The 89,001-nt window shown below is 70.7% G+C and carries 96 protein-coding genes, 1 tRNA gene and 11 pseudogenes; 52 read left to right on the top strand and 56 right to left on the bottom strand.

Annotated features, from left to right (window positions below; translation table 11 throughout):
- From DIZ27_RS32165 to DIZ27_RS32150, 4 genes and pseudogenes are all read left to right on the top strand, one after another.
- Window positions 1-376 (top strand): transposase (locus DIZ27_RS32165; RefSeq protein WP_181383779.1); only part of this gene is annotated, 376 nt, incomplete at its 5' end.
- A gap of 666 nt (window positions 377-1,042) precedes the next feature.
- Entirely contained in the window at window positions 1,043-1,261 is a 219-nt protein-coding gene (locus tag DIZ27_RS32155) for a hypothetical protein (protein WP_109381938.1), read from the top strand.
- Window positions 1,262-1,360: 99 nt separating this feature from the next.
- A pseudogene (locus DIZ27_RS46040) lies at window positions 1,361-1,465 on the top strand (sporulation protein); the annotation flags it as partial.
- A 139-nt stretch (window positions 1,466-1,604) separates the two neighbouring features.
- The gene (locus DIZ27_RS32150) at window positions 1,605-2,048 is read left to right on the top strand and encodes a DNA-binding protein (protein WP_109381937.1); all 444 of its coding nucleotides are present in this window, start codon (window positions 1,605-1,607) and stop codon (window positions 2,046-2,048) included.
- A gap of 896 nt (window positions 2,049-2,944) precedes the next feature.
- Here the strand turns inward: DIZ27_RS32150 and DIZ27_RS32140 are convergent.
- The 3 genes from DIZ27_RS32140 to DIZ27_RS32130 all read right to left on the bottom strand — a co-directional run bounded on the left by DIZ27_RS32140 (window position 2,945) and on the right by DIZ27_RS32130 (window position 5,023).
- On the bottom strand, window positions 2,945-3,862 hold the full coding sequence (locus DIZ27_RS32140; RefSeq protein ID WP_109381936.1) for an aminoglycoside phosphotransferase family protein: 918 nt from the start codon (window positions 3,860-3,862) through the stop codon (window positions 2,945-2,947).
- Between the two features lie 88 nt (window positions 3,863-3,950).
- Entirely contained in the window at window positions 3,951-4,154 is a 204-nt protein-coding gene (locus tag DIZ27_RS32135) for a DUF397 domain-containing protein (protein WP_109381935.1), read from the bottom strand.
- On the bottom strand, window positions 4,151-5,023 hold the full coding sequence (locus DIZ27_RS32130) for a helix-turn-helix transcriptional regulator (RefSeq protein WP_109381934.1): 873 nt from the start codon (window positions 5,021-5,023) through the stop codon (window positions 4,151-4,153). Before DIZ27_RS32130 ends, DIZ27_RS32135 begins: the two co-directional genes overlap by 4 nt.
- Before the next feature lie 184 nt (window positions 5,024-5,207).
- On the opposite strand from DIZ27_RS32130, the gene DIZ27_RS32125 reads away from it, so the two are divergent.
- Window positions 5,208-5,834: an ATP-binding protein gene (locus tag DIZ27_RS32125; protein WP_109381933.1), complete on the top strand. Its 627-nt coding sequence runs from the start codon at window positions 5,208-5,210 to the stop codon at window positions 5,832-5,834.
- Between the two features lie 161 nt (window positions 5,835-5,995).
- On the opposite strand, the pseudogene DIZ27_RS32120 reads toward DIZ27_RS32125, so the two are convergent.
- Window positions 5,996-6,654: pseudogene (locus DIZ27_RS32120) on the bottom strand (heme oxygenase (biliverdin-producing)).
- A gap of 153 nt (window positions 6,655-6,807) precedes the next feature.
- The gene (gene map, locus DIZ27_RS32115) at window positions 6,808-7,665 is read right to left on the bottom strand and encodes a type I methionyl aminopeptidase (RefSeq protein WP_109381932.1); all 858 of its coding nucleotides are present in this window, start codon (window positions 7,663-7,665) and stop codon (window positions 6,808-6,810) included.
- A gap of 60 nt (window positions 7,666-7,725) precedes the next feature.
- On the opposite strand from map, the gene DIZ27_RS32110 reads away from it, so the two are divergent.
- Window positions 7,726-7,989, top strand: coding sequence for a hypothetical protein (locus DIZ27_RS32110; RefSeq protein WP_109381931.1), 264 nt, complete (start codon window positions 7,726-7,728; stop codon window positions 7,987-7,989).
- 26 nt (window positions 7,990-8,015) lie between these two features.
- On the opposite strand, the gene DIZ27_RS32105 is transcribed toward DIZ27_RS32110, so the two are convergent.
- The gene (locus tag DIZ27_RS32105; protein WP_109381930.1) at window positions 8,016-8,615 is read right to left on the bottom strand and encodes a hypothetical protein; all 600 of its coding nucleotides are present in this window, start codon (window positions 8,613-8,615) and stop codon (window positions 8,016-8,018) included.
- Window positions 8,616-8,755: 140 nt separating this feature from the next.
- On the opposite strand from DIZ27_RS32105, the gene npdG reads away from it, so the two are divergent.
- Window positions 8,756-9,490 carry an NADPH-dependent F420 reductase gene (npdG, locus tag DIZ27_RS32100; protein WP_109381929.1) on the top strand — a complete coding sequence of 245 codons (735 nt, stop codon included), beginning with the start codon at window positions 8,756-8,758 and terminating at the stop codon, window positions 9,488-9,490.
- Between the two features lie 452 nt (window positions 9,491-9,942).
- Here the strand turns inward: npdG and DIZ27_RS32095 are convergent, their stop codons facing one another.
- Window positions 9,943-10,476 carry a hypothetical protein gene (locus DIZ27_RS32095; RefSeq protein WP_258308636.1) on the bottom strand — a complete coding sequence of 178 codons (534 nt, stop codon included), beginning with the start codon at window positions 10,474-10,476 and terminating at the stop codon, window positions 9,943-9,945.
- A 93-nt stretch (window positions 10,477-10,569) separates the two neighbouring features.
- Between DIZ27_RS32095 and DIZ27_RS32090 the strand changes: the two are divergent.
- Window positions 10,570-10,734: pseudogene (locus tag DIZ27_RS32090) on the top strand (pirin family protein); the annotation flags it as partial.
- A gap of 365 nt (window positions 10,735-11,099) precedes the next feature.
- On the opposite strand, the gene DIZ27_RS46035 reads toward DIZ27_RS32090, so the two are convergent.
- Window positions 11,100-12,197, bottom strand: a complete 1,098-nt coding sequence (locus DIZ27_RS46035; protein WP_181383777.1) for an integrase — start codon at window positions 12,195-12,197, stop codon at window positions 11,100-11,102.
- A gap of 167 nt (window positions 12,198-12,364) precedes the next feature.
- Between DIZ27_RS46035 and DIZ27_RS48880 the strand changes: the two are divergent.
- Window positions 12,365-12,502: pseudogene (locus DIZ27_RS48880) on the top strand (transposase); the annotation flags it as partial.
- A 19-nt stretch (window positions 12,503-12,521) separates the two neighbouring features.
- Window positions 12,522-12,797 (top strand): hypothetical protein, encoded by a 276-nt coding sequence (locus DIZ27_RS45285; protein ID WP_146229032.1) that lies wholly within the window; start codon window positions 12,522-12,524, stop codon window positions 12,795-12,797.
- A 95-nt stretch (window positions 12,798-12,892) separates the two neighbouring features.
- On the opposite strand, the gene paaE is transcribed toward DIZ27_RS45285, so the two are convergent.
- The 10 genes from paaE to paaN all read right to left on the bottom strand — a co-directional run bounded on the left by paaE (window position 12,893) and on the right by paaN (window position 22,066).
- Complete coding sequence (gene paaE / locus DIZ27_RS32065; protein WP_109381925.1) at window positions 12,893-14,011, bottom strand: 1,2-phenylacetyl-CoA epoxidase subunit PaaE; 1,119 nt, start codon at window positions 14,009-14,011, stop codon at window positions 12,893-12,895.
- Complete coding sequence (gene paaD / locus DIZ27_RS32060) at window positions 14,011-14,526, bottom strand: 1,2-phenylacetyl-CoA epoxidase subunit PaaD (RefSeq protein WP_109381924.1); 516 nt, start codon at window positions 14,524-14,526, stop codon at window positions 14,011-14,013. Before paaD ends, paaE begins: the two co-directional genes overlap by 1 nt.
- Window positions 14,520-15,347 carry a 1,2-phenylacetyl-CoA epoxidase subunit PaaC gene (gene paaC / locus DIZ27_RS32055; protein WP_109381923.1) on the bottom strand — a complete coding sequence of 276 codons (828 nt, stop codon included), beginning with the start codon at window positions 15,345-15,347 and terminating at the stop codon, window positions 14,520-14,522. The genes paaD and paaC overlap by 7 nt, the downstream gene beginning before the upstream one ends.
- 9 nt (window positions 15,348-15,356) lie before the next feature.
- The gene (gene paaB, locus DIZ27_RS32050) at window positions 15,357-15,653 is read right to left on the bottom strand and encodes a 1,2-phenylacetyl-CoA epoxidase subunit PaaB (RefSeq protein WP_109381922.1); all 297 of its coding nucleotides are present in this window, start codon (window positions 15,651-15,653) and stop codon (window positions 15,357-15,359) included.
- Window positions 15,650-16,636: a 1,2-phenylacetyl-CoA epoxidase subunit PaaA gene (gene paaA, locus DIZ27_RS32045; protein ID WP_109381947.1), complete on the bottom strand. Its 987-nt coding sequence runs from the start codon at window positions 16,634-16,636 to the stop codon at window positions 15,650-15,652. The genes paaB and paaA overlap by 4 nt, the downstream gene beginning before the upstream one ends.
- An 81-nt stretch (window positions 16,637-16,717) precedes the next feature.
- Window positions 16,718-17,365: an enoyl-CoA hydratase/isomerase family protein gene (locus tag DIZ27_RS32040; RefSeq protein WP_258308635.1), complete on the bottom strand. Its 648-nt coding sequence runs from the start codon at window positions 17,363-17,365 to the stop codon at window positions 16,718-16,720.
- Window positions 17,366-17,527: 162 nt separating this feature from the next.
- Window positions 17,528-18,391, bottom strand: a complete 864-nt coding sequence (locus DIZ27_RS32035; protein ID WP_109381921.1) for a 3-hydroxyacyl-CoA dehydrogenase family protein — start codon at window positions 18,389-18,391, stop codon at window positions 17,528-17,530.
- Window positions 18,388-19,128 carry an enoyl-CoA hydratase/isomerase family protein gene (locus DIZ27_RS32030; protein WP_109381946.1) on the bottom strand — a complete coding sequence of 247 codons (741 nt, stop codon included), beginning with the start codon at window positions 19,126-19,128 and terminating at the stop codon, window positions 18,388-18,390. The genes DIZ27_RS32035 and DIZ27_RS32030 overlap by 4 nt, the downstream gene beginning before the upstream one ends.
- 5 nt (window positions 19,129-19,133) lie before the next feature.
- Entirely contained in the window at window positions 19,134-20,357 is a 1,224-nt protein-coding gene (locus DIZ27_RS32025) for a thiolase family protein (protein ID WP_109381920.1), read from the bottom strand.
- Window positions 20,357-22,066, bottom strand: a complete 1,710-nt coding sequence (paaN, locus tag DIZ27_RS32020; protein WP_109381919.1) for a phenylacetic acid degradation protein PaaN — start codon at window positions 22,064-22,066, stop codon at window positions 20,357-20,359. Before paaN ends, DIZ27_RS32025 begins: the two co-directional genes overlap by 1 nt.
- A 139-nt stretch (window positions 22,067-22,205) precedes the next feature.
- Between paaN and paaI the strand changes: the two genes are divergently transcribed.
- From paaI to DIZ27_RS31995, 5 genes are all read left to right on the top strand, one after another.
- Window positions 22,206-22,595, top strand: coding sequence for a hydroxyphenylacetyl-CoA thioesterase PaaI (gene paaI, locus DIZ27_RS32015; protein ID WP_109381918.1), 390 nt, complete (start codon window positions 22,206-22,208; stop codon window positions 22,593-22,595).
- Window positions 22,592-23,938, top strand: coding sequence for a phenylacetate--CoA ligase PaaK (gene paaK, locus DIZ27_RS32010; protein WP_109381917.1), 1,347 nt, complete (start codon window positions 22,592-22,594; stop codon window positions 23,936-23,938). Before paaI ends, paaK begins: the two co-directional genes overlap by 4 nt.
- 25 nt (window positions 23,939-23,963) lie before the next feature.
- Window positions 23,964-24,599: a TetR/AcrR family transcriptional regulator gene (locus DIZ27_RS32005; protein WP_109381916.1), complete on the top strand. Its 636-nt coding sequence runs from the start codon at window positions 23,964-23,966 to the stop codon at window positions 24,597-24,599.
- Between the two features lie 102 nt (window positions 24,600-24,701).
- Window positions 24,702-26,111 (top strand): hypothetical protein, encoded by a 1,410-nt coding sequence (locus DIZ27_RS32000; RefSeq protein WP_258308634.1) that lies wholly within the window; start codon window positions 24,702-24,704, stop codon window positions 26,109-26,111.
- Window positions 26,029-26,685, top strand: a complete 657-nt coding sequence (locus DIZ27_RS31995) for an IS6 family transposase (protein ID WP_375232025.1) — start codon at window positions 26,029-26,031, stop codon at window positions 26,683-26,685. The genes DIZ27_RS32000 and DIZ27_RS31995 overlap by 83 nt, the downstream gene beginning before the upstream one ends.
- Window positions 26,686-27,000: 315 nt before the next feature.
- Here the strand turns inward: DIZ27_RS31995 and DIZ27_RS31990 are convergent, their stop codons facing one another.
- Complete coding sequence (locus DIZ27_RS31990) at window positions 27,001-29,547, bottom strand: FtsX-like permease family protein (RefSeq protein WP_109381914.1); 2,547 nt, start codon at window positions 29,545-29,547, stop codon at window positions 27,001-27,003.
- Window positions 29,544-30,335, bottom strand: coding sequence for an ABC transporter ATP-binding protein (locus DIZ27_RS31985; RefSeq protein WP_109381913.1), 792 nt, complete (start codon window positions 30,333-30,335; stop codon window positions 29,544-29,546). Before DIZ27_RS31985 ends, DIZ27_RS31990 begins: the two co-directional genes overlap by 4 nt.
- A 602-nt stretch (window positions 30,336-30,937) precedes the next feature.
- On the opposite strand from DIZ27_RS31985, the pseudogene DIZ27_RS31980 reads away from it, so the two are divergent.
- The 4 genes and pseudogenes from DIZ27_RS31980 to DIZ27_RS31965 form a co-directional block, all read left to right on the top strand.
- Window positions 30,938-31,183, top strand: a pseudogene (locus DIZ27_RS31980) (XRE family transcriptional regulator); the annotation flags it as partial.
- A 166-nt stretch (window positions 31,184-31,349) separates the two neighbouring features.
- Entirely contained in the window at window positions 31,350-31,655 is a 306-nt protein-coding gene (locus DIZ27_RS31975; protein ID WP_109381912.1) for a DUF6247 family protein, read from the top strand.
- Complete coding sequence (locus DIZ27_RS31970; protein WP_109381911.1) at window positions 31,652-31,915, top strand: hypothetical protein; 264 nt, start codon at window positions 31,652-31,654, stop codon at window positions 31,913-31,915. Before DIZ27_RS31975 ends, DIZ27_RS31970 begins: the two co-directional genes overlap by 4 nt.
- A 115-nt stretch (window positions 31,916-32,030) precedes the next feature.
- Window positions 32,031-32,246, top strand: coding sequence for a hypothetical protein (locus tag DIZ27_RS31965; RefSeq protein ID WP_146229031.1), 216 nt, complete (start codon window positions 32,031-32,033; stop codon window positions 32,244-32,246).
- Between the two features lie 82 nt (window positions 32,247-32,328).
- Here the strand turns inward: DIZ27_RS31965 and DIZ27_RS31960 are convergent, their stop codons facing one another.
- From DIZ27_RS31960 to DIZ27_RS46030, 6 genes and pseudogenes are all read right to left on the bottom strand, one after another.
- Window positions 32,329-32,616: a GNAT family N-acetyltransferase gene (locus DIZ27_RS31960; RefSeq protein WP_109381909.1), complete on the bottom strand. Its 288-nt coding sequence runs from the start codon at window positions 32,614-32,616 to the stop codon at window positions 32,329-32,331.
- A 40-nt stretch (window positions 32,617-32,656) separates the two neighbouring features.
- Window positions 32,657-33,556: pseudogene (locus DIZ27_RS31955) on the bottom strand (IS3 family transposase); the annotation flags it as partial.
- Between the two features lie 14 nt (window positions 33,557-33,570).
- The gene (locus tag DIZ27_RS31950; protein ID WP_109377500.1) at window positions 33,571-33,876 is read right to left on the bottom strand and encodes a transposase; all 306 of its coding nucleotides are present in this window, start codon (window positions 33,874-33,876) and stop codon (window positions 33,571-33,573) included.
- 67 nt (window positions 33,877-33,943) lie between these two features.
- Complete coding sequence (locus DIZ27_RS31945) at window positions 33,944-34,234, bottom strand: hypothetical protein (protein ID WP_146229030.1); 291 nt, start codon at window positions 34,232-34,234, stop codon at window positions 33,944-33,946.
- A 485-nt stretch (window positions 34,235-34,719) separates the two neighbouring features.
- Window positions 34,720-36,270 carry a S8 family serine peptidase gene (locus tag DIZ27_RS31940; RefSeq protein ID WP_258308632.1) on the bottom strand — a complete coding sequence of 517 codons (1,551 nt, stop codon included), beginning with the start codon at window positions 36,268-36,270 and terminating at the stop codon, window positions 34,720-34,722.
- A gap of 315 nt (window positions 36,271-36,585) precedes the next feature.
- Window positions 36,586-37,074, bottom strand: coding sequence for a hypothetical protein (locus DIZ27_RS46030; RefSeq protein WP_181383776.1), 489 nt, complete (start codon window positions 37,072-37,074; stop codon window positions 36,586-36,588).
- A gap of 486 nt (window positions 37,075-37,560) precedes the next feature.
- On the opposite strand from DIZ27_RS46030, the gene DIZ27_RS31930 reads away from it, so the two are divergent.
- The 4 genes from DIZ27_RS31930 to DIZ27_RS31915 all read left to right on the top strand — a co-directional run bounded on the left by DIZ27_RS31930 (window position 37,561) and on the right by DIZ27_RS31915 (window position 39,859).
- Window positions 37,561-37,635, top strand: a tRNA-Gln gene (locus tag DIZ27_RS31930).
- A 218-nt stretch (window positions 37,636-37,853) separates the two neighbouring features.
- Entirely contained in the window at window positions 37,854-38,435 is a 582-nt protein-coding gene (locus DIZ27_RS31925) for a DUF6245 family protein (protein ID WP_109381906.1), read from the top strand.
- A 125-nt stretch (window positions 38,436-38,560) separates the two neighbouring features.
- Window positions 38,561-39,310, top strand: a complete 750-nt coding sequence (locus tag DIZ27_RS31920) for a transposase family protein (RefSeq protein WP_109381905.1) — start codon at window positions 38,561-38,563, stop codon at window positions 39,308-39,310.
- Between the two features lie 12 nt (window positions 39,311-39,322).
- Window positions 39,323-39,859 carry a hypothetical protein gene (locus DIZ27_RS31915; RefSeq protein WP_109381904.1) on the top strand — a complete coding sequence of 179 codons (537 nt, stop codon included), beginning with the start codon at window positions 39,323-39,325 and terminating at the stop codon, window positions 39,857-39,859.
- Window positions 39,860-39,933: 74 nt separating this feature from the next.
- Here the strand turns inward: DIZ27_RS31915 and DIZ27_RS48875 are convergent, their stop codons facing one another.
- Both DIZ27_RS48875 and DIZ27_RS31905 read right to left on the bottom strand, forming a co-directional pair.
- Entirely contained in the window at window positions 39,934-40,053 is a 120-nt protein-coding gene (locus DIZ27_RS48875; RefSeq protein ID WP_375232024.1) for a hypothetical protein, read from the bottom strand.
- Window positions 40,054-40,607: 554 nt separating this feature from the next.
- Complete coding sequence (locus DIZ27_RS31905; protein ID WP_109381902.1) at window positions 40,608-40,916, bottom strand: hypothetical protein; 309 nt, start codon at window positions 40,914-40,916, stop codon at window positions 40,608-40,610.
- A gap of 379 nt (window positions 40,917-41,295) precedes the next feature.
- Between DIZ27_RS31905 and DIZ27_RS31900 the strand changes: the two genes are divergently transcribed.
- Together DIZ27_RS31900 and DIZ27_RS31890 are read left to right on the top strand one after the other, a co-directional pair.
- Window positions 41,296-41,499, top strand: coding sequence for a cold-shock protein (locus DIZ27_RS31900; protein WP_109381901.1), 204 nt, complete (start codon window positions 41,296-41,298; stop codon window positions 41,497-41,499).
- A gap of 685 nt (window positions 41,500-42,184) precedes the next feature.
- Complete coding sequence (locus DIZ27_RS31890) at window positions 42,185-43,531, top strand: NADH-quinone oxidoreductase subunit D (protein WP_109381899.1); 1,347 nt, start codon at window positions 42,185-42,187, stop codon at window positions 43,529-43,531.
- A 193-nt stretch (window positions 43,532-43,724) separates the two neighbouring features.
- Here the strand turns inward: DIZ27_RS31890 and DIZ27_RS31885 are convergent, their stop codons facing one another.
- The 4 genes from DIZ27_RS31885 to DIZ27_RS46025 form a co-directional block, all read right to left on the bottom strand.
- Complete coding sequence (locus DIZ27_RS31885) at window positions 43,725-44,444, bottom strand: IS6 family transposase (RefSeq protein WP_109381898.1); 720 nt, start codon at window positions 44,442-44,444, stop codon at window positions 43,725-43,727.
- An 80-nt stretch (window positions 44,445-44,524) separates the two neighbouring features.
- Window positions 44,525-45,121, bottom strand: a complete 597-nt coding sequence (locus DIZ27_RS31880; protein WP_109381897.1) for an isochorismatase family protein — start codon at window positions 45,119-45,121, stop codon at window positions 44,525-44,527.
- Window positions 45,122-45,459: 338 nt separating this feature from the next.
- On the bottom strand, window positions 45,460-46,146 hold the full coding sequence (locus DIZ27_RS31875; RefSeq protein ID WP_109381896.1) for an HNH endonuclease family protein: 687 nt from the start codon (window positions 46,144-46,146) through the stop codon (window positions 45,460-45,462).
- 321 nt (window positions 46,147-46,467) lie between these two features.
- Window positions 46,468-46,641 (bottom strand): hypothetical protein, encoded by a 174-nt coding sequence (locus tag DIZ27_RS46025; RefSeq protein ID WP_181383775.1) that lies wholly within the window; start codon window positions 46,639-46,641, stop codon window positions 46,468-46,470.
- A 152-nt stretch (window positions 46,642-46,793) separates the two neighbouring features.
- Between DIZ27_RS46025 and DIZ27_RS31865 the strand changes: the two genes are divergently transcribed.
- The gene (locus tag DIZ27_RS31865) at window positions 46,794-47,027 is read left to right on the top strand and encodes a hypothetical protein (protein WP_109381894.1); all 234 of its coding nucleotides are present in this window, start codon (window positions 46,794-46,796) and stop codon (window positions 47,025-47,027) included.
- A gap of 102 nt (window positions 47,028-47,129) precedes the next feature.
- Here the strand turns inward: DIZ27_RS31865 and DIZ27_RS31860 are convergent, their stop codons facing one another.
- Together DIZ27_RS31860 and DIZ27_RS31855 are read right to left on the bottom strand one after the other, a co-directional pair.
- Window positions 47,130-47,687, bottom strand: coding sequence for a DNA-binding protein (locus tag DIZ27_RS31860; protein WP_109381893.1), 558 nt, complete (start codon window positions 47,685-47,687; stop codon window positions 47,130-47,132).
- 9 nt (window positions 47,688-47,696) lie between these two features.
- A complete protein-coding gene (locus DIZ27_RS31855; RefSeq protein WP_109381892.1) occupies window positions 47,697-49,919 on the bottom strand; it encodes a helix-turn-helix transcriptional regulator in 2,223 nt (740 codons plus the stop codon).
- A 298-nt stretch (window positions 49,920-50,217) separates the two neighbouring features.
- On the opposite strand from DIZ27_RS31855, the gene DIZ27_RS31850 reads away from it, so the two are divergent.
- The 4 genes from DIZ27_RS31850 to DIZ27_RS31835 all read left to right on the top strand — a co-directional run bounded on the left by DIZ27_RS31850 (window position 50,218) and on the right by DIZ27_RS31835 (window position 54,233).
- On the top strand, window positions 50,218-50,619 hold the full coding sequence (locus DIZ27_RS31850; protein ID WP_109381891.1) for a DUF4357 domain-containing protein: 402 nt from the start codon (window positions 50,218-50,220) through the stop codon (window positions 50,617-50,619).
- A 95-nt stretch (window positions 50,620-50,714) separates the two neighbouring features.
- On the top strand, window positions 50,715-50,930 hold the full coding sequence (locus DIZ27_RS31845; protein WP_109381890.1) for a hypothetical protein: 216 nt from the start codon (window positions 50,715-50,717) through the stop codon (window positions 50,928-50,930).
- Between the two features lie 217 nt (window positions 50,931-51,147).
- Complete coding sequence (locus tag DIZ27_RS46020; RefSeq protein WP_181383774.1) at window positions 51,148-52,770, top strand: integrase; 1,623 nt, start codon at window positions 51,148-51,150, stop codon at window positions 52,768-52,770.
- A 272-nt stretch (window positions 52,771-53,042) separates the two neighbouring features.
- Window positions 53,043-54,233: an IS110 family transposase gene (locus DIZ27_RS31835; protein WP_109381889.1), complete on the top strand. Its 1,191-nt coding sequence runs from the start codon at window positions 53,043-53,045 to the stop codon at window positions 54,231-54,233.
- 3 nt (window positions 54,234-54,236) lie between these two features.
- Here DIZ27_RS31835 and DIZ27_RS47620 read toward each other — a convergent pair.
- Window positions 54,237-54,609 (bottom strand): annotated as a pseudogene (locus tag DIZ27_RS47620) (transposase); the annotation flags it as partial.
- Between the two features lie 411 nt (window positions 54,610-55,020).
- Here DIZ27_RS47620 and DIZ27_RS31825 point away from each other — a divergent pair.
- A complete protein-coding gene (locus DIZ27_RS31825) occupies window positions 55,021-55,377 on the top strand; it encodes a hypothetical protein (protein WP_146229029.1) in 357 nt (118 codons plus the stop codon).
- Window positions 55,378-55,401: 24 nt separating this feature from the next.
- Window positions 55,402-55,659, top strand: a complete 258-nt coding sequence (locus DIZ27_RS45280) for a hypothetical protein (protein WP_146229028.1) — start codon at window positions 55,402-55,404, stop codon at window positions 55,657-55,659.
- 12 nt (window positions 55,660-55,671) lie between these two features.
- On the opposite strand, the gene DIZ27_RS31820 is transcribed toward DIZ27_RS45280, so the two are convergent.
- Complete coding sequence (locus DIZ27_RS31820; RefSeq protein ID WP_258308631.1) at window positions 55,672-55,884, bottom strand: hypothetical protein; 213 nt, start codon at window positions 55,882-55,884, stop codon at window positions 55,672-55,674.
- 358 nt (window positions 55,885-56,242) lie between these two features.
- A complete protein-coding gene (locus tag DIZ27_RS31815; RefSeq protein ID WP_109381886.1) occupies window positions 56,243-56,836 on the bottom strand; it encodes a hypothetical protein in 594 nt (197 codons plus the stop codon).
- Between the two features lie 780 nt (window positions 56,837-57,616).
- On the opposite strand from DIZ27_RS31815, the gene DIZ27_RS31810 reads away from it, so the two are divergent.
- Window positions 57,617-58,375 carry a hypothetical protein gene (locus DIZ27_RS31810; RefSeq protein ID WP_109381885.1) on the top strand — a complete coding sequence of 253 codons (759 nt, stop codon included), beginning with the start codon at window positions 57,617-57,619 and terminating at the stop codon, window positions 58,373-58,375.
- 260 nt (window positions 58,376-58,635) lie between these two features.
- On the opposite strand, the gene DIZ27_RS47615 is transcribed toward DIZ27_RS31810, so the two are convergent.
- Both DIZ27_RS47615 and DIZ27_RS31800 read right to left on the bottom strand, forming a co-directional pair.
- Window positions 58,636-59,010, bottom strand: coding sequence for a transposase (locus DIZ27_RS47615; protein ID WP_258308630.1), 375 nt, complete (start codon window positions 59,008-59,010; stop codon window positions 58,636-58,638).
- Between the two features lie 952 nt (window positions 59,011-59,962).
- Window positions 59,963-60,979, bottom strand: coding sequence for a DNA-directed RNA polymerase subunit alpha (locus tag DIZ27_RS31800; protein ID WP_109381884.1), 1,017 nt, complete (start codon window positions 60,977-60,979; stop codon window positions 59,963-59,965).
- Window positions 60,980-61,325: 346 nt separating this feature from the next.
- Between DIZ27_RS31800 and DIZ27_RS31795 the strand changes: the two genes are divergently transcribed.
- The 4 genes and pseudogenes from DIZ27_RS31795 (at window position 61,326) to DIZ27_RS31780 (ending at window position 64,229) form a co-directional block, all read left to right on the top strand.
- On the top strand, window positions 61,326-62,132 hold the full coding sequence (locus tag DIZ27_RS31795) for a BlaI/MecI/CopY family transcriptional regulator (RefSeq protein WP_109381883.1): 807 nt from the start codon (window positions 61,326-61,328) through the stop codon (window positions 62,130-62,132).
- A 190-nt stretch (window positions 62,133-62,322) separates the two neighbouring features.
- On the top strand, window positions 62,323-62,529 hold the full coding sequence (locus DIZ27_RS31790; RefSeq protein ID WP_109381882.1) for a cold-shock protein: 207 nt from the start codon (window positions 62,323-62,325) through the stop codon (window positions 62,527-62,529).
- 534 nt (window positions 62,530-63,063) lie between these two features.
- Window positions 63,064-63,201: pseudogene (locus tag DIZ27_RS31785) on the top strand (XRE family transcriptional regulator); the annotation flags it as partial.
- 686 nt (window positions 63,202-63,887) lie between these two features.
- The gene (locus DIZ27_RS31780) at window positions 63,888-64,229 is read left to right on the top strand and encodes an ANTAR domain-containing protein (protein WP_109381881.1); all 342 of its coding nucleotides are present in this window, start codon (window positions 63,888-63,890) and stop codon (window positions 64,227-64,229) included.
- 544 nt (window positions 64,230-64,773) lie between these two features.
- Here DIZ27_RS31780 and DIZ27_RS31775 read toward each other — a convergent pair.
- From DIZ27_RS31775 to DIZ27_RS31760, 4 genes are all read right to left on the bottom strand, one after another.
- Window positions 64,774-65,415 (bottom strand): YceI family protein, encoded by a 642-nt coding sequence (locus DIZ27_RS31775; RefSeq protein WP_258308629.1) that lies wholly within the window; start codon window positions 65,413-65,415, stop codon window positions 64,774-64,776.
- A 459-nt stretch (window positions 65,416-65,874) separates the two neighbouring features.
- Window positions 65,875-65,967 (bottom strand): hypothetical protein, encoded by a 93-nt coding sequence (locus tag DIZ27_RS48870; protein ID WP_375232023.1) that lies wholly within the window; start codon window positions 65,965-65,967, stop codon window positions 65,875-65,877.
- Between the two features lie 199 nt (window positions 65,968-66,166).
- Window positions 66,167-66,367: a hypothetical protein gene (locus tag DIZ27_RS31765; protein WP_109381878.1), complete on the bottom strand. Its 201-nt coding sequence runs from the start codon at window positions 66,365-66,367 to the stop codon at window positions 66,167-66,169.
- Window positions 66,364-66,690, bottom strand: coding sequence for a hypothetical protein (locus DIZ27_RS31760; RefSeq protein ID WP_109381877.1), 327 nt, complete (start codon window positions 66,688-66,690; stop codon window positions 66,364-66,366). The genes DIZ27_RS31765 and DIZ27_RS31760 overlap by 4 nt, the downstream gene beginning before the upstream one ends.
- Before the next feature lie 427 nt (window positions 66,691-67,117).
- Here DIZ27_RS31760 and DIZ27_RS31755 point away from each other — a divergent pair, with 427 nt between their 5' ends.
- Window positions 67,118-67,342, top strand: a complete 225-nt coding sequence (locus DIZ27_RS31755; RefSeq protein WP_109381876.1) for a hypothetical protein — start codon at window positions 67,118-67,120, stop codon at window positions 67,340-67,342.
- Window positions 67,343-67,874: 532 nt separating this feature from the next.
- On the opposite strand, the gene DIZ27_RS31750 is transcribed toward DIZ27_RS31755, so the two are convergent.
- The gene (locus DIZ27_RS31750; RefSeq protein WP_109381945.1) at window positions 67,875-68,321 is read right to left on the bottom strand and encodes a VOC family protein; all 447 of its coding nucleotides are present in this window, start codon (window positions 68,319-68,321) and stop codon (window positions 67,875-67,877) included.
- A 58-nt stretch (window positions 68,322-68,379) separates the two neighbouring features.
- Window positions 68,380-68,817 carry a helix-turn-helix transcriptional regulator gene (locus tag DIZ27_RS31745; protein WP_258308637.1) on the bottom strand — a complete coding sequence of 146 codons (438 nt, stop codon included), beginning with the start codon at window positions 68,815-68,817 and terminating at the stop codon, window positions 68,380-68,382.
- 315 nt (window positions 68,818-69,132) lie between these two features.
- On the opposite strand from DIZ27_RS31745, the gene DIZ27_RS31740 reads away from it, so the two are divergent.
- Entirely contained in the window at window positions 69,133-70,005 is an 873-nt protein-coding gene (locus DIZ27_RS31740) for a replication-relaxation family protein (protein WP_258308628.1), read from the top strand.
- A gap of 16 nt (window positions 70,006-70,021) precedes the next feature.
- Here the strand turns inward: DIZ27_RS31740 and DIZ27_RS31735 are convergent, their stop codons facing one another.
- The 9 genes and pseudogenes from DIZ27_RS31735 to DIZ27_RS47610 all read right to left on the bottom strand — a co-directional run.
- A complete protein-coding gene (locus DIZ27_RS31735; protein WP_109381874.1) occupies window positions 70,022-70,246 on the bottom strand; it encodes a hypothetical protein in 225 nt (74 codons plus the stop codon).
- Window positions 70,247-70,862: 616 nt separating this feature from the next.
- On the bottom strand, window positions 70,863-71,018 hold the full coding sequence (locus DIZ27_RS46010; RefSeq protein ID WP_181383773.1) for a hypothetical protein: 156 nt from the start codon (window positions 71,016-71,018) through the stop codon (window positions 70,863-70,865).
- A 239-nt stretch (window positions 71,019-71,257) separates the two neighbouring features.
- Window positions 71,258-71,530, bottom strand: a complete 273-nt coding sequence (locus tag DIZ27_RS31730) for a hypothetical protein (protein WP_109381873.1) — start codon at window positions 71,528-71,530, stop codon at window positions 71,258-71,260.
- A 445-nt stretch (window positions 71,531-71,975) separates the two neighbouring features.
- Window positions 71,976-72,884 (bottom strand): urease accessory protein UreD, encoded by a 909-nt coding sequence (locus DIZ27_RS31725; RefSeq protein WP_181383772.1) that lies wholly within the window; start codon window positions 72,882-72,884, stop codon window positions 71,976-71,978.
- Window positions 72,881-73,576: an urease accessory protein UreG gene (ureG, locus tag DIZ27_RS31720; RefSeq protein WP_181383771.1), complete on the bottom strand. Its 696-nt coding sequence runs from the start codon at window positions 73,574-73,576 to the stop codon at window positions 72,881-72,883. Before ureG ends, DIZ27_RS31725 begins: the two co-directional genes overlap by 4 nt.
- A 29-nt stretch (window positions 73,577-73,605) precedes the next feature.
- Window positions 73,606-74,280, bottom strand: coding sequence for an urease accessory protein UreF (locus tag DIZ27_RS31715; RefSeq protein WP_109381872.1), 675 nt, complete (start codon window positions 74,278-74,280; stop codon window positions 73,606-73,608).
- Between the two features lie 79 nt (window positions 74,281-74,359).
- Window positions 74,360-76,201: an urease subunit alpha gene (locus tag DIZ27_RS31710; RefSeq protein ID WP_109381871.1), complete on the bottom strand. Its 1,842-nt coding sequence runs from the start codon at window positions 76,199-76,201 to the stop codon at window positions 74,360-74,362.
- The gene (locus tag DIZ27_RS31705) at window positions 76,185-76,847 is read right to left on the bottom strand and encodes an urease subunit gamma (protein WP_109381870.1); all 663 of its coding nucleotides are present in this window, start codon (window positions 76,845-76,847) and stop codon (window positions 76,185-76,187) included. Before DIZ27_RS31705 ends, DIZ27_RS31710 begins: the two co-directional genes overlap by 17 nt.
- 435 nt (window positions 76,848-77,282) lie before the next feature.
- Window positions 77,283-77,489 (bottom strand): annotated as a pseudogene (locus DIZ27_RS47610) (hypothetical protein); the annotation flags it as partial.
- 697 nt (window positions 77,490-78,186) lie between these two features.
- Here DIZ27_RS47610 and DIZ27_RS31695 point away from each other — a divergent pair.
- The 3 genes and pseudogenes from DIZ27_RS31695 (at window position 78,187) to DIZ27_RS45275 (ending at window position 80,013) form a co-directional block, all read left to right on the top strand.
- The gene (locus DIZ27_RS31695; RefSeq protein WP_109381869.1) at window positions 78,187-78,585 is read left to right on the top strand and encodes a peptidase inhibitor family I36 protein; all 399 of its coding nucleotides are present in this window, start codon (window positions 78,187-78,189) and stop codon (window positions 78,583-78,585) included.
- A 373-nt stretch (window positions 78,586-78,958) separates the two neighbouring features.
- Window positions 78,959-79,653: pseudogene (locus DIZ27_RS31690) on the top strand (HNH endonuclease family protein).
- Window positions 79,654-79,788: 135 nt separating this feature from the next.
- Entirely contained in the window at window positions 79,789-80,013 is a 225-nt protein-coding gene (locus DIZ27_RS45275) for a hypothetical protein (RefSeq protein ID WP_146229027.1), read from the top strand.
- 139 nt (window positions 80,014-80,152) lie between these two features.
- On the opposite strand, the gene DIZ27_RS31685 is transcribed toward DIZ27_RS45275, so the two are convergent.
- Window positions 80,153-80,380 (bottom strand): hypothetical protein, encoded by a 228-nt coding sequence (locus DIZ27_RS31685; RefSeq protein ID WP_109381868.1) that lies wholly within the window; start codon window positions 80,378-80,380, stop codon window positions 80,153-80,155.
- A 157-nt stretch (window positions 80,381-80,537) separates the two neighbouring features.
- Between DIZ27_RS31685 and DIZ27_RS31680 the strand changes: the two genes are divergently transcribed.
- The 9 genes from DIZ27_RS31680 to DIZ27_RS31645 all read left to right on the top strand — a co-directional run bounded on the left by DIZ27_RS31680 (window position 80,538) and on the right by DIZ27_RS31645 (window position 87,904).
- A complete protein-coding gene (locus DIZ27_RS31680) occupies window positions 80,538-81,158 on the top strand; it encodes a hypothetical protein (RefSeq protein WP_109381867.1) in 621 nt (206 codons plus the stop codon).
- 107 nt (window positions 81,159-81,265) lie between these two features.
- The gene (locus tag DIZ27_RS31675; protein WP_109381866.1) at window positions 81,266-81,817 is read left to right on the top strand and encodes a SigE family RNA polymerase sigma factor; all 552 of its coding nucleotides are present in this window, start codon (window positions 81,266-81,268) and stop codon (window positions 81,815-81,817) included.
- Window positions 81,814-82,521, top strand: a complete 708-nt coding sequence (locus tag DIZ27_RS31670) for a hypothetical protein (RefSeq protein ID WP_109381865.1) — start codon at window positions 81,814-81,816, stop codon at window positions 82,519-82,521. The genes DIZ27_RS31675 and DIZ27_RS31670 overlap by 4 nt, the downstream gene beginning before the upstream one ends.
- A 232-nt stretch (window positions 82,522-82,753) precedes the next feature.
- Window positions 82,754-82,909 carry a rhodanese-like domain-containing protein gene (locus DIZ27_RS45270; RefSeq protein WP_219933670.1) on the top strand — a complete coding sequence of 52 codons (156 nt, stop codon included), beginning with the start codon at window positions 82,754-82,756 and terminating at the stop codon, window positions 82,907-82,909.
- Between the two features lie 81 nt (window positions 82,910-82,990).
- On the top strand, window positions 82,991-83,170 hold the full coding sequence (locus DIZ27_RS31665; protein ID WP_109381942.1) for a hypothetical protein: 180 nt from the start codon (window positions 82,991-82,993) through the stop codon (window positions 83,168-83,170).
- Between the two features lie 851 nt (window positions 83,171-84,021).
- On the top strand, window positions 84,022-84,537 hold the full coding sequence (locus DIZ27_RS47605) for a hypothetical protein (RefSeq protein ID WP_258308627.1): 516 nt from the start codon (window positions 84,022-84,024) through the stop codon (window positions 84,535-84,537).
- Between the two features lie 440 nt (window positions 84,538-84,977).
- A complete protein-coding gene (locus DIZ27_RS31655; RefSeq protein ID WP_109381864.1) occupies window positions 84,978-86,096 on the top strand; it encodes a site-specific integrase in 1,119 nt (372 codons plus the stop codon).
- Window positions 86,096-86,422, top strand: coding sequence for a helix-turn-helix transcriptional regulator (locus tag DIZ27_RS31650; protein ID WP_059212088.1), 327 nt, complete (start codon window positions 86,096-86,098; stop codon window positions 86,420-86,422). Before DIZ27_RS31655 ends, DIZ27_RS31650 begins: the two co-directional genes overlap by 1 nt.
- Before the next feature lie 3 nt (window positions 86,423-86,425).
- Entirely contained in the window at window positions 86,426-87,904 is a 1,479-nt protein-coding gene (locus DIZ27_RS31645; RefSeq protein WP_258308626.1) for a hypothetical protein, read from the top strand.
- Window positions 87,905-87,913: 9 nt separating this feature from the next.
- On the opposite strand, the gene DIZ27_RS31640 is transcribed toward DIZ27_RS31645, so the two are convergent.
- Window positions 87,914-88,237 (bottom strand): PTS sugar transporter subunit IIB, encoded by a 324-nt coding sequence (locus DIZ27_RS31640; protein ID WP_109381863.1) that lies wholly within the window; start codon window positions 88,235-88,237, stop codon window positions 87,914-87,916.
- Between the two features lie 208 nt (window positions 88,238-88,445).
- Between DIZ27_RS31640 and DIZ27_RS31635 the strand changes: the two are divergent.
- Window positions 88,446-89,001 (top strand): annotated as a pseudogene (locus DIZ27_RS31635) (IS1380 family transposase); the annotation flags it as partial.

The following is an 89,001-nucleotide window of genomic DNA, read 5'->3' as shown; positions in this document are numbered from 1 at the left end:
CTTCTTCACCGACCAGCCCGCCGCAACCCTGCAGGCCGAGCGGGAACACCGACATCACGCCGTGGTCGAGCAGGTCATCGCGGACAGCAAGGCCGGGGCCCTGGCCCATCTGCCGTCCGGGYACTTCCACGCCAACGCGGCCTGGCTGACCCTGTGGGCGATGGCCTACRACCTGCTGCGGGCCGCAGGTTCCCTGGCCTCCGCGTTCCACGCCAAGGCCACCACGGCCACCCTCCGGGCCCACCTGGTCCAGGTCCCGGCCCGGATCGCGCGATCCGCACGACGCATCACCCTGCACCTGCCCTGCAACTGGCCCTGGGAGCAAGCCTGGACACACCTCTTCGACACCGTCCACGACCCACCCGCACTGGCCTGATCCCCCTGCCCACCCCGCCCGCCAGGGCTCGACCGGAACCGCACCGTGGAAAAGCTGGGCAGACCAGCAGAAACAACCTGCCCATCCACGATCACCGACCGAAACCAGCTCACAAAACGATCAAGAGATCACCTTCAGAGCACGTCGGTGGATCGAGGCTAAGGGACGGCACGGAGGGAAGCGGCACACTCCTCAGGGAGTCCGTGCCTTCAGCACCACTGCGACTGCGCGTGGTCCGCGACGATCTCCGCATGGAGAACGCCCTTGGCTGTGCTCTCCACATCGAGGGCTGCGGTCGTTCCGTCCACCGACTCAGGGGATCCAGTTGGTGGGAGATCGCGGGCTTGGACACCGAACTGAGGCTTGGTGTGCACACGGTGATGCCGAGCTGGGCACCCGGGAGCGTGAACGGCAACCGCTCCGGCACCACCCCGCCGCGTGCTGTGCTCAGGAAGTGCTGGACGGGGCGGTCGGGGACTGTGTCCCGAAGGGCCCGTCGGTCTGGCGGGCAGTGGCCTTTGGCCAGCTCAGGAGCGTATTTCGGCCTTTCCCGGCGAGGCTGCCCGGAGCGCGCTCCCTGCCTGCCGGGACGACCCTATGCTTCTACGCGTTTGTAGAAACAGGCCCGGGCGAGGTCCGGGCCGTGCACCCCTGGAGGCGACACCCATGGCTTCGATCGATCTGGACAAGGTGCTGGACAAGGCGTGGGCGGACAAGAGCCTGCCGGAGATACTCGCCGCCCCGGTGGCAGCGCTGAAGGGAGTCTCCGATCGCGACGGCGAGCTGCTCCAGGAGGCGTTCGGAGTCAAGACCGTCGCGGACCTGGCCGAACTGAAGTATGTCCGTTGGGCGCAGGCACTCGCCGCTCTCGAGGCGGCCGAGTAGCCGGTCGGCGGACAACCGTGTTGCCATTCGCCCGCTCGCCGGCCGGATGGCACCACCCTCACGGAACGCACGCACGTTCAAGGAGCGGACGCCACGACGGTGTTCAAGCGACTCCTCGGCTCACGTGGCGTGGACGCCCCCACAGTCGACACGGTGCTCGACCCGGTGGGCCCGTCCACCGGTGGCGGTCCAGTTCGGGGCAAGACGCCTTGGCGGCTGCTCGAGGCCACCGCCGGGTGACCCTGTGTGGTCACAGCAGCAAGGGGCATCCAAGTCAGCGGTTGAACGAATTGTTCAAAACGAAGCGTTGACAACAGTTCATGAACTTCCTCATGCTCCTCTTATGCCGTCGAATCCTGAACAGCACGCCGACCCGTTCACGCCCCCACAGCCGGAGCAGGCGCGAGCGCACCGCGTCTACGCGTCCCTGTTGCGCATCGCCGAGCGACACGCGACCACCGACGAGCAACGCCACCGACAGGTTCATCCCTCGGTCATCGGACCGCACGAGGCCGTCAGACTCGTGTCGTTCCTGCTCAGTGGGGCCGCACAGCTCGACGACGGTGAGCCGGAGGTGGACCATGCCGACATCACCGCTGCATTGAGCCTCGTCCCGCTGGTTCGCGGGGACATGGACGAACTGGAAACCGGACTTCTCCAGATGGCACGAGGCCGCGGCATGACGTGGCAAGAGATCGCCTTTGGCCTCGGGCTCGGCACTCCTCAAGCAGCCAGACAGCGCTACGAACGCCTGGCCGGCCGCGTCACGGCTGCTGAGGAAGGCTAGTGCCTCGGGGGGCGTCGGCGTTCGAAGAGCAAGGCCGCCCCGGTCTGCTGTCGGCGGTCCCCATCGCGGCGGTCACGCAGCACGGACGCGCATCGCGTCTGCCATGGCCCGGCCAACTCCTCAATCAGACCGCCGAGATGCGCGCTCATGGTTGGCGAGCAGGACGAACGGTCTCCTCCGCCGGCAGGAACGCCGCAATCACCTCTGTGAACGCCTCCGGCGCCGCGTGGTGGATCAGGTGTCCGACCGGGATGGTGACCATGTGCCCGCCGGGGATGCGGCGGGCCAACTCGGCTACGCCGTCCTGAGGCACATGGCTGCTTGGGCCGCCGGCCAGCACGAGGGTCTCGGCGGTGATCTGGCTGAGCCGCTCCAGCCACCCGGGATCGGGCTGGTCGAGCTGCGGGTGTCAGATCCGCGTCGGCGGTAACCGGCCCGTCCTCGTCGATCCGGAGACCGGCGCCTGTCGACTGGTGAAAGGGGCGAACGGGTTCGCGGCGCTCAAGAGGCACATCGCCGGTTCGCAACCCCCGCCGGGCCGCCGACTGTAGGCGGTACCTCCCTGGAAGACGATGGTCGCTGCGGCGCGCCGTGGTCGCGTCCCGCCGGGTGGGGTGAGGGATCTCCGTGCTCCCGACGCTGCGGGGCCGGGGACGGATGCCTTGCTGAAAACCGTGAGCAGTCGGCGGGCAAGTGTCACCAGAGCGCTCAAACGAGCGGCGTCAGGACAGTGGCGGCCAAAGTGTTCACGGTTTTGGGACGGTGTGTCACGCCCGGGGCGCGGGCGCCTGCCCCGGCATCGCGCACGGACGAGGCCGCATCCGGCCGAGCCACTCCGTACTCCCCGGATCCTCGATCCCCGAGCTTGCCTTTTGCCCTCCTGCCGGAGTGCTTGGTCACTGGTGGGCCGTTGCGGTGAGGCGTTGCAGTGCGGCGCGGGCGGGTGGGCCCCAGGCGGGCTTGCCTCCGGGACGGCCGTGGACGCCGGCGTCCCCGATGTGGATGCCGGCGAGGGCGCGCAGCACCGCCCAGCCGCGGGCGCGGCGCAGGGTCGCGGCGTCCGGGCTTGGCCGGTAGGCCTGGTGGAAGAGGTCGGCTGCGCCGTCCGGCAGCAGGATCCAGGCGGCGGCCAGATCGCAGGCCGGATCGCCGGCGCAGAGGTCGCCGAAGTCGATCACGCCGCAGAAAGTGCCGTGCACGGTCAGGATGTTGGCCGGGTGCAGGTCGCCGTGGAGCCAGAGACGTGGGCCCGCCCAGTCGGGCGCGGCGGCGGCGTCTTCCCAGACGGCGCGGGCGGCGTCCGGGTCGCGCACCAGCCCCAGCGCGGCGGCCGAGGCGAGCGATTGCGTGAAGTGTTCGGCGGTGTCGGCCAGCGGGCCACCGCGGTTCCGGCCTGCGGGTGCCCCGTCGGGGGCGGGACGGTGGAGGGCGGTCAGGAAGCCGGCCAGGGCCACGGCCGCCTCCGCGGGGCGCGTGACGGGGGCGCGGTCGGCGGGCTCGCCCGGCACCCAGGTGGTGACGAGCCAGGGCCGCGGGAACCGCGCGGAGGGCTCACCGAGGCGCTGCGGGACGGGGATCTGCAGCGGAAGGTGCGGGGCGAGGAGGGGCAGCCAGGCGTGTTCCTTGCGCAGCAGCGCGTCCGCGGACTGCGTCGCCCAGGGCAACCGGACGGCGAGGTCGTCGCCGAGCCGCCACACCTGATTGTCCCAACCGAGCGCGCCGAGCTTCAGGGGGTGATCCGCCAGGTCGGGGTGTTGCTCGCGCAGCAGATCCCGGATCAGGTCCTCGGTGATGTCCGTCTCGGTGGCCGTCATGCGGAGCCACGGTAGTCGGGGAGCGGTCTGCCTGGGTTCCGGTGTGCAGGCGGCTCGTCCTGATCCTGCACTCCTTGTCCGGTCGGCGTCAGCCCAGGTGTGCGACGAAAGCGCCCCAGGCGGCACGGCCGAAGAGAATGACTGGCCCGCTGGGGTCCTTGCTGTCGCGTACGGGGGCCAGGGCGGGGATGTTGTGGGCGAGTTCGAGGCAGTCGCCCTGTCCGCCGCTATGGCTGCTCCTGCGCCATATTGCCGCGTCGATGGTGAGTGTGGCGAGAATCGTGTGGCTCATGGCCTGTACTCCTTGGCGATGCGTTGGATCAGGGCGAGTGATTCCGTCGGCGGCAATGCTGCCATCCTGGCGTCGTCGAACATCGCTCGGTAACTGGCCACTGTCGCCTCCTGCTCCATCCAGATGTTTCCCGCCGGTGTCTCGGTGAGTACCAGATCGAGCGCGGCCATCTGAGGGAAGCTCAGCAGTACATACGGGCCGAACATGCCTGCATGGGCGCCACGCGAGTACGGGAGCACCTGGATGGTGACGTTGGGCTCCTGCGTCATGGTCACCAGGTGTTCCAACTGCGTCCGCATCACCTCGGTGCCGCCGACCTCTTGGCGGAGTACGCCTTCTGCCAGCACCGCCCAGAAGCTGATGCGGTTCTCACCGGTGAGCCGTGCTTGGCGGGCGAGGCGTACCCGTACGAACTGGTCGATGTCCTCGGGCGTTTGCCAGGCGCGCGAAGCGACGGTCACCGCCCGCCCGTAGGCCTCGGTCTGCAGTAGTCCGGGAATTAGCTGCGCTTGGTACGTACGGACGCTTTCGCAGATGGCCTCCATCTCGATCTGATCGATGTAGGTGTCGCTCAGTACGGATGTGTACGGGTGCCACCAGCCTTCCCTGCGCCGCCGATTGGCCCTGCGCGCGAGGGCCGCGAGACGCTCCCGCGACTCGGGCTCGTCCACACGGTATGCCTGCATGAGAGCGAGCAAGTCGGGTGCGCGAACAGGGACGTGACCGTTCTCGATACGGCTGATCTTTCCTTTGGTGCAGTCGAGGACCTCCGCAGCATGCGCCATGGTGACGCCTGCGGCCTCGCGGAACTTCTTCAGTTCGTCGCCGAGTTGACGGCCCAACACAGTGGACGGTTTGACAGTAGGCATGGGCAACTCCCTATCAGAAGCGCACTCGGGAGGAAGGAAGCGCAACTCGAAGGAGTGAAGCAGTCGACTTTGCGGCATGCAATATTGCATCAATTCATAGGCTGCGATTTGCTGCACGTCGACAGCACTCAGTGGTGGTTCTGGCGTGCTTCTGATCTCCTGCAACCGGCCCCGTGGGGGCGCCATGGCACACAGCTTCGGTACAGACGACATCACCTTCCGCCTCTCCCGCAGCCGTGGCAGCGTGCCCCGGGCACGGGCGATGCTGCATGCGGTGCTCGGAGGCTGGGGCGTCGCCCAAGAGGTCTTGGAGGATGCCGAGTTGGTGCTCTCCGAGCTGGTCACCAACGCACTGCGCGTGCCAGTGCCGAGTGATCGGCAAGTGGGGGTGCGGATCATCCGCTCCGTCGCGGACGGGCTGTTGCGGCTGGAGGTGAGTGACGCCGGGGGTGGCCGGCCCGAGGTCCGAGAGCCCGGCGAGGACGAGACCGGCGGGCGGGGGCTGCTGCTCGTGGCGGCGCTCACCCATCGCTGGGGTTACGAGGAGCGCGCGGCCGGGATCGGGAAGACGGTGTTCGCGGAGTTGAAGGCCCCGGACATCGTGGCCGAGCCCGCGACGCGCGAGATGGCGGCGGTCATGGTCCGGACCGGACAGGTGGTGCGGGTCCGGGGCGAGTGGCGGACCGTCCTCGGTGTGCGGGGCGATCAGTACGCGACGGGTGGACCCGCTGTGATCCTGGAGTTCGCCGCAGGCCCACCCTTGCGGATCCATGCCGCCGAGCCGCTGGCCGTACGGACGGGCGATCGCTGACACGGTGACCGGTTCGGCGACGGACTCCCACCGCGTCGGCTGGCCCGGGCGTGGAAGGTGGCCGACAGCGGCGAGCGCGGGACGTTCGTCACCCCGGTCGAGGTCGGGAAGTGCCTTGACCCCACGGGCCGGTACGCGCGTGGGGTGTAGACACCTCCCTGTCACGCCGACAGGGGGAACTCCTCGCCCAGGGCGTGGAAGACAGCCGTGTTCAGGGCGAAGGCGCGCTTGCACTCGGTGATGACGCGCTGCTTCTCCAGGTCGTCGGCGCGGACTCCGTCCAGCAGTTCGCGGTACTCGCGCTTGAAGGCGGCCGGGTTCGAGATGCCCTCGAAGACGTAGAAGCGGACCCCCTCGCCCTTCTTCGGGAAGCCCCAGGCGCGCTCCGCCTTGTCGCGGATGATCTGGCCGCCGGAGAGGTCGCCGAGGTAGCGGGTGTAGTGGTGGGCGATGTAGCCGGCCAGTCCCGGGCGCACTCGGCGACCCGGTCGGCGTAGGCCCGGGTGGCGGGCAGGGCGGTCAGGGTCGAGCGCCAGTCCGGGCCGCGCAGGTGGGCCAGGTCCTGCTCCAGGGAGGGCAGGCGCAGCAGTTCCGGGCGGATGAAGGGGCCGGCCACCGGGTCCGACGCCAGCTGCCGCGCGCCCGACTCCAGCGCCTCGTACACGAACCACAGCTGTTCGGTGTAGCGGGCGTACGCGTCCACGCCCAGTCGACCGCCGAGCAGGTCACTCATGAAGGTCGAGGTCTCCGCCTCCATGTGCTGTTCGTGGGAGGCGGTGCGGATGAGGGTCGAGAAGGCCGAGGAGGAGGAGGAGTCCATGAGTCCAGATCTTCTATGGTTAGGCTTACCTAAGTCAATAGCTTGCCGACGGATTGTCGGTAACTTCCTCCTCTCTATCCCCTCGCGTCACGAAGAAAGCCCGCCCTCCGAGGAGAGCGGGCCAAAGGGGGTGACCGGGTGACCTGGTCCGGGCTAGGGCAGGGTCAGGATGTCCGCGCCCGTGTCCGTGACCACCAGGGTGTGCTCGAACTGGGCCGTTCGCTTGCGGTCCTTCGTCACGACCGTCCAGCCGTCGTCCCACATGTCGTACTCGTGGGTCCCCAGGGTCAGCATCGGCTCGATCGTGAACGTCATGCCGGGCTGGATGACCGTCGTCGCGTGCGGGCTGTCATAGTGCGGGACGATCAGGCCGGAGTGGAACGAGGTGTTGATGCCGTGGCCGGTGAAGTCCCGCACCACGCCGTAGCCGAAACGCTTGGCGTACGACTCGATGACCCGGCCGATGATGTTGATCTGCCGGCCCGGCTTGACCGCCTTGATCGCCCGGTTCAGCGCCTCACGGGTGCGCTCCACCAGCAGTCGGCTCTCCTCGTCCACGTCGCCGACCAGGTACGTCGCGTTGTTGTCGCCGTGCACCCCGCCGATGTACGCCGTCACGTCCAGGTTGACGATGTCGCCGTCGCGCAGCACCGTCGAGTCCGGGATGCCGTGGCAGATCACCTCGTTGACCGAGGAGCACAGCGACTTGGGGAAACCCCGGTAACCGAGCGTCGACGGGTACGCGCCGTGGTCGCACATGTACTCGTGCGCCACCCGGTCCAGCTCGTCGGTGGTCACACCGGGCGCGATGTGCTTGGCGGCCTCCGCCATCGCCCGCGCCGCGATCCGCCCGGCGGTCCGCATCGCCTCGACGGTCTCGGGGGTCTGCACCTCCGGGCCGGTGTACGGCGTGGGAGCGGGCTTTCCGACGTACTCGGGGCGACGGATGTTTCCGGGTACGGAACGGGTGGGAGACAGCTCCCCTGGGATGAGCAGCGACTGGCCAGACATGGCGGCGAGTCTAATTGAGCGGCCGCGGGGGACCATCTTCCGTGACGAAAGGAGCCGGTCATGCCCCTGTTCAAGAAGCGGACGGTCGGGAAGCCGGGCGAGTGGTTCTACTGCCTGGAGCACCAGAAGGTCGAGGAGGGCCCGGAGTGTCCCGCCAAGGACCGCTTCGGTCCCTACACGAGCCGAGCCGAGGCCGAGCACGCCATGGCGACGGCGCGTGAGCGCAACCTCCAGTGGGAGAACGACCCCAAGTGGCACGACGCCCCCGAGGGCGGCCCCGAGGGCGGCCCCGAGGGCGGCCCCGGGGGCGGTCGCGGGGACTGAGCACGGGCGGGGCGGGAGCGCTCCTGCTACCAGCGGGCCGGGGGCGGGGCCGTCAGGAGGTCCGCCAGCCGGGACAGCCGGTCCCGGAAGCCGCGGCGGCCCCGCGGCGGCAGCGCGTTCTCCCCGGCCGCCGCGCTGACCAGGTGCTGCACGGTGTCCAGGTCCAGCTCGGCGCCCTCGGGGACGGCCAGCGTCTCGTGGGCCAGCGCCGGAAGCTCACCGTCGCCGACGCCGAGGGACAGCAGCGTCGCACCGGCCCGGCGGGCGTCGGACACCCGCTCCAGCAGCAGGGCCGTGGGCTCCCCGGGCGCCACCACCAGCAGCGTCTCGCCCCGCCGCGCCGCCTCCAGCCGCCCCAGGCCCACCGCGAGATGCGCGGGATCCGAGGGGCGCGCGCCGTGCCGTACGAGCGTCGGGGCCAGCTCCGGCGTGCCCGACCAGGCTGCCTCGTCCACCAGATGCGCCGCCAGGTGCCACGGCTCGTACTCCGGGGTGCCCACGATCAGCAGCCCGCCCCCGTGCGACACCACCGAGGCCCGCAGCGTCCCCGCGAACCGCCGGGTGGCCCCCAGCCACTCGGTCCCGGCGAGCACTTCGCGCAGCAGCGCGACCCGTACGGCGTCCATGGCGCCGCATCCTGCCCCCGGCCGGGTTGCCGCGTCCCGGGGTTCGCCGCGGATTCACCGGCCCGGGGGACACGGCGGACGGCGGAGTGACGGGGCTCACTCGGCCGGAAACGGCGCCGCCGCACACATAGAGTCAGGCCATGACTTCCAGTATCCCCAGCGACAGCGCTCAGCAGCCCGGGAACGCCCCCGGGAAGGCCCCCGCCAAGAACCCCTGGGACCTGCCCGACGTCTCCGGGCTCGTCGTCGGCGTGCTCGGCGGCACCGGACCGCAGGGCAAGGGCCTCGCCCACCGGCTCGCCMRGGCCGGCCAGAAAGTGATCATCGGCTCGCGTGCCGCCGAACGCGCCCGGGCCGCCGCCGAGGAACTCGGGTACGGCGTCGAGGGCGCCGACAACGCCGAGACCGCCCGCCGCAGCGACATCGTGATCGTCGCCGTGCCCTGGGACGGCCACGGCAAGACCCTGGAGTCCCTGCGCGGGGAACTGGCCGGCAAGCTCGTCGTCGACTGCGTCAACCCGCTCGGCTTCGACAAGCAGGGCGCCTACGCGCTGAAGCCCGAGGAGGGCAGCGCCGCCGAGCAGGCCGCGGCCCTGCTGCCGGACTCCCGGGTCACCGCGGCCTTCCACCACCTGTCCGCGGTGCTGCTCCAGGACCCGGAGATCGACCGGATCGACACCGATGTGATGGTGCTCGGCGAGGTCCGCGCCGACGTGGAGATCGTGCAGGCGCTGGCCGGGCGCATTCCGGGCATGCGGGGCGTCTATGCCGGGCGGCTGCGCAACGCCCACCAGGTGGAGGCGCTGGTCGCCAACCTGATCTCCGTCAACCGCCGCTACAAGGCACACGCCGGGCTCCGCGTCACGGACGTATGACATCCCGGGCGGCCCCGTACCGGGCCGCCCGGAAGACGCGCCCAGGCCTCTGCGATCCGGCTGTCCAGGCTGCGGGAGCGCCCAGGCCACCGGGCGGTGGCGGACCCCGGCCACTGCATCGCTGCCGTGATGCTGCCCGGTTCCGTACCGCGCCGACCCGGGACGGGCTGAGGCCGTCCGGCACGCGCACCGCCGGCCGCCACCGCGGCCTTCGCGGTGACTTCGCATTGGGTCTCTGCTCTGCGGAGTGTGCGGCCGCCGCGACGACGTCACTGCGTTCGGCGGCCTTCCCCGTGAAGGGGGACACGCGTTCGTGTGTCATGCGGCCGACGTGAGCTTGACCGCGTGGTGCTGGTGTTCGTAACCGTTGGGGCAGAGGTGCCCGTGGCGGAGTGCCTACGGCGGCTGTTGTAGCGGGTCAGCCAACCGAAGACGGCCGTACTGCGGCGACTTCACACCGGAGGCGGGATTGTCGTCGAACAGCCCAGCCGGTGCGCGTCCAGCGGGATCGCCTTCAGCTTGTCGAACGCGTTCGCCTGCGCGGCCAGGCCGACGCCGTTGCGCTCCGTGCTCAGGATGAAGGCTTCGACGACCTTGTGGTCGAAGGTGCTCATCCGCCGGCTGCCCAGCAGTGGCAGCAGGTGGATGCTCAGCAGCGAGTCCAGGTGCACCACCGACGCCGGCCCCAGATCCCGCTGCCCGGCCTTCCACCGGGCGGCGTACTCCTCGAACCGCATCGCCCCGTACTTCGCGATGTGCTCCGACTTCGCCTGGCCCCGTGGCGCAGCCTTCTTCGCTTTGTTGACCTCCGTCAAACGCGCAATCGCCTTGCCCCGGGTCGCGAACCCGGCCTCCTTCACCTGCTTCCCGGCCGCCGACCGATACCAGATCTTGTACGGGTGAGGGTACTTCGAGCACCGCGACCGCGGGTGCTCACACTCCTTGAAGAACGAGCCCATCCCACAAACCAGGACTGCGGCACTCACGGTGCTGACTCCTCCGGAACCGATGCTGACAGTTTGCTGACCGCTGGCGGTCCGGAACGCCACTGACCTGCACGGATGCGCGCAGGGTTCGCTATGTTCTGGAACTGGATCGGCCGGACCCAGGAGGAGATCGAACAGGCCCCCCGGGACTGGATGGAGGGCACCCGCTTCGGCGAGGTGAAGGGCTACGACGGCGCCCCGCTGCCCGCTCCCGAGCTGCCGCCGGTGCCGCTGAAGCCGCGCGGAAGGGTGCGCTGACCTGCGGTAATGCCTGATCCCTGGTGGCTGGTGAGCGGGCGGCGGTCGGGCGCTGCCTCCCGCTGTCCGCCCGCTCGCGGGAGGACGGCTGAGCGGGGTGCGGACCGGAGCCGGGATGGCGGGCGATTCCACGGTGTGGCCGTCTGTGAGCAGCTGTGGCAGGACTCTTGCTGACCTGATGCTGACTTCGCTGACGCCTCGTCAGCTGCGATTGAGGCACTCTTTTCGCAGCTCCCTCGCGCGCGGTGGCCTTTGCGGACCCGAGGGCGGCCGGACGAATGCCGGCCCGGCGGACGGCTGGGCCGGTGCCGGTGCGTGAACTCGGCACTTGGCCTTGCCCTTGCCGAAATCCTCGTCCGGGCAGGTCAGGCGGCATGCCCGTACTCGTGGAGAAGGCCGCCGAGGCGATCGCATCGTCGTACCCCGAGGCAGGCGATCTGGTCCGGATCGACGATCGACGCGGACAACGGGTTCAACGGGCGGGCGTTCGCGATGCCCCGATGGGGCCGGTGCACATGGTGGAAACGCTCGAATTCCCGCAGGGCGTGGAGCAGATGCCGCTGATCCCAGATCAAGGTCCGGTCCAGCAGCTCGCGCCGGCAGGTCTGCACCCAGCGTTCCATGACCGCATTCATCCGCGGCATCCGGACTCCGCCGGGCACGACCTCGAGCCCCGCATCGGCGAGGACCGCGCCGGACAGGGCGGGGAACTTCCCGTCCCGGTCCCGGATCAGGAACCGCGCCCGGCAGCCGGCATCCTCCAGTTCCATGACGAGATTCCTCGTGGCCGGCGCCACCCACGAGGCCGTCGGGTGCGCGGTCGCGCCCAGGATCCGGATCCGCCGGCCGGCCTGCTCGAGCACGGCGAACACGTACCGGCGCACCCCGGTCAGGGTGACCGTCTCGAAGAAGTCGCAGGCCGGCAGCGCGTCGGCCGGGGGGCGCAGGAAGCCGGCCCACGTGCCGGAGGTCCGCTCGGGCGCCGGGCCGCTCCCGGCCYCCCGCGGGATCTCCCAGACCGKGGAGGCGGCGACCKTCACGCCCGGCACCGGCAGCTCGCCGTGCAGGCGCCGGCAGCCCCACGCGGGATTCTCCCGTGCCGGGCGCAGTACCACGGCGCGGAGGGAGCGCACGGTGCGGGGCCGGCCCGGGCGCTTCGGCCTGGACTGGGCGGCGTGGCGGCGGGCGACCGGGTCGCGGCGCCCACGGAGCACCGGGTCCGGCCGCACCGGCAGCCGCAGCCTGCGCGGCACGTCCCGCGGCAGCCGGTACGGCAGCGCCGCCGGCAAAGCCCGGTCACTCGGGCTGAAGCGCACCTTCTCCTTGCCGAGTGGGCGCTCCGGCACCGACAGTTGGTGGCGCAGGGCGAGGATCTGCACGTCCTTGTCCCGMTCGCTCATCGACAGCAGGCGCRGCAGGGCGAAYGCGTTCGCCCTGCCCAGGTAGGCCGGTCGCAGCAGCACGGTTGGTCATCATGCCGCGGTGATCGACAGCCGCGCGACGGCACGGACTCGACCGGCCGCACTCGACCTCCCGTACACCCCGCACGCCGGCTCCGACCAGGGCGGATGAGGTTATCGGCAAGCGCGCCGCCACCGCGCAGATCATCCTCGCCGAGATCGGCGCGGACATGAGCCGCTTCCCCACCCCTGAACACCTGGTGTCCCGGGCCAAGTTGTGCCCCCGCACGATCCAGTCCGGAGCGAAGAACACCTCGGGGCCGACCGGGCAGGGAAACCCTCCCCCAGCCTTCGGCCGGGGGACCCCCAGGCTCAAGGGCGCTCTCGGTGAGGCCGCCAACGCCGCCGCCCGCACCGACACCTTCCTCGGCGCCCGCTACCGGCGCCTCGTCAAACGCCGCCCATGCCAAAGCTCTGGTCGCCGTCGCCCGCTCGATACTCGTCATCGCCCGGCACCTGATCAACGACCCGGACGCCCCCTACCAGGAGCTCGGCGCCCACTGGCACCGCCGCCACCTCGACCCCGCCCGCAAAACCCGCGACCTCGTCCGCCAACTCCAGGCCCTCGGCCACCAAGTCGCGCTCAGCCCGGCATCAGCCTGACCGTCCCGTCTCACCGTCATCCGGTCCGCAAGCGGCCCGGATGCTGCCGCCCGCCCTCCCGCACATCGATTTTCCGATCAGCTTCAGAGTCAAGCTCAGCTGTCGAAGTCGACGGTCAGAGCGTCGGAGACGGGGAACGTCTGGCAGGTCAGCACGTAGCCCGCCTCCACCTCCGCCGGTTCGAGGGCGTAGTTGCGGCGCATGTCCGCCTCACCACCGGTGAGCAGGGCCCGGCAGGTACCGCAGACGCCGCCCTTGCAGGCGAAGGGCAGGTCGGGCCGGATCCGCGACGCCGAGTCGAGCAGGGTCTCGTCCCGGGAGAGGGGAGAGGTGGTGGTACGGCCGTCCAGGACGACCGTGACCTCGCTGACGGGTCCGTCGGGCCGCCGGTCCTCCCGGCGTGCCGGTGCGACCGGTTCCTCGCCGGCGAAGAACAGCTCCTGATGAATGCGTTCGTCGGATACGCCGAGTCCGGCCAGCACCTTCTGGGCGTCGCGGACCATGCCGTGCGGGCCGCACAGCCACCAGTGGTCGGCCTCGTCCACGTCGACCAGTCCGTCGACGAGCGCGGCCAGCCGCTCCGCGTCCAGCCGCCCGGACAGCAGTTCCGCCTCCCGGGGCTCGCGGGACAGCACATGCGCGAGCTGGAAGCGGCCAGGATAGAGGTCCTTCAGGTCGGCAAGATCGTCGGCGAACATCACGGAGTCGGTGCGGCGGTTGCCGTAGAAGAGGGTGACGCGGGAGCGGTCGTCGGCAGCGAGCACGGACTCGGCGATGGACAGCATCGGGGTGATCCCCGAGCCGGCCGATACGAGAACGTGGTGACCGGGCGCGGACAGGTCCGGGGTGAAGGCGCCGGTCGGGGCCATGACCTCGACGGTGTCGCCGGGCCGGACCTCGTGCACCAGCCAGGAGGAGAACAGCCCGCCGGGCACCTCGCGGACCCCGATGCGGGGAGGTGAACCGGCTGGCGAGCAGATCGAGTACGAGCGCCGCTCGTCCCGTCCGTCGACCTCGCGGCGCAGTGTGAGCGACTGCCCGGGGCTGAAGGTGAACTCCTCCGCCAGTTCCTCAGGGATGTCGAAACCGACCGCGACCGCGTCCTCGCACAGCCGCTGTACCGCCGCCACCCGCAGGGTGTGGAAGGACGGGCGGCGACGCGGACGGCGTCCGGGGACAGGGGCCGCGTCGGTAAGGGCCAACAGGTCTGCCATCAGATCTCCTTGATGTACTCGAAAGGCTCGCGGCAGGCGCGACAGCGCCACAGTGCCTTGCACGAGGTGGCGCCGAAGCGGGAGGTTTCCTCGGTGTCCGCCGCGCCGCAGCGTGGGCACCTCACCTGGTGGCGGGTCGGCGACAGCGTGAGCGGCACGGGGCCGGACGCGTGGCGGGGCGCGGGGCCGGGCGGGGCGATGCCGTGCTCGGCGAGCTTGCGCCGCCCCTCGGGGGTGATCCAGTCGGTGGTCCACGGCGGATCGAGGACGGTGGAAACCTCGACCCTGGCGAAGCCGGCCTCCGCCAATCTGGCCGCGACCCCGGCCCGCATCTCGGCCATGGCCGGGCAGCCCGAGTACGTCGGTGTGAGGCTCGCGATGACCGTGCCGTCCTCGGTGACCTCCACGTCGCGCAGGACTCCGAGGTCGGCGAGGGTGAGCATGGGCAGTTCCGGGTCCGGCACCTGCTCGGCTACGTGCCGCGCACGCCGGATGTCGGTCAAAGCGGTCACCATGTCGCCTCCGGGTGGGCGCGGGCGACGGACTGGAGCTCGGCAAGCAGCGGGACGAGGTGCTCGGTGTGCTCACCGGTCCGGCCGGAACCCGGCCGGGGCTGCCAGGCAGGAAGGGGCAGACCGGCCGCGTCGGTGACCTGCCGCAGGACTGCGGCCACCTCTTCCCGCACGTCACAGGCGGAAAACAGCTCACCGAGATACGGGTTCACCTGCTGGAGCCCGGCCCGCATCCGCCGGTGCGACTCGGCGGTGCCGTCACCGAGCCGGACGGCCCACTCGGCCGCATACTGCCGGTGGTACGTCAGCTCCTTGACGCCCTTGGCAGCGACAGCGGCGAGCACCGGGTCGGGCGAGGCGCTGAGCCGCTCGAAGTGGGCCAGCCGCCAGCTGGAGAGCACCAGCAGCCGGGCCATGCTGAACGCGAAGTCGCGGTTGGGGAGTTCGGCCAGGGTGACGTTGCGGAAGTCGCCGGGGTCGCGGAAGTAGGCGTAGGCGTCCTCGCCACGGCCGGTGCCGTCCACCTGTCCGCAGCGGGCGTAGAGCAGGCGGGCCTGGCCGAGCAGGTCGAGGCCGATGTTGGCGAGGGCGACCTCCTCCTCCAGTTCGGGGGCGCGGGTGGTCCACTCCGCCAGCCGCTGGGCCGCCACCAGGGCGTCGTCTCCGAGCGCTAGGCACAGTGCGGCCAGTTCGGCGCGGTCGACCCCGTCGGGGACGGTCGTGTCCACGCCGTGCAGGGGGTCCTCGAAGCCGGTGCCGTAGGCCCAGCGGGTGTCGTCCTCGTGTCCCTCGGCCAGGGTCAGGTAGACGTGGTCGTCACTCATTCCCTGCTCCTAGATGTGGGGGACGTCGTCGGGGATGTCGTAGAAGGTCGGGTGGCGGTAGACCTTGTCCGCGCTGGGCTCGAAGAAGGGGTCCTTTTCGTCCCGGGTGGAGGCCGCGATGTGCTCGCTGCGCACCACCCAGATGCTGACGCCCTCGTTGCGCCGGGTGTACAGGTCGCGGGCGTGGGTGAGGGCCATCCGGTCGTCGGCGGCGTGCAGCGAGCCGACATGGACGTGGTTCAGGCCGCGCTTGCCGCGTACCAACACCTCGTACAGCGGCCAGCCCTTCTGCTTGTCGGCGCTCATGCCGCCGCTCCCTTCTCCTCGCGGGCCGCCTGCTTCGCCGCGTGCGCGACAGCCGCCTCCCGTACCCAGGCACCTTCCTCGTGGGCGGCGCCCCGGCGCTCGATTCGGTCGGCGTTGCAGGGCCCGTCGCCCTTGATCACGCGCATCAGCTCGTCCCAGTCGGGGGTGCCGAAGTCGTGGTGGCCCCGTTCCTCGTTCCAGCGCAGTTCGGGGTCGGGCAGGGTGACGTCGAGCTTCTTCGCCTGCGGGACGGTCATGTCGACGAAGCGCTGCCGCAGTTCGTCGTTGCTGTGCCGCTTGATCTTCCAGGCCATCGACTGCGCGGAGTTGGGCGAGTTGTCGTCGGGCGGGCCGAACATCATCAGGGACGGCCACCACCAGCGGTTCACCGCGTCCTGAACCATCTCGCGCTGGGCTTCGGTGCCGCGCATCATCGTCATCAGCAGCTCGTAGCCCTGCCGCTGGTGGAAGGACTCCTCCTTGCAGATGCGCACCATGGCCCGGGCGTAGGGGCCGTAGGAGGAGCGGCACAGCGGGACTTGGTTGCAGATCGCGGCGCCGTCCACGAACCAGCCGATGACGCCGACGTCGGCGAAGGTGGGCGTGGGGTAGTTGAAGATCGAGGAGTACTTCTGGCGGCCCTCGATCAGCCGCTCGGTGAGGTCCGCGCGGTCGGCGCCGAGCGTCTCGGCCGCCGAGTACAGGTACAGGCCGTGGCCGGCCTCGTCCTGGACCTTGGCGAACAGAATCGCCTTGCGGCGCAGCGAGGGCGCCCGGGTGATCCACTCACCCTCAGGCTGCATACCGATGATCTCCGAGTGGGCGTGCTGCGCCACCTGCCGGATCAGTGTCTTGCGGTAGCCGTCCGGCATCCAGTCACGCGGCTCGACCCTCTGGTCCCGCGCGATCGTCGCGTCGAAGTGCTCTTGGAGCGCGGGGGGAGCGTCGAGAGTGGCCGAGGAGCCGGCCTGTTGTGCAGTCATCCGTATCACCATTCCCAACCGACCGTTCGTTCGGTCGATGATATGACGAGGTACCTGGGTTTCGGCAAGTGCCGAGGGAAGTCAGTTCCCGCTGTAGGTGGGCGTCCGGCCGTCAAGGAAGGCGCGCATGGCGGCGCGGTGGTCCTCCGTCCGGCCGAGCTGTTCCTGGGCCACGGCCTCCGCCTCCAACAATGCGGTCAGGTCACCGCCCTTCGCAGCGCGCAGCAACGCCTTTACCTCGGCATACGCGGCGGTGGGACCGGCAGCCAGGCGCCGGGCGAGGTCGAGGCCCTGCTCGGTCGCGGTGCCGTCCGGCACGACCCGGTGTACCAGCCCCCACCGCTCGGCCGCCTCGGCACCGAAGCGGTCGCCGAGGAGCATGAGCGCCGCGGCCCGGGAGGGGCTGACCGTCCGTAACAGCGTGCCGCTCAGCCCGCTGTCGGCGGCCAGGCCGATCCCGGTGGAGGCGGTGGCGAAGCAGGCGCCCTCAGCGGCCACCCGGAGGTCTGCGCACAGGGCCAGGCCGAGTCCGGCGCCGACGCAGGCGCCCTCGATGGCCGCGAGCACCGGCTGCCGCAACGCGTGGAGCTGCGCCACCAGGGGGTTGTACTGGTCGCGGACGATGGCGAACGCCGACTCCGGATGCGTCTCCAGAGCCTGGGCGTGTTCCTTGAGGTCCTGTCCGATGCAGAAGTGCTCGCCCTGCGCGGCCAACAGGACCGCGCGCACGCTGTTCCCTTCGGCGCGTACCCTGCCGCAGGGCGTCGAGCAGTCCATGGCGCAGGGGCGCGTCGAGGGCGTTGCCCGCCGACGGCCGACGCAGTTCGATGACGGCGACCCCGTCCCGCAGGGCGTAGTCGACGGTGCGTTCGCCGGTCTGTGCCGTACCGGTCACTGCCATGCGTAGAACCCCTGTCCGGTCTTGCGGCCGAGTTCGCCCCGGGCGACCATCTCGCGCATCAGGCGCGGCGGGGCGAACCGCTCACCCAGCGTGGCGTGCAGGTGCTCCGCGATGGCCAGGCGTACGTCCAGGCCGACCAGGTCGGTCAGGCGCAACGGCCCCATGGGGTGCTTGTAGCCGAGTCGCATGGCGTCGTCGATGGCCTCGGGTTCCGCCACGCCTTCCTCGACCATGCGGATGGCCTCCAGGCCGAGTGTCACGCCGAGCCGACTGCTGGCGAAGCCGGGCGAGTCCTTGACGACGACGTCCTTCTTGCCGAGGCAGCGCGTCCACCGCAGGGCGGCGTCGACCGTGTCGGCGTCCGTGCCGGGCGCCACGACGATCTCGACCAGGTCCGACGCGGGCACCGGGTTGAAGAAGTGCATGCCCAGGAAGCGGCCAGGCCGGGTGAGGACGGCCGCCAGCTCGGTCACCGACAGCGAGCTGGTGTTGCTGGTCAGCACCGTGGTGGCGCTCACCGTCTGTTCGGCGGCGGCCAGGACCCGGGCCTTGAGCGCGGGGTCCTCGGGGACGGCCTCCACGACCAGGTCGGCTGCGGTGGGCAGCTCCTCCACCGACTCGACGGTGGAGACCCGGGCGAGGATGTCGTCCGGGGACTCGCTGAGCAGGTCGCGCTCGGCGGCTCGCTTCAGTCCGGTGGCCACGCGGTCCAGGGCGGCGGCCGCGGCCTCGGCGCCGCTCTCGACGACGGTGACGGTCGATCCGGCGGTCGCGTAGGACTGGACGATGCCAGCGCCCATCCGGCCGCCGCCGATCACCCCGACCACGGCCGGTGCGTGCGTGCTGGTGGTCATGCTCGGCTCCTCTTCTCCAGGAAGCGGGTCATGCGGTCCTTCTTGTCCTGGCCCTCGAACAGCACGGCCTGCGCGAGGTCGTCGGCGACCGGATGAGCGCCGGGCGAGTCCACGACGAGCTTGGTCAGGCGCAGGGCCATGGCGGAGGAGCGGGCCATGCGGTCGAGCAGGGCGTGCGCCTCGTCGAGCAGCTTCTCGGCCGGTACGACGTCCATGACGAGCCCGGCCGCCAGGGCCGCGCGCGCGTCGAGGTTCCGCCCGGCGAGCAGCACCTGCTTGGCGATCGACTCGCCGACCAGCTCGGGCAGCCGCCAGCAGGCGCCGGCGGCGGCGAGGATGCCGAGGCCCGGCTCGGGGTTGCCGAACACGGCGTCCGGTCCGGCGATGCGCAGGTCGCAGGCGTAAGACAGCTCCGCGCCGCCGCCCAGGGCCCAGCCGTCCACTGCTGCGACGGTCGGCATGGGCAGGCGCCGCACCCGCTCGAACAGACGGCTGTTGATGCCTTGGAGGGCTTGGTCCCGCCCGCGTTCCAGCAGCTCGGCGATGTCGGCGCCGCCCGCGAAGACCCGGCCGTGGCCGGTGAGCAACAGCAGCTTCGGCCGGCGCTCCAGTTCGTCGCAGACGTCGTGCAGCTCGGCGATCATCCCGCCGCTGATGGCGTTGCGGGCGTCGGGCCGGTGCAGCGTGACGACCAGCCGGTCCTCACGCTCCTCGACCAGGAGGGTGTCGTAGGTCATGGCGCTCACACCCGCTCCACTAGCATCGCCACGCCCTGGCCGACACCGACGCACAGGGTGGCGAGGCCCCGGCGGGCATCCTCGCGTTCCAGGCGACCCAGCAGAGTGAGCAGGATGCGGGCGCCCGAGCAGCCCAGGGGGTGGCCGAGCGCGATGGCGCCGCCGTCGGCGTTGACCTTGTCCTCGTCCAGCTTGAGGCGGCGTATGACGGCCAGGGCCTGGGCGGCGAACGCCTCGTTCAGCTCGACGGCGTCCAGGTCTCCGGTCTGCCATCCGGCGCGGGCGATGGCCTTCTCGGAGGCGGGGACCGGGCCAAGGCCCATGATGTTGGGCTGGACGCCGGCCGCGGCGGAGGTGACGATCCGCGCCCGGGGGGTGAGTCCGTACCGGTCCACGGCCGCCGCGCTCGCCACCACGAGGGCGGCAGCGCCGTCCGACAGCGGCGAGGACGAGCCCGCGGTGACAATGCCGTCCTTACGGAAGATGGTACGGAGCGTGCCGAGCTTCTCCAGGGTGGTGGCGGGGCGGGGGCCCTCGTCCTGGGTGACCTCGCCGTCCTTGACCGGGACCGGCACGACCTCGCGGTCGAAGCGGCCCGCTTCCTGGGCGGCGACAGCCCGCTGGTGGCTGCGCAGGGCGAAGGCGTCGGACTCGGCGCGGGTGATGCCGTCGAGGGCGGCGACCTCCTCGGCGGTCTCCCCCATCGACAGCGTGAGCTTGCCCGTCTCCGGTCCGGCGCCGGCGGGGACGGCCCGGTCGGCGGCCGTGAAGCGGGGGTTGGTGAAGCGCCAGCCCAGCGACGTGTCCTGTACCTCGCCCGGCTTGGCCCAGGGAGTTCCGGGCTTGGCCATCACCCAGGGGGCGCGGGTCATGGACTCCGCGCCGCCGGCCACGACCAGGTCGGCCTCGCCGGAGCGGATCGCCTGGGCGGCGGAGGCGACGGCGGTCAGGCCCGAAGCACACAGCCGGTTGACGGCGTAGCCGGGGACAGTGTGCGGCAGTCCGGCCAGCAGCACGGCCATGCGGGCCACGTCCCGGTTATCCTCACCGGCCTGGTTGGCCGCGCCGAGGATCACCTCGTCCACGGCCTCGGAAGGGATACCGGAGCGGCGCACGGCCTCACCAACCACGAGGGCGGCCAGGTCGTCTGGGCGCACAGAGGCCAGGGCGCCGCCGTAGCGGCCCTGCGGGGTGCGCGCTCCGTCGATCAGGTAGACGTCTTCGGACATCAGGCGGATTCCTCGGCGGCGACGACGGGACGACGGGACTGAAGGACGGCGAAGCGGCCGGTGACGAAGGCCGCGTCGGAGAGGGTGGCGCTGGCCGCGGGGTTCGCGGCGCTGCCGTGGAAGTCGCTGAAGGCAGAGGACTGGTTGACGAAGATCTGGCCGGTGAGGTTCTCGGACAGGTGGACGCCCGCGTCCAGGGCGGCCTCCTCGGCGGCGGCCAGCACGTCCTCGTCGGTGGAGTGGACGGCGGCGGTCAGCGCACCGTGCGCGCGCACCGTCTCGCGGAACAGTTCGAGACTGTGCCGGGTGGAGTCGGTGCCGATCACGAAGGACACCGGCCCGAACCACTCCCGGGTGTACACCTCGCGGTCCGTCTCGGCGTCCAGCCGGGCCACCAGCGGTGTGCGCACGTCGGCGTCGGCGTACTCGGGGTGGGCGGCGGGCGTCGAGGGACGTACCGTGCGGCCGACTCCGGCGGCCTGGGCGAGCCGCTCGCGTACGCCGTCATTGACGATCGCGCCGAGCGTGCCGGCCGCTCGTGCGGGGTCGCCGAGCAGCTTGTCGAGCGCGGCAGCGAGGTCGGCGGCGAACTCGTCGGCGGTACGCGGTCCCTGGTCGGTGACGAATCCCTCACGCGGGATCAGCAGGTTCTGCGGGGTGGTGCACATCTGCCCGCTGTACAGCGACAGCGAGAAGGCGAGGTTGCCGAGCAGACCTCTGTAGTCGTCGGTGGAGTCCAGGACGACCGTGTTGAGGCCGGCCTTCTCGGTGTAGACCACCGCCTGGCGAGCGTTGGCCTCCAGCCAGTCGCCGAACTCCGTGGAACCGGTGAAGTCGATGATGCGCACGTCCGGGTCGAGGGCCAGCGTGGCGGCGTCCCGGCCGCCGGGCTCCTCGGCGACCAGGAGGACCAGGTCGGGGCTGAAACCGGCCTCGGCCAGCACCTCCCGGGCGATGCGGACGGTGATCGCCAGCGGCAGCACGGCCCCGGGGTGCGGCTTGACCACGACCGGGTTGCCGGTGACGAGCGAGGCGAACAGGCCCGGGTAGCTGTTCCAGGTGGGGAAGGTGTTGCAGGCTACGAGCAGGGAGACACCGCGGCCGACGGGGCTGAACTTCTTGTCCAGCACCAGGTCACCGCCCTTGCGCTGCGGCTTGCTCCAACGGGCGGCCTCCGGGTGCTTCTTCTGCGCCGCCCACGCGTAGGCGACGGCCTCCAGGCCGCGGTCCTGGGCGTGCGGACCGCCCGCCTGGAACGCCATGACGAACGCCTGGCCGCTGGTGTGCTGCACAGCATGGGCGATCTCGAAGCTGGCCGCGTTCAGCCGGGCGAGGATCTCCGCGGCGACCCCGGCACGCGCGTCCGGGCCGGCCGCGCGCCACGCCGCGGTGGCGTCCTTGGCGGCGGCCACGGCCGCGACCGTCGAGAGCCGGGGGTAGCTGATACCCAGCGGAAAGCCGTACGGGGAGTGCTCCTCCGGGGCCACACGCCCCTCGCCCGGATGCCCGGGCAGGCCGAACGGCCTGCCGATCTGCTCCCGGAAGGTTGCCTCACCCAGCTTGGCGGCGTCCTCCCCGTACACCGACTTGCTCGGTGACTCAGGGTAGGGCGTCCAGTGCTCGCGACTCTCCGTCGCCGCGACCGCCCGCTCCAGCAGGGTGCGGTGCTGCGCGAAGAGTTCGGATGCTCGAGTGGCTGCGTTCTGCATGTGACTCACCTCTTGACAGGCCCTGGTACGGCTTGATTACTTGACCGTGGCCGCACGCTAACCGAATGTTCGGTCGGTCCACAAGGTGGTGTAAACCGTGACGGAAACGAAGTCCCCGCTCTCCGGGCCGGCAGCGCGCATGTTCGCCGCCGACCGGGCCTCCCGGTCGCTGGGGATAGAACTCCTGGAGCAGGGTCACGGGACCGCCGTGCTCCGTATGACCGTGACCGAGTCGATGGTCAACGGTCACGGGATGGCCCACGGCGGGTACCTGTTCCTTTTCGCCGACACCGCCTTCGCCTGTGCTTGCAACAGCCGTGGGCCGGTCACCGTCGCCTCCGGGGCGGACGTCACCTTCGTGGCGCCCGCCCGAGAGGGCGACGTTCTGACCGCCACCGCCCGGGAGGTCACCCGGTTCGGCCGCAGTGGCATCTATGACGTGAGCGTCGTACGCGGTGAGACGGTGATCGCGGAGTTCCGCGGCCGCAGCCGCAGTGTCCGGAGCACCAGCAACCAGGAGCCGCAATGATCAGCGAACCGACCGCACCGGTGGACGTCCGGGCCCGCCGTGGTGAGCCCCTTCCGGCACAGCTGCTGGACGACGCCGAGCGGATGCCGCGTGAGGAACTGGAGACCCTGCAGCTGCGCCGCCTCCGCCAGACTCTGCGGCACGCCTACGACAACGTCGGGCTGTACCGCAAGAAGTTCGACGAAGCCGGTGTGACACCCGACGACTGCCGGACACTGGCGGATCTGGCCCGGTTCCCCTTCACGACCAAGGCCGACCTGCGGGACACCTACCCCTTCGGCATGTTCGCCGTGCCGATGGAGGAGGTGCGGCGCGTTCACGCCTCCAGCGGCACCACCGGGCGACCCACCGTCGTCGGCTACACCGAGAACGACCTCTCCGCCTGGGCGGACGTCGTCGCCCGCTCGATCCGCGCCGCTGGCGGCCGCCCCGGACACAAGGTGCACATCTCCTACGGCTACGGCCTGTTCACCGGCGGCCTCGGCGCCCACTACGGCGCCGAACGCGCCGGCTGCACGGTGATCCCCGCCTCAGGTGGCATGACTGCCCGGCAGGTCCAGATCATCCAGGACTTCCGGCCCGAGATCATCATGGTCACCCCGTCCTACATGCTCACCCTGCTCGACGAGTTCGAGCGCCAGGGCGTGGACCCACGCGCCACCTCGTTGCAAGTCGGCATCTTCGGCGCCGAGCCCTGGACGGAGGAGATGCGCCGCGAGATCGAAGAGCGCATGAACATCCACGCCGTGGACATCTACGGGCTTTCCGAGGTCATGGGCCCCGGGGTCGCCCAGGAGTGTGTGGACACCAAGGACGGCCTGCACGTGTGGGAGGACCACTTCCTCCCCGAGATCGTCGACCCCCTCACTGACGACGTCCTGTCCGACGGTGAGAGCGGCGAGCTGGTCTTCACCTCCCTTTCCAAGGAGGCCCTGCCGGTCATCCGCTACCGCACCCGGGACCTGACCCGGCTGCTGCCCGGCACCGCCCGGCCCGCCCTCCGCCGCATCGAGAAGATCACCGGCCGCTGCGACGACATGATCATCCTGCGTGGGGTGAACGTCTTCCCCACCCAGATCGAGGAGGTCGTCCTGCGCACCCCCGGCGTCGCACCACACTTCCAGATCCAGCTCAGCACCCACGGGCGGATGGATCACATGACCGTCCGCGTGGAGGCCGAACCCGGTGCAGGCCCGGAGCGGCGCGAGGCGGCGTCCCGCGCGATCGCCAAGGGCGTCAAGGACGGGGTCGGCGTGAGCGTGGAGGTGGCGATCGTGGAGCCCGAGAGCCTGGAGCGTTCCCTCGGCAAGCTCCGCCGGGTCAAGGACCAGCGCGGTAAGTGATCCGTTTCCTTGCCACAATGACCGGATGAGCAACACGCCCACCGGACGCCCCGAACGGCGCCGCGATCGCCCCGCCTACGACCGCGACTCCCTCCTGGACGTCGCGGTCGCGGTGTTCAACGAGCGCGGTTACGACGGCACCGGCATGGAGGAGCTGGCCCGGCGGCTCGGTCTGAGCAAGTCGAGCATCTACCACCACGTGTCCGGCAAGGAGGAACTGCTGTCCCTCGCCGTCACCCGTGCCCTGGACGCACTCTTCGCCGTGCTGGACGAGGAGCCGGCCCCGGACACGTCGGCGACGGCCCGGCTACGGCACGTGGTACGGCGGAGCATCGAGGTACTGGCCGCCGAGCTGCCGTACGTCACCGCGCTGCTGCGGCTGCACGGCAACAGCGAGACGGAGCTGCGGGCCCTCGAGCGGCGGCGCGAATTCGACCACCGGGTCGCCGACCTGGTCCTACGCGCCGCCGCCGAGGGAGGCGTACGCGACGACATCGACCCCCACCTGGCCAGCCGTCTACTGTTCGGTACCGTCAACTCGCTCATCGAGTGGTACGAGCCCGACGGGGACTTCCCTGTTACGGCCCTTGCCGATGCCCTGACCGCCGTACTGTTCGAAGGGCTGAGCCGCCAGGGAGCCGATGACCCCGAACACCGATGAGGGCAATAGGGTCATATCGCTATGGTTCGGCCAATTGCACGCCATAGGCGAAAGGGAAAGGCGCTGGCACGTTGTGGAGCGTATGAGTGCCTGCAGGACATCGTGGACCACTACCTGGCCGGCGCCTACCGCAACGGCCTCAAGGCCCAGGTCGTCGCCTGCAACCGTGACCTGGCCGTGGCGTACACGGACAAGCTCAACGAGCTGCTGGCCGGCTTCGAAGCCTCCCAGGTGCTCGCCGAGGTCGAAAAGCATGACCGGATCACCGCCGAGGTGAACATCTCCGTCTCGGACTCCAAGGACGAGGACCCCGCCATGCGGCCGTTTGGGCTCTCGGAAGCGCAGGAGGAGGAGCAGAAGCGGCGGTTCCTCACCCCGGACGACCCGCTGTGCTTCCTGGTGGTGACCGCGAAGCTGATGACCGGGTTCGACGCCCCCAACGAGGGCGTCCTGTACCTGGACAAGCCGCGGAAGGCCCACACCCTGTTCCAGACGATCACCCGCCCGAACCGCACCTGGATCTCCCCGACCGGGTTCGTGAAGACCTCCGGCGTGGTCGTGGACTACATCGGCCTGGCCGAAGAGGTCCAGCGGGCCGTCGCCGACCCCACCGCGGCGGGGGCCGGCAAGAGCGGCGGGTTCGTCACCGACCTGTCCGAGCTGGTCGCCGAGTTCCGCACCACCTTCGCCCGCATCGAAGACCTCCTCGCGGACGTGGACGGCCTGGACCTCACACTCCACGGCTACGAGTCCGTGCGCGTCATCAACGTCTTCCTGGACGCCCACCCCGACGCCGCCGCAGTGTTCGCCCAGGACTACCGGCTGCTGGCCCGCCTGTACCCGCTCATCACCACCGACAAGCGGATCGCCAAGTACCGGGACGGCTTCGCTCTGTTCGGGTCCGTGTACACGACCCTGTTCAAGAAGTCCTCCGACGAGGAGCGCAAGGAACGGCTGGCCGAGCTGGGGCCGATGGTCCTGGAGATCATCAACGCCTACGTCCACTCCTTCTCCGTGGTCGCCTCCCAGGAGGAACCCCTCGTCCTGGACGCCCAGGGCATCGCCATCCTCAAGGAGCTGCTGGCCCTCGTCCGCCCCAGGCCCGGCACGGACGACGGCCAGGACAAGACACCGCCGTCCGCGGCACAGATCCTGGACCACATCAAGGCCGCCCTCGACAACGGCGTCGATGCGGGGTCCGCGAAGTACACCGCCCTCGCCGAGCGGATCAAACAACTGCGGGACCGGATCATCCAGAACGCCCAGAGCGCCCTGGAATTCCTGTCCAAAGCACTCCGGGTGGCGCTGTCACGTTGGCTGAGCGGGTGGGATGATCTTCTGGTTGATCATGCGGGAGGGGTTGTCCGTGGACAGCGCGTCGCCGTCGTACAAGGGGCACCGGTACCCGGTGGAGATCATCTCGCCTTGCGTGTGGCTGTACTTCCGCTTCCCGCTCAGCTTCCGTCAGGTCGAGGAGCTGATGCTCGCCCGTGGCGTGATCGTCTCGCATGAGACGGTGCGGCGCTGGTGTGTGAAGTTCGGGCAGCAGTACGCCGGTGCGTTGCGCCGCCGTCGGCCCCGGCCCGGTGATACATGGCATCTGGACGAGGTGTTCGTCAGGATCAACGGAGAGCAGAAGTATCTGTGGCGGGCCGTGGACCAGGACGGCACCGTCCTGGACATCCTCGTGCAGAACCGGCGGGACAAGGGCGCCGCCAGGCGTTTCTTCCGCCGCCTGCTGCAGACGACCCGCACGGTGCCCCGGGTGATCGTCACCGACAGGCTCCGCTCCTACGGCGCGGCCCATCGCGAGGTCATGCCCTCCGTCGAGCACCGGCAGTCGAAGTACCTCAACAACCGGGCCGAGAACAGCCACCAGCCCACCCGGCAGCGCGAACGCGCGATGAAAGGCTTCCGCTCCGTCGGCGGAGCCCAGCGGTTCCTGTCCGCGTTCAGCGGCATCTCACCCCACTTCCGACCACGCCGCCACCTGCTCACCGCCGCCCACTACCGCACTGAGATGACCGTCCGCTTCGCGATCTGGGATCAGGTCACCGGCGTCGCCGGCCTGTCTGCCGCGGCCTGAGCACGAAATCCGGAACCCGGCTCCACCACACCCGACACGCCGTCAGGCACTCGCACACTCAACAACGTGACAGCGCCAGACGAACAGCTTGCGATCTCTTGGTTTGGTGTCAGGGGAGGGCGTGTCGGTGGCGGGTTTTCGTGGTGGTGTCCGGACGGGCTGGGCAGCGAACCGGGGATCGGCCTTGCCGCGGGTGTGGCCGCTGTCCTGGGATGAGAGGTCAGGGGTGTCGGTACGGTCACCGGGCGGTCTACGCGCAGGTGGCGTACTGACACGAAGGTGAGAGATCGCACTCAAGATCTACTTTCGATACACCTAGGCCCGCGATGTGCCGGCGTCCAGTGGGCGGCCGCGGAGCAGGGCGAAGGTCGGCAGACCCGTCGCAGCCACGGCGAGGAGCACCGCCCCCGCAGCCAGCGGCAGTGCCGTCCCCGTCGGGACGTAGGGAGTGGAGCCGGTGACGCCGCGGGTGATCGGAACGAGGGTGACGTAGGCGATCATCGTGCCGAGCAGCAGACCGGTCGCGGCCACCAGCAGGGCCTCCCAGCGCATCATGCCCCTCACCTGGCCGCGCGTGGTGCCGGCCAGACGCAGCAGTCCGACCTCCCGCCTGCGGGCCAGGACGGTCATGACCAGGGTGTTGGCGACGGCGATGGCGGTGAACCCTCCCAGCACCGCGGCCATGACCCGGTTGGCCCATGCGTTGATCTCCAGGTCCTGGCCGACCTGTGCGGTGTGGTCGGCGGCGTCCTGGACCGTCAGCCCCGGGCCGAGGTCCGCCAGCCTCGCAGCGACCGCGGCCGGGTGGGCGTCCGGTTCGTCGCGGATCAGTACCTGGGTGTCGTAGGCCGCGCTCACGTGCGGTGCGACCGCGGCCCGCGGCAGGAGCACCTGCCCCAAGCCCAGGCCGCGTTCGTATGTGGCGACCACGGTCGGGCGCACCAGGGTGCCGTCCCCCAGCCACAACTCGAAGCGGTCGCCCACGTTCACTCCGGCCTCCTCGGCCAGGATCTCGTCGACCGCGACAGTCGGCGCCGATGCGCGCAGGCCGCTGAGTGAGCCCGTGCGGACCCCGAGGTCGAGCACCTTCGGCAACTGCACCGCATCGCCGGAGACCCCCAGCGCGGTGGCGGAGTTCAGCAGGTCGTCGGCCCGGTAGACGACACCGGTGCGCAGCACCCCCACGCTTGCCTCGACGTCCGCATCCCGTGCGGCCCGCTCGGCGGTGGTGGCGGGAAGTCCCGGCCCGGTCGATCCGATCACGTGGTCGGCGACGATGCCGGTGCGGACCTGGTGGGTGGACACGTGCGCAATGGTGGTCTGGAGGAACAGCAGCGTCCCGCAGAACGCGACGACCATCGCGATCGGGACGGTGGCCGAGGCCATGCGGCGGGCGTTGGCCCGGGCGTTGTCGGCTGCGAGCGACGCGGAGGCACCGCCACGGGCCCGCAGCGGCAGGCCGAGCACGGTGACGAAGAACCGGGTGAGCGGTGGGCCGAGCAGCGCGACCGCCACCAGCAGGCACAGCACCACGCCGAGCGCGGTGTCGGCGGCCTGAGCGCCGTCCAGGCCGGACGCGGCCAGAGCCAGCGCCGTCCCGCCGGCCAGCAGGGCCAGGCCCGAGACGACCCGGAGGCGCCCTGTGCGGCGCGGTTCCAGCACTGCCTCTCCGAAGGCCTCGCACGGGCGCAGCCGCGCGGGCCGGCGTGCGGCCAGGTACCCGGCGATCAGAGCCGCAAGGACGGTGACGGCCACGGCGACGACCATCGGGAGCACACCGGTGTTCAGCCGGACCGCCTCGGGAACCGCGCCACGGCTGACCAACTCGTCGAACCACCAGCGGGCCAGCACCAGACCCGCCGGCACGCCGAGCAACCCGGCGACCGGGGCGACCACGGCGGCCTCGGTGGCCACCGTGCGCCGGATCTGTGACGGGGTCGCGCCGACCGCGCGCAGCAGTGCGAACTCGCGGGCGCGCTGGCCGACGGCCAGGCCGACGGTGCTCACCACCACGAAGACGGCGGTCATCGCGGCGACTCCGCCGAAGGACGCGCCGAGCGCGGTCAGCGCCTCTTTGCCCCCCGCCAGCCCCGGCTGCTCCGCCAGGCCCCTGGCGTCGCCGGTGAGGACCTTCGCCTCGTCTCCGACCGCCGCGCGCACCTGCCGGGCCAGTTCCTCGCCGGTGACGCCCGCCCGGGCGTGGACGGCGATCGCGTCGGCCCTGCCCGGGTGGCCGGACAGCCGGTCGGCGTCCCGGTCGGCGAACCATACGGTCGCGGCTCCGGCCCGGGCCGGAGCCACTCCGGCGATTCGGTAGGTTCCGCTCCCGCCCGGCGCCGTGAGGACGATGCGGTCACCGACCGCGAGTCGCGCGGCGTGGACGGTTGCCTCGTCCAGGACGACCTGCCCTGCCTCCGGAGGGCGGCCGGTGGCGAGGGCGTGGGCGCCGGGGGCGGGGATGGTTGCGGAGGCGTAGCCGCGGCCGGTGAGCGGCGGCAGCGAGGAAACGGCGCTCCCGGCGGGCTGCACCGGGAAGCCGATGTCGGCCACCGCTGCGGCGACACCGGGCCGGGCGGCGATACGGGCCGCCAACCGGGAGTCGACCCGGGCCCGCTCCGGCAGCGGTGCCTGTACGGTCACCTGCTCCTCGCCGACCGTGTGTGTCATCCGGACGTACGGGTCGGCGGCCACCACTACGGGAGTTCCGGCGTACCGGGCGGGCGCACTGGCCGCCGTGACACCGGTCTGCAGCAGCACACCGCACGCAGTGATGATCGCCGAGGCGAACAGCAGCGCGACGGCGGAGCCGACGAACGACGCCGGCCGGAAGCGCACGGCCGCGCGGGCCAGCCCGTTCGTCATGCCGCAGCCCTCGTGAACGGGCCGGTCAGCGTTGCCATCCGGTCGGTGACGCTCCGCGCGTCCGGCCGGCTCAGCTCGTCCACGAGCATGCCGTCGGCAAGGAACAGCACCCGGTCCGCACAGGAGGCCGCCGCCGGGTCGTGGGTCACCATGACGACGGTTGCGCCCATCGCGTCCACCGCCTGCCGCAACAGGCCGAGAACCTCCTGGGCCGTGCGGGTGTCCAGCGCGCCGGTCGGCTCGTCGGCGAAGACGACCTCGGGGCGGGTGATCAGGGCGCGGGCGACGGCCACCCGCTGCTGCTGCCCGCCCGACAGCTGTCCGGGACGATGGTCGGCATGGTCGGGCAGGCCCACCTGCGCGAGCAACTCCCGGGCCCGTGACCGGTCCTGGCGCTCACCGCTCAGCCTTTGGGGAAGCAGCACGTTCTGCAACACCGTCAGCGAGGGCAGCAGGTTGAAGGACTGGAAGACGAAACCGACGCGACGGCGCCGCAGCCGGGTCAGCCGGTTCTCGCTGAGTGCGGTGATGTCCTGCCCACCGAGCAGCACCGTGCCGGACTGAGGCCGGTCCAGCCCCGCCGCACACTGCAACAGGCTGCTCTTGCCGGACCCCGAGGGACCCATCACCGCGCTGAAGGTGCCTTTCCCCAGCACGAGATCGACGCCCCGCAATGCCTCCACGGTCCCCTGCCGCCCCTTGTACGCACGCCGTACCGCTCGCAGCTCCACTGCCGGTGCGGCGGTGTGCCGGCGCTCGGCCGGGGGACGCTCGTGCTCTTCCGTCATGCTGATTGTGTCCTTTTCCGCAGGTCAAGCAGGGTCTGAACCACGGTAGGAACAGCACGGGCACCCGGGCCATGGTGAACACCGGTGTCCCTGGGTGGGGTTAACCCCCTCCCGGCCGGGCCCGTGAGCCGCAGCCGGAAACAGCGGTGATCCGGCCGGCACCGTCTCGAACGCGTTGGTGGATGCAGAACGTTTCGCTTTGTGTGGCTGATGTTGGGCATGCCGGGGGCCCGAGCGTCGCGCTCCGCAGGACGCCTTGTCCGGCGCTCTGCGGGACGCCTTGTCCGGCGCCTTGGAGAGCACCCTGCCGACTGCCGGCCGCTGTCGCCGCGTCACCGAAGCTGCCCGAGCCCGCCCTGCCCGGCCGCCGGCAGGCGCCGGCCAAAGCAGCCGCCCCCCGCCGGCGGCCGAAGACGCGCTGGCCCCTGCCGCGCCACCGTCGAGACCCGGCGGGTGCCGTGCCGGTCTTCCTGACCGCCACCAGCGCCGCCCGGGGCCGGGTTGCTCACCGACCACTCGCTTTCCCAGGCGATCACCCCTTGACCACCGCCGCTTTCCCGGGCCCGGACCCCGTGACCGCCCGTATGAACGCAGGCCGCCCCGCCCGCTTCGGCTTCACTGCCGGGCCCGGCACCACCGACGACGCCCGCCTCCGCCACCTCACCCTCGCCCTGCCCCCGCAGCACGCGGCCCGCCTCTTCGACGCCCAGGATCGCGGTACCGGCGAACAGCAACTGCGCGACCTGGCGGCCGAAGCGCTCGGCGAGGTCTACTTCCGCGACGGGGGCCGCCGCGCGACCGGCCTGGAGGTGCAGTTCACGGACGTCGAGCACGTGGAGTTCGACCTGTGGCCACATCGGATCGCACGAGCGGGCCTGTACGACAGCCACGCCGTCACTGGCGATGCAAGAAGCGACACCCGCACCGCCTTTTGACGGAAGGAATCAACCCATGTCTGCATCTGCCCGCCCATGGCGCGCGTACCGTGGCGGTACGACCCGCCAGGAGGTGCCGATGAGCGCGCAGCCCGACCACGCACCCGTCACCCCGTACGCCCCCGCACCCGGGGCTCCGGCCGAACTGCTCGCGCAGCTGCGCGCCAGCGATCGCGCGGACCGGTGGGTGCCGGCCTTCGTGCAGGAGTGGGCGGCGGCGCTGGAGGAGTCCCGCCGGACGTTCTCCCTCGCCGGGCTGTACGAGGTCGTCCAGGTCTGGCAGGCCCGCGTCGCCTCCGCCCCGGCAGTCGACGCGTTCCTCGCCTCCGGCCGTGACGAGACCGGCTTCGTGGACCTGGAGGAGATCCGGAGCAGGCGCCGGTGAGCGGACAGCAGCCCTACGCGGTGCGGCTCTCCCCGCCGGCCACGAAGGTGCTCGCCGCCCTGCCCGAGCCCGCGGAGCAGATGGTCTGGGACGTCCTGGACGCCGCGGCCGCGAACCCCTGGGGCTTCCCGCAGTGGGACGCCGGCGACCCGGAGGGCGAGGACGTGCGCATCGCCTCCGTCGGCCGGCTCTCCGTCGTCTACTTCGCCAACCGCGCCCTGCGCCACCTGTCCGTGCTGGATATTGTCTGGTTCGGATAGCCACCCGTGACAACGCCTGTCTGGCAACTACGTCGAGGGTCTGCGCGGCGAACGGACCAACGACGAACTCAGTGTTTCGGACTACGCCCGGGTGCCCCGCCTTCAACTCGGCAGTATGTCGGCTGGCGCAGACGCCCAGATCCACGTCGAGCTTGAGCACCAGTACGTCACGCCGATACGCATTGACCTTGAGCTGGAGTGCGTCGCGCGCGAGGGCGGCTACACATGGACCGAACACCTCGTCACGCGGCTCGATGATCGCCCCGACCCGACGCCGCCGCTTGGCCCCCACGACCGTCGTCGGTTCGGTGGCAGTGGCTGGGGCTGGTAACCGTCCGTCGGCGGGCCCCCGCCGTTCCTGAGATGGCACAGCACAGTTGGGCTCCTGACTGTCACAGTTATGCCGGTAACAGTCACCCAGTCAATGCCGCCGCGCCTGCTCCCCCACCGTCGATCCCGAAGAGCTCCTCGCAGCCCGTGAGCCCGCTCACCGTCACAGGTGGACGCTCCTGCAGGTCCCAGTTCTCACGGGAGAGACGGAACCGCTGGGACTCGACGACCTTGCCATGCAGGACGTCACGCGTGATGCCGTCGGGGCGGTAGCCGAGCTTCCGTGAGACGGACACCGAGGAGAGGTTGTCAGTGAAGGACATGGACGTCGCCGAGACCGCGCCCAGTTCCGCGAAGGCGAGGTGCAGCATGGCGATGTGAAGTTCCCCCTTGATCGTGGACAGCGGGTGTTTACGCTGCGGGGGCGAGGTCTTGGGTCACCAGAGCTCTGGTTTCGAGCGGGGTGACGTAGCCGTACTCGGGGTGCTTGCGCAGGCGGGTGCGGTTGTACTCGACCTCGATGAAGCAGAAGATGTCGGCGCGGGCGGCCTCGTGGGACTCCCAGACGGTGGTCCCGATCTCCGCTTTCAGCAGGCCGAAAAAGCTTTCGGCCGCGGCGTTATCGTAACAGGAGCCCGTTCTTCCCATGCTCTGTCTCAGCTTCAACTCCCTTATGAGCTTGCGGTATTCACCGGACGTATATTCACTGCCGCGATCGGAGTGCGCGATGCAGCCCTCTTTCAGCGCGCCGCGGCCGGCAGCCATCTTCAGCGCGTCGACCACGAGCTCGGCCCGGTGGTGGGCGGCCATCGCGTACCCGACCACCTCGCGCGTGGCCAGGTCGATGACCGTGGCCAGGTACCACCAGCCGGCGAGCGTGGGCAGGTAGGTGATGTCGGAGACCAGCTTCGTGCCGGTCTCGGCGGCGGTGAAGTCCCGCCCGACGAGGTCCGGTGACGGTGCGGCCTTGGTGTCCGCTTTCGTCAGGCTGCGACGCTTGCGGCGGGTAATCCCGCGGATGTCGCGCTCCCGCATGATCCGCTCGACCTTCTTTCGGTTGATCCGTCGCCCCTTGCGCCGCAGTGTGGCCGTCACACGCGGGGCGCCGTAGGCACCCCGGGAACACGTGTGGATCTTCCGGATCTCGTCGGCCAGCTCGTCCTCCTCCGCCTGCCTCGCCTCGGCCGCAGGCTTCGCCGCGAGATAGGCGTAGTACGCCGAGCGCGTGACCTTCAGCACCCGGCACAAGAACGCGACCGGCCAGCCGCCGGGGTTGGCCTCGGACGCCTTCTCCGCATCGATGAACGCGYAGCGCGCGGCTACGTCTACTTCGTCTTGTGGTTCGCGAAGAAGGCGGTCGCTTTTCCCAGCACCTCGATCGTCTGCTCCTGCTCGCGCACCTTTCGGCGCAGCCGGACCAGCTCCTCGCGCTCGGCCGTGGTCAGCGCGCCGGCCGGGCCCTCACCCCGGTCGATCGCGGCCTGCTTCACCCAGCCCCGCAGGCCCTCGGCGCTGACCCCGAGCTCCCGGGCCACCTCCGTCACCGTCCGCCCGGAGGAACGGACCAACTCGACGGCATCCTTCTTGAACTCGGCCGTGTACCGCTTGCGCGTGTTGCTCTTCTTACTCACTACCTGGACTGCTTCCTCCGGGACCCATACGTCCCAGTATCAAGCTGTCCCGACCGCGGGGGGAACTTCAAAAGGCGGCTCCCCCTTCACCCCTGGCAGCGCGAGCGGTCAGCTCACGATGGACCGCCGCGACGTTGCCCCTCCACAGCCCGAGCAGGGCCCGGATCTCGTCGTTGACCGTGAACCGGCCATAGTACGAAGCCCGCTCCCCCGGCGCCGCGGCCGCGGCCTCGTCCCGCTCGGCAACGGCCAGCCATCGCCACACCGCACGCTCCCGCACCCCCAACACGTCCGCCGCCGACCGCACCTGCCCAGTGGTGAGCTTCCCCTCCCGCCGCAGGACCAGCAGACGGCGCACCGCCGGCCCCCGCAACGCCCGAACCGACACAGCCGGCAAAACCCCACCCGACCCCTCCGAGGCCGGGTCCTGCTCTCCCTCATCCACACCCCCGAGCAGACCAACCACTCGCCGGCCAGTGGATCAGAACTCACAAAACTGAGACAGCGTCACCCCACACGCGATAACACCCCCACGACAGCGATACCCCCCGGAAATATCACCCTCATGACAGTGAACCCACACCCCGAAACCGCCACCCACCAGCAACAACACACCCAGACCCCACTGTCCCTCACCCCACTGTCCCAAAACCGAGAGATCGCAGCGGCGGCGGTCCAGCTCAGAACGGGTGTGATTCCCCGGATGCCGCAGCCAGAGGCTGAGGCGGACGCGCATCCGTTCCGGGGCGGCCAAGCGCCGATGGCTTCTCGGGTCGGTCTGCAGGCCGAACGGCACGCGCCCGGGGGCGGGTGCCGTTCCGTGTGGTTGCCGCGGGTAGGGACCTATCCGGTCATGGAGGGGGCGAAGGGTGACAGGGCCGGAGCGAGCTGCATGCCGGGTGCCAGGCCGAGGGCGACGAGGGCGTCGGGCAGGCCGCGTCCGGTGCGGGCCGCCTCCGCTGTGCCCGGGGCGGCCAGTTGGCGGCAGCTGGCGGCGATGATCTCGAACAGGTGCTGCACTCGGCCGGGTCCGCGGGGCAGCAGCTGGCCGTGGAAGTCCTCGTGGTGGGCAAGAACCAGGGCGGCCAGACCGGCGACGTGGGCCGAGGCCGTGCCGGTGCCGTCGAGGGCCGCGTATCCGCCCTGCGCCGAGCACGAGAGGACCGCCACACCGGGGGCGGCCGCGTCGATGCCGGGGCCGTAGCAGCTGAACGGGGCGGCGAACAGTCCTTCCGGAGTCAGCTGCGGCCCTGTGTGGCTGGCGTGGGAGGTGTCGGGCGGGTAGGAGCCGAAGACGCCCAGTGCGCCGACGGCGAACACGGTCGGCAGCGAGGCGGGGAAGGCGACCGGCCCGCCGGTGTCGCCTGCCGGGGCGACGCAGGCGATGCCCGCGGCGTTGGCATCGGCAAGCTTGCGGGAGACCAGGGCCGAGGCATACGGGGCCACCACCCCGATGTGGGCGACGTCGACCTCGTGGTCGATGCAGTGGTCGAGGGCGGCGATCAGGTCGCTGAAGCAGCCGTCGGGCAGCACCTTGCAGACGTCCAGCTCGGCGTCGACGGCGATGCCGATAATGCCCTTGCCGGTGTCCGCCCCGGCGATGATGCCGGCCGCGTGCGTACCGCTGCCCACCCTGTCCTGGGCCCAGCCCTCTTCCGTACCGCGGACGAAATCGACCCCGGAGCGCGCTCGTTGCTTCAGGTCGGGGTGCTCGGAGGCGACACCCGAGCCGATGACCGCGACCCTGACCCCGAAGGCGCGGAACGTGGGAGGCAGCTGGTCCAGCCGCATGGCCTGCTGGCCCCAGCCATACTGCTGCCTCTCGTCCAGGCCCGGATACACCTTGTCCAGCGGGGTGACGGTGACTAGGTTCTCGCCGGTCACTGACAGGTCGGGACGGTTGATCCAGCAGTCCGCGTAACCACTCGCGGGCCGGACGTACAGGGACTGGATGGACTGCTCGGTCTCCGTCGCCAGGGTGACGGTGACCGTCCCGTCGGCGGCAGTGATGCCCTGGCTCGGCCAGGTCGCACCGATCAGGAACACCCCCGCGCCGGCCAGCGGTTCGCCGTCCGGGCCGCACACGCGCAGCGAGATCTCCACAGGGTCTTCCAGCGGCATGACCAGCCCCGGGTCGCGCAGCGGCAGCATCGCCGCGGTCGGCGTGGCGGCGGGTCCGGTGCCGGACAGCGGCAGGTCCGGCTCGATGTGCAGGTACAGCGACCGCATCGACGGCAGCTGGGTCTCGGCCGCTTCGACGACCGCGATCTCCGGGCAGGAGGGAAGGACCCCGGCCGACTGCAGCTTCTCCGACGGCTGGAGCCGGCGGATCACTTTCACGTCGGGCAGGCTCTCGAACCGGTCGCACACCGCGTCCATGCTGAGCTCGGACACTCCCGGTGGGAGCAGATGCTGGGGCAGCGGTGTCACCAGGTACCGCTCGCGGCGCGGCTGCACCGGGCGCGGTGACCGCGCGCCTTTCTCACGTGGCCCTGCCTGCCTGCCCTCCGGTTCGGATCCGCCGGCCCCGCCCCTCTCGGATCCGCTCGCGCGGCTGTTTTCGGGCCTTTCCTTGACCATCACGTCCACCTTCACCACGCCTACGTCGTCACTTGTGCTTCTGATCCGGCGACGGGGCGGCTCGCGCTTGCATGCTGATGCGGTGTGTCCGGGAGCAGCCCGGGCACACCGCATCGCGCCGCCCTGAGGTCAGCCGATACCGAACGGCTGACCCATCTGACCGAAGCCGAAGCCAGGCTGCTGGTACTGCTGACCGTACGGCTGCTGGCCGAACGACTGCTGTCCGAACCCACCACCCCGCTGCTGCTGACCCTGCATGCCCTGCATGCCCTGCTGGCTCTGCTGGCTCTGCTGGCTCTGCTGGAGCAGCGTCACGATCGCGGTCGGCAGCGCCTGCTGCACGGACTGCTCCACAGCGTGCCGGATGCCCGCGTGCAGCGAGCGGTGCAGCGCGAGAGCGAGGTACGGGTGCGCCTGCTGGGCCATGCCCGGCTGCTGCTGGAGCTGCTGCTGGATCTGCTGGATCTGCTGGAACGTCTGCTGCACCTGCTGCGCGACCTGCTGGGCCGTCTGCTGACACGCCTGCTGGATGGTCTGCTGGACCAGCTGGGCCATCTGCTGCGGGCCGGCCTGCGGGCCGGCCTGCTGCATGGGTTGGGTACCGGTCATCACCGACATGAATGCTCCATTCGACGCCACAGGAAAGCCAACATGAGGGATGATGTTGGCTTTTTCGGAATAATTCCGACGCACCGACGCTAAGGCGGCGTCGCCCCGACCGCAATCGGGCGAGTCGCTTGGGAGGGAAGAATCCCCGCGATCGGATCCGGCGACCGGTGAGCCGTCGGTGACGCGGCAGGCCCCGCCACCCGGCTGCTGGCCCACCACGAACACCTGCGCCCAGCCCGCTCGATCAGCTCCGCACCCTGCTGCGGGCTCCTCTTCCGCCCGGTGCCTGGCGTTGCCCGGTCCGCACCGGCGCAGATCTCCCCGACGCGCACCCACAGCTCCCGCAGCAAACCCAAAAGCCTGATCGACACGCCCCGCACATCACCGATGTATCACGGAGAAAATGCATAGATTTAGGCACACGGTCGCACTGCGTTGTGATACGCGGTAGGACACGCCTCGACTGGCCTTAGCTCCCGCGGTCTTCGAGGCGAATGGGATATGGGGTAATTGGCAGCCCGACGGTTTCTGGTTCCGTTAGTTCAGGTTCGAGTCCTGGTATCCCAGCCAGCGTCGTGCCGCCCACCACGCGGCTCCCTGCCGGTGCCGAGGGGGGGTGAACGGGGTCCCGCCGGTAATACTGCTGGATTGAACGCTAACCTCGATCTTGGACCCCTCGCTGGTGGTGAAGGGTTGGCCGGAGTGCGCCGGAGACGTGCCGTACACGGTACGGCGAGGGTTCTCGGCTTCGCCGTACGCCGGGTTCGGGGCGTCGATAGCCCGCGGGGATGAGTGAGCAGACGGGGCGGGGCGAGGCTCCGGCCACGGTGGAGCAGGTTGCCGCGGCGCTGGCCGCGCTGGGGACGTACGGCGGGGAGAACACCCCGGAGGAGCACTCCGGGGAGGCGGCCCGGCTCGGCGGGGCGGACGCGTACCGGGTGCGGGTGGTCAACGCGCTGCTCGGCGTGGTGCAGACCGAGGCGGCGCTGGCCGACGGGGTGGTCCTGGACGAGGAAGCCCACCATGCGGCGTGGGAACAGCAGCTCACCGCCGCCGGGACCGGGCTGGACGAGGACCCGGTCAAGCGGGTGGAGTTCATCCGCTGGCAGGTGCTGCGGGCCGGCACCCCGCTGCGGCTGATGGCGCAGAGCCGGGAGGTCGGGCCGATCCCCCTCGCGGCCGCGCACGCGGCGACCGGGCCGCACCAGCTGCTCGGGGTGATCGCCGCGAGCCAGGATGCCGTCGCCACCGGCGACGTGGAGCGGCTCGCCGCCCAGAGTGACCAACTGCGGGCCGCCCGCGAGGCGTTGGAGAACGCGGTCAACAACACCGATCTGCTGCTGAACATGCTCAAGTCGGTTGGCCCGTAGGGAGACACTGAGCTCTTTCAGCTGGGCCACTGATCGGATGATGGTCGTGGGGTGCGCAACGCACGAGGCTCCCGTGCCGTTGAGGGAGGTGTTCGAAGTCTCAACCCATCGGCACAGGAGCCTCGTTGGTTCCCTATCCTGCCGCACTCGACCTTCCTCACGCCCTGGTCGAGTGGGCCACCATGCTCATCGTCACCCGCGAGGGTGACCGCCGCTGCAAGCTGCCCCCGCACCAGCGTGCACTGGTCGCCCTGGTGTACCTGCGCAAGCACGACACCCTCGCCCAGATCGCCGCCGGGTTCGGAATCTCGGTCGGCACCGCCCACGCCTACACCGCGAAGATGATCGATCTGCTCGCCGACCAGGCACCGGGCCTGCTCAAGGTCTTGCGCGAGAACGACCCTGACTACGTCCTGCTCGACGGCACCCTTGCCGAGTGCGACCGCACCGGCGACGGCCGGGCCGACTACTCCGCCAAGCACCGCCGCCACGGTGTGAACGTGCAGGTCGTCACCGACCCGGCCGGCAACGTGCTGTGGATCTCGCCCGCACTGCCGGGACGGTGTCACGACCTGACCGCGGCTCGCACGCACCGGATCATCCGGGTCTGCGAGCGCCAGGGCGTGCCCGTCCTCGCCGACCGGGCCTACCAGGGCGCCGGCCCCTGGGTGACCGTCGGGCTCAAGCGGCCCCCCGGCGGCGAACTCACCCCGACCCAGCGCACCGTCAACCGCGCTCTCGCCACGGCTCGCGCCCCTGTCGAACGCGGGATGGCACGACTGAAGTCCTGGCGCATCTTCCGCAGGTCACGCAGCAGCCCGAATCGAATGACGTCAATCGCCAAGGCCGTACTCACTCTCGAGCGGCAACGCTGAAAGAGCTCACTGATGACGGGGATGCCCACGCCCGGTGACGTCCAGCAGGCCCGGGCACGGCAGCAGCAGGAGGCCGCGGCCAAGAAGGCGCTCAAGGCCCAGCGGCGGGAGGAGAACGAGCGCAACCGGGCGGCCAAGCTTGCCCGCCAGGCCCGCCTCGCACTGCCGCCCGAGGAGCGGCTGGCCGCGACGGCCGCGAGCATCGACGCGAAGTGGACGATGCCGAGGGCGCAGGTCGAAGCCGAGGAGGTCAAGGCCGCGCAGCGGGCCGCGATGACCCGTGTCGAAGTGGTCGAGGTCGTACGCGAGATCACCGTCGAGGTGCCCGCGCCGCCGCTGCCCGTCGGCTCCTACACCGAGTGCGAGGTCTGTGTCGGGCGCGGGATGCGCGACCGGTACGGGCAGGTGCCGGCCGCCGCCGAGCGCCTGGTCCTCGTCGACGCCGCTGAGGTGGAGGTCGCCGTGATCGAGACGTGCCCGACCCACATCCCGTACGTGCAGGCCACGGCCCGGCGCCGGGGGTTCACCGCGCAGAGCGCTACGGTGTGAAGGCCGGGCAGTCAGGCGTTGAACGGCGAGAGGGCCCCGCCGGGGCCCTCTCGCCGTGGTGAGGTAGCCGCAGGTCAGCCCTGCGGTGCGAACCGTTCGAGGAGACGCTCGCGCTGCTGGATGCCGAGGCCGCGCACGCGGCGGCTGTCGAAGATCTCCATCTCGTTGCTGGCCCGCTCCCGCCACGCCTCCATCCGCTCCCTGGCGCGGTACGCCCGCCCCGGCGTCGACGCGGTCGCCGCGCACGTCGCCGCGTCTGACCCCGCCGCCGGGGTTGATCACAGCGGCCTACGGCACGTTCCCGGAGTATTCCTGGTGGCCTCACGATAAGCCTCAAATCATGCCGTTCGGTGACATCATGAGTAATGAATTCCGCATCATGACGGTCGTCCGACCAGGCGACACCTGAGCTTCTTCCTGCCTGTCAGCACGGGAAGGCGATGAGCACGTGAGCGACACCGAGCAGGAGCCCACTGCGACCGAAGGGACAGAGGCGGAGACCACCCCCGAGGAGTCACCGGCCACGACTGAGGCCGGCCCTGCGGAGGGCGAAGAGCCGACCCCCGAGGCGGCGGAGACGGAAGCTGAAGAACCCGCGACCCCCGCGGCCGAGGAGACGGAAGCTGAAGAACCCGCGACCCCCGCGGCCGAGGAGACCGAGGCTGAAGAACCCGCGACAGAGGAGCAGGAGAACGGCTGTGCGCGACGACCGTCGCGCACAGCCACGACGGCAGTCTCGGGACGCCCCTCAAGCGGACTCGCCGACATCCAGCTCACTGCCCGTCCGCACCGGCCACGCATCCCGCCGCGCGAGGGGCGGAAGTCCGGATGCCTGCAGCACCGCCGGTGCCACGGTGGACGGGTCTCCGCTGGTCACCCACCGGAAGCGGGCCACCCTCAGCAGGTCGTCGACGCTCTCCCGCACGAACCCGTCCACGATGCCCAGACCGCCCGGGCGTTCCCGCAGCACCACAGCGCCCGGCGCTTCATCATCCGCGATCTGCCGGTAGTCCCCCGAGTCGGGGCACCCCGTGCACTCGTACACCCAGTGGCCCATGCCTGTCATCCTGTCGTGCACCACGAGCACCCCACTGATCAGGCACGCAGGCTGTGGAGTGGAGTCGCCCGAAGGGATCAGGGGCGCTGCTGATCGGACAATTGCGCGGTGGGGGTCCTGGAGCCGGTCGCCGGCCGGCCCGAGTCCGCTTTCTGGAGCGGGTACGCCCGCCCCGGCGCACGCCGGGGCCGGCGGGGTTTCGGCCTGCGGTGCCCCCGCAAAGGAACTAGCGTGATCCACAGAGCAGTCGTGGTTCCGAAGTCGTTCGCCCGCGGTCACCTTGCCCGCGGGCGCATTGCTGTGCAGCCCGCTCCGGACCAGGCGATCACCTCCGGACCCGCGGCACCGTGCGGGCCCGAACCCCTCGAAGGAGACAGGCATGGCCAGCGGCACCGTGAAGTGGTTCAACGCGGAGAAGGGCTTCGGCTTCATCGCGCAGGAGGGCGGCGGCCCGGACGTCTTCGCCCACTACTCCAACATCACCGGGCAGGGCTACCGCGAACTGCGGGAGGGCCAGCACGTGGAGTTCGACCTCACCCAGGGCCCGAAGGGCCCCCAGGCGGAGAACATCCGCGTCGTCTGACCCCAGCACCCGAACAGGCCCGGCACCGTGGAGGGTGCCGGGCCTGCGTGTCTGGCCGCGCGTTACTCATCGGCGCCGTCCCTGGGGCGGTATGCCCACCCCTGTGTCGATGCGGTCGCCGCCCACGTCGCAGCGTCTGACCCGGTCGCCCGCCGAAGAGGCTGATCGTGTTCTACTTCTGCGAGTCCGCTTGAGGGGGCTTCCCGAGCCCGCATTCGAGGCTGCCGAGAATGCTTTGCGCGGTCATCGTGCACAGCGATTCTCACGAATGGCAACGCCGGCGGTGACCGCCGTGGACGCCGGCGCAAGCACCGCCAGCCCTCGGCTCGCGGGGGCGCCTGCGCGGCCGACCTGGGGCCGGGGGCGAAGGCGGCCTTCACGTCCCCAGCGGTTTCCCCATGTGTTGGGGTGGGGCTGCAGGGCTCACGCCCTCCGAGGCGATCGCTGGGACCACAGCGGAGGCGCGGGCATCTCTCCGATCCTCCCCGAGGGCCTACCTGGCCGGCCGGGTGTTCATCACAGATGTGCGCGATCCTGGACTTAAGCGGCGCATGCAGCCAAGCCGTGCCCTTGCGGCTGGCGCGAGGCGCCGGCAAGCGGAGGCGGAACGCGCCGGCCTTTCCCGATCACCTCGCGACTCGGGCACGCGGACGCGAACGGCGACCCGAGCGGAGGTCATGGGCTGATGAGCGGCACCGAGCAGGAGCCGGCGGGAGCTCGGGACACGACCGAGGGGCCCCTCTACACCGTCACCGGCGGCGACTGGGACGAGGTCGGCGACGCCGCGCAGCGACAAGGGAGGGCGGATGACGAGCGGATCGTCGTGAACATGGGTCCGCAGCACCCGTCCACGCATGGGGTGCTGCGCCTGGTCCTGGAGATCGACGGTGAGACGGTGAAGGAGGCCCGCTGCGGCATCGGCTACCTGCACACCGGGATCGAGAAGAACCTGGAGTTCCGGAACTGGGTGCAGGGCACGACGTTCGTGACGCGCATGGACTACCTGATGCCGCTGTTCAACGAGACGGCCTACTGCCTCGCGGTGGAGAGGCTGCTCGGGATCACCGCCGACGTGCCGGAGCGGGCGAGCGTCATCCGGGTAATGATGATGGAGCTCAACCGGATCTCCTCGCACCTGGTCGCGTTGGCCGCCGGCGGGATGGAGATCGGCTCGACCACGCTGATGGTCTACGGCTTCCGTGACCGCGAGGTCATCCTGGACATCTTCGAGCTGGTGACCGGGCTGCGCATGAACCACGGTTACGTGCGTCCCGGCGGGCTGGCGCAGGATCTGCCCCCGGGCGCGTTGGACCAGATCCGTGAGGGTGTGAAGCTGTTGCGCGCGCGGCTACCGGAGTACGACAAGCTCGCGACCAACAATCCGGTCTTCAAGGCCCGGTTGGTCGACGTCGGCTACCTGGACCTCGCGGGCTGCATGGCGCTCGGCGCCACCGGGCCGATCCTGCGCGCCACCGGCCTGCCGCACGACCTGCGCAAGTCGCAGCCCTACTGCGGTTACGAGCAGTACGACTTCGAGATCGAGACCGCCGACAGCTGCGACTCCTACGGGCGCTTCCTGATCCGTCTGCGCGAGATGGAGCAGTCGCTGCGGATCGTCGAGCAGTGCCTGGAGCAGCTGGCGGGCGGCGGCGGTGCGGTGATGGTCGCGGACAAGAAGATCGCGTGGCCGGCGCAGCTGTCGCTCGGCGCGGACGGGCTGGGCAACTCGCTCGACCACATCCGCAAGATCATGGGCGAGTCGATGGAGGCGCTGATCTACCACTTCAAGCTGGTGACGGAGGGGTTCCGGGTGCCGCCCGGGCAGGCGTACGTGGCGGTCGAGTCCCCCAGGGGCGAGCTGGGTGTGCACGTCGTCTCCGACGGCGGTACCCGGCCGTACCGGGTGCACTTCCGCGACCCGAGCTTCACCAACCTGCAGACGATGGCCGCGATGTGCGAGGGCGGGCAGGTCGCGGACGTCATCGTCGCCGTGGCGAGCATCGACCCGGTGATGGGAGGCGTGGACCGGTGAACGAAATCCGTCCCACATCGGCCGCCCACCACCGGGGCGACGCTCTGGCCGGCCCGGGCGGTCCCCGGGAATCCCTCTTCCCGGTACCGAAATGACCACCCCCGAACACTCCGGACGGCGTTGTCACGTTGTTGGGTGCGTGACTGCCTGATGGTGCGTCGGGGCATGGGGGGCCCGCGGCCCGGGCCTGTGTTCAGGCCGTGGTGGGCAGGTTGGCAGCGCCGGTGATCTGGTCCCAGATGGCGAAGCGGACGGTCATCTCGGCGCGGTAGTGGGCGGCGGTGAGCAGGTGGCGGTGGGGCCGGAAGTGGGGTGAGATGCCGCTGAACGCGGCCAGGAACCGCTGGGCTCCGCCGACGGAGCGGAAGCCCTTCATGGCGCGTTCGCGCTGCCGGGTGGGCTGGTGACTGTTCTCCGCCCGGTGGTTCATGCCCTGGTGGGAACGGTGTTCCACCGAGGGCATGACCTCGCGGTGGGCCGCACCGTAGGACCGGAGCTGGTCGGTGATGACCATGCGCGGCACGGCGCGGGTCTTCTTCAGGAGCTTGCGGAAGAAGCGCCGGGCGGCGGCCTTGTCCCTCCGGCCCTGGACCAGGATGTCCAGCACGTTGCCGGCGGCGTCGACGGCCCGCCACAGGTACTTCCGCTTTCCGTTGATCTTGATGAAGACCTCGTCCAGATGCCACGTGTCGCCCGGCCTCGCACGTCGGCGGCGCAGGCCGTTGGCGTAGGTCTGCCCGAACTTCGCGCACCAGCGGCGGACGGTCTCGTGGGAGACGAGCACGCCGCGCCCGGGCATCGGCTCCCCGGCCTCGCGGAAGCTGAGCGGGAAGCGGAGGTACCGCCACACGCAGTGGGAGATGAGCTCCACCGGGTACCGGTGGCCCTTGTACGACGGCGGCGCGGACGACACGAGCGAATCCTCCCCGGCACGACCAACTCCAAGATCACCCCAGGCTGGTCAGCCAACGTGACAACGCCAAGGGCTGTCCTCTACGCTCCGGCGACCACCGGGGCGCCCGACAGCTCCACACCCGCCTGCCGGAGTTCTTCGCAGGCCTGCCTGACGGTGCTGTGGCTGACGCCGGCGGTCAGGTCCAGCAGCACCTGGGTGGCGAAGCCGGCCGCGGCCGCGTCCAGGGCGGTGGCCTTCACACAGTGATCGGTGGCGATACCGACCACGTCCACCGCGGTGACCCCCCGCGCCCGCAGCCACGCCGCCAGTCCTGTCCCGTCCTCGTCGGCGCCCTCGAAGCCGCTGTAGGCGGCCGCGTAGGCACCCTTGTAGAAGACGGCGTCGACCGCCCCGGCTTCCACCGCGGGGAGGAAGTTCGGATGGAAGTCGGAGCCTTGGGTGCCGACCACGCAGTGCACCGGCCACGAGGTCTTGAAGTCGGGGGTGTCGGAGAAATGGTCACCCGGGTCGATGTGATGGTCCCGCGTCGCCACCACCTGCGTATACCCGGCCTCGGCTGCGCGCCCGACCAGGTCGCACGCCTTCACAGCGATCCCGGCCCCGCCGGCCACGGGGACACTGCCGCCCTCACAGAAATCGTTCTGCACGTCCACCACGATCAGCGCACGTCCCATGCCACTGCCCTCCATTCCGCTCTCAGATACAAGGTCATCTGCGAAAAGCTCCGGTGAAGCGGGGACTGCCTTCCACCGCCCGGCCCGGGGCAACCGGAACCATCGGCTGAACAGCCCAGGCGCGCGCCGCATCAGGCCGCGGCCAAGACAGCCACGCACGGCTCCCGCACGAACTCGCCGAGCAGCGGGCCCGCCCGCCACGCTGACGGCCTCCGGCCCCGGTGCGCCACAGTGATCGCCGACCTACTGCGGGGCCGCGCCCTGACCTTCGGCCCGCGCCATCTCCCCCTCCAGGCCGGCTCGTGGCCGCTGCTGCACAGCCCGGCGCCCGGCCGGAACTACCGCGCCAGAGTGACGGTGATGGGCACATCGGAGCAGTGGCTCAACGTCTCGGCCAGCGCCGCCCGCTCGGTGGTATCGACGCTCAGGCCCCAGCGGGTCTTGTCCGCCACCCAGTCGGTGACGTACTGGCAGCGGTAGCCGGCCGCCGGCGGCAGCCATGTGGCCGGGTCCTGGTCGGCCTTCGACCGGTTCGACGCCGCCGACACCGCGATCAGCGCCCGCGGATCTTTGAGATCGTTGGCGTAGGCTCGCCGCTCCGCCGCCGGCCACGCGTACGCGCCGGAGTCCCAACTCTCGGCAAGCGGCACCAAGTGGTCGATGTCAAGGCCACGCGCGCCGTGGATGTAGCGGTCGTCGTACGGCGAGTACCACTCCCCGCCGGTCAGCGTGCAGTTCGCGCCCTGCACCGGGGCGATGACCGCTTCGGCCTTCAGGACTTCCTGCCGCGTGTTGCAGCCGTCACGGTCGGCGTCGATCCAGGGCCCGAATTTGCTGCGCGCGTACCCCGTGCGGTCCTCAGCCCGTACAGGGAGGGTGGCAAGGGCGTCACGGACGGGCAGCGTCACCGTCGTGCCGGGAACCGCACGCGAGGACGGCGCGGCCGCCGCGGCTGTGTGGGCGGTGGCGGGAGAGAGCAGGACGGCGAAGGCGGCGGCCGTCGCGGCGGTGCGGGCGAGGAGCATCAGCAGGTCCCTTCGAAGATCTCGAACGATGCGTGGTCTTCGTAGCGGACCGTTTGGTGGACGCGCCCGGTATGTGCTGTCCCGCCACCCGTTCGGGCGGTTAAGTCAGATCGGGCAGCTGAACGGGCTGGGCTCGACACGTCACACACCGGAAGCACCGCCCCGATCGGCCGCGTCCCTCGCTCGGGCGTCGCGCCTCCCACCCCGCCCCGCACCGCCACGGCGTTCAGGAAACGGAACGCCGTGACGGTGATCCCTGCGCGGATACTCCCCGAACCCCTACGCGGTGCCGGGCGCCCGGGCCGGCCGACGTCGCGGCCGCTATGGCTGCAGGCAGCCGACGACGGGGACTTCGAGAGGACTGGAAACAGTGGCGGGGAGCGATTCCGTCAGACAAGTGGCCACGGTCAGCGGGTCGACGACGGCGTTTGCCGGTGACGCCACGAACCCGACGAATGCGGCGGCCCCCAGGATGACGGCAGCGATGCGACGCATGAACAACACCTCTCGACAGTCGTGATCGGTCCGCGAAGACATTTCCACGCATTCCAGCTCCGCATGCGCCGTGTCCCCCGTTCAGGCTGATGCGTCGCGCACGTCGAGGCGGGCGGGCACGCCGGCCGTGAGGATGTGGACGCTCCGCGTGCGTGTCCGGGCCCCCATTCGCCGTCCTCGCGGACGTCGAGAAGCACGGCAGTGGGCTCAAAGCCCACTGCGGCGACCCGGAGCACGCCGAGTCCTGCGACCGCACCCAAACACCCTGGCGTTCCACCGTGCCGGGTGAACTCGCCTGGACCGCGTACCGGGCCGAACGGCGTCGCCGCGGAGAGACCGGCGAAGAGCCCTGTGAGGCGTACCACCCGTTCCGCCAGGGCCGCTGACCGGGGCACCGAAGCATTCAGGAAACGAAACGCCGTGGCGGGCATCCCTGCCCGGATACTCCCCGGACCCCGTCGGCTCGCGGGCTGTTCGGGGCACGGCTGCTACAGGTCGAACTCCAGGTGCTCGATGTCCGTGAAGCGGACCTCCTCCAGCTGGCCGGCGCGGCGGCCGCCGTCCTGGAAGTAGGTCTCCTTGAGCCCTTCGGCCGCGATCTCCTGGAGCTGCTGGTCGCCGGCGCCGGCTTCTTGCGCCTCGAAGAGGCGGGCGGCGTACTGCGGTGGCAGGGCGACGGTCAGGTGCCGGATGCGGTCCTGGTCGGTGGACCCGATCGGCGCGGTGTAGCCGAGGCGGGCGCGGGTGTCGATGACGATGCCGCCGGTGGTCGCCGCCTTCTGCCGGGCCTTCGCCCGGATCTGCGGCTGCCAGCGCTTCTTGACCTCGCGCTCCATCCGGGCGGCGAGGTCGGGTCGGGGCTTTTTGATCTGGCCCTTCACGTACCGCTCGACGGTGCGCTGGGAGATCCGCAGCATCTGGGCGACCGCCCTGGTGCCCTTGAGCTGCTTGACCAGGTACCGCATCTGCGCGGGCGCGCTCTTGGGCGCCGGGCGGGTGAACGCCTTGTGCACCGCGGCATCCAGGCCGTCCCCGAACAGGCTCATAGCCCTCTCCTACTCTCCGTTGTCGGCGTCGGTGACGGTGCCGTCCTTGATGTACCGGGCGAGGTTGAGCTCCGGCGCCTCGAACCGCTCGCGGACCCCCTCGCCCCACAGCACGCTCTGGGTGCCCTCGTGCTTGACCAGGCCGGGGTTGACGCCGAGCTTGAAGCCGCCGGGCAGCGGCTTGCCGCCCCGGTACGGCAGGAAGTCCAGCGGCGAGGGCCCGTCGGCCGCGTAGACGACGCAGTCGGAGAGAATCGCGACCGGGTAGTCGCCGGTGAACGCCGCATGCTTGACGATCTTGCGGTGCAGGTTGATGCGGGTGCGGGAGATGACCGCCGCGCGGATGTCCGGCCGCCACGTCGGGCGGGACAGCGCGCGCCACGGCTCGCCGGGCCGCCAGCCCTCCCCGCGCGGGCGCTCGCGCAGCTTGCCCAGGCCGCCCTTCACCGTCGCCTTGATCGCCGAGACGACGATCGCCAGCTGAGGGTCGCGCTCCCTGTAGCCGTCCATGGCCGCCAGGAAGTCGGCCGGCGACAGGTCCGCTTCCACGCCGAGGTCGGCCATGGTGGCGAGGTAGGCGTCGCGCAGCCGCTGGTACCAGCCGTCCAGGTAGCGGCCGTTCTCGTAGCGCACCCAGGCCTCGAGCGGGCGCACCTCGTAGCCGAGCTCCACCGCGTAGGCGACGGTGGGTGTCGCGTACCAGGCCGGACCCGACGGGCGCTCGCCCGTCGGCGTGAACGGGCTGGGCAGCAGCGAGCCGTCCAGCTCCGCCCACTTGCCCTTGCCGACCTGCACGCGGGACAGGTCGACGTGGGACAGGTCCACCAGCCACGAACCGGGCAGCTTCGGGTCGAACACCGGCGCCTTGACCTGCGTGGGCGCACCGAGGCCGACGACCAGGCCGTTGGCGCCGGCGGCGAAGGCCATGTTCACGTCGATGCCGACCAGGTTGCGGCGCATGCATTCGGCGTCGGTCATCGGGCGTGCCCAGTCGTACGCCTCCTCGAACAGCTTCTCCGCCGGGCCGCGGACGGGGAAGCGTGGCAGGTTCGCCAGGAGCGGGTGCCCGTCCGGCGCCTCGCACGGTGCGCAGTCCACCGGGTCCTTGCCCAGGCTGCCGGGGTTGTGCTCGGAGTGCCTCTTGCCGTTGGTGTCGGGCTCGGAGGCCCGGGTCGGCGGGTGCAGCGCGGTCATCAGCTCCAGGCCGGTGACGGCGGTGGAGCCGCGCGGCGTCATCACCCGGGACGCGTACACGCCCAGCACCCGGGCGAGGTCCGCCTGCGGCAGCCGGGCGGCCCCGCCCCAGTGGCGGGAGTCGAGCGCGTGCCAGGACGGGATGCACAACTGGACGCAGGCCCGTTCCGAACCGGTGGCGGGGCGGTAGATCCGCGCCCACGGGCCGAACCCGCGCTTGGTCAGCTTCCAGTCGGCGCGGACCAGTTGCTTGATGACCTTGTGGCCCTCGGGGATCCGCCCGGCGAGCCGCTCCTCGTCGGTGAGGGTGACCGGCAGGCCGTAGCGCTCCAGCGCGGCCTCGGTGAGCACGAGCAGCGGGTCGGCGTCCTTGCCCGGTCCGGACAGTTTCGGCTGCCCGAGCCTCGCCTCCGTGAGCGTCCAGTCGACCAGGGACGGGAGGGACTTGGCGGGCACGTCCAGGACCAGACCGCCGGCGCAGTACGCCAGCACCTGCCCGTCCTCGGCGTCGACAACGGCGAGCGACCCGTTCTCGAAGCGCGCATCCGTGCCGCCGGCCGGGACCGCCTTCCGCGCACCCGGGCGGCGCGGCGACGACGTCCTGGACGTGCGCGCCGGACGCGGCGCGGCCGCCGGAGCAACGGCGACGGGCGCGCGGGGCTGTGTGTCTTCGTTTTCGGCCGGAGCCGCAGCATTCGGCGGTGGGTCTGCGGGCAGGGCCTCTTCCGCTCGGGCGGCCGTGCCGGTGGGTGTGGTCGGCGCTGCGGCCGGGGCGGCCTGTTCTTGCATCGAGCTGGGCGCGGGGTAGAGCTCCGCGAGCTGCTTGAGCAGCCGCGCGTACGCCTCACGCTCCGGCGGGCGGGGCTCGGTCTTGCCGGCCTCCCAGGCGCTCACCGTGGCGCGGCGCACCTTCAGCGCGGCGGCCACCTCGTCCAGTGTCAGGCCGTGCGCGGTACGCAGTCGCCTGCGCTCCTCCGCCGGTGGCAGTGGAGAGCGGGACGCGACCAGTGCGTCGACCGCCTCGAACAATTCGGACATGAAGCGCCTCCTGACCGACACTCTACCCCGTGAACCGTACGGATTGCATACTTTCTCCGTACGCATTGCGTACGAGGCGGGAGGTGGCGTTTCGCGTTGGCACGCTTGCCTGGGCCGGAACTGCAGCGGGTTGCGTTCGGGGGTCCGAGGCGCTTCGTCGTCGGGCACCCCTACGCCCCCGGTTAGAAATTCTGCTGAGCTGCTGAAAACTAGAGTTGACGCGAGTTGCTTACGCTGCTTAAAATCGAAGTGGAAGTCAGCTGAATGGGTCCTTGGGCCACTGATGACAGGAGACCGCATGGCCACGCTCAGCATCCACTTCGACCCCGCCGTCATCGCCCGGCTCACGAGCGCGAGCGGCGATGACACCATCCACGTCACCCTGACCCTCGGTGGCGCATCCACCACCGAGGCGGCTGCGCCCGTCATCCCCCACGGACCACTGGCCGCGCTGATGCAGGCCGGTCTGCTGAAGCCGGACACGGTCCTCACCTTCCACCAGCGCCGCGCCAACCGGTCGGGCCGCGCTGTTGTGACCGCAGACGGCCAGCTCATCGTCGACGGCCACTCCTCTCCGTTCCCCTCCCCGTCGAAGGCAGCGGAAGCCGTCACGGGCAACGTCATCAACGGCTGGACCCTGTGGCACACGCCCGACGGATCCACCCTGGACCAGCTGCGCCAGAAGCTGGACACCGAGTAGCCAGCCCTTGGCCGTTCCGGCCCGCGCGACGTCGCGCGGGCCGGAACGGCACACCGGATCGGACGGAAGAGCTCGAACGCGGCCGGGACACCCGGGTGGTTGAGGAGTGTCCGCTCCACGCACTCACCGCCACCGGCGACTTCGCCTACTTCGGCAACGTCGCCCACTTCATGGCCGGCCTGCCCCTGCCGGGGCCCTCGGCCATTCGCTGGACCGAGAGCGAAGAACACATCCGCTCCGCATGGCGCCGCCTGGTCCAGGACCGGCAGGAACACCTGCGCACTCGAGACTGGCCGCCCCGGCAAGCATGAGGCCTCGGACCAGGAGCTGGACCGGGGCCGTCGTCGTGTGGTCCGCCGGTGCCAGGGCCCGGCAAAACAAATGGCCCGCACGCCGACCGGCGTGCGGGCCAAAAGAAAAGAGGGGCAGTGGCCATAAATGGCGAGTGCCCCTTCAAGTCTGCACCGAGTGTAGCACGGGAGACACGTTTGCCAGTTTCTGCTGGTCAGGCTCCGATAGGGTGCCCAAATGGTCTCCACCGCAGTCCAGGACCCCTACGCACGCCACGTCCTAGCGCGTATGTCCGACTTCTTCGCCGACGAGCGTACGCCCTGGCCCCGCCGCCTGTGGGACATAGGCTCTGTCCTCGCGCTGGAGGAACTGTGGGAGGCCGGCCACTGGCAGGCCCACAACGTACTGTCGTCCTCCGCGTGCGACTGGCAGCGCCATGAGCTCAAGGCCATTCTCGGCCGGGACGCCGGTCTCGGCGACAAGGACCTCCGCAAGGAGATCACGAACCTGCTCAGCAAGCCCCTCCTCGACCCCAGCCCGGAGCGGCGCCGGCTGAAGGAGGTCATCGGGCACTTGCGCCCCGGCTATCTGGGCCGGTGGGTGACGGCGATCGCCGTCGAGGAAGCCAAGCGGGTCAAGCCCGAGCGGTTCTCCCGGACCGTGGCCGCCCATCTCCTGGACCTCGGCTACAGCGGCCTCCACCTGCGGAACTGGGCCCGCGGCCTCAAGACAGCCCGGGTGACGGCCACCGACATCGCCGAGAGCGCGGCCGAACTTGCCCGTGCCCGTCCGCAGACGTTCGACGTCCTGGTGGCCCTCGACAAAGTGCCCCACCGCGAACTCGCCGAGCCGCTGCCGAACTGGCTCGACAAGGGCAAGGTCGGTGCCTGGCTCCGGGAACACGGCCACAACACCGCGGGCTTCCGCACCGGCGGGGGCTTCGTCTACCAGCTCCAGGCGCTCGATCCCCTCGGCGCGGCCGACCAGGCCCGCCGGCTCCTGGACCGCATGACCGCCCGCTCGGAGTTCCTGCGCGGCCGTCGCGGAGGCGTGCTGCCGCTGCCGTTCATCTGGGTCGCCGGGTACGACACCCCGGTACCGCTCGAACCCCCGGCCCGTGGCGTCGACGTCCTCTCTCTCGTCTACGAGGGCCACCTCTACAAGGTCGACAGCCGAGAGCGCATCGACGACGCCCTCGAACTGGCCGCTGTCAGCAACCGCGGCGCCCTCGACCCCGCCGTCGCCGGCGGTTGGGCAGCAGTCGAGTCCCTCCTCGTCCACCCCGACGACCCCAGGAGCGACGGAGAACGGTCCGGGAAGGCCGTCGCCGCCGACCGGATGGCAGCGATCATCGCCTGCTCCTGGCCCCGCGCCGAGCTGACCACGCTGGCCCACCGCCACCAGCCCGCACAGCCGGACGCCCTCTCCGAGGCTGTCGCGGCCTGCACCGCCAACCGCGAACGCGCCCGTCTCGTCGCCGACGCTCTTCGCGCCGGAGGACCCGAAGCCCTCGCCTTGAAATACACCGACACCGCGGCCGCCCAGCGCATGGCCGCACTCGTACAGAACCCGGGCAAGCAGCTCGCCGAGGTCAACCACGCGTTTCGCATCGCCATGCGCCGCCTCTACCGCACCCGCAACATCATCCTCCACGGCGGTGCCACCCAAGGCGTAGCCCTGGACGCCTCCCTGCGAACAGCCGCGCCCCTCCTGGGCGCCGGCCTCGACCGCATCGTCCACGCCTCCTACACCGAAGGACTCGACCCGCTCGACCTCGCCGCCCGCGCCGAAGTCGCCCTCCAACTCGTCGACGGCGAAACCGGCCTGGCCACCGTGGACCTTCTCGAGCCGCCTCACTGAGCACGGCCGGTGTGGCCACTTCCTCACCCATTAGGAGGTCCTACGTTGTTCGTGGGTTGGACGGGCCGTCGTAAGGTCCAGAGGCCCAGAGACACCGGGTATGGCTTTCAGGTGGTTGCCCTCGATGGCTCCAGACACCTGGCCGCCCGGTGTCTCACGGCGACTCGGCCGCTGATGAGGAGCTGCGAGCCCCTGCGGGTGCATCGCTGAGTAGGACCACGCTGGCGAGGTCGTCCGGGAGAACAGCACACGACGAACGACCGGAGGAACAGGTGGCCCGAATCTGGGCGGGGACGGACATCGGCAAGACCCACCACCACGCCGTGGTACTGGACGCCGACGGCAACCGACTGCTGTCCCGGCGGGTGCTGAACGACGAGCCGGAGCTGCTGGCCCTGCTTGTCGATGTGTTGGCGATCGACGAGGAGGTGGTGTGGGCGGTCGACGTCGCCGACGGCATGGCCACTCTGCTGGTCAACGTCCTGCTCAACCACGGACAGCAGCTCGTCTACATACCCGGCCTGGCCGTCAACCGGGCCTCCGCCGGCTACCGGGGCATGGGCAAGACCGACGCCAAGGACGCCACCGTCATCGCCGACCAGGCCCGGATGCGACGGGACCTGACGATCCTGCAGCCCGACGACGAACAGGTCATCGAGCTGCGGATCCTCACGGACCGCCGCGCCGACCTCAACGCAGACCGCACCCGGCGGATCAACCGCCTTCGAGGCCAATTCACCAGCATCTTTCCCGCGCTCGAGCGGGTACTGGACTTGGGTAACGCCGGCCCGCTGGTTCTCCTGGCCGGCTACCAGACTCCCGCCGCCCTGCGCCGAACCGGCCGCAACCGTCTGGAGACCTGGCTCAGGAACCGCAAGGTCCGTGGCGCCAAAGCCCTCGCCGAGGCTGCTCTGGAGGCGGCTGGGCGTCAGCACACCGCTCTCCCCGGAGAGAAGATCACCGCCCAGGTGATCCGCGCCCTGGCGAAGGAGGTGATGAGCCTCAACGAGCAGATCGCCGAGATCGACAAGCTCATTGCGGCCCAATTTCGCGAACACAAGCTCTCTGCAGTGATCTCCAGCATGCCCGGAATCGGCCCCTTGCTCGGCGCGGAGTTCCTCGCCGTCACGGCAGGCGACATGAGCCGCTTCGGCAGCTCGGACCGCCTGGCCAGCTTCGGAGGCGTCGCTCCGGTGCCCCGGGACTCCGGCAATGTCAGCGGCAACCTGCACCGCCCACGGCGCTACCATCGCGGCCTGCAGCGCGTCTTCTACACCTCCGCGCTCATCAGCATCCGCAGCTGCGACGCATCCCGCCGCTTTTACGAACGCAAGCGCGCCGAGGGCAAGCGGCATGCACAGGCCGTCCTCGCCCTGGCCCGCCGACGAGTCAACGTCCTGTGGGCCCTGATCCGTGACGGATGGTGCTTCCAGCATGAACTCCCTGTCACAGTCGCAGCTTGACAACGTCACTAGGAGGTGCTTGCTGCCCGCCTTGCCCCGGTCCACCGGGGACGGACCGGTGGCCGGCCCGCCCTTCATCGCGCGGATGTGGCTGGAGTCGACCGCTGCGCGGGAGAAGTCGAGCAGGTCTGCGGCCCGCAGCTCGGAGAGCAGCAGCTCGTGCAGGTGCTGCCAGACCCCGGCCTCGTTCCAGGCCCGCAGCCGTCGCCAGCAGGTCATCCCCCGAGCCGAAGCCCAGCTCCTGGGGCAGATACTCCCAGCGGCTCCCGGTGTACAGCACCTTGCGACTATCCAGACGCTTACGACCTGGACGCCGCGGATTACGCGGGACGACCGGCAGCAGCGGCTCGATGCGCGCCCACAATCCGTCGTCGATCTCCCACGATCTGGCAGCGGTCTTCCTCGTCTCGACTGGCTCGCACCCCCTTCGGCCAGCATCAACGAGAACTGACACACCGTCATTCCCGGAGGTCCAGAAACTTCCTTTTGTTAGGAGTCGTTAACCTGGAAACCAAAAGCAGATCTCTCCAAGTGCTCCCCGCGCCCGCGGGGATGGTCCCGTGGCCGGACCCGCGCCCGTAATCCACCTCGAGTGCTCCCCGCGCCCGCGGGGATGGTCCCGACTTCTGTCGACGGTCCTCTCCGCGCGAGCGGAGGTGAGCCGCCATGACCGGCCAATACTCCAGCCTGACTTCGCGATCTTGTCGCGGACCCGGCTGGGAACGGGGGCAAGTTGCTGAGGCGGCGGGTTCTCGGGGGCGCTGTCGATGACCACCAGGTCGTACCGGTGGGCAATGGGGGTCAGGCAGACGGCGAGGGCCTGACGGTGCTGCTGCATGCGGTGGGTGAGTTGGAGCTTGTCGGGTGCGGCTCCGACGTGCTGCCCGCCGACCACCACGTCAAGGTTGGGCCGGCGCCGGGCGCTCGTCTGTATGGCGTCGGGTCGGTCAGCTGCATCACGGGCTACGCGTCTGCTCGGCTGGCTTTGGGGCGGGCCGATCGAGCAGGCGAATCGTGCGGCACGGTTTCAGCAGGCGTCGGCCAGTTCTTCGATCTGCTCCGCCAAGCGCTGGTCGGGTTGGTGGAACTCACCGCTGGCTTCGCCGACCTCCTCGACTTTGAGGCGTTCGACGGCTTCGCGTAGCACCTTGGTATGAGGGGTGGGAGGATGTTCCAGCCAGGTGGGGCGGGGTGTGAAGTCGATGCCGGTGCCGAGGTCGAGGGCTTGGTGCATCCAGTGGTCGGCGGCGCTCAGCTCGCCGCGGCGCAGGTGGAACAGGTGCAGGCAGTAGGCGGCGGTGGCGTTGCCGGCGCCGGCGGCGTACTGCCACCACCACAGTGCTCCCTCGGGCTTCGTGGCGAGGTTGAGCAGGTAGCCGAAGTGCAGGGCGCCGTCGATGTCGACGGGGTCCCGCAGGCTTCTTGAGCAGGCACGTCTTCAGAATCCCGCCATCGACTTGTCGAGCACTCCTCCCATCGCGCCGTAGAGGCTGCACCGCACAAAGTGGCCGGCCCTGCGGCGCAGGGCGACCTCGATGAGGAAGAAGAGCATGAAGAGCCCGGCAAGGACCCCGGCCCCGGCCGGGTGGTAGATGAAATAGCCGAAGCAGGCGATGCCGTTCCACACCGAATCGGCATCAGCGAGCCGCACAGAACCGTCCAGAACGTGACCGGTGCCGCCCCGGACGGCAGCACCTTGTGATGCCACACCTCGATGTGGTTCCTGGGCACGCAGTGCTCAAGAGGCATGAAGCCATGCCATCACCACCAGCCCCGAACCGGCAGGGTGATCCGTGGTGATCGAGCCGACGTCCGGCGCACCACGGTCAGCCGCTCCGGCACGCCGCGGTGCTGCGGGTGGCACCACCCTGACCCGGCTGGAGACCGCGCTGGGTCATCCCCCGCTCGTCACAACCTGGCCTCCCGCGGCCCGGCCGGACGCGCCCCGCGAGCCCGCGCGCGTTCCTCGACCGCCCGGCCCGGGGCCGCGGCCGATGCGCGCCGGGCGGTCAGCGGCTCTGGCCCGGGCCTTGGCGGCGGGGGCGCTGCGGGGCGCGGCGGCCTCGCCGTGCGGGCGCGGTGCGGCTCTCGACCTCGGCGGGGCCGGTGGCGGGTGCGGAGAAGCCGCCCGGGATGCCGGGCCGGGCGGCCGGTACCTGCACCGGGGGCTGGGCGGCAGTGGGCTGGGCGGCGCGGCGCCGGGGCTGAGCGGCGCGGGCGAGGACGGTGGCGTGCGCCAGCAGCGGGGCGCAGGCCTCGCACACCTCTTCGACGCTCCAGACGCGGCCGACGGTGGGATCGTGGCGCAGGATGAGCAGCACGGCGCCCGCGCAGTGCGTTGTGGCATCCGGGTGGGCGGCGCAGCGCTGGGAGCCGCAGTGGCACCAGGCGTGGGGGCGGACGGTGGCGGCCCTGGCGTGGGCGGCGGCGTGCCGGGCGGCGAACGCGCGCAGCGCCGCGAGGTCCTTGGAGCGGGGCGGCATCCGGCAGGCGGAGGTGCTGCAGGAGACGGTGGCGGAGCGGTCGCTGTGTCCGGTGATCCGGACGGTCCAGGCCCGTCCGGGGACGCGCTCGGTGGAGGGTTCGCTGTAGGCGGTCGTCACGGCCGTCCGTTCTGGTTGCTCGAGGGGTGTCGGTCCACTATGGGCTACCCGCTCGGTGGCCGGTAGCAGGCATCGACGGATGTCGGGCGCTGTCCCGGGGGGAAGCGCACCGGGATGGGCGGGTGTTCCGCCGGGCGGGCCCGGGCAGGCTCTCCACGGGCTTCGGACAGCGACTGGGTGAAGGGGCCGCGGGCGGTGTCACTGCTGCTCCACCTTGCCTGACATGTCTGCACCTGCTCGCCTCTCCTGGGGCCCGTGGCGTGATGTCCAGGCTGTGAAGAATTTCGGGCACGTCCACTTCGTGCGGCATGCGGCCGGCAGTGACGGCGGAGAACGGCCAGGCGCCGGGCCGGTGGCCCGGCGCGCGGTGTGTGTGCCATGACCGGGTCCGGCAAGGGGCGGCTGGTGCGGGAGCGCGGGAAGGCGGGCAGTTCTCCCCTGCGCCGCACGGCCGTGATGCCGTCGGTGGTGAAGTCGTCGTCCACGGCGTTCCCTTCTCACGCTCTGCATCGCGGCGGCAGATGCGGACACGCCGGCTGACACGGCAGTGTGACCAGGCGGGCAGGGCGTCTGTGCGGGCCGGATCCGGGCGGACCGTGGAGCGGAAGGGGGTGAGGTGGTTTCGCGTCCGGTGTCCCTTCCGGCGGGCCGGTGCCGGGAGGGGCGGCAGGCCGTGGGCGGCTGTCCGCAAGGGTGGTGTTTGCCCGGGACAGCGGCGACGGTCCCGTTTGGGTGGGTAGCATCCGGCAGCAACAACCCCCGTATGAAGGAGTGTGCCGCGTGGCCACCGAGCCGGAAGAGCCCACCCAGAGCCTGCAGAGCCAGTACGCGGCCCAGTTCGCCGACCACCTCGCGGCCAGCCGGGAGGAACAGGCCCGTCTGCGCAGGCGTCTTGAGCAGCTCGAGGCGGACGAAGCCTGGCTGGTGAAGGCACTGGAGACGGTGTCCGCCCCGGCCGACGCCGGCGCCCGGGCGTCCGAGGGCGAGCCGGCACCGCCGCAGGACAACACGTCCGGGCCCACCGAGCCGGCCGAAGCGGCCGAGCCGTCCGAAGCGGCCGATGTTGAGGCTTCCGCGGCCGTGCCCCAGCAGCGGCAGGACAAGCCGGCCAAGACGGCCGCGAAGAAGACCACGGCCAAGAAGGCCACGGCGAACAAGCCGGGGGCGAAGAAGGCAGCAGCGAAGCAGACTCCTGCGGCGAAGAAGACAACGGCGACCAAGACCGGTGAACCGTCCCTGGGTGAGCTGCTGTTGAGCGTCCTCGGCCGGCACGCCGGGCAGCCGCGCACCGCGAGTGAGGTCGCCGGCGACCTGGAGCGGGAGTACCCCGAGCGGGCCCGGGACATCAACACCGTGCGCAACACCCTGGAGCGGCTGGTCGCCAAGAGCCGCATCGAGCGGACCAAGCAGAAGCACACCGTGCTGTACACCGCCGCGACCGAGCCCGCGCCCGCCGCGGACGACGCAGCCGCAGAAGCGTCCCCGGCCGCCGAGACGGCCGGCGCCGCGGAAACCGCGAAGATGCCGGCGCAGGCCTGACTCCCTCGCCCGACGCGGTGACACCGGCCGGGCCGGACGCCGGTCCGCAGCGTGAGGCGTGTGGCCGGACAACAGCACTCAGTTGGTGAGGAGTTGGAAGTGCGCTGCCGGGCGCCGGTGCGTGGCCGCCCACGTGGCGGCCACGCACCGGCGCCCGGCGGCATCCCGCCGCGAAGGGGGAGCTGGTTCAGGGGGGCCGGACGGCGGAGCTGTGCCGCGCCGGAGGCATGTTGTGCCGCTCGAGAAGTCGTCGTCGTCGGTCAAGCGGTGCAGCGGTACTCGCCGATCACGCCGCCGAGGATCTGGGTCCGCAGCACTCGGCGGACCTCGCGGGCGTGCACTGCGACGCCGGACCGTTCCTCGGCGTCGGGCGGTAGTCGGCGACGGGCCCGGTGAGGGCGGTGCGCGGTGTCGTGCCGTGGGTGGGCGGCCCGGACGTGGCGGGCGGGGGCCCCGTTCACGATCAGGACGCGGTCGAGTATCCCGCGGCGGATGCTGCCAATGATCCTCTCGCCGTGGGCGTGCAGCCGAGGAGCCCGCGGGGCACTCAAGAGCACCGCCGACTCCCCGGCCGCGAAGACCGCGTCGCACGCCGCACCGTAGGTGCCGTCGCGGTCACCCGGCAGGAACCGCACCGCCGCCCTGCGCCGGCCCGGGGCGGCGGCGGGATGCCGCGCCTGATGCCCGGCCCACTCCCGGGTCGGGCGGGCGGTGCCTTCCGGTGCGGCGCGGGCGCCTCGGGCCGTGCCCGGGGAACACCGGCGCCTACCGCCTCGTGCCGAGCACGGTGCCGGAGCGGAGGAAGGCCGCCGCGAGGATGCCCCCAGCCCGGGCGGCCGGGAACCCGCGCCGGGTCGGGCCGGCACGACGCGGCGCCGGGCCGACACTCGCGGCGGGGAGGACCTCCCCCGCCGCCGGGGCGGCGATCCGAGGCCCGACTCGGGCCAACTCCCCTGGGATGCGCCGGCGCCCCCACCGCGGATTGTCCCGGGCCGGCCGCAGCCCGAGCGTCCTGACTGCCGCTGGGCTGGGCGGGCGTCCGGGGCGTCGGCGTGCGATGCGGTCCCCCGGGGCGGCGAATTTGCGATGCCGGGCGGGCAGGGGGGCGGGGGCGACCGGGAAGCCCTCGCGCCGGTGTCGCCGGGGCATCGGCGCGGACGGGGCGGCGCACCGGAATCGGCCGGCCGGCCCGGAGCGGGCCGGCCGGCCGGTTGCCGGCGCAGGACCGCGTGCTCGTGCCACGGCACGAGCAGTTCCGCGTCCTGGGTGGTGGCGCGGCGCGGCAGCACCGCCGGGACGGACGGCAGCCTCCGGGCCACCCGGTACAGCAGGGACACGATCACCCTGGCACGTTCCCGGCCAGCGCGACATCATCGCTGCCGCCTGCGGCGATGACTTTTCGAGCGGCACAGGGACAGAAGGCAAGACAAGGCAGAGACGGCGGCCGCCTTCGCCAGCCTGCTCAGGCCCGGAGGGCTTGGGGCGTCTGCATCTCCGCCGGTGGGCCCCCAGGGAGCCGGGGGCGGTCGGCCGGTGCTCATCGCCGGCTCCTCCGCCTTCCTGGCACCCCGTGCCCCGGCGCGGCGTTCAGTACCGCTCGGTCTCCACAAAACCCGTGCTCGCGTCGTCGTCCGCGCCGAAGGCAGCGGCGGTCGGGTCGAAGCCGGGCGGGCTGTCTTTGAGGGCCAGCCCCAGGCCGGCCAGCTTCGCCTTGACCTCGTCGATCGACTTCGCACCGAAGTTGCGAATGTCGAGCAGGTCCGCCTCGGAGCGCGCCAGGAGCTCGCCCACCGAGTGGACGCCCTCCCGCTTGAGGCAGTTGTAGGAGCGGACGGTGAGCTCCAGCTCCTCGATCGGCAGCGCCAGATCGGCGGCGAGAGCGGCGTCCGTCGGGGACGGCCCCATGTCGATGCCCTCGGCGTCGATGTTCAGCTCGCGGGCCAGACCGAACAGCTCGACCAGGGTCTTGCCGGCCGACGCCATGGCATCACGCGGACGCATGGCCTGCTTGGTCTCGACGTCGACGATCAGCTTGTCGAAGTCGGTGCGCTGCTCGACACGGGTCGCCTCGACCTTGTACGTGACCTTCAGCACGGGGCTGTAGATGGAGTCGACCGGAATCCGGCCGATCTCCTGGCCCACCTGCTTGTTCTGCACGGCGGAGACGTAGCCGCGCCCGCGCTCGACGGTCAGCTCCATCTCCAGCTKGCCCTTGCCGTTGAGCGTGGCGAGGACGAGGTCGGGGTTGTGCACCTCGACACCGGCCGGGGGCGCGATGTCGGCGGCGGTGACCTGGCCCGGGCCCTGCTTGCGCAGGTACATCACCACGGGCTCGTCGTGCTCGGAGGACACGACCAGCTGCTTGATGTTGAGGATCAGGTCGGTGACGTCCTCCTTGACGCCCGGCACGGTGGTGAACTCGTGCAGGACGCCGTCGATGCGGATGCTGGTGACGGCGGCACCGGGGATCGACGACAGCAGGGTGCGGCGCAGGGAGTTGCCGAGGGTGTAGCCGAAGCCCGGCTCCAGCGGCTCGATCACGAACCGGGAGCGGAACTCGTCGACGACCTCTTCGGTCAACGAGGGACGCTGAGCGATCAGCACGAGGTATGGCCTCCAGTGTGTGGCGCCCGCCATGTGACGCCGTAGACACCCCGAAGGGTACGGGCGGTTCGGCCGCCCAGGAGGCCGAACCGCCCGACCCCGCCCGCCTCGGTCGCCCCGGAGGGCGACCGCCAGGCCTGGTCGGTCGGATCCGGGCGGGCCGTGGAGCGGGAGACGGTGAGGTGGTTTCGCGTCCGGTGTCCCTTCCGGCGGACCGGTGCCGGCAGGTGCGGCAGGCCGTGTGCGGCTGTTCGTAAGGGTGGTGTTTGCCCAGGACAGCGGCGACGGTCCCGTTTGGGTGAGTAGCATCCGGCAGCAACAACCCCCGTATGAAGGAGCGTGCCGCGTGGCCACCGAGCCGGAAGAGCCCACCACCCAGAGCCTGCAGAGCCAGTACGCGGCCCAGTTCGCCCACCACCTCGCGGCCAACCGGGAGGAACAGGCCCGTCTGCGTAAGCGTCTTGAGCAGCTCGAGGCGGACGAGGCCTGGCTGGTGAAGGCACTGGAGACGGTGTCCGCCCCGGCCGACGCCGACGCCGGCGCCCAGGCGCCCGAGGGCGAGCCGGCACAGCCGCAGGACAACACGTCCAAGCCCACCGAGCCGACCGAAGCGGCCGAGCCGTCCGAAGCGGCCGATGTTGAGGCTTCCGCGGCTGTGCCGAAGCAGCGGCAGGACAAGCCGGCCAAGACGGCCGCGAAGAAGACCACGGCCAAGAAGACGGCCGTGAAGGAGACGACGGCCAAGAAGGCCACGGCGAAAAAGTCGGGGGCGAGGAAGGCAGCAGCGAAGCAGGCTCCTGCGGCGAAGAAGACGACGGCGACCAGGGCCGGTGAACCGACCCTGGGTGAGCTGCTGTTGAGCGTCCTCGGTAAGCACGCCGGTCAGCCGCGCACCGCGGGCGAGGTCGCCGGCGACCTGGAGCGGGAGTACCCCGAGCGGGCCCGGGACATCAACACCGTGCGCAGCACCCTGGAGCGGCTGGTCGCCAAGAGCCGCGTCGAGCGGATGAAGCAGAAGAACACCGTGCTGTACACCGCCGTGACCGCGTCCGTGCCCGCCACGGACGACGCAGCCGCAGAAGCGTCCCCGACGACCGAGACGACCGGCGCCGCGGAGACCGCGAACACCGCAAAGGTGCCGGCGCAGGCCTAGTTGGGGCCGTGCCGCCCGTCTTCGCACGCAGCACCGTCCCGGGTGCCGGCACCCGGCACGCTGCGACCGGCGGAAAGGTCGGATGACCGCGCGCCGACGGGGTAGAACGGACGCCGGGTGCCTTCCGGCTACGGACGGCCCTGCCCACAGACCAGCCGGGACCTCTCGGCGATATCGAAGGACAAGCAGCATGGCCAGCGGCACCGTGAAGTGGTTCAACGCCGAAAAGGGCTTCGGGTTCATCGCCCAGGACGGCGGCGGCCCGGACGTCTTCGCCCACTACTCCGAAATCCAGGGCGGGGGCGGCTACCGTGAGCTGACCGAGGGCGAGCACGTCACCTTCGACATCGGTCAGGGCCCAAAGGGCCTGCAGGCACAGAACATCGTCCGGGGCTGACCGCTCACGGTGATGCACGGCGGGTTGCCGGACCAGGCAACCCGCCTCTTTTGTGCGGCGGGCCTGCGCGACGACCGGGGCCGGCCGCCCCCGACGTTGCCGGCGCCGCTGGGCAGGAGACCGGGACACCGACCGGTGGGGCAAGCCGCCCCGCTCCACGCCTGTTGTGCCGGCGCACCGGGCGGGGCCGGCCTGGGGGCGTGCCGCGGTGCCATCTGGTGGCAGGCCCCGTAGTCTGACGGTGTCGCCTCATCCGCGGCTGCCCTGACTGGAGCCGGAGCGGACCCGCAGGCCCGCATCCTTCACCCTTCCGGCCGGCTGGATAGCCTGTCTCCCTCAGGCGCCGGCATCCGTGTCGGGGCAGTCCGCATCCACGGGCTCCCGTTCGTTGCTCCGTGGTGTCTTGTGCCGGGTCCCGTTCACGCTGCCCAGCGGTCCTCGCGTGCAGGGGCGGAGATGCCGGCACGTGGTTGCCGCTGTACGACCGGGCTCGGACTGCGTCTACGACAGGGGCGTCGGCCGGCAGCACCGAGACAACTCACCAGCGCCCTCTACCTGGACAGGCGATGGGACGTGGACCAGTACGAGATGGCGATGTGGGAGCTGCTGCAGGACAGCCTCATCCCGGACGAGAGCCTCGACCTGCTGCGGAGGCTGATGCGGCTCTTCTGAGGCCGGCCGGAGGCCCGCCCCTTGTCGGTGAGCTGATCGAACACGCTGACGACGCGCTGTCTGGTCCGGTCGGTCCGCCACCCGCGACGACCGGCGCCGGCCGTAGCCGATGACCGGAAGCCGCACGCCAGGACCGCGGCGCTGTCGGCTCCGGTTTTCCGCCTCGTCAGCTGAGCTCTGCGAGAGCCCTCGCTGCCACCCAGAACCTGGGGGACGCCAGATCCCTCTCATTCCTGCTTCGAAAAGGCTGCGGGAGTCGCATGGATGTCAGCTCCCCGACCACGCGACAACCTGCAGGAACGCGGCGGCTTTGGAGCGGACGACGCAACTGGACGCAACCGCCCGCGCAACCACCCCTCGCGACGATCTTCTTTCGGGGGCCGGCAGGCCGCCAACGCCTGTTCTGGGGCGGAATCCACGTGACGGCAGGCAGCGTGACACCCCCTCCCGTGCTGCATCCGCCCGACGATCACGCTCCGCCGCCTGGTCGGATGCTCTGTCGGCATGAGCAGTGCTGGCGACGGCTACTCGGAGGCGGCGGGGTTCGGCAGCAAGCCCTGCTAGGTCCTCCGGGCCCCGGCTCGGAGGACCTACGCGTTGTGATGCGCCGCGAGCGGATGGATGCTGAAGGAGGACGCTGGGCAGGTGATCCACAGGGTCCCGTCCGCTGTCACCACGGTGATTCCATGGTCCCTTCCGCGTTTCCCGAACCTTCTGCGCCGGCTTCGGCCAGCACGTCGGATGCTGCTGAGATCGAACGGCTGCGTACGGAGAACCGACAGCTCAAGTACGCGCTCGTCTCCCATGCAGTGGTCGACCAGGCCATCGGCGCCCTCGTCGCCATGGGAGGAATCGATCGTGACGAGGGCTTCGCCGTGCTGCGAGAGGTCTCCCAGCACACCAACACCAAGCTGTCCGCCATCGCCGAACACGTCCTCAAGCACGCTCAGGGCGCCGCCCTGCCCGATGTGGTCGAAGGAGAGCTGTGCAAGGCCCTGGCTCGCCACGGCGCGCTGCGCTCGATATGAGCAGGCCATCCGGCGTCCTCGCCCAGGGCTTCGGTACCGACGCCCGATGAGTACACGCGCTGCGCAGCCCACCCGGCCCGAATGCGCAGGCCGCCGGGCCGCTGCGCATCGGCGTGCGCAGCGGCCCGGCGGGCCGGCACCCCGGGACTGCCCGGGCTGCGCAAACACCACGGGGTTGCGCAGCCTCCCCCGGCCAGGAGAAGGCTGCGCAACGGGGACCGGGGGAAACCGCGCATCCGGTCGCGCAGGCCGGCTGGGGCCGACCACGCTGGGGCCGCTCCCCTCTGGCCACCGCACGGCAGACGGGGCGGCGGCCCCCGCCCAGGGCGCTGCATGCGGGGGCCGCCCGGGGGCCTTGCGGTCCTGTCACAGCGCAAGGCATGACGACGCTAAAACACCAGCAGCCGACCGCGCCCGCCCGGCGCGTCGGCCGGGTGAACGCGGATGACGTCACAGCACGGCTTCGAGAAACGGGGCTGCTGGGGTCTCCTCCACCCCGCAGTTCGGTTGGCTCCCTCCAACGGACCGAGATCACCCATCGACTTCAGCAGCCCGGTCCGTTCGCGGGTTCGAGCCGGGCTACATCGAATTCCACCCGGACATCATCGGCCAGCCGCAGTGCGCCCAGGAACGCGGTGTAGGGCTTGATGCCCCAGGTGGACTGTGTGACGGTGGCCCAGCCGCGGACGAGACCGTCGCCGTCGCCCTTCCCGTGCACCGTCACGGGGTGGGTGCGGCCCTTGATGGTGAGCTCACCGTCGATCTCGAAGGACTGCGCAGTCCCCGTGATGCCCGTGGAACGGAAGGTGATCGTGGGGTGTGCTGCGGTATGCAGCAGGGCCTTGTCTCCCAGGGTCCGTTTGATCTCGGCCCGGTCGGTATCGGTGAGCGGCTTCAGCCCGCCCGTTGCCTCCCGGACCTCCAGCGAGTCCGTCTCCACGGTGACATTCACCCATGATCTGTTGGGGTCACCTGCGGCAATCACCGCCTCGCCGGACCACCGGGTTGCCTCGATGGTGAGGTCGTGCCCCGCCTTGCGGCCCAGCCCGGCGCGGCCAGTCTTGATCAACAGTCGGCCGGTCGATGGCCCCAGCCAGTATGTTCCGTCTGCCAGCGTCACACCGCCCGAGAGTATGGGGCGGAAGCAGCCAAGCAACCGAGGCGGCACGGTCGGCGTGTCCCACACTCCACCGCCCCGGCGCGATGCCCCGCCGCCTGAACCATGCCCTGCTGATACGGAAACCTGATGTTGGCAGGGGGTCGGGGCGGGGCTCGGCGTCCCCATGGATGGAGCAAAAGAGGGTGTACGGAAAGAAAGCGTGAACGGGGAGAAGGTGCATGGCCACCGGCACCCCCTTCAGGGCCATCGTGACCGTGACCGGGCTGTCACCGGTGCGCGGCGTCGGCGCCGGGGCAGACAGGGCGGCACTACGCCTGGCCCGGCTCCCGCTCGGCATCGCCCTGGAGTGCGGCGGGCATCTGACCAGTCCGGCTCCCCTCGGCATCCGAGCTCGTCCAGCACCAGACGGTGCAGCTTCGCCCATGACGCGCCAGACCATGACCAGTCTGGCGCGTGCCACGTCAGTGCTCCCAGAACCTCACCCCTCGGCGGATACGCGAACCCCGTGAGGCCCCCCATACGCGGTCAGTTCTCCGACGGGACACGGGCGGCGATCTTCTCGGCCGGCCGATCCGCTTCAGCAGACATCGGCCCGCCGCCCTGCGCAACTGTCACCAAAACCGCAGCAGATCATGCGCCTCGCCCAGGGTCAGCAGGGCCAGCCGCTGCGGCCTCTCCTGCACCGCAGCGAAGCCCTGCCTGAAGGACGAAGAGGCCGTAGTCATCCACGACCGGGGCACCCGCCGTGGCAGCGGTCACGCACCAGCGAAGGGACAGGCCCGGCACCCGCAGCCCCAGCCTGCCGAGGGCCGGCACGCTACGGCCAGCTGGCCAGCGTCTGGCCCGTCTCCTCGTCGACCAGCGTGATCTTCGCGCCGTGCAGATGGCCGTACTCGCCGACCCAACCGGAGAACTTCCTGCGCGCCGTCGCCTCACTGGCCCACCAGCCCTGCAGCACGATCCGACCGCCGGCGGTCAGGGTGAGGTAGTAGCGCTGGGGCTCATCGCCGAGTCTCATCGCACCAGTCCTCTTGATCGGTGTGGACCCGCAGCGGCGACGTGCACCCCCAGCTCGGTCAGCACCTCCCCCAGGTCGGCCAGGATCCCCTCCAGGGCCGTCGGCATGGTGGAGGACGGCCGCGACACGGCGAGCGTGTGATCGCGGCACAGGTCCACCCGGCGGCGGCCGCGGCCGGTGTCGATGCCCCCGGCGGTCAGGCAGGGCTCACCCCAGACCGAGCACGGCTTCACCCGGCGCCGGCCGGTCCGGGCCATCACCCGGTGCCGGTCCGGGCCGGCCGGCGCCGGCCCAAGCCGGCCGGACTCGACGCCGTGGTCCATCAAGCAGCTGCACGAGGAGCTCCGGGACCTCCACTGGCTCTGTGCGATTGAGCGCTGGCCACAGTTGCCGTAAAACGACGACTCGCGCGCGCTGACCGCGATGTCCGCCGCCCTCCGGGGGCCATCACTGTCGCCGGCGTGGGCGCCGGTTCAGGCGAGCACGCCTCCGCGGCGTGCGGGATGTACGGGCTGCAGCACCAGCAGCCCGTACACCACCGACAACAACCCCCGGCAACGACGGAGAAGGCAGCCAGGTAGAGGTAGCCGCGGCCCGCCACCCCCTCGCCCGGGGCCCGTTGACATCCCCCCCTTCAAGGAATAGGACAAAAAGTGCAAAACACTCAAAGGTGTTCGTCCGGATCCCGGTGGCTCCCAGGCGACGGACACCCGACTCCTTGACTGCACGTCGCAGGAAGGAGGTGAAGACATGGACGACACCGAACAGGCACCTCAGGAACCCGAGGCCACCCCGACCGAAGCCGAGCAGCCGACGGCCGAGGCCACCCCGACCGAAGCCGAAGCACCCGCAGCCGACGAGACCCCGGAACCCGAGGCCACCCCGACCGAAGGCGAACAACCCGCAGCCGAAACGGGAACGGAGGAGGCGGAGGCGCCGACGGCTGAGGGTGAGGAGCCGTCCGAGGGTGAGTAAAGTGATCCTGCCCTTGTGAGGCGTTCACCATCACGAACATCGACGGATGGTGCCCTTTCCATGCGGCTGGAGGAGCGTGCGTCAGCGGCGTTTTTCTCCAGCCGCGCTCTCTTCGTTCGCTTGGCCGCCCGCGTTCAGGGACCGGGGTTGCGGCCGGCCCGCCGGTTTTGGGCGGCAGGATGGCGGCATGCGGAGGTGCCCGCGGAGCCGGCCACACCGCTCGAGGCGGAGAACGCGGCCCTGCGCAAAGAAGGTCCGTGAGCTGGAAGAGGAACGCGAGATCCGGCGCAAGGCGGCCAAGTACGGCCTTCCGCAACGTCCACCCCGCCAGCGCCCCGGAGCATCTTCCGGCCGACGGCGCCATCGCCGTCCTGGCTGCCCGAGCACGCCCCGGCCAACACCGGCAGCTACCCGCTGCTACTGGGACGCTGACCCAGCCTCCCGCCGCCGGTGCCTCGGCATCCCCGTCGCCGGTGATGATCCGGCCTCTCCGCCAGGCCCCGCGGGCCGCTGGGACAGGCGGTGGCGGGCCCTAGCGGGTCCAGTCCTTGTCCATGTCGAGTCCGCCCTCGCGGCGCTGGGTGAAGGAGAACCAGTTGCCGGAGTCGTCGCGGAAGAGCGCCTCCGTGCCATAGGGACGCTCCTGCGGCTCCTGGAGGAACTCCACCCCGCGGTCCTTGAGCCTCTTGTAGTCGCCGTGGATGTCGTCGGTGGTCAACACGCCTGCGCCGAGCGCCCCCTTGGCCACCAACTTCTTGATCATCTCGGCGGACTCGGGGTCCATCGCCGGCCCGCCCGGGACCATCAGCGTGAGTTCGACCTCTGGCTGGCTCGGAGAACCGACCGTGAGCCAGCGCATGCCGCCCTCGCCCATCGTCATGTCCGCCCGGACCTGAAGGCCCAGCTTCTCGGTGTAGAACTCCTTGGCCCGGTCCTGGTCGAGAACCCAGACGGTCGAGATGGCGAGTCCCTTGATCATGGTGTGCTCCTGTTCGTGACGGGTGGTGCGCTGTCCTGCACCGTAGACCGCGCGGCCGTCACCCCGCTTCTCCAAAATTGCGGTTTCCCGCGGCCGGCCCGCGCCGTCCGGGGCCGGGCCGGAAGCCGCCGGCCCACAGCATGGCGTAGCACCCGGGGATGAGCGCAGCCCCGCGTCCGACGTTCTTCGCGCGGTACTCACTCGGCGTGAGGCCCGTCCACGCCTTGAAGCGCGCCGAAAACGTGCCCACGCTGGTGAAGCCGACGAGGTGGCAGATCTCCGTCACGGACAGGTTGGCGGTGCGCAGCAAGTCCTCGGCGCGCTCGATGCGGCGGTGCGTCAGATACTGGCCTGGCGTCTCTCCGTACTCCTCCTTGAAGGCCCTTACGAAGTGGTAGCGGGAGTACCCGGCATGCGTCGCGACCGCGTCCAGGTCGAGCCCCGGCTCGGCCCAGTCCCGGTCCATGGCGTCCTTGGCCAGCCGCAACTGCCGCATCTTGTCCATGCGCCCGATGGTGACACGGGGGTCTGACAGCGTCCGGGCCAAGCCGGGGATATCGCCTGCCCCGGGGCGGCGCTGTCGCATCGTGACTGTGGTCGGGTCGTCCTGGTCGGTGGTGTGGTCGGGGTTGTCGGCTGGTCTGAGCGGTATGCGTGGCGCCGGGCAGGACGGCGCCGCATCATGCGGAGGGGAGCAGGCCGGCGATGACGGACGTGGACGCGGGCGGCGGCGACCGGCTGGCGCCGGCCGTGCTGGCCCAGTACCGGATGGCGACCACCGAGCAGATGCACCTTATCCTCAACTCCCCAGGTGCGGATCGAGCAGACCCGGCGCCGGCTGGCCAAGCTGCGCACCGAGGGGCTGGTCGACCGGACCACCCTGCCCCAGAGGGGGCGGCTGCGGGTGTGGTTCCCCACCCCGTACGGCGTGCAGATCGCCTGCGAGTGGCCGGAGCCGCGGGGACGGCGGCCGCCGAGGACGGTGTCGGACCGGACCGCGGTGCGGCTGCGGGCCGGGCACGCGCTGACGGTCACCGAGACCGCACTCGCCTTCCTCCAGGACGCGCGCAACCGCGGCGAGGTCTGCCGGCCGCTGGACTGGATCCCCGAGGTCCACCACCCCCTCGGGGGCGGCGAGGCCATCATCCCCGACGCCCTGCTCTTCTACCGGCGCGGCCGTGAGGGCGGCGAGGGGGCGATGCTGCGGGCGTTCGTCGAGGTCGACCGGGCCACCATGGGCCCGAAGCGGCTGGCCGCCAAGCTCACCGCCTACGCCCGCCTCCACCGCTACATGCCTGCACCCGCACCGGCCACACGGCGCCGGCTCGCCGGGCAGGAACCGTGGCCGGAGGAGTGGAGGCGGCACTACCCGCTCTTCCCACGGCTGCTGTTCGTCCTGGACGGCACCGGCCCCACCGGCATCACCGCCCTGCGCGCGGCCGCCGTCAACCCGGCGCCGGCCGGCTTCCTGCGCGACGTGCCCGTGCTGGTGGCGCCGCTGGCCGACCTGCTGCAAGGCGGCCCCTCCGAACCCGTGTGGCGCCCGGTCCGGGATCCCGGCAGCACCGTCAGCTGGAGCCACTCCCAGAGCCTGGAGACACCCCGCGCAGCCCCTGCCCACCACGGCGAAGCCGCTGCCCACCACCCCGACCACAGCAAGTCACAGCGATGCGCGGCCAGTTGAGCCCTGACAATGCCGGTCAGCGGCCCAGACGGCAGGTGTTCCAGCCCCGGCCGCCACGTATCAGCGCGCCGGACCGCTCCAGGTTGGCCAGGTGACAGGCGACCGACGCGGTGCCGCGCAGCCCGACGGCGTGGGCGAGCTGCCGCACCGACGGGCCCTCGCCCCGCTCCTCGATCCACCGCCGGATACGACGGAGAATCTCCTTTTCCCGCTCGGTCAGGTGCTCCGGGCGCCGGTTCACCCCTGCCCCTGCCAGGCGCGGACCTGGTGGCGCAGCTCGGCCCGCGCGGCCGGCATCCGGCCCGGCCCGCTCCAGTACGGGTGCCACCACAGCCGGACGGACAGCCACTGCCGGGACTGCCGAGCGCGCCGCAGTCGGCCCGGCCATGACCCCGACTCCGAGTGGTCACGGGGGTGGCTTTATCGACGACTCACGACAGCAGTTGTTCATGACTGCGGGAGGCACCTGCCGCGCCCGGATGTCGGTGTCGACGAGAACGGGAGGCACTCGCCGGCGCCCGGCAACGGCGCGGCCGCGGCTGCCACCTACGCCCGTAGCCAGCGCCTTTGCCCCGGGCTCCGGACGGGAGGCAGACGGCTCGCCCTCGGTCACCACCGCGCTGCTGCCCGAAGTCGTGAACATCCGGCGCGGGCACTGCCTCCCGAACTGCTGTCGAAACGCTGCTCTGCGACGTGAACAGAGCCACACGGGTCTGGCTGGCGCGGCGGGCGCCCTGCTGCTGGTCAGCCCAGAATCGGCCGACGTGCTCAGCGCCGTCGCCGGGTGCGCACCGCGAACGGGACCGTCCCGTGGCTTCGTAGGTGGGAACTGACCACGGTGACGATCCCCGGATGTTTCACTCTTCGTGATCGGGGCGGGCCGTCGTGGTGCTCTGGTGGGTTTCCTCCAGAGAGGGCGCTGGCGGTGGGGGGAACAAGAAGTTCTCGAAGGCGTCCAGCCCGAACAGCATGAGCAGGAGCAGCACCGGCAGGAGCAGAGCCATCACGACCATGACGCCTCCCGATGAAGCAGTGATCACGGGAACGCGGCGGACAGAAACTCCTGCTCCAGGCTGGGCCGAATGGGGGAACACCGCACGCTCGGCGCGAAAGCGTGTAGGCCGTTCGGGTGATGTTCCGCGGCTGAGAGCCCTTGCGCGTTCGTTGGGCCGTGCGTGGATGCTCACGGTGGTGTCGCAAAGCCCTGTGCGGCCTTGCTGGAGGCTGGCCGGCTTCCGTCCGAGTCCGGTGATCACAGCGGTGTCGTCGTCTGCGGGCGCGGGAGAAGGTGCCTGGCGTCGTGGAACGGGCGGGTGGTGATGGTCGGCATCGCGGTGACCACTGTGATCCTCGCGGTGGTGTCCGTCGTGGTGCGTGACCTTCCCCGGTGAGCGTCTATGAGCTGTTCGGACAACCGGTGGTGCGGTGCTGGCGCGCCGCGGTCGGCCGGCAGCCGGACGGGCGGCAGGATGATCACACGGACGGGCGGGCCGGTGGACCCGGCTCCCCGACGGTGCCTGCGCATCCCGCGGGTCCTGCGCAGCCTGCGGGACCGCCCGGCCGGCCGCACCGGTCCCCCGGCGGTGCGGCCACGCGGTGCCCGTGCGCCGCGTGCGCGGAAGGGGACCGGTGGACCTTGATCTGCTCGCCGGCCAGGCGCACCCTCACGGCGCCGAAGTCCACCTCCGGTCACGGTCTCCACAGTAGGAGGGGAGGTGCAGGCTGACACCGGCGGCGGAGAGCATGGCGATGGTCTTCGTTCCGTCTTGCGTCTGCTGTCACCGGCCGCCGACGGGTGAGCCCGCGCCGCGCGAACCGCAAGAAGTCGAAGAATGTCGGCAAGTCCCGAGTGTGCGCGGCCTGCGTGGCTCTTGGAGAAGACGCCATCCGCACCGAAAGCACCGGTTCAAGGTGGCGTCGTACCCCCAGCGCCCGGGCAGGGACGTTGAAGACCAAGCTGAACGACCGGTTCATATCTGCTGTGGCAGGGCTTGTGCGAGGGCGGTGTCGAGGAGTCGGCGCAGGTGGTCCGGTGTGGGGGCGACAGCGGTGGCAAGCAGGGCGGGGGCGTCAGCGAGCGGAGTCAGGATGGCGTGTCCTGTCTCGGGGTCGTCGCCGATGATCTGCGGCGTGTATTGGGCGTCCAGGTGGGGGCTGATGTAGAGGAGTTGTCCGGTTGCGCGGTGGCTGCCGAGGACGGCGGGGCTGTTCCATGCGGGTACCGGGTCGCCGTAGGCGGTGTGCTGGTCGAGGATCGGCCTTCCGTTGTGTCGTACGGTCAGGCGGGTGGTGAGGTGGCCCGGAGGCTGCGCGGTGCGGCCCAGGAGCTGTTCCTCTCGCAGGAGCAGGGTCGAGGTGGGGGTGAGGTCCACGGTGAATGTCTGGTGCAGGGTGCTGCCGTGCGTGCTGATCAGCGGTTGGGGCAGCCAGTGCAGGGTTGCGTGCTCGCCGACGGTGAGCCGTACGTCGTAGGTGGCGGCATCGGTGGTGGGGCCGCGGAGGGCGACGGTGGCGGCGGCCGTGGTCACCTCCAGTCGGGCGTGTGCCTCGGCGGTGATGTCGAGGGTCAGCCGGTCTCCGCCCAGGGGTGCGCTCATCGCGCCGAGCACGCAGACGCGTGCCTGCTCTCCGCGGGTTCGCAGCCGCCGCAGGTGGAAGGGTCCGTCGTTGTGCAGGAGCGGGACGGTGGTGGCGCGGCCGTTGTGAGTGGCACGGATGCGGGCGGTGGCGTGGACCGCGGTGGTTCGGGGTGCGCGGGCGGAGGTGGGGGCCGTGTCCGGGTGGCCGTCGGCTGTCCGTCGTGCCGCTCCGGTTCCCGCTCGCGCTGGTTTTCCGGCAGGTGCCGGAGGAGCGGTGGTCAGCTGTGTGGTGCTGTTCATGCGGCGGCTCCGGCGCGCCAGGTGGTGAGGGACGCTGTGACCCAGTCGGCGACCGGGCGGATGCCGTCGGCGGTGGTGAGGCTGGTGAAGACGTAGGGCAGGTCTTTGCGCTGGTTGCGGGTGTCGGCGGCCATGGTGTCCAGGTCGGCTCCGACGTACGGGGCGAGGTCGGTCTTGTTGACCACGAGGAGGTCGGCGGTGGTGATGCCGGGGCCGCCCTTGCGGGGGATGTCGTCGCCGCTGGCCACGTCGATGACGAAGACCTGGCTGTCGACGAGTCCGCGGGAGAAGGTCGCGGTGAGGTTGTCGCCCCCGGACTCGATGAGGATCAAATCCAGTGGGTGCAGGGCCTGTTCGAGGTGCTCGACGGCTTCGAGGTTGGCGGAGATGTCGTCGCGGATCGCGGTGTGCGGGCAGGCGCCGGTCTCCACAGCGGTGATCCGCTCCGGGGGCAGCACGGCCTCGCGGCGCAGGAAGGCGGCGTCTTCTTGGGTGTAGATGTCGTTGGTGACCACGGCGATGGACACCTGGTCGCGCAGGGTGCGGCACAGGGCGGCGACGGTGGCGGTCTTGCCCGAGCCGACGGGGCCGCCGAAGCCGATGCGCAGGGCGCGGCGGCTGCCGTCGGCGGGCAGCGGGTCGGCGCTGTAGGTGTGGCGGTGCGGCATGGTCTGGGGGTGGTCCAGGTGCACGGAAACGCTCCAGGTCGGTTCGAGGCGGGTCAGGAGGCGAAGAGGCGGACGGTCCAGGCGGCGTGTTGCTCGCCGGTGATGTCCAGCAAGGGGGCGGACACGGCGGGCAGGACGGTGACGCCCTGGTCGGCCACGCGGCCGGCGGCGTCGGCTGCTCGTCGGGCGACCGCGTCGAGGTCGCCGGTGAGCCGCGCCAGGACCGCGGTGGCGTCGAACGGATCGAGGCTGAGCAGCCGCACCGCTGCGGTCGCCGGGCCGCCGACGCTGTCGTAGGCGGCGGCCTGTGCGGCATCGAGGGGGGTGAGGTCGGCGGCGCGGGCCGTGACACCGAGGACGACCGGCTGGTGGGCACCCTGCGGCCGGTGGCGGGCGAGGTGGTCGAGACCGGTGCAGGGCCAGGTGGCGCGGGCGGCGCGCATCATCTGCCGGCCCAGGCGGCGGGCGATGCGACGCAGTGCCGGCGCGGGGGTGCGGATGTCGGCGGCGTCGTCCAGGGCGAGGGCGTCGTATCCGGTGGCGGCCGCGGCGGCCAGGCCGGCCGCGGTCAGTCCGGCGGTGTGCAGCCGCCCGCGGCAGAACGTCTGAAGGCTGGCGGTGTCGTGGACGGCACCGGAGGCGACGGCGGCTTCCATGCCGCCGGAGTGGGCGTGCCCGCCGGCGGGGAAACGGCCGTCGGCCAGGATGAGCAGGGCGGTGCGGCTCATGGGGTCGCTGGTCCGCCTTTCGCGGTGAGACCCGGGGGCCGGACCGCGTCGGCGTGTCCGGCCCCGGGTCGGGCAGGGGTCAGAACAGGAAGTACCGCTGGGCCATGGGCAGCTCGGTGGCGTAGTTCCGGCCGACTTCCTGCCCGTCGACGCTGGTGCGGACGTCGGAGGTGGTGGCGCCGCCGATGGTGACGTCGAAGGTGTCGGGGTCGATGTCGATGTCCGGCACGCCGTTGTTGTGGATCATGTCGGCCTTGGTGACGCCGCGGGTGGAGCGGATCGCGCGCAGCGGCTTCAGCAGCCCCGTCTGCGGCAGACGACCGCCAAGGGCCGCTTCGGAGACGAAGTTGAAGGAGTTCGCCGCCGGGGAGCGGCCCTGGAAGCCCCAGACCGGGCGCGGCAGGTAGGGCTGCGGGGTGGGGATGGAGGCGTTGGCGTCGCCGATCTGGGCGTAGGCGATCTGGCCGCCCTTGATGACCATGTGGGGTTTGACGCCGAAGAACTTCGGCTCCCACAGGACCAGGTCGGCGAGCTTGCCGGTCTCGACGGAGCCGACCTCGTGGTCGATGCCGTGGGTGATGGCGGGGTTGATGGTGTATTTGGCGATGTAGCGGCGGGCCCGGAAGTTGTCCGCCTCGGCGTCGTCCTCGCGCAGGTGGCCGTAGCGGGACTTCATGACGTGCGCGGTCTGCCAGGTCCGCAGGATCATCTCGCCGATGCGGCCCATGGCCTGGGCGTCGGAGGACATCATCGAGATGGCGCCCATGTCGTGCAGCAGGTCCTCGGCGGCCATGGTGGAGGGCCGGATCCGGGAGTCGGCGAACTTCATGTCCGCCTCGACCTCAGGATTGAGGTGGTGGCACACGATCATCATGTCGACGTGTTCCTTGACGGTGTTCACCGTCAGAGGCCGGGTCGGGTTGGTCGAGGCGGGCAGCACGTTCGGCTCGCGCACGAGTTTGATCATGTCCGGGGCGTGGCCGCCGCCGGCGCCCTCGATGTGGAAGATGTGCAGACTGCGGTACTTGGCCTCCTTCGTCTTGCCGCGTTCCATGGTCGCTGCGTAGGTGTGGTGCACGAACCCGGACTCGTTCAGCGAGTCGGCGTGCAACGCGACCTGGACACCGGTCTGCTCACACACGTTCAGGGCCGCGTCGATCACCGCAGGGGTGGCGCCCCAGTCCTCGTGGATCTTGAAGCCGAGCGCGCCGGCCGCGACCTGGTCCAGCAGCGCCTTCTCCGAGACCGTGCTGCCCTTGGCGAGCAGACCGACGTTCACCGGGAAGGCGTCCAGCGCCTCGAACATGCGCTGGATGTGCCACTCACCGGGCGTCACGGTGGTGGCCGTGCTGCCCTCGGCGGGGCCGGTGCCGCCGCCGATCAGCGTGGTCACGCCCGACGCGAGCGCCTCGTGGATCTGGCCGGGGCACAGGAAATGCACGTGGGTGTCGACACCGCCCGCGGTCAGGATCCGCCCCTTGCCGGAGATCACCTCCGTCTCCGGCCCCACGACGAAGTGCAAGGCGCAAGGACCGTCGTGGGGCCCGTGGGGCCGCGGCGACATGGTCTCGGGGTTGTGGGCCTTGCCGATCGCCCGGATCCGGCCGTCGCGCAGCCCGACGTCGGCCTTCACCACACCCCAGTGGTCCAGGATCAGCGCACCGGTGATCACCGTGTCCACCGGCTCGCGGTCGTCGTCGCGTGGGATGTGCGACTGGCCCATGGACTCGCGGATGACCTTGCCGCCGCCGAAGACCATCTCGTCGCCGCTGCGTCCCGGGCCGCCGCACCAGTCCTCCTCGATCCTGAGGACGAGGTTGGTGTCCGCCAGCCGGATACGGTCGCCGGTGGTCGGGCCGTACAGGTCGGCGTAGCGGGAGCGCAGCAGCGGGTCCCAGGGCTTCTCAGTTGTCTCGGGCATCGAGGTGCTTCTCCTCCTCGCTCTTGCCGGCCTGGAGGCCGGCCACGATCCGCTGCCCGGCGATGGGCACCAGCATCACGGTCCGCGCGTCACCGGGCTCGAACCGCTCCGAGGTGCCCGAGGCGATGTGCAGCCGCATCCCGTGCGCGGCCTCGCGGGAGAAGGCCAGTTGCTCGTTGGCCTCGGCGAAGTGGAAGTGGGAGCCGACCTGGATCGGGCGGTCGGCGGGATTGGACACCTCCAGCGGCACCGGCTCGCTGCCCTCGTTGAACGCCACCCGGTGCTCGTCGTCGTCCGGCAGCAGCTCCAGCTTTCCCGGATGAACGTCCACCTCGGCGGCTGCCTCGTCGAACGGGTCGTGGATGGTCACCAGCTTCGTGCCGTCCGGAAACGTCGCCTCGACCTGCACGTTGTCGATCATCTCCGGGACGCCGTCCATCACCTCGCTGCGCTGCAGCACATGCCGGCCGGACTCCATCACCGCATCGACCGTCGCCCCGGCCCTCGCCTCCTCGTAGACGTGCGCCGTCAACAACGCCATCGCCTCGGGATAATTCAGCAGCAAACCGCGCTCACGCCGTCGCCGGGCGACATCAGCCGCCACATGCACCAGCAAGCGCTCCTGCTCATGCGGAGTCAGATGCACACCACTCCTCCTCTCCTGCTCGGTCAGCTCACCTGGACGACAGCACGGAAGAACACCACCTGGCGTACTCCCGACGCCCGCCGCCAACCGATCGTCCAAGAGAAAGCGAGCCGGCCGCGGAGGAATCCGCTCCGATGGCCCTAATGGAATGAACCCGGATCACGAGGCGCACGCAAGGGGCGCACCCACCCCAGACAACCAGCCGACCTTCCAACCCGGCTGCGCCCCCCACACAACGGCGACCTCGGCCCAGCCCCCCAGTCAACCCCCCACCCTTGCCGACCACCGGGCGGAACTCGTGGCGACGTAAGCGCCGGAGCAGGGACCGGCCGACGTGGCTATATACACGAAGATCAACAATCACGCTGCGTACACGACCACAAGAAGTGGACCAGAGCCCTGCCTCATGAACACAGTCAGGGTGCGACATATCGGTCACCACAACCACGCATTGGAGCGCCGCATCCGGGACAGGGCACGCGCATCGCGGCGCGCGGCGGCACTGCCGATCCGATTCCGGCGGGGCCCGGGCCGACGGGACTGTCCGGCGGTGAAGCGGCGTACCCCGGCTGCCTTGAGCCGCTTACGCTGCTCGCGCAGCTCCTTCTTCTGCGCCTCGGTCTTCGGCCTCCGGGGTCGCTTTCAGGCCGGCTGCCAGGGCGGCGGCCTCGATCCTCGGATCGTCCGGCGTCATCATGCGACTCCTCCATCGGGTGTGTTCCTGCCTGGCGCGGGCTGGACGCCGGGCTGCTGGGTGTGGGGCGGTGGCGTGGGTGCCGCCGGGGTGGGTTGCGGCCGGATGCCGTGGGCGACGGCGCGTTCCTTGATGCCGTCCTGGGGGCTTGGCGGCCATAGCCTCGATCGCTCGGCGGGTCTCCTCCACCGTGGCGACGTCGGTCGTCTGCTCCTGCTCCCGGCGGGCCGACCGCTCGGCGCGAGCATCCCTTCGGTCGCGCCTTGAGCGCGGCGGCGGGCCGGCGGGCACGGCACCGGTGTGCGGCAGGGAGCGGGAGCCCAGGCGGCACAAGCGGCGTACCGCGGGGACGCAAGCGGTCAGGGCGCCGGCGGCGAGCCGGGCCCGCTCGTAATGGGACGCCGACCGGGCCCGGGTCGGCGACCGTACCACGGCCTGGTCCTCGATCTCGTGCGGGTACAGGGCACGCAAGTCCGCGGTCATCGCCCGGCCGATGAGACGGATGTAGCCGTCGATAACCGTTGCGCGGAGGCCCGCAGGAGGCATGAGGATGGCCGGCCGTGCGCCGTGCGCCCCTCCGCTGGAGTGAATCCTCACGCAAGTGCGGCCTGCCAAAGCTGGGCGGCCAGTAGCTGTGATGGCGTGATGAAAAACGTGATGCGTGCCGGGGCGGTCTCCGTCCTGGCCCTCCTCCCCCTGTCCGCACCCGCATCAGCCACCGCCGGCGGGGCCGCCCCGGCGCGTGCCGGGATCGACTGTCCCAGCGGGTATGTGTGCATCTACCCGGAGATCAATTTCGGTGGGCAGCCGTGGGTGCGGCGTGCCGTGGACGGCGGTGTGAAGGATCTGCCCGCAGCGATCCGCGACCGCGGCAGTTCCATCCGGAACAACTCCGACCGCACCGCCCGCGTGTACGAGAAGCGGAACTACAGCGGCCGGTGGGTCTGCGTGATGCGCAGCGGCGGCTCCATCCACGACCTGCGCGGCTACAACCTCAACGACCAGACCCGCTCTTTGAAGATCAACCGCAACGACTGCGGATAGCACACCAGCACACGAACAGAAAGGGGGGTGGGTGAGTGGCTCGCGCATCGGGCGCCCCGTCGCGGCCGCGACCCCGAATGGCTCCCGGGTAAGCAGTTATCTGGCGCCAGACACACCGTTAGGGACATCACCGAGGTAAGCCTCAGATGGATGCGCCACCAGCATCCTGCTCGCACCAGGCGGCGCGCCTCCTCTCCCAGAGGAGGCGCGCCGTCCGGCGTGCGCGGCCGCTGTGCGGGCGGGGACTGCGGCGGCCTGACGATGCGACTTACCGCTCGTGCGGGTGACCGCCCCATTGCTTCCCGGGCGTGCCGCCACCGGCGACCGCTACGAAGATCACGCACCATTCGGCTGATCTTTGAGGGGACTTGCCATGCGCCTGGTCCGTGCCGCCGCTGCTGCGGCTGCCGTCACCGCCCTCTTCCTGTCCACATCGGCCCATGCCGCCGTCACCGACTCCACACCGGCCGCGGCACAGCAGCGCGTGCCGGGGCAGACGGTGACTCTGCCGGTACGGGATGCCCTCGCCGGCCTTTCGCTGCGCGAGGAGGACCGGACCGGCTGCGAGCGCACGAAGTTCCGGCACTGGATCGATGCCGACAAGGACGGCTGCAACACCAGGGCCGAAGTCCTCAAGGCCGAAGCCGTCGTCGCCCCCAGCAGGGTGCGAAGTGCACGCTGACCGGGGGCGAGTGGTACTCGCCCTACGACGACCGGTACATCGCGGGGCCGCGGGGGATGGACATCGACCACCTGGTGCCACTGGCCGAGGCGTGGGACTCCGGCGCCTACGCCTGGAGTGCGGCCGAGCGGGAGGCATACGCCAACGACCTCGCAGACGACCGGGCCCTGATCGCGGTGTCGGCCGCGTCGAACCGGTCCAAGGCGGACCAGGATCCCAGTACACGGCTGCCGCCGGCCGTCGGCTACCGCTGCCAGTACGTCACCGACTGGGTGGCGGACAAGACCCGCTGGGGCCTGGGCATCGACGCCGCCGAGCACGCTGCCTTGACGCAGACGCTCGAGCAGTGCCCCGACGTACCCATCACCGTCACTCTGGTCCGGTAGCCCCCGATTGGGTGCGCACCATGGCTCCGGTGAGGGCTCGTCCACGGCAGCAGCCGGGCCCTCACCGTGTGCGCCGTACCCGCAGCCGCGCTCGGGCCGCACACAGCGGCGCGCTCTGCCCATACGATGATCAGCGTGACCGTTCGCCGCACTCTTGGCTCCGGCCCGGAGACGTCCGTACACATCCGTGCCGTCCAGGCCGACCTTCTCGACGCGCTGCCCGGCGTCCATCTCCCCGACCTTGACGAGCTACGGGCCCGTGGAGTGCTCGGAACCCAGCCCACGGCGCCCAGGAGCCCGCGCCGTACCCTCGGGGCCGGCGGCCGCACGGACGACGAGTCGCCCACGCCGTCTCCCTGATATAGGCGTACCGACGCGGCTGAGGATCCGGCAAGGTTTTCCGGTGTCACAGTTATGCCCGGCAACTGCGACGCTGGAGGAAACCAGCCGGGCCTGTCTGGAGGGACGACGGTCCGCCGCCCGGCCGGACTCGGCGCCGTCATTCGATCCTCCCCCGTGCTTGCTGCCGGGGCAGCTCACGTCGCAGCCGGTACATGCGCTCGCGGTGGCGGAGGCAGTCCCGCACCATGTCACGCCGGTGCTCGGACTCCTGCGGCAGAAGTGCGGCCACGCTGGCGATCACCGCGCACAGCACGGAGCACAGGAACGCCCGCCAGGGGGCTCTGACGTAGGCCGAGACGCCGACGGCCGCCCCGCCGCCGATCACACCGGTCGCCGGGAGCGGGAACCGGGGAGTGCGGCGGCGGCCGTGATCGATCCCTCACGGGAAATCGCGCGGCAGGACATAGATGTGAGGCCCTGTGACCGTCTGAGTGGTGCAGGAGTTCGACAGATGCATCACTGAGGTTCGCAGGAGGAATCGGATGGAGACCAGGCGCGGATGGAAGCGGCTCGCCACGATGGGCGCCGCGGCCGTGGTGCTGGCGGGCGGCGCCGGGGCGGCTGTGGCCGTGGAGCGGACGGCCGGGCATGCTGCCCGGGTGCCGGCGGCGGTGGATGCGGTGGCACCGGCGAAGGCCCCGGGCCGTGCGACGACGGCGCCGGGGTCGCGGATTGTGCGGCCGTACCAGCCGGTGGGTATCGGGCAGGGCGCCGTCATGGCCCTGCTGCCTGAGGGACGGCAGAACTACGTCGTGGCCTGGACGGACGTTCGTGAAGCGGTCGAGCAGGCCCGGGGGATGGTGGGCGATGACATCCGGCCCGAGAGCCTCAGCGGCGGCATCGCCGTCGACGGGGCCGACGTGCTGTACACCGGCGCGTGGCGCACGAGCACCCCGCCCGCCCGGATCACCGTCCGCACGGCTGACGGCACCGAACGGGACGCGGGCGTGCTGAGCCTGCCCGGCAGGCCGGGCTGGGGAACCTACTACCTCGACGCCGCCGGCGCCGGGACCCCGCGGGGAGCTGTCACGATCACCGCATACGGCCCCGACGGCGCGGTGCTGGCGACCCTGGCGTACGAATTGCCCCCGGCCGGACGCTGACCGCAACCGCAGCCCCCGTGGCCGGAGCCTTCCGTACTGCCCCGGTGCACGCCCGCACCGGGGCAGTACGGCGGACGGGGACCGGACACGGCAAACAGAGGACCCGAGTGAAGACCGACGCGGAAGCGGAGTTCAGGGCGTTCGTGGTCAGCCGCTGGCCCCGGATGCTCAGGACCGCTCACCTGCTCACCGGACACCACCACGACGCGGAGGACCTGGTGCAGACAGCCCTGACGAAGGCGTATGCCCGATGGGAGCGGGTGAGGCGCAGCGACGACCCCGACGCCTACGTCTGGCGCATCATGATCAACACCAACCGGGACCGGCTACGCGTGCCACGGGCCCGGGAGTGGCTGACCAACCGCTTCCCCGAGACAGCCGCCCCGGAAGGGACCGACTCGATCACCGAGCGCTCCGCGCTCATGGCGGCCCTGGCCCGACTGCCACAGCGACAGCGGGCGGTCGTCGTCCTGCGCTACCTGGAGGACCGCAGTGAGAGCGAGGTCGCCGCGCTCCTGGGAACCCGGGTGGGCACGGTGCGCAGCCACGCCGCCCGTGCCCTGCGCAAGCTCCGCGCCGAGCCGGCCGTGACCGGATGCGACCGCGGCCTCGTCCCTCCCAAGCGGAGCGAGGCTGCGCGGGAGGAGGTCCGGAAGTGAACGAGGACGACATGCGGCTCGCCCGGGCGCTCCACCGCGCGGCCGACGCCTTCCCGGCAAGCCCGGCCCCCGTCGACGAAGTGGTGCGCCGGGGCCGGGTTTTGAGCCGTCGCCGCCGCACCCTGGCGGGCGGCGCCGTGGCCGCCGCGCTGCTGGCGGCCACGACCCTCGGGGCGCTCGCCGGGAAAGGCACGGACGACGGTCCCGCACCGGCACCACCCGCCACCGCCGTGCCCGAGCCGCAACCGACCAGCTCCCCACCGCAGCGGGGTGCACAGACGGTGCGGCCCTACGAACAGGTCCCGATCGGGCACGGCCTGCGCATGGCGCTGCTGCCGGAGGGACGGCAGAACTACGTCGTCGGCCGGGGCGACCTGACCCAGTCCATCGAGCTCGCCCGGGTCCACGCGGGCGGCGACAGCCTGCAGACCGGCGGCATCAGCGCCGGCACGACCACGGTGGCGCAGGGAGTGGTGAGCACGGGCGCCTTCCGCACCCCCACCGCACCCGCCCGGGTGGTGGTGCAGGTCGATAATGGCACGCCTCACGAGGCCCAGCTGCTCGCCCTGCCGGGCGACCCGGACTGGGGCACCTACCACGCGTTCCTCGGCGGCGGCGTGCCCCAGGACGCCACGATCACCGTCACGGCGCTTGCGCCGGACGGACACGTCCTGGCCCGGCTGCGCACCGAAACACCACGCTGAGACCGTGAGCCGGGGCCCGGGGAGTACCCGAGCAGGGACCACCGCTGCGGCGTTCGGTTTCCTGAACGCCTCGGTGCCCCGGTCGGCGGCCCCGGCGGAACGGGTGGTACGCCCCGAGGGGGTCCTCGCCGGTCTCCCCGCGCCGGCGCCGGTCGGCCCGGTACGCGGTCCAGGCGAGGTCCCCCTGCACCGTGGAGCGCCGGGGTGTCTGGGTGCGGTCGCAGAACCCGGCATGCTCCAGGTCGCCGCACTGGGCTCCGAGCCCACCGCCGTGCCTCTCGAGGTCCGCGAGGACTACGAATGGGAGCCCGGACACGCACCCGGAGCGATCCCCATCCCCGCGGCCGGCGTGCCCGCCCGCATCGACGAGCTTGACCCACCAGCCTGAACGGGGGACACGGCGTGTGCGGAGCCGGAATGAGTGGAAATGTTCTCGCGGACCAATCACGCCTGCTGAGAGGTGTTGTTCATGCGTCGCATCGCTGCCGTCATCCTGGGGGCCGCCGCATTCGTCGGGTTCGTGGCGTCACCGGCAAACGCCGTCGTCGACCCGCTGGCCACGGTCACCTGCCTGGCATCGGCCGCCCCCGCCGATCTTTCCAGTCCTGCCGAACTCCCCGGAGACGCCGTCGGCTGCCTGCAGCCATAGCTGCAGCGACGCCGGCCGGCTCGGGCGCCCGGCATCGCGTAGGGGTTCGGGGAGTATCCGAGCAGGGATCACCGCTACGGCGTTCGGTTTCCTGCGTGCCTGTTCCTGATTCCTCCCGGAGCATGGTGGGTGAGCCGTAGCCTCGTGGGGGTGGCCGGAGTCGGCGGTCGACGGATCTGCCAGGCCGTTGGTGGCCGACTGAAGCCGGACGCTCGGCCGGGTGCCGCGTACGTGCTCAGCAGCATGTCGGGGCAGTTGTTGGACCGCCCGCAGCGCGCCGGGCGGGATCCCTCGTTCGGCGGTGAGCGGTGGCCGCCCCCCGTTGGGGCGTGCAGCATGGCAACTGCAGGGGCGTCCGCGGAAGAGGCACGGGCGACCGCAGTGGCACGACGGTTGGGAGGAGCAGGAACACGATGAGCGGCTCCGGCACCGGAGCAAGCTGCCCGTACGCCTGGGTGGCCCTGCTGGGCCACCGGCCGGCACTCCCGGCTGGACCTGGGGACCCGCTTCGAAACCGTGCTCGGTCTCGGGGAACATCGGTACAGCAGTTAACGCTAAGGCGATGATCTTGGTCAGGGCGGGGCTCCGAGGCCGGTGACGCTCGCAACTGTTCGTTTGTGAGAGTTACCCACCGCCACGGCGGTCTCGCTCGGCAACATGTCCCTTCGCGCTGGCTTCGCGAAGGGATCGGCGTGCAGTTGGTTGCCGACATGTACCTTCCGCAGCACCAGGCGCTGACTGGGCGTCGCCCTACCAGCCGCGCCCACGATCGAACGAATACCACAAAGCGACAGCGGGCTCCGGCTTGGATTGGATCCATGCCGTCCCACCGACGTCAAGGACACTGCGAGATGGCCCACCTTCCACCGATCGGCGCGGAGATCCCCCTCTCCCAGCTCGCTACCAACACCCCGTTCGAGTACCAGGGCAAGACCCACACGCTTGACTTCAGGGGCGGCCTCAAGTACCGCGTCGACGTGAACCCCAACGACCCGATCAACAGCGTCCGCCTGCAGATCGTCGGGCACAGAGTGTCCGCGCAGATGGACGGCGAGGGAAGCATCACCATCGAGCAGAACGACGTCGACGTCGATGCGAAAAGCCTCCTGAAGCAGGTCCAGCAGTTCCCGCCCAAGTACGAGCAGATCTTCGTCCTGCCCTTCACGGCGACCATCCAGGCCGATGGCGGCGAACCGGTGGTCCTCACCACCAAGGAGCCGGCGCTCCTCAAGGGGACCCTGACCAACTACCTGCCCCGCGGCGACCTCCACGTGCTGGAGAAGCCCGTCGACCTCGTCGCACCGGACGCCCCCCACAGGGTGCTCGCCCGGATCCCCAAGTTCCCCGTCAAGATGGGCGCACCCTAGCCCCACCAGCCCTGCCGGTCCGCGGCCCGTCGCATCTGTTCGCGCGAGGGGCCGCACCTCCAAGCCCGCACCCGGCGCGCCCATCACATCATCACCAACGCCGGAACTCAGAGGTGTCAGCGTGGCTTGGAGCCCCGGTACTCCTCGGACTCGTCGCCGGGTTCGGTGTGATCACTGGCTTAGCGTTAACCGCTGTACCGATGTTCCTACCGACGTCAATTGCATCGGATGCGAATATGCGACACTCGCCCTGGATGCTGGCTGGACACTGCACAGATGCGGTCCCAGCAGGGCCGTTGGCCTCGGAGCCACGGTAGCGGTCTTGTCGGCGGCCATCTGCGCGTCTCACTCCATCGAGCGATTGAACTGCGAAGACGCCCCCGAGTCGCATCTGATGCGAAATTCTCGCGTCAGATGCGATAGACGGAGAGTGATCGTGGATGGGTGGGGACGGACTCGCGCCGGGGTCTGCTGGGCTGCACCTGGTGGACGGTCTGCCGCTGCTGCGGCCGGACGAGCAGGTCTTCGAGGCGATGATCAAAGGCTGGCGCAACCAGCAGCTCGCCCGGAACCTGTCGCCGGGATACGTCGATGACCAGGAACGCACGGTCCGGGCCTTCACCCGGCACGCCGACGCGATGCCGTGGCAGTGGACGCCGCAGCACGTCGACGAGTGGTCGGCCGATCTGCGGGCCGTGCACGGCTGTGTCCGCTCCACCCTGCGCAACTACCAGGGCTCCGTACGCCAGTTCTGCGACTTCCTGACCAACCCGGCCTACGGCTGGAGCGACGAGTGCCTGCGGCACTTCGATACCCACCCGGTGCAGGTGGTCTACGACTGGAACGCCGCGACGCACGCCGACGAGGCCGAGGGCGAGCCGGAACGCCGAGCCTTCACCCGTCCCGAGCTGGAGGCGTTCTTCGACCACGCGGACGAGGAGGTCCTGCGCGTTCGCGACAAGGGCCGCAAGGGCTGGCTGCCGGCCTTCCGGGACGCCACCTTGTTCAAGGTCGCATACGCCTACGGCCTGCGCCGCAACGAGACCCGGATGCTCGACCTCACCGACTTCGGCCGCAACCCGCAGGGGCGGGAGTTCGGCGAGTACGGCACTCTGCTGGTCCGCTACGGCAAGGCCAAGAAGGGCTCGCCGCCCAAACGCCGCAGCGTGCTGACCGTCTGGACCTGGACGCCCGGCACCGTCGAGGAATGGATCAGCGAGGTGCGGCCCGGGATGCGGCACGCGACCGGCCCGGCCCTCTGGCCGTCCGAGCGCGGCCCGCGGGTCGGGCTGCAGCGCCTGGATTCCCGCTTCGCCGCCTACCGCGACGCCCTCGGCCTAGATGCCGCGCTGGAGTTCCACTCACTGCGCAGGTCCTACATCACCCACCTGATCGAGGACGGCCACGACCCGTTGTTCGTCCAGCAGCAGGTCGGCCACGACCATGCCTCCACCACCGCGATCTACACCTGCGTCTCCTCCGACTTCCGCACCCGTTCCCTGCGGCGCGTCCTGGACGCCACCATCGAGGCCGCTCTGCGGCAGGGAAGGACCTCGTGATGCCACGCCAGATCAGCTACCGGTGGCGCCTGCGCGAGCTGATGGCCGCCCGCGGCATGTTCACCGTCGCCGAGCTCATGCCGCACCTGACCGAGCGGGGCATCACGCTGTCCTCCTCCCAGGTCCACCGTCTGGTCTCCGGCACCCCCGAGCGGCTGTCCCTGCCGGTGCTGGCCACCCTCTGCGACATCCTCGACTGCACGCCCACCGACCTGATCACCACCTCGGCCCAGAACCTCCCGGCCCGCCGCGCCGCCGGCGAAGAAGCTCCGATCAACCTGGCCGCCCGACGACCCACAAGGGTCCGACTGACGCCCGAGGGGTGAGCGGTGACGCCCGAGGAGTACGAGCGGTGGATGATCCGCGACTGCGCACGCTGCGGCCGTCGAGCCTCCAAGTCCGCCGAGTGGTCAGACGGACCGATCTGCCGGACCTGCTACGACCGCGCGATGCGTATCCGCGGCCGCTGCCCCTGTTGCGACACCGACCGGCTGCTGCCCGGACGGCACACCGATGGCACCCCGATCTGCCGCGACTGCGCGGGCATCGCCCGCGACTTCTTCTGTGACCGCTGCGGCTTCGAGGGACTCCTGCTCGGTGGGCGTCTCTGCGAACACTGCACCCTCGCCGACACGCTCGCCCGCCTCCTCGACGACGGCACTGGCCGTATCGCCTCGAACTTCCTGCCGCTGGTCAAGATCCTGCTGGATATGGGCAGGCCCAAGAGCCGCCTGATCTGGCTCCGCAACCCCAACGTCGTCCGTCTCCTGCGGGGCCTGGCCACCGGCAGCATTCCGCTCACCCACGACGGGCTGCACCAGGAAACACCCTGGCGAACCGTTACCCACCTGCGTGACCTGCTGATGGACAGCGGCGTCCTCCCGCGAGTCGACCGGCAGCTCCTGCTCTACCAACGCTGGCTGACCGAACGGCTCGCCACCATCGAGGATCCCGGACACCATCAGCTTCTCCGGCACTTCGCCACCTGGCACCAGATGCGGCGCCTGCGGGCAAAGGCAGAGAAGGCACCCCTGGGACGCTCCCAGACCAACCACACCAAGCAGGAAGTCACTCAGGCCGGCGCCTTCCTCGGATGGCTCGCCGACCGAGGGCGCGCAATCGGGCAGTGCCAGCAGGCCGACATCGACGCCTGGCACACCGAGAGCCTGGCCACCCGCCGTCCGTCCCAGTCATTCCTGCGGTGGTGCATGAAGACCGGCCGGATGCCCCGCCTCACACTGCCGCCCGCGGTCATCACCCAGGACTCGGAACCGCTGCACCAGCACCGTCGGCTCGCGATCCTCCGCCGGGTCCTCAACGACGACTCCTTGCCCCTGCGGGCTCGGGTCGCCGCCGCCCTCGTTCTCCTCTATGCGCAACCCGTCAGCCGCATCGTCCGCCTCACCATCGACGACGTCACCGACGACGAGACGACCGTCACCGTCCGACTGGGAGAGCCGCCGTCCCCGCTGCCGGAGCCCGTTGCCGATCTGATGCGGGCCTACGTCCGGTCCCGACCGCAGATGCCCTGCGCCAGCAGCAGAAGCTCACAGTGGCTCTTCCCCGGCCGTCAGCCCGGACAGCCCATGAACCCGGTCAGTCTCCAGGTCCGCCTCCGAAGGATCGGCGTCCCGCCGCAGCGCGGCAGGACCTCCGCGATCCGTCAGCTCGTTCTCCAGGCCCCGGCCCCCGTCATCGCGAAGGCACTCGGCTATCACGACAAGACCACCACCCGCTTGGTCACCGAGGCCGGTGGAACCTGGAGCCGGTATGCCCCAGCAGCCCCGTCCTTCCGCAGGACCCAGTAGGCAAGAGAGCTAGCTCGTCGGCTCCGCAGCCTGAGCAATGAGATCCTGCGCGAGCCTGACGGCCTCTTCCCCCTTCATCCCGGCGAAGATTGGCGCCGGGATTCCGCCGACCGGAATACGGAGCGGTTCGGCGATCTGGTGGAGGCCCGCCAGCTCGAACCTGACCTGCGGAGCGACCAGCACCACGTCACACTCCCTGATGCGCTCCTTCGCCTCGGCGACGGACACGGCATCCACCACGCCGACCAGTCCATTCGCGGTCATGTACTCCTCCATCTTCCTCACCATCAGGGACGTCGACATCCCTGCAGCGGCGGCCACCAAGATCTTCACAGTTGGACTCCTCAGGTTCGGGCAACGGAATCGGAACTGATCACGCTAAGCCTCGATCCACCGGGTGATGGTTCGTCCAGTGCCTGGACATGAAAGTGGAGATGCACTCTGACCTGGGAAAATAGGAGTTCTCTAGGCTTCTACTCAACCAGTTCGGAGGTGCATCTCCGGGATGCATTCTTCCACGCCGCCACGTGCGGTGTCCGCTGTGTTCGATGACCCGAACCTGGTTGCGCATGCCGGGCTGGTTCCGGTGATGCGGCTGGCCGAACGGTGTGGGCTGTCGGACCTGGTGACGCAGAAGGTGAAGCTGACCGGGACGACGAACGGCGCGGGGGCTGCGGCGGACTCCAAGGTCAGCAGCATCGTGGCCGGCATGGCGGCGGGCGCGGACAGCATCGACGACCTCCGCGTGCTGCGGCACGGGGCGATGCCGACGCTGTTCGGCGGTATTCGCGCCCCGTCCACGCTCGGCATCTTCCTTCGCGCGTTCACCCACGGTCATGCCCTCCAACTCCATGCTGTGCACCGCAGATTCCTGGCCGCGCTGGCCGCGCGCACTCCACTGCTGCCCGGCTCTGGAGAGAAGGCGTTCATCGATGTCGACTCCACCCACAAACGCGTCTACGGCCGGACCAAGCAGGGCGCCGAGTACGGCCGGTTCAAGGGCATCCGCACCCTGCACCCCCTCCTCGCCACGGTCTGCAACCCGCACGCACGGACGGTGATCGCCACGGTGCGGATGCGACGCGGCAAAGCAGAAG

Source organism: Streptomyces sp. NWU339 (assembly GCF_003143855.1).
Classification (GTDB): domain Bacteria; phylum Actinomycetota; class Actinomycetes; order Streptomycetales; family Streptomycetaceae; genus Streptomyces.
This window is presented reverse-complemented; position numbering and strand designations above follow the sequence as displayed.

What these genes read in the sequence shown, in the direction of transcription:
- DIZ27_RS31650 (WP_059212088.1), top strand. Translation starts at nt 86,096, where the DNA reads ATGCCACGCCAGATCAGCTACCGGTGGCGCCTGCGCGAGCTGATGGCC.
- DIZ27_RS31890 (WP_109381899.1), top strand. Translation starts at nt 42,185, where the DNA reads ATGAGCGGCACCGAGCAGGAGCCGGCGGGAGCTCGGGACACGACCGAG.
- DIZ27_RS32155 (WP_109381938.1), top strand. Translation starts at nt 1,043, where the DNA reads ATGGCTTCGATCGATCTGGACAAGGTGCTGGACAAGGCGTGGGCGGAC.
- DIZ27_RS31725 (WP_181383772.1), bottom strand. Translation starts at nt 72,884, where the DNA reads ATGAACAGCACCACACAGCTGACCACCGCTCCTCCGGCACCTGCCGGA.
- DIZ27_RS32105 (WP_109381930.1), bottom strand. Translation starts at nt 8,615, where the DNA reads ATGGACGCCGTACGGGTCGCGCTGCTGCGCGAAGTGCTCGCCGGGACC.
- DIZ27_RS31745 (WP_258308637.1), bottom strand. Translation starts at nt 68,817, where the DNA reads ATGCGGCAGTTGCGGCTGGCCAAGGACGCCATGGACCGGGACTGGGCC.
- DIZ27_RS31990 (WP_109381914.1), bottom strand. Translation starts at nt 29,547, where the DNA reads ATGACGAACGGGCTGGCCCGCGCGGCCGTGCGCTTCCGGCCGGCGTCG.
- DIZ27_RS31915 (WP_109381904.1), top strand. Translation starts at nt 39,323, where the DNA reads ATGACGGGGATGCCCACGCCCGGTGACGTCCAGCAGGCCCGGGCACGG.
- DIZ27_RS32125 (WP_109381933.1), top strand. Translation starts at nt 5,208, where the DNA reads ATGGCACACAGCTTCGGTACAGACGACATCACCTTCCGCCTCTCCCGC.
- DIZ27_RS45280 (WP_146229028.1), top strand. Translation starts at nt 55,402, where the DNA reads ATGTTCCAGCCAGGTGGGGCGGGGTGTGAAGTCGATGCCGGTGCCGAG.
- DIZ27_RS31665 (WP_109381942.1), top strand. Translation starts at nt 82,991, where the DNA reads ATGCGTCGCATCGCTGCCGTCATCCTGGGGGCCGCCGCATTCGTCGGG.
- DIZ27_RS32005 (WP_109381916.1), top strand. Translation starts at nt 23,964, where the DNA reads ATGAGCAACACGCCCACCGGACGCCCCGAACGGCGCCGCGATCGCCCC.
- DIZ27_RS31750 (WP_109381945.1), bottom strand. Translation starts at nt 68,321, where the DNA reads ATGATCAAGGGACTCGCCATCTCGACCGTCTGGGTTCTCGACCAGGAC.
- DIZ27_RS31790 (WP_109381882.1), top strand. Translation starts at nt 62,323, where the DNA reads ATGGCCAGCGGCACCGTGAAGTGGTTCAACGCCGAAAAGGGCTTCGGG.
- map (WP_109381932.1), bottom strand. Translation starts at nt 7,665, where the DNA reads ATGTCTGGCCAGTCGCTGCTCATCCCAGGGGAGCTGTCTCCCACCCGT.
- DIZ27_RS31710 (WP_109381871.1), bottom strand. Translation starts at nt 76,201, where the DNA reads ATGCCCGAGACAACTGAGAAGCCCTGGGACCCGCTGCTGCGCTCCCGC.
- DIZ27_RS32110 (WP_109381931.1), top strand. Translation starts at nt 7,726, where the DNA reads ATGCCCCTGTTCAAGAAGCGGACGGTCGGGAAGCCGGGCGAGTGGTTC.
- paaI (WP_109381918.1), top strand. Translation starts at nt 22,206, where the DNA reads ATGTTCGCCGCCGACCGGGCCTCCCGGTCGCTGGGGATAGAACTCCTG.
- DIZ27_RS31880 (WP_109381897.1), bottom strand. Translation starts at nt 45,121, where the DNA reads ATGGGACGTGCGCTGATCGTGGTGGACGTGCAGAACGATTTCTGTGAG.
- DIZ27_RS46010 (WP_181383773.1), bottom strand. Translation starts at nt 71,018, where the DNA reads ATGGTCGTGATGGCTCTGCTCCTGCCGGTGCTGCTCCTGCTCATGCTG.
- DIZ27_RS31900 (WP_109381901.1), top strand. Translation starts at nt 41,296, where the DNA reads ATGGCCAGCGGCACCGTGAAGTGGTTCAACGCGGAGAAGGGCTTCGGC.
- DIZ27_RS31695 (WP_109381869.1), top strand. Translation starts at nt 78,187, where the DNA reads ATGAAAAACGTGATGCGTGCCGGGGCGGTCTCCGTCCTGGCCCTCCTC.
- DIZ27_RS31655 (WP_109381864.1), top strand. Translation starts at nt 84,978, where the DNA reads ATGGGTGGGGACGGACTCGCGCCGGGGTCTGCTGGGCTGCACCTGGTG.
- DIZ27_RS31780 (WP_109381881.1), top strand. Translation starts at nt 63,888, where the DNA reads ATGGTCCCTTCCGCGTTTCCCGAACCTTCTGCGCCGGCTTCGGCCAGC.
- paaB (WP_109381922.1), bottom strand. Translation starts at nt 15,653, where the DNA reads ATGAGCGCCGACAAGCAGAAGGGCTGGCCGCTGTACGAGGTGTTGGTA.
- DIZ27_RS46030 (WP_181383776.1), bottom strand. Translation starts at nt 37,074, where the DNA reads ATGTCGGTGATGACCGGTACCCAACCCATGCAGCAGGCCGGCCCGCAG.
- DIZ27_RS32030 (WP_109381946.1), bottom strand. Translation starts at nt 19,128, where the DNA reads ATGACCTACGACACCCTCCTGGTCGAGGAGCGTGAGGACCGGCTGGTC.
- paaD (WP_109381924.1), bottom strand. Translation starts at nt 14,526, where the DNA reads ATGGTGACCGCTTTGACCGACATCCGGCGTGCGCGGCACGTAGCCGAG.
- DIZ27_RS31975 (WP_109381912.1), top strand. Translation starts at nt 31,350, where the DNA reads ATGAGCGCGCAGCCCGACCACGCACCCGTCACCCCGTACGCCCCCGCA.
- DIZ27_RS32140 (WP_109381936.1), bottom strand. Translation starts at nt 3,862, where the DNA reads ATGACGGCCACCGAGACGGACATCACCGAGGACCTGATCCGGGATCTG.
- DIZ27_RS31765 (WP_109381878.1), bottom strand. Translation starts at nt 66,367, where the DNA reads ATGAGACTCGGCGATGAGCCCCAGCGCTACTACCTCACCCTGACCGCC.
- paaE (WP_109381925.1), bottom strand. Translation starts at nt 14,011, where the DNA reads ATGGCAGACCTGTTGGCCCTTACCGACGCGGCCCCTGTCCCCGGACGC.
- DIZ27_RS31850 (WP_109381891.1), top strand. Translation starts at nt 50,218, where the DNA reads ATGGCCACGCTCAGCATCCACTTCGACCCCGCCGTCATCGCCCGGCTC.
- DIZ27_RS32025 (WP_109381920.1), bottom strand. Translation starts at nt 20,357, where the DNA reads ATGTCCGAAGACGTCTACCTGATCGACGGAGCGCGCACCCCGCAGGGC.
- DIZ27_RS46020 (WP_181383774.1), top strand. Translation starts at nt 51,148, where the DNA reads ATGGTCTCCACCGCAGTCCAGGACCCCTACGCACGCCACGTCCTAGCG.
- DIZ27_RS31680 (WP_109381867.1), top strand. Translation starts at nt 80,538, where the DNA reads ATGGAGACCAGGCGCGGATGGAAGCGGCTCGCCACGATGGGCGCCGCG.
- DIZ27_RS48875 (WP_375232024.1), bottom strand. Translation starts at nt 40,053, where the DNA reads ATGGAGGCGTGGCGGGAGCGGGCCAGCAACGAGATGGAGATCTTCGAC.
- DIZ27_RS31715 (WP_109381872.1), bottom strand. Translation starts at nt 74,280, where the DNA reads ATGAGCCGCACCGCCCTGCTCATCCTGGCCGACGGCCGTTTCCCCGCC.
- DIZ27_RS32130 (WP_109381934.1), bottom strand. Translation starts at nt 5,023, where the DNA reads ATGCCTACTGTCAAACCGTCCACTGTGTTGGGCCGTCAACTCGGCGAC.
- DIZ27_RS31755 (WP_109381876.1), top strand. Translation starts at nt 67,118, where the DNA reads ATGGACGACACCGAACAGGCACCTCAGGAACCCGAGGCCACCCCGACC.
- paaC (WP_109381923.1), bottom strand. Translation starts at nt 15,347, where the DNA reads ATGAGTGACGACCACGTCTACCTGACCCTGGCCGAGGGACACGAGGAC.
- DIZ27_RS31960 (WP_109381909.1), bottom strand. Translation starts at nt 32,616, where the DNA reads ATGCTGCACCTCGCCTTCGCGGAACTGGGCGCGGTCTCGGCGACGTCC.
- DIZ27_RS32035 (WP_109381921.1), bottom strand. Translation starts at nt 18,391, where the DNA reads ATGACCACCAGCACGCACGCACCGGCCGTGGTCGGGGTGATCGGCGGC.
- DIZ27_RS31730 (WP_109381873.1), bottom strand. Translation starts at nt 71,530, where the DNA reads ATGCGCAGGCACCGTCGGGGAGCCGGGTCCACCGGCCCGCCCGTCCGT.
- DIZ27_RS31925 (WP_109381906.1), top strand. Translation starts at nt 37,854, where the DNA reads ATGAGTGAGCAGACGGGGCGGGGCGAGGCTCCGGCCACGGTGGAGCAG.
- DIZ27_RS31905 (WP_109381902.1), bottom strand. Translation starts at nt 40,916, where the DNA reads ATGGGCCACTGGGTGTACGAGTGCACGGGGTGCCCCGACTCGGGGGAC.
- paaN (WP_109381919.1), bottom strand. Translation starts at nt 22,066, where the DNA reads ATGCAGAACGCAGCCACTCGAGCATCCGAACTCTTCGCGCAGCACCGC.
- DIZ27_RS46025 (WP_181383775.1), bottom strand. Translation starts at nt 46,641, where the DNA reads ATGCGTCGCATCGCTGCCGTCATCCTGGGGGCCGCCGCATTCGTCGGG.
- DIZ27_RS47605 (WP_258308627.1), top strand. Translation starts at nt 84,022, where the DNA reads ATGGCCCACCTTCCACCGATCGGCGCGGAGATCCCCCTCTCCCAGCTC.
- DIZ27_RS31965 (WP_146229031.1), top strand. Translation starts at nt 32,031, where the DNA reads ATGTCGGCTGGCGCAGACGCCCAGATCCACGTCGAGCTTGAGCACCAG.
- paaK (WP_109381917.1), top strand. Translation starts at nt 22,592, where the DNA reads ATGATCAGCGAACCGACCGCACCGGTGGACGTCCGGGCCCGCCGTGGT.
- DIZ27_RS31760 (WP_109381877.1), bottom strand. Translation starts at nt 66,690, where the DNA reads ATGGACCACGGCGTCGAGTCCGGCCGGCTTGGGCCGGCGCCGGCCGGC.
- DIZ27_RS32150 (WP_109381937.1), top strand. Translation starts at nt 1,605, where the DNA reads ATGCCGTCGAATCCTGAACAGCACGCCGACCCGTTCACGCCCCCACAG.
- DIZ27_RS31855 (WP_109381892.1), bottom strand. Translation starts at nt 49,919, where the DNA reads ATGTCCGAATTGTTCGAGGCGGTCGACGCACTGGTCGCGTCCCGCTCT.
- DIZ27_RS32135 (WP_109381935.1), bottom strand. Translation starts at nt 4,154, where the DNA reads ATGAGCCACACGATTCTCGCCACACTCACCATCGACGCGGCAATATGG.
- DIZ27_RS45270 (WP_219933670.1), top strand. Translation starts at nt 82,754, where the DNA reads ATGCTCCAGGTCGCCGCACTGGGCTCCGAGCCCACCGCCGTGCCTCTC.
- DIZ27_RS31860 (WP_109381893.1), bottom strand. Translation starts at nt 47,687, where the DNA reads ATGAGCCTGTTCGGGGACGGCCTGGATGCCGCGGTGCACAAGGCGTTC.
- paaA (WP_109381947.1), bottom strand. Translation starts at nt 16,636, where the DNA reads ATGACTGCACAACAGGCCGGCTCCTCGGCCACTCTCGACGCTCCCCCC.
- DIZ27_RS31985 (WP_109381913.1), bottom strand. Translation starts at nt 30,335, where the DNA reads ATGACGGAAGAGCACGAGCGTCCCCCGGCCGAGCGCCGGCACACCGCC.
- DIZ27_RS31875 (WP_109381896.1), bottom strand. Translation starts at nt 46,146, where the DNA reads ATGCTCCTCGCCCGCACCGCCGCGACGGCCGCCGCCTTCGCCGTCCTG.